Genomic DNA, 115343 nt, shown 5'->3' on the forward strand with positions numbered 1-115343 from the left:
CTAGGTCTGAGAAATCAATATCAAATTTCAAACGTTTTAAACCTTTCTTTTGTCTTAAAAAAACAGTCACTAACTCTGCTTCACCGTTAGGGTTACAAGAAAAATATAAAACTTTTGTTCCCGGTTTATCATTTCCCATACTGTATGCCTTATCTCTTGTTATTGAGGTAACAGCAAAACGCTTCATATGGCTAAAACCAGCTTTACCATCCTTATAAATGAGATTATAGATGGTTCTTTTATCTTTTTTCTTAAAGATTCCTACATATAGAATATTCTTCCCAATAAAGGTCTTGCCCTCTACCTTGGATACCATCATAGTTCCATCTTCAGTAAAACAAATGATATCGTCAATATCACTACAATCGGTAACATATTCATCTTTCTTCATAGAAGTGCCTATAAAGCCTTCAATTCTATTGACATAAAGCTTAGTATTTCGGATTACGACTTTGGAGGCTTCGATATCTTCAAACAATTGAATTCTCGTTTTGCGTTCTTTGCCCTTACCGTATTTCTCTTTAAGCATTTTGAAGTAATTGATAGAATAATCTATCAAGTGGTCAAGATCTTGCTTTACAGCTTCGATATCCGCTTCCAAGGCTTCTATTTTTTGGTCTGCTTTATCTAGGTCGAATTTTGAAATTCTTTTAATTCTGATTTCAGTAAGTCTAGAAATATCATCCCTGGTAATGTCTCGTTTCAAATGCTTTATGTGAGGTTGTAACCCCCTGTCAATAGCATCTATAACACCATCCCAAGTTTCTTCTTCTTCAATATCTCGATAGATGCGTTTCTCTATAAATATCTTCTCTAAGGACGCAAAATGCCATTGCTCTTCAAGTTCTCCAAGTTTTATTTCTAACTCGGTTTTTAAGAGCTCTACCGTATTTTCAGTACTCATTCTCAAAAGCTCTGACATTCCTAAGAAATGAGGCTTATCATCAATGATAACACAGCTTAAGGGAGAAATTGACACCTCACAATTGGTAAAAGCAAATAAAGCATCTATAGTTTTGTCTGGTGAAATGTTATTGGGTAAGTGAACAAGAATTTCAACATCTGAAGACGTATTATCTTCAATTTTTTTAATTTTAATTTTACCCTTGTCATTTGCCTTAAGGATAGAATCTATGAGTGTTGACGTGTTTGTTGAATAAGGGATTTCGTTAATCACCAGTAAATTCTTGTCTTTTACTTCAATAGTGGCTCTCACTCTTATTTTTCCTCCTCTAAGGCCGTCATTATAATTTGAAACATCTGCGATTCCTCCAGTTGCAAAGTCTGGGAATATTGTAAAACGCTTACCTTCTAGATGCTTGATGGACGCATCAATAAGTTCAATGAAATTATGGGGAAGAATCTTTGTACTTAAACCCACAGCAATACCCTCTGCTCCTTGAGCCAATACCATTGGAAATTTAACTGGTAAATTAACAGGCTCTTGCTTACGACCGTCGTACGAAATTTGCCATTCTGTGGTTTTTGGATTAAAAACGACCTCCAGAGCAAATTTGGATAATCTTGCTTCTATATACCGAGATGCTGCCGCACGGTCTCCAGTAAGGATATTCCCCCAGTTACCTTGAGTGTCTATTAGAATATCTTTTTGACCAATTTGAACGATAGCATCTCCGATACTTGCATCTCCGTGAGGGTGGTATTGCATTGTATGGCCTACAATATTGGCAACCTTTGTATATCTTCCATCATCTAGATCTTTCATAGAATGTAAAATCCTACGATGTACAGGCTTAAAACCATCTTCTATGGCGGGTACTGCTCTTTCTAGTATGACATATGATGCGTAATCTAGGAACCATTCTTGGAACATTCCTGTTACTTTTACAGACTCGTCTTTTGCAGTAGGATCGAAAGGCTCCTGAGATTCAGGATTTAAATCTAGATCGTCACTCATAAATTAGTTTGGTTTTTTGCTATGATTTTATCTAAGGATAATTTCAAATATCTAGTTTTTCTGGGGCTTAATAAGCTGATATTGGTGTGAATATCTTTTATTGAATTCTTTATTGAATACACAATATTTAATCGTCTGTAAATGATTAAGTTAGTTATCCTATAAGACTTTATTTTATCTTTTTTTATTTCATGAATCTTAGTCCTGCCTTCAAATTTTGATAATGTAACACCTTTATTTATAAACGAAACTAAGTTTCCTTCACTGTTGTATTTAAAATACTTACCAACGAAGTAAATATAAATTAACCACAATCCTACCCCTATCAAAGCTGGGTAAAAGTAGTTGTCTGAAGGAAAAAATTGCTGATCTAATTGCTGACCTAATTGATAATTTAAAAAGATAATTAATAGAAAAAAAGACATTGAAAAGTTAGACACTCCGAAAATAACTTTTACAAATCTATGATTATTTAACTTCATTAATTTCTTCTTTGACTTCTTCTACGAGGTCGATTTCTACTTTTAAATTTTCTATGATGAAATTTTGTCTATCTGGTGTATTTTTCCCCATATAGAATTCTAAAATTTCTGGTATGCTTTTATATTTATCCAACATTACTGGATCCAAACGGATATCATCGCCTATAAAATTTTTAAACTCGTCTGGAGAGATCTCACCAAGTCCTTTAAAGCGAGTGATTTCTGGATTACCTCTTAATTTTTTTAAGGCTTCTCGTCTTTCTGTTTCAGAATAACAATAAAACGTTTGCTTTTTATCTCTAACTCTAAAGAGCGGTGTTTGCAAAATATAAAGGTGACCTTCTTTAATTAGCTCTGGAAAAAATTGAAGAAAAAACGTTATGATAAGCAACCTAATGTGCATGCCATCTACATCTGCATCGGTTGCTATCACTATATTATTATAACGCAAGTCCTCTAGAGAATCTTCGATATTAAGAGCAGCTTGAAGCAAATTGAATTCTTCGTTTTCATAAACGATTTTTTTACTCAGTCCATAAGAATTTAGAGGTTTACCTTTAAGGCTAAATACGGCTTGTGTGTTTACATCTCTAGATTTTGTGATACTCCCACTAGCCGAATCTCCTTCGGTTATAAAAAGTGTTGTTTCAAGATAACCTTCTTTTTTAGTATCTTCTAAATGTATTCTACAATCCCTTAATTTCTTATTGTGTACACTTGATTTTTTAGCTCTATCTTTTGCTAGTTTTCGGATTCCAGAAAGATCTTTCCGCTCTTTCTCAGCTCTTAGAATTTTCCTGTGTAATTGTTCAGCAGTCTCATTATTTTTGTGGAGATAATTATCAAGCTCTTGCTTCATAAAATCTAATATAAAGGTTCTAACCGATGGTAAGTCTTCTCCCATATCTGTAGAACCTAACTTTGTTTTGGTCTGACTTTCAAAAATAGGCTCCATCACTTTAATACTCACAGCAGAAACAATTGACTTTCGAATATCGCTGGGCTCAAAGTTTTTCTTGTAGAAATCTCTAATGGTTTTCACAATAGCTTCTCGAAAAGCAGTCTGGTGAGTTCCTCCTTGTGTGGTATTTTGACCATTTACAAAAGAGTGGTATTCTTCAGAATATTGTGCTTTACTAAAGGTAATAGCAACTTCAATATCGTTACCCCTCAGGTGAATAATAGGGAATAATCGATCTTCCTCTCGGATTCTGTCGCTTAGTAAATCTTTTAAACCCTCTTCAGAGTAAAATTTCTCACCATTGAACATTATAGTAAGTCCTGGGTTTAAGTAGACGTAATTCTTAAGCATCTTTTCGATATATTCATTTCTGTATGAATATTTCTTAAAAATAACTTCATCGGGAATAAAAGTTACTTTAGTCCCTCTGCGTCTTGATGATTCCTCAAGATCTTCTTTATTAATTAAATTACCTTGGTCAAACTCAGCAGATACCGATTTTCCATCTCGTGATGATTCTACCCTGAAATAACTCGAAAGTGCATTAACGGCTTTAGTCCCTACACCATTAAGACCAACAGATTTCTTGAAGGCATTGGTGTCGTATTTTCCTCCTGTGTTCATTTTGGAAACTACGTCCACTACTTTTCCTAAAGGTATTCCACGTCCATAGTCCCTTACATTAACTTTAGTGCTTTGAATAGACACTTCGATAGTTTTTCCAGAACCCATCACAAATTCATCGATAGAATTGTCCAAAACCTCCTTTAATAAAATATAAATACCATCGTCTGCACTAGAGCCATCCCCAAGTTTACCTATGTACATGCCCGGTCGCATGCGGATATGTTCTTTCCAGTCTAAAGATTTTATGTTATCCTCTGTGTACTTTGTTTCTTGTGCCATATTTTTTCTCAACATCGAAATATACTACGATTTCTGTAAAATAAAAATCATAACACAAATTTATAATCTTAAAGCTTTTGGAGCATCTTTAAGGTAGAAATATTTTCAAAAACTAAAAAAGCCTTCATCAATTTCATAATGAAGGCTTTAGCAAATTAAATAGTATCGAATAAACTTATTTATTATGCATGAAAGATTGCTTACCTAAAAGTGTTTCTTCAGACTCCACATGCTCGTCATCGGGAACGCAACAATCTACTGGACAAACCGCTGCACATTGGGGTTCCTCATGAAATCCCATGCACTCCGTACATTTGTCTGCTGCTATATAATATAATTCATCACTTACAGGTTCCTGAGCTTCTTCAGCATTTGCCTCTTTTCCGTTTGGAAGAACAATATCACCTTTCAAACTTGTTCCATCGGCATGTCTCCAATCATCACCGCCTTCATAGATTGCTGTATTAGGGCATTCCGACTCGCAAGCACCGCAATTGATACATTCGTCTGTTATTTTTATAGCCATTTGAGTAATATTTATGTAAATTTGTTCAGAAATATAAATACTCTAACGGTTAGCCAAATTTATGACTTTAGATGATAGAATAAATACCTTTTCAGAACTTGGATTATACCTGCAAAATTACACAGATTCTAAAGATTTAAGCTCAAATTTTTCACAAAAATTGACTAATATCATTAGGCAAGCTGAGATTCAAAATGCCTGGTTTACACAAGATCAGGTCCATTTATCGATAGCGGCTTGGGCAAAAGCTTTGACAAAAAAACAGCTTCGTAATTGGCTTACGCCCTACAAGATATCGGCGATGCCTAAAAAAGATGTCGCTGTTATTATGGCTGGAAATATACCTTTAGTCGGCTTTCATGATTTTTTATGTGTTCTTATTCTTGGCCATAAAGTGATTGGTAAGTTATCATCCAACGATAATTTGCTGCTTCCTTTTATGGCTGAAGAGCTGATTAAAATTCACCCAGGTTTTGAAGATAAAATTGTATTTACGAATGATAGATTACCGAAATTTGATAGTGTTATAGCTACAGGAAGTAATAATACAGCAAGGTATTTTGAATATTACTTTAAAGATAAACCTCATATTATTCGGAAAAATAGAAATTCATTAGCTATTCTAAATGGAACTGAATCTAAAACTGAACTTGAAGCCTTAGGCGAAGATGTATTTAGATATTTTGGGTTGGGATGTAGAAACGTTTCAAAGCTATTTATCCCTGAAGATTATGATGTTGATGATTTTTTCAAAGCTATGTTTAAATTTAAAGATTATATCCATCATCATAAATACGCTAATAATTACGATTACAATAAGGCCGTTTATTTAATGAGCTCCGTAAAACTTTTAGACAATGGTTTTTTACTCTTAAAAGAAGATAAACAATTCTCATCCCCTATTGGGACTTTGTTTTATGAAAAGTACACCAGTATAAAAGAACTTGAAATCACCCTGAGAGAAAGACATGAAGAGATACAATGTACCGTTGGAAATGAAGATTTTACAGAGGTTAATTTTGGGCAAACACAAAATCCAAAGTTGTCTGATTATGCAGATGGGGTGGACACTTTAGAATTTTTAATCCAACACTAAAACGATAAGACATGGAAAGACCACATAATTTTAGTGCTGGCCCTTGTATACTTCCCTTAGAAGTCTTTGAAAAGGCCTCACAATCGGTTATTGACTTGGATAATTCTGGACTTTCTATTTTGGAAATTTCTCATAGAAGTACAGCATTTGTGGGGATTATAGAGAAAGCAAGAGAACTTGCACTACAGCATCTTAATTTACAGGACAAAGGTTATAAAGCCTTATTTTTACAAGGAGGAGCTAGTATGCAGTTTTTAATGACAGCCTATAATTTATTAGAAAAGAAAGCAGGCTACTTAGACACTGGAACTTGGGCTTCTAATGCTATAAAAGAAGCTAATAATTTTGGAAAAACTGAAGTTTTGGCCAGTTCAAAAAGTAGCAATTATAACTATATCCCAAAAGATTTTCTGGTCCCGGAAGGCTTAGATTATCTTCACTATACGAGTAATAACACCATCTACGGGACTCAAATGAAGACGTTCCCAAAAAAAGAAAATACGCCTTTAGTTTGTGATATGAGTAGCGATATTTTCTCTCGCCAACTCGACTATTCCCAATTTGATTTGATCTACGCTGGGGCACAAAAAAATATGGGGCCTGCTGGAGCAACTCTCATTGTAGTGAAAGAGGATATTTTGGGCAAGGTTTCTAGAGCAATACCTTCTATGATGGATTACCAATTAATGATCAAAAAGGAGAGTATGTTCAATACGCCTCCAGTATTTTCGATCTACGTCTCTATGTTAAATTTGGAATGGCTATCTAGAAATGGTGGTGTTCCTTCTATAGAGAAAAAGAACAAAGCCAAAGCTGATTTAATTTATTCTGAGATTGATAGAAACCCGCTATTTAAAGGATTTACAGCCTTAGAGGACCGTTCCATGATGAATGCAACATTCTCATTAAAAGATGAACAACTTGGTCCTAAATTTGACAAGTTATGGAAAGCTAGCCATATCAATGGCTTAAACGGTCACCGAAGCGTAGGAGGGTATAGAGCTTCTATGTACAATGCATTGACTCTAGATAGCGTTAAAGTACTTGTAGACGTGATGAAAAATTTTGAAAAAACCGCATAAAAAAATGAAAATGAAAATTTTAGCAACAGATGGTCTTTCAGGCATAGGAGTTCAATTACTTGAAAATGCTGGCCATGAAGTTATTATAAAAAAAGTAGCGCAAAACCAGTTATCAGAATACATCACCACCAATGAGTTTGATGGTGTTTTGGTCAAAAGGTCTACTCCGCTTACAAAAGTTATTCTTTCTGAAAGCCCAACCTTAAAATTTATTGGTAATTGTGATATCATCTCCACTCATATTGATATTGATTTCGCAGAACAAAAAGGGTTGAGCGTTTTTCAGGCGATAACCGCTTCCTCCAATAGTATTGCAGAATTGACTATTGGTCATCTCCTCAGCTGTGTAAGACATTTAAAAGATTCTAATAGAGAAATGCCACTCGAAGGTGATAGTAAATTCGACACTTTAAGACACTCTTATTCAGCAGGAACCGAGGTTGAAGGTAAAATACTTGGGATTATTGGTTTTGGAAATGTTGGTCAAGAAGTGGCGAAAAAGGCCATTGGCTTAGGGATGAAGGTTATATATTATGATAAAAATGAAGAGCATGTTGAAATCACTTTAGACTTTTATGATCAACAAGCTGTAAAATTCAATCTTTCATCTTCACCATTGAAAGAGGTGCTTTCCACTTCAGATTTTGTGAGTCTTCATATAACCACGAAACAAAAAAACTACCTTGTTGGCCCTAAAGAGCTTAAAGAGATGAAGCCTACAGCAGGACTAATAAATACTTCATACTTTAAAGCTGTAGACGAAGTAGCCTTGGTTAAATCACTTGAAAACAATGAGTTGAGATTTGCTGCATTAGATGTCTTTGAAGACGAGCCTCAACCTCCTATCCAATTACTGATGAATCCTAAATTGTCCTTGAGCCCAAATATTGGCGGAGCAACACAAGAAACTCAAGATAGAATTGCTATGGAACTAGCTAATCAAATCCTATCCTTCTTAAACTAAATCTCATGAAATTTTACGTATTCTGTTTTCTATTTTGGTTGAGTAGTATTGCTTTCGCTCAAACACAAACAGGTAAAGCTTCTTTTTATGCCGATAAATTTGAAGGTAAACAGACTGCAAGTGGGGAAATTTATAAGCACAACTTACCTACTGCAGCTCATAGAAAATTAGCCTTTGGAAGCAAGGTGAAAGTGACAAATCTTCAAAATTATAAAACTGCTATGGTTACCATTAACGATAGAGGCCCTTTTATAAGAGGTCGCATTATAGACTTGTCAAGATCTGTTGCACAGACTTTAGACATACTAGATAATGGCGTCACAGAGGTGAAAATTGAAGTTTTAAAAAACCAAGATGTTAACGTAACTTCAGCTTCTACTTCTACTTCACCTTCCACGCCTCAAACTCCTATTGCTAAGCCTACAACAAATAAAGATAAAACTAATAATAACTCGCAAATGCAATCTATAGAGACCTTTGAGGAAAAAGAGTTTTATGAGATAAATATCGATGAAATCACACCAGATTTCTTCGGCGTACAAATTGCGAGTTTCCAGGATACTGATAATCTGTTAAGAATGGTCAATAGGCTAAAAGTAAACTATAACAGTAAAGTGCTTGTACAGGTAAAAACAGTTAGCGGATCCAGGGTCTATACACTTATTTTAGGCCAATATAAAAGTAGGAAAGCAGCAGAAAACTTTCAGAGCAGAATGTTGAACAAATATCCTGACTCTTTCATTGTAGATATGACTATAAAAGATTAAATTTAGAGATGCGCTATTTAATCATACTTCTTCTAGTAGGTTCTGTAATGAGTTGTTCCATACAAAAGCAGGGAACTAAACAGGCTTTCGAGGATTCAAAAGTGGACAACGATACCATTAGAATTGCCAACGATTCCCTTGAGTATGAAATCATTATCGTAGAACCTGGTTTTAACGCTTGGCTAGCTTCGCAAAGACCAAGAGGGTATTATGGACTCAATTACTTAGATCAACGCAATGAATTCTACATTATCATTTATAACATGAGAGTGAACGACCCCATGGGATTTGATCCAAATTTATATCCTTTCCGTATAAATTATGAAATGGGTGTCGACTACGGATACGAGGTGAATTATTTACTATACCATTATTTTTTATTTTTTGAAGAAAAATATAATCAGAGATTGAGATAAGGTTTGTATTTTTGCAAAATGAATAAATTAAAAGAACGCTGGGGCATACAATCCAACTTTCAATTGGTCATCATTTTTATTGTTTTCGCCATTACAGGTTCATTGTCAGCCTATTCAGCAAAGCCCGTTTTAAATTTTTTGGAGTTAACAAGAGCTTCTTTCCCAGAGCATTTTTTTGGAGTCTTTAGTTATTACTCATTACGAATATTAATCATTTTTCCAATTTATCAAGTCTTGTTGGTTGCCATTGGTACTCTGTTTGGACAAAATAAATTTTTCTGGAATTTTGAAAAGAAAATGCTTTCCAGACTTGGACTCGCCTTTCTATTTCAATAAAGCTTAAATTTTCTTTTATTTTCTGAAAAAATAGTACATTTGCAAAAATGATTAAACTTTGAATATCAAACAGCTAATAAGTTTATTACTTTTCATGGTACTCACAACATCCGTTGTGAATACACATGCTCTTAGCCATTTGTTTGATGACGATATATCTTCAGTAGAACAATGTGAAACATGTGATCAATTTATTGTTACACATTCTAATGATGTTCAGTTTATTTCTCCTATTTTAGATGTTGATATTCAAAACTCTTTTGAATATTTAACAATCACACCTAGCATAATAGATATTTCTTTGACTATTATTTTAATGCCTTCAGGTGAGTATTACAACAAGCCTCCTCCCTCTCTTCTAGTATAGTCTTTTACCCTTCCCTTTTCATTATATACTAGAATACTAATTACATTACACTGAATTATATGTACCAAAAGTCTATTCTTTTGTGCCTATTTATATTTTTTTCATTTGTTACTCAAGCTCAAGATTGTGAGTTAACTATATCAGGAAAAGTGATAGATATACACGATAAATCCCCTTTATTTGGAGCTGTTGTTCAACTCGTGGGTCTTAATAAAGGCGTTTACACCGATAAAAATGGTTTTTACAAGATTGAAGGTGTCTGTGAGGGTGAAGTTCAACTCAAAGTTTCTCACCCTTTTTGTGAACCAGAAACAAAAAGTATCAATCTGAAAGAAAATCGTCAAATCAATTTTAAACTTGAACATCATCTTGAAGAATTGAATGAAGTTTTACTTAAAGGTAAACTTTATAATAACGAATCTAATTCCTCTATATCCAATCAAATAAAGACACAGGAGCTTGAAAAATTTAGCAATGCCTCTTTAGGAGATGCACTTAAGAGTATAAGCGGTGTGTCCTCTTTAAATACTGGAAATTCTATTGTTAAACCCATTATACAAGGTTTACATAGCTCGAGAGTTCTTGTCATCAACGACAATGTGAGACTTCATGACCAACAATGGGGTGTTGATCACGCTCCCAATGTCGATATTAACTCCGCAGCCAATATAACTGTCATAAAAGGAGCCTCAGCCTTAAAGTATGGTGGTGATGCCATTGGAGGAACCATTGTTATAGAACCCCAAAAAGCACCTATTAAAGACACAATAATGGGTAAAACTATTCTTAATGCTTCCAGCAATGGCCGAGGGGGAAATATCTCTACAAGTTTCATAAAAGCAAAATCTTCAGGATTTAATTATAGATTTCAGGGGAGTTTAAAACGTCTTGGTGATCTTGAAGCCCCTGATTACCAACTTACCAATACAGGGCAAAGAGAAAACAATCTCAGTTTGGGGATTGGCCTTAATAAAATAGATTATGGGATTGATTTTAGTTATCGGTTAACCAATTCTGAAATTGGTATTTTGAGAGCGTCCCATATAGGAAACGCTAGAGATCTCGTAAATTCTATCAACAGACAAGAGCCCTTTTTTATTGAAGATTTTTCTTATACAATCGATAATCCAAAACAAGAAGTGACGCATCAAATATATAAACTGGAAACTTTCAAAAAAATCAAAAACCTTGGAGAATTAAGTTTACAATATTCTTTTCAGCAAAATAATCGATTGGAGTTTGATATTCGACGTGGTGGACGTGGAGACACACCAGCTATGGATATGGAACTTAAAACCCACACCCTACTTACTCAACTGGAATGGACGAGTTTGGAGGGTTTTGACTCTAATTTCGGTTTAGAATTCAATGCTCAGAATAACTTTGTAAATCCAAATACTGGAGTGAGAAGACTTATTCCAGACTATAACATGTACACTGCTGGAATTTTTGCTACCACCGCTTATGATGTGTCAGAGCGTTGGGATCTAGATGCGGGAGTTCGCTATGATTTTAATACTATAGATGCTGATAAGTTCTATATCACCTCGAGATGGGAAAAATTAGGTTACGATCAACTCTTTCCTGAATTTGAAATTGGAGAAGACGGAAATCAGATTTTAACAAATCCGCAGTTCGACTACCACAATATTTCTGCAACTGTAGGGGCAACATATACTTTCAAAAATGATTTTAAATTGATTGGAAATTTAAGTTCAGGGAGTAGAGCACCAAACCCTTCAGAATTGTTTAGTGATGGCTTACACCACAGCATTTCTAGTATAGAACTTGGTGATCTTCAGCTCGATTCAGAACAATCCTTTAAAGCAGGAGTCGGATTTCAAGGTGTTGTAGAAAAGTTTGGCTTCAATATTCAGCCTTACATCAATTATATTGAAGACTTTATAGTATTGGAGCCCAACGGTATAGAAACAACTATAAGAGGAGCTTTCCCTGTGTATGAGTATAGACAAACCAATGCAAGACTTTACGGTATAGACGTGAGTGCCAATTATAGCTTTAACAATTTGGAGTTCTTGTCCAATTTTGCTTATGTCAATGGAAGAGATGTCGAACAAAATGAGGCACTTATTAATATGCCTCCTTTCAATGTTTCAAATACGATAACCTATTCCAAAAAAGAATGGAATAATTTTTATGTCTCCTTAAATAGCCAGTTGGTTACTCAACAAAACGAATTTCCTGATAATAATTTTAGAACAGATATCGTCAATACTACTAGTGGCGAATTTGAAGAAGTTGAAGTGGATGTTAGCTCTACACCAGAAGCTTATCATCTTCTCAATTTTAGTTCAGGATTAGACTTCGACTTTAATAAAACTAAGTTAAGCATCAACGTGATGATTAACAACGTTTTAAATACTAATTATAGAGATTATCTCAATAGATTAAGATTTTATGCCGATGAAGTTGGCACCAATGCTATGTTACAATTAAAACTCAATTATTAACACAAATTAAATTTTAAAAAATGAAAACTATGAAAACAATTAAATTATTAAGCTTAGGCCTTTTAGCAACGCTCGTTTTTAGCGCCTGTTCTGATGACGATGATGCACCACAAGTGATCAACGAAGAAGAAGTGATCACGACTTTGAAGTTAAAACTGACTCCTGAAGGAGGTGGTGAAATTATAACTTTTACTTACAGAGATTTGGATGGAGATGGATCCAATCCAGAAATTACAAGTCCATCACTATCTGCGAATACTACCTATACTGGACGTGTAGAATTTTTGAATGAGCTGGAAGACCCTGCTGAAGACATCACCATTGAGGTTCTTGAAGAAGCTGAAGAGCATCAAGTGTTTTATATTGTAGAGGATTCTTTAAACGCTATTCCTACTTATACTGGAGCTTTAGACAACGATGGAAACCCTGTTGGTGTAGAATTTAGCTTAGCAATAGGTGATGCTAGCCAAGGTAACTTTACTGTGTTTCTTATTCATGAAGGTGATAAAAATGCTCCTGGAGCAAGTGAAGGAGATTTAACTGAAGTTGGAGGAGAAACAGATATCGAAGTGACTTTTAATGTCACTGTAGAATAAAAACATGGCATAAGTTCAACCAACTCTGTCGTAAAAAAAGAGCTGTCCAAAATGTTCTGCTGATATTTAAAGTTCTTCCTGAAATAGTCCTTTAAATACTTTAAAACATACAACGGACAGCTTTTTTATGTAACAAATCTAGCAATAATAAAGTATTTTTATTGAATGTATATAAATTATTCTCAAAGCTAAACATACTTAAAAGTGTAGCATATATAACTCATATCTTTTAAAAAAGAATCCTTACTTTAGACAAAATATATATTATGAAGACAAGAGATGAGGATATTATATCCATACGCGTAGAAATTCCCAATGCTAAAGTAAGCTCTCTCACCTTAAGCTTGGAATCTTTTCAAAATTCGACCTTAAGACCTATCGCTAAATTTCAAAATGACATTTTACTATCTATTTTTGAAAATTATATCATTCGCTATAAAAATGCATTCCATAAACTTGGACATGAGGAAAAGCTTAAATACATTGAGAATACCGTCAAGAAAGACTCAAAATTTAAAAATCTTATAAGGGGAATCTTTATGGGGCATTTTACAATTGAAGAGTATAAATTTTATATTGAAAATGCTTCTGAAATTAATAAAAGAATCATCAATTTAACTAAAGAACGCTTACAAACTGAGATCCACTATTTTGAAAAACAAAGTGCGCAAAACTCTTCCGAGCTTAAAACACCCTAAGCGTTTAAGTTTTAAACGTAAACCTATCCAGAATCAAATTCCAGGTAAAATAACCTATGTAGGTGAGGGAACTTCGGAGGATACAGTCATAAATGTGATCAGTTATAATGAGGAGAAGGTCATTTATAATAACAATTGTTCTATAGAAAAAGTGCTCGATCTAGTCACTCACGAACCTCAATTCAAACACTGGATCAATTTTATAGGAGTCCATGATGTCGAAAAATTATCCAAACTTGGTTCCCTATTAAATATTCATCCTTTAGTGCTTGAAGATATAGCCAATACAAAGCAACGCCCAAAATTGGATGAGTTTGAAGATTATGTATTTTTTGCTTTAAAAATGATCTACCATAACGAAACAGACCTATTGATTAAAAATCATTTTGGACTTGTTTTTAATAAGTCTTATATCATTTCGTTTCAGCAATCTCATGATATTATTTTCAATTCTATTCGAGAGCGTATTCATAATAAAGTAGGAAGAATTCGTATAAGGAATACAGACTATCTCTTTTATGCCCTAATAGATGCAGTTGTGGATAATTACTACAATTTATTAGAAACCATTGAAGAAAAAATTCAAGACCTTGAGGAAAGAATAATTGAAGATGCTAGCAAAGCTTCAACCTCAGAAATACAGTTACTGAAACGAGAGATTTTAAGCATTAGAAAGGCTGTTTTTCCTGCAAAAGAACTTATAAACAAGCTGCAGATCTCAAAACATCCGCTTTATGATAAATCTACAAAAGCATACATTGCCGATCTATACGATCATATTCTTCAGGTCACAGAAAATATTGATATCTACAGAGAAATTGTTTGGGGATTGATGGACATGTATATGGGTAGCTTAAGCATTAAGATGAATGAAGTCATGAAAGTGTTGACTATTATGTCTACTATATTTATTCCACTAACATTTTTAGCAGGTATCTACGGGATGAACTTTGACTATATGCCGGAACTCAATATTAAATCTGGATATTTTATCGTTTGGGGAATCATGATATTAATGACTGCTCTCCTAATTTTCTATTTCAGAAAAAAGAAATGGTTTTAAAGTTTTAAACTCACCTTATTAAGAATTAAACCTGAGGCTTGAGCAATATGCTCAAGCTTTATTTTATGACTTCCGTCGATGGTTTTTTCTAATTCTTCCAAGCTTATCTTATGTCTCCCAAGATCGATTAAGGCACCCATCATCAATCTAATTTGTTGACGTTTGAAACCTTCTCCTACTACCTTCAATACAAAACTTTGGTTTGGGAAAAAGTTGGCAGTATAGATATCGTTTTCTGTGAGTTCGCAGCGTTCAATGTTCCCCTCCGTCTTGGTTTCCGGATTAGGTCTGAACGTAAAGGAATAAAAATCATGCTCTCCTTCGAAAAGCTTAGCCCCTAGTTTCATCAACTCAATATCAAGGTCTTCTTGCAAATTCACCATGAATGGAGCACAAAACGGGTGCATTTTTTCTTTTACGCAGAAAAAATAAAAGTATTCTTTAATTTTTGGATGCTGAATAATATTAAAATCGGCAGTCGTCTCTTCAATAGACAAAGCCCTTATATCTTGAGGAAGATTTTTATTGAATTGCTCTAGAAAGGTTTCCAAATCAAGTTCGTCTTCATAAATAAACAATTCAATATAGGTTTGGTTTGCAGATACCATAGCATCTGTACGCCCAGCAGCAAGAACCTTAAAGCGCTGATTCTCCAATATAAAATTTAGAGTTTTGTGGAGCATATGTTCAACGGTAAGGACATCAGGTTGCTTTTGCCAGCCGTGATACCGAAAGCCTAAATACTGAAGCTGAATGAGATAGTAGAAGCGTTTATACTGCATTTTAAACTAAAATCAAATTAACACTTATTTTTTATTTCGTCGCTCCAAAACCTCCACAACATCCTTAAGTTCAAATCCTTTTTGCTGAAGTAAAATCAGATAATGAAAAAGCAAATCTGCACTTTCATTCAAAAATAAATTATCATCGCTATCTTTAGCTTCAATAACAACTTCAACAGCCTCCTCTCCTACTTTTTGTGCTATTTTATTAATTCCTTCTTCGAATAAACTAGCGATATAACTTTCTTTGGGATTAGCTTCCAGCTTGCGTTGAGCAATGGTTGATTCTAAGTTGGTTAGGAACCCAAAAGTAGTTTTGTTATCCTCTTTCCAGCAGGTATCTGCTCCTGTGTGGCAGGTTGGCCCATTGGGATGAACATTGACGAGCAAAGTGTCATTATCACAATCTACCTTAATATCCACCAAATCCAAAGTATGACCACTCTCTTCGCCTTTAGTCCAAAGTCTTTCTTTACTTCTGCTATAAAAAGTCACCAATTTGGTTTCAATGGTTTTTTTGTATGCTTCTTCGTTCATGTACCCTAGCATTAGAACAGTTTTGGTACTAGCATCTTGGACAATGACTGGCACCAGACCACTTTTATCTTTCTTAAAATCTATAGTCATAGTTAGTTTTTTAAATTCTTATGGAAATTCCTTTAGCCTTGAGTTCTTGCTTTAGGTCTGGAATTTCTATTTCTTTGAAATGAAAAACACTAGCCGCAAGAGCTGCATCTGCTTTTCCTAGTTTAAAGGTATCCTCGAAATGTTGAATTGTTCCTGCGCCTCCTGAAGCGATAATAGGAATGTGAAGCTCATCAGAGAGTCGGGCTAAGGCTTCATTAGCAAAACCCTTCTTAGTTCCATCATTATCCATTGAAGTGAACAAAATCTCTCCAGCACCAAGCTCTTGAACTTCTTTGGCCCACTCGAACAAATCTAATTCTGTAGGTTGTTTTCCTCCAACCAAATGAACTTTCCAATGTCCATTTATTTGTTTGGCATCAATAGCAACCACGACACATTGGGAACCAAATCGCTGAGCTACTTCTGAAATTAATTTTGGGTTTTTCACTGCAGCAGAATTTATCGAAACTTTATCTGCACCAGATTTTAATAACAAAGCCACATCCTCCACCGAAGCAATACCTCCACCTACCGTAAAGGGGATATTGATATGTTTCGCAATGTCTTCAACCAATTGCGCTAAGGTTTTACGGCGTTCTTCTGTTGCTGAAATATCTAAGAAAACCAACTCATCAGCAAAGTTTTCAGCATAAATTTTGGCTAATTCTACTGGGTCACCAGCATCTCTTAATTCAACAAAATTTACGCCTTTTACCGTTCGGCCATTCTTAATATCTAAACAGGGTATAATACGTTTTGTAAGCAATGTTTTTTCGTTTTTTAGTGTTCTAAAACAAACTTTTCCAGTTCTTTCAAACTGATTTTGTTTTCATAAATAGCTTTTCCAATAATCACACCTTCACAGCCTATTTCCAAAACATCTTCAAGATCTTTCAAATTTGAAATTCCCCCTGACGCTATTAGTTTCAAATCTGGATTATTCATTAAAATGGATCTGTACAAGTCTGTAGAAGGACCTTGTAACATACCGTCTTTAGAAATATCTGTAGAAATAACATAGTCGATACCATGAGCTACAAAATCTTTGATAAACTTTTCAATTTCCAAGTTTGAAGCCTTTTTCCATCCACCCGTAGCGATCTTTCCATCTTTAGCATCTGCCCCTAAGATAATTTTTTGAGAACCAAATTGAGTTAGCCACTCTAAAAATAGTGATGTATTGGTAACGGCTACGCTCCCTCCCGTAATTTGTTGTGCTCCAGAATCAAAAGCAATTTTCAGGTCTTTATCGGTCTTTAAACCACCTCCAAAATCAATTTTGAGACGGGTATGTGTTGCTATATCTTCTAGTATTTTATGATTCACAATGTGTTTGGACTTAGCACCATCTAGATCTACTAAATGTAAATACTCAATTCCACTATCTTCGAAAGCCTTGGCAACCTCAAGCGGATTTTCATTATAAACTTTTTTAGTATTATAATCGCCTTTGGAGAGTCTCACACATTGGCCATCTATTATGTCTATTGCAGGAATTATTCTCATCGTATTTCAATAAAATTCTTTAAAATTTGTTCACCTATTTTGCCACTTTTTTCTGGGTGGAATTGTACTCCATAAAAATTATTTTTATGAAGCGCAACACTATAGTCTACTCCATAACTGGAATTAGCAATACTATCTCGATACGCTGGAACATAGAAACTATGCACTAAGTACATATAGGAGTTTTCTTCTACACCTTTAAAAAGGTCTGTTTTTAGGTCAATAATTGTATTCCATCCTACTTGTGGTACTTTGAGTTGATTGTTAAACTTCACAACCTTTGTATCGAATATGTTCAAGCCCCTGGTATCGCCTTCTTCACAATAGCTACACATCAATTGCATTCCTAAACAGATCCCTAAAACAGGTTGTTCTAAAGTTGGAATAAGGAGATCTAGTCCTGTGCTCTTTAGCATTTTCATAGCGCTACTAGCTTCTCCAACTCCTGGAAAAATAACGCGATCTGCTCCTTTTATAGTCTTAGTACTACTTGTTAGTTCTGAGGAGTATCCTAGTCTCTGTAAAGCAAACTCAATACTTTTAACATTGCCAGCTCCATAATCTATTATTGCAATCTTCATCTAAAGTTGTCCTTTTGTGCTTGGTAAAATCATTTTTTCCGCATCTCGCTTTACAGCCATTTTTATAGATTTTGCAAAAGCTTTAAAGATAGCTTCAATTTTATGATGCTCATTGTCTCCTTCGGCTTTTATGTTCAAATTGCATTTTGCGCCATCTGTAAAGGACTTAAAAAAGTGCATAAACATTTCTGTAGGCATCTCTCCTATTTTCTCTCTTTGAAAATCAGCATCCCAAACTAACCAATTACGGCCACCAAAATCTATAGCAACTTGGGCTAAACTATCGTCCATTGGTAAGCAAAATCCATAACGTTCTATGCCTAATTTTGATCCTAAAGCCTTAGCGAAAACTTCACCTAGCACGATGGCCACATCTTCAATAGTATGGTGTTCGTCAACTTCCAAATCCCCTTCAGCTTTCAATTCTATATCTATTTGGCCATGTCGAGCTACTTGGTCTAGCATGTGATCAAAAAAATGAAGTCCCGTAGAAATGTTACTCTTACCAGTGCCATCTAGATTTATGCTAATTTCAATATTGGTTTCTTTAGTTGTTCGCTTTAGACTAACGGTTCTTCGTTCTAACTTTAGATAGTCATAAATGGATTTCCAAGTATTGGTACTAAGTCCAATATAAGATTCCAATTCAGTATTAGAAGATTCTACTTCTCCTAGTCCTAAATCTGTCTTATTATCTATAAAAATACCCTTAGCACCCAAATTTTTTGCCAACTCAACGTCAGTAAGCCGATCTCCGATGACAAAAGAATTTTCCATATCGTACTCAGATTCAAAATACTTCGTCAATAAGCCTGTTTTCGGCTTTCTAGTGGGTGCATTATCTTTTGGAAAGGTTTTATCTATGTAGATATCTTCGAACTCAACACCTTCATTTTTAAAGGCGTGAATGATAAAGTCTTGGACTGGCCAGAAGGTAGCTTCAGGGTAAATATCAGTCCCTAAACCATCTTGATTGGTGATCATGACCAATTCATAATCTAGTTCTGATGCAATTTTATTCATGTAAGTAAATACTTCTGGATAAAATTCTAGTTTCTCAAAACTATCAATTTGTTCGTCTGCTGGCTCTTTAATGAGCGTACCATCTCTGTCTATAAATAGAACTTTTTTCATGAATTAAGGTCTTTTATGGTGTTGAGTAAAGTTTGGTTTTGTTCTGGTGTGCCCACCGTAAACCTTAAGCAATTCTCACATAATGGTTGATTCGTTCTATTTCTAACTACTATTTTTTTCTCTAACAATTGGCCATACCTCAGGTTTGCATTATCTACTCGGCAGAGTAAAAAATTAGATTCTGAAGGAAAAACATGTTGTATCCAACTCACTTTTTTTAACTCGTTTGCTACCAATTCTCTTTCAGATTTGATGATTTGAACTTGAAATATATAAGTATCAAAGTTTTGAATCACCTCTAGAGCTTTAGTCTGGCTGAGTTGATTAATATTATATGGAGGCTTTATTTTATTGAGAACTGCAATAATACGTTCGCTGGCAAAACACATTCCCACTCGAATTCCTGCATGAGCTAGAGCCTTTGAGAAGGTTTGAGTGATAATCAAATTCGGGAAATCATTCAATTCAGAGATAAATGAACTACTCGTTGCAAAATCGATGTAAGCCTCATCAATAACCACTAATCCAGAAAAATGACCTAGGATGTTTTTTACATCGTTGATTTGTAATAAGTTTCCTGAAGGATTGTTTGGAGAACAAATAAAAATCAATTTGGTTTTATCTGTGATGGCCGACAACACTCCTTGAACATCAATTTGAAATCCTTCCTTCAAAGGGACTTGAACTGTTTTTATATCATTAAGATTCGCCAATACGTCATACATACCATAGGTAGGAGGCATAGTGATAATCTCATCCTCTTTTGGTTCGCAAAAAGCTCTGAAAATGAGATCAAGAACTTCGTCGCTTCCATTTCCTAAAACAATATTTTGTTTTGGAATTTGTTTAATCTTAGAAATAGCATCCTTTAAAGCATTTTGATAGGGATCTGGATATCTATTATAATCAGAATCGAATGGATTCTCATTAGCATCCAAAAACAGATAATTTTGTTTATCAGCATTAAATTCGTCTCTTGCGGACGAATATGCAGACATATTTTTTACATTTTTTCTTATGAGGTTATCTAAAATCATTCGCTAATGTATTAATTATTTTCAACCGCTTTTCGTCTTAAAGTCATCGCATTTTTATGAGCTTGAAGGCCTTCGGCCTCTGCCATAAGTTCTACTGCTTCACCAATTCCTTTAATTCCTTCCTCTGTAATTTTTTGATAGGTAATCGCTTTGTTGAAACTATCTAGATTTACACCACTGTACTGCTTAGCGTACCCATTGGTAGGTAAAGTATGGTTGGTTCCAGAAGCATAATCTCCTGCACTTTCTGGAGTGTATTTTCCTATGAAAACGGAACCTGCATTATTGATATTGTCAACATAAAAATCATCGTCTTTGGTAGAGATAATAAAGTGTTCTGGACCATAGAAGTCGATTAATTCTAGAGCTGAATCTTGGTCTTTTACCAGTATGAATTTTGAATTTTCAATAGCTTTAGAGGCCATTTCCTTTCTTGGTAAAACTTCTAATTGCTCTTTGATTGCTCTTTGCACGGCAGTAATCGTGTCTTCATCTGTAGACACTAAAACCACTTGAGAGTCAACGCCATGCTCTGCCTGACTTAACAAGTCTGAAGCTACAAATTCAGGATTTGCCGTTTCATCTGCAACAATTAGTAGTTCTGAAGGGCCTGCTGGCATATCAATAGACACATCGAAAGTGGTGGACACTTGTTTGGCGACAGTTACATATTGGTTCCCTGGCCCGAAGATCTTATAAACTTTTGGAATGCTTTCTGTTCCAAAAGTCATGGCTCCAATAGCTTGGATTCCTCCTACCTTAAAAATTTTATTGATTCCACAAAGTTCAGCAGTATATAAAGTAACAGGATTTATTTTACCTTCCTTGTTTGGTGGCGTGCACAATACAATCTCACTACATCCAGCGATCTTCGCGGGCACGGCCAACATCAAAACAGTAGAAAATAGAGAAGCTGTTCCACCTGGTATATATAAGCCCACTTTTTGTATGGGTTTTTTAGCTTGCCAACAGGTCACCCCAGGTTGTGTTTCTACCCTAACAGGTTCTGTTTTTTGAGCTTCGTGAAACTTAGAAATATTAGATTTAGCTAATTGGATAGCAGATTTTAACGGATCTGAAACTTGGTGTTGAGCATTTTCAATTTCTGTGGTCGTCACCCTGAGATCTTTTAAATCTGCTCCATCGAACATGCTAGTATACTTTAATACAGCTTCGTCCCCAGTCTGTTGAATATTCTTAAAGATGTCATCTACTGTGGTTTCGATATCTTTAAAAGTACGCGTAGGTCGTTTTAAGAGTTCGGACCAGTCTTCTCTCTTTGGAAATTGGATCGTTTTCATTATAAAATCATTTTTTCGATTGGAGTTACAATTATGCTTTCTGCTCCTGCAGATTTTAATTCGTCTATAATTTCCCAAAACTTCTCTTGGGTAATAACAGTGTGTACGGAACTCCAGTTAGATTCTGCAAGAGGCATAATTGTAGGACTCTTCATACCAGGTAGAATCTTAATAATATCTTCAAGTTTATCGTTTGGAGCATTCAACAATACATATTTAGAATTTTCAGCTCTCAAAACAGAATCAATTCTAAACATCAACTTATCCAGTAATTCTTGCTTCTCTTTGGATAAAGTAGGAGAACTTGCTAAAACAGCTTCACTGTTTAAAATAACATCAGATTCCTTTAGATTATTTTTGAACAAAGTACTACCGCTAGATACTATATCGCAAATAGCATCTGCAAGACCGATGTTAGGAGCAATTTCAACAGAACCTGTTATCAAGTGAATATTAGCATTTACCCCTTGTTTATCCAGGTATTTCTGAAGTGTATTTGGGTAAGATGTAGCAATCTGCATGCCTTCTAGATCTTTAACGCCTTTCATAGTAGACTGCTTTGGAATTGCCAAAGACACTTTACATTTAGAAAATCCCAAACGTCTTTGGATAATAAGGTCATCTCCCTTTTCATAAAGAAGGTTTTCCCCCACTATGGCTAAGTCTGCAATGCCATCTCTCAAGTACTGTGGAATATCTCCATTTCTAAGGTAAAAGATCTCTAAAGGAAAATTAGAGGCCTCTACCTTAAGCTGGTCTCTTCCATTATCGATGGAAATCCCACAATTTTTTAGAATTTTAAGGGATTCATCGTGTAACCTTCCTGATTTCTGTATCGCTATTTTAAGTTTTTCCATAGTATTGATTCTCGTTTTTTAAATTAAAAAACCCGTTAGAGCATAGTGCTCAAACGGGTTTTGTATATGATTAACTATCTACATATTACATTCCAACCGCGTTGAGCGTATTAGATAAATAATGATGTAGGTTGTAATTTTTCATCGCAGTGCAAATTTAGAATAAAATATGTAATCCTAAAAGAGTTCGCTTTTTTTATGACAAAATTAGTTATTTCCTAATATGATAGGCATACCATTTTCTCCAGAACCTATTACAATAATTTTAGAATTTTCAGATTTAGAAAGTTCAATTGTAGCTTGGATTCCTTTTTCCTTCAAGATATTTTCAGACAGAGAAGCATTTAAAATCTCATTGGCACGAGCTTTACCTTCAGCTTCAATTTCTTGACGTTGTTTTTCTTTAGTCGCTTTTTCTAAACGAAACTCATATTCCAATGACTCTTGTTCTTGCTTCAATTTTCTCTCAATCGCTTGTTTAATAGTTGGTGGTAATGAGACATCTCTTACCAAAATTCTATTGACTTGAACATATTGATTTTTCAGTAATTGATTGGTTTCATCATATATTTCATTTTGAATTGATTCTCTTTTTTGAGCATACAATTCATCAGGCTTGTACCGACCAACAACTGCTCTTGTCGCAGATCTTACAGCAGGTTGTATCAATCTAGAAATATATTTCTGTCCTCGTTCTTTGTGCAATAAACCAAGTTGATCATAAGTTGGTTCAAACCAAATTGTAGCATCAAGTTTAATGTCTAGACCGTTTGAAGATAAAACTTGCATAGATTCATCTATAGTTTGTTGTCTCACCTCATAAATAAAAACAGTGTTCCAAGGAGCTACAATATGAAAACCCTCTTTTAGAGGTTCGCCATCCGTAACTACTCCACCATCAAAACGTTTAAATAAAACTCCAGCCTCACCAGAATTGACGTTCACTGTTGAATTTGCTATAAAAATGATTGCAATCACCACTGCTATAATGATAGGTACAATCGCCTTAGGTAATCTTTCCATAATAATTTAATTTAAATTAGGCCTTTATATTTTCTATAAAACCATTCTGAACTCAAAGTTAATGCTAATAATAGGATAAGCAATTCGAAATCGACTAAAAGCTGTGTTTTTTGGATGGATTTTTGGATGGATTTAACGTCTCTTGACTTTAAATTTAAAATAAGTTCCTCTCTATTTGAAAATATATATAAATCCTTTTCTTCTACAAGTCGTCTTAAACCTTTATAATTTGAATTTTCAAATTGAAGTTCGCTAGAATAGTTTAAAATCTGAAATTGTCCAATTTTAGAAATATCAACATCCATCCCTTTTATTACATAAGCATAGGTTCCCGGCTCTAAATCTGAAAGATTATAAGTATAGCTATCTCCATCTGAAAGTAGTCTTGATTCTATTGCTTTTTTTGTCTCAAGATTTTCAAAACGAATACTGAAATTAAAGCTAGGATTTACTTCAAAATTAGCATCATAATACTTAGCTCTTAATTCGTTTGATTCTCCAGAATTAATCACTGGACTCACCTCCACCGATAAGCTGTTTTTAGACTTCACTTGTGATAAATACTGAAGGATCTTTTGGAAGGTCTGGTCGAATTTTTCAAAATCCGAATGTTTAACATAATAGCTAGCTCTCCACTTCCAGAAGTTTTCACCAAATAAAAAAGAGCGTTTTATATTAGAATCTGAATCAAACACCCATAATGGAGAATCCAATTCTACTCCATTTACTTTTTTATTTAAAAAAATTGAAAAATTAGTTGTCAAATTGATATCCCCAAACTTATCTAAAACAGGTGGGTAGGATTTAAAATTTGAATCCTCAATTTGAAACAGACCAAAATCAGTATTTAAAGTAGCAGAATACTCTTCAGTAGTAGGTATTAATTCTTTTTCAAATCCTAAATCCAACCGATTTAAAAATCCATAGTCGGTTTGTGAACCCCCGATGAGAAAATAATTCAATTGGTTAGCATTTATTTCATTAAAAACTTTCCGAAATGAAGATTGAGGTTGGTATAAAATCAGCAAGTCATATTCAGAATAGTCAATAAAATCTGAGGTGGCTTTTGTAAAAAGTTCCATCTCTTTATTGGTTTCCAGAATCCTTTTAAAAAATCCCAAGTCCGGATGTATAATATCTGAGATTAGTAAAATTTTAGAGCGAGAATCTATGACCTTTAGAGATACACTTTTTTCATTATTCGTTAAGTTCTTTTCATTTTGAAGAGGCTCTAGCTTGGCCTTAAGCAGCTTCATCCCTACTGGTTTTGCTTTAAGTTGGAACTCAACTTTAGTGGAACCCTTAGCAGGAATTGTAATTGATCTGGAAGCGAGTTTTACATTGTTCTCAACTATACTTAAGGTTTGAGTCGTGTTTATAGATGTATTCTGACTAACAAATATTTCTAAAGGAAATTCGTTGTTGAAATAAGCAAACTCATTGAGGTTTATAAAATCGATTTTAGAGTCTTTATATGAAGTGGTATCGCCTAACACTAAAATTGAAGAGGATAGAGGTTCAGGGAACGATTTGTAATAGTAGTCCTCCCCAAAAGTTTGATTCCCATCTGTCAACATTACAAATGAAGACGACTCTTCTTTACTTATTTCATAAGCATAATCTATAACTTTCGAAATGTTTGTTGAGGATTCTGTAAACCCAAGTGTATCAGTTAATATGTTGAATTGATTCCCAAAGGAAAATAAACTTAAATCATATTTAGAATTTAGTTCATCATCTGTCCTAATTTTTTTTATAAAATCATTGATTTCTCTGCTATCAGAAAGTTTATGGATAGATTCAGAATTATCAATAGCAAATGTGAGCTTAGGCTTTTCAATACTGAGTTCTGTGGAGTTGATTTCAGGATTTATAAGTAATAAGCCTATCAAAAAAAAAGACAAAAATCTAAAAAGTGCGAGCACTCTTTGAGTTTTGTCTTTTAGTAATTTATGATATAATAAAAATGCCAATCCCAATGCACATGCAAAATTTAAAAGAAGCAATAGCAAAAATTGACTTGTCATAATTAATTTTTAAGTATACATTCCTCCATCTACACTTAAGGTCTGCCCAGTGATGTAGGTACTCATATCGCTAGCTAAAAACACACACGCATTGGCTATATCTTCTGGCTTTCCACCTCTTTTAAGAGGTATAGCTTGTCTCCAACCCTCCACTGTTTTTTCATCTAATTTTTCTGTCATTTCAGTTTCTATGAATCCTGGCGCTACCACATTTGATCGTATATTTCTAGAACCTAATTCTAAAGCTACGGATTTAGAAAAACCAATGATTCCTGCTTTTGAAGCTGAATAATTGGCTTGCCCAGGATTTCCCTTGATACCAACAACAGAACTTATATTGATAATGCTTCCGTGTCTCTGCTTTAACATAGGTCTTAAAACGGCTTTTGTCAAATTAAAAACAGAATTCAAATTTACCTTAATAACTTTATCAAAATCGTCTTCACTCATCCTCATCAAGAGATTGTCTTTTGTAATTCCTGCATTGTTGATAAGAACATCGATACCGCCAAAATCTTTGATAACTTCATCTGCTAACTTTTGAGCTTGTTCAAAATCAGAAGCGTCAGATTGATATGCTTTTGCTATCACTCCAAAGGTTTTAAGATGATCTTCCAACTCTTTAGCAGAACTTGAAGATGAATTATAGGTAAAGGCAACATTGGCTCCGTGTTGAGCGAAAATTTCAGCAATACCTTTTCCTATTCCTCGGCTTCCACCAGTAATAATTACATTTTTTTTGTCAAGTAGTTTCATAGATTGTATAGATTTTGACATAAAAAGCCTTTACTTTTATAGTAAAGGCTTTTAGAATTTTAAATAATTTATTTGGAAAGTACTTCAGCTACTTTTTTACCAATTTCAGCTGGAGAATCCACGACGTGGATACCAGAATCCTTCAATATGGCTTTTTTCGCCTGAGCTGTATCTTCACTTCCACCTACAATAGCACCAGCATGTCCCATAGTTCTTCCAGCAGGAGCAGTTTCACCAGCAATAAAGCCTATAACAGGTTTTTTGCTTCCACTTTCTTTATACCATTTTGCAGCTTCTGCCTCCAATTGTCCACCAATTTCACCAATCATGACCACACATTCAGTTTCTGGGTCATTCACCAACATCTCTACAGCCTCTTTTGTGGTAGTTCCAATAATAGGATCTCCTCCAATACCAATAGCTGTGGTAATACCATAACCTTCTTTAACCACTTGGTCTGCTGCTTCGTAAGTTAAGGTTCCAGACTTTGAAACAATACCAACTTTTCCTTTTTTGAAAACAAACCCTGGCATGATACCAACTTTAGCCTCTCCAGGTGTAATCACACCAGGACAGTTAGGACCAATAAGTCTACAGTCTTTATCTTTAATGTAATCTGAAGCCTTAATCATGTCTGAAACAGGAATACCTTCTGTAATAGCTATAATGACTTTAATACCAGCATCTGCTGCTTCCATAATAGCATCAGCGGCGAAAGCTGGTGGAACAAAGATAATAGAGGTATCTGCTCCAGCTTTTTCAACAGCATCAGAAACTGTATTGAAAACTGGTCTTCCCAAATGGGTAGTTCCTCCTTTGCCTGGAGTCACACCACCAACTACGTTGGTTCCATAGTCTATCATTTGTTCGGCGTGAAATGATCCTTCACTTCCAGTAAATCCCTGAACAATAATTTTTGAATTTTTGTTGACTAAAACGCTCATATATGTTTTTAATTTTTGTTGAACAAAAGTAATTTTTTAAGACGAGGCTTAAAAATTATATAGTTATTTAATTGCTTAATTATACTTCATTTATAAAAGAGAGGATACCTTCTAAAGCATCGTCGCAAGGTTGAGACATAATATAACCTCTGTAAAGCTTATTGTCTTTTATTTCCCAAACGCTAAAAAAGTCTGCCAATCCAATCAATTCTTGAGATTCAACCGTTTCTACATTATAAGTAAATCTCACAAACACTTGGTTATCTTCTTGGACTATATGTGAAAATTCAGGAGACATATTTTCAAAAGATTTCCCCATTTCTATAGACATCTTATAAAATTTGTCAAAATCGAACTGAAAAAAACCCCTACTGCTATTCCAGTCTATTTTTAGTTTTGGATGTATAAATTTCTCAATTCAGATTGATCTTTATAGTATTTGGAAGTAAAAAAATTTGTGACCAATTTTTTGTAATCTAAACTCATAAATTTTTAATTTTTTTAATAATTTCTGGTATCCTTCTGATGTAGGCTAATTCTCTGTATTTAGTTTTTACATCCTCTGCTGGAGTTCCAAAATAAGTTGCATTTGGTTTTAGGTTTTTACTAATCCCAGATTGGGCCAAAATAATAGCTTTTGTCCCTATAGTTAGTCCGCTGGCTACACCAACTTGTCCCCATATGGTGACTTCATCTTCTACGACAACACAACCTGCTAACCCTGTTTGTGAGGCAATAAGACACTTCTTCCCTATTGTTGTATCATGTCCAATTTGGACTTGGTTATCTATTTTTGTGCCTTTTCCTATGAGTGTGATTCCAGACACCCCTTTATCGATAGTACACAGTGCTCCAATCTCTACATCGTCTTCAATTTTAACACTACCTCCCGATAGTAATTTATCGTGATGTGAAGGACGGTTTTTATAATAAAAAGCGTCTGCACCTAAAACAGTGCCTGCATGAATCTGAACCTTATTGCCAACCTCTACACCATCGTATATTGAAACATTACTATGAATGATACAATTGTTGCCAATCTTCACATTATTCCCGATAAAAACGTTTGGTTGGATAACTGTATTATGACCAATGGAAGCTGTTTTTGAAATTTGGGCATCTGCCGCTGTAAACGGTGAAAAGTGACGGGTAATTTTATTGAAATCTGAAAACGGATCTTCAGAAATCAATAGCGCCTTCCCTTCAGGGCAATCTACTTTTTTATTGATAAGTATTACGCTTGCTTTAGATTCTAAAGCCTTATCGTAATATTTAGGGTGGTCTACAAATACAATATCTCCTTCTTCTACAACATGAATTTCATTTATACCTTGAATTTCAAAATATTGATCACCAATAAATTCAGAATTAATGAGTTCAGAAATTTCTAAAAGAGACTGTGGTTGTGGAAACTTCATTCAGCTTAGTTTATTATTCTTTAATTCGTTCTTTATAAGTTCCCTTTTCAGTTTCAACCTTCACCTTATCACCTTCATTGATGAACAAAGGAACGTTTACTTCTGCACCAGTTTCTAAAGTTGCAGATTTTGTAGCATTTGTAGCGGTATTTCCTTTTACACCCGGCTCCGTTTGAGTCACTTCTAAAACAACGTGAGGAGGCATATCTACAGATAAAGGAAGATTATCCTCTGTGTTGATAAGTATAGTTACCACCTCCCCTTCTTTAAGTAAATTTGGCATATCTAATGCCGCTTGAAGAAGTCTGATCTGTGTGAAATCTTCAACATGCATAAAGTAATAAAATTCACCTTCCTTATACAGAAACTGGTATTTGTGAGTTTCTACTCTTACTTCTTCAATTTTGTGTCCTGAGGAAAACGTATTATCAATAACTTTTCCTGTCGTAACACTTTTTAATTTAGTCCGCACAAAAGCAGGACCTTTTCCAGGTTTAACGTGTAAGAATTCTGTTACCTTAAATATATCGTGGTTATATCTTATGCATAAACCATTTCTAATGTCGCTTGTTGTTGCCATATGTGTTTAGTTTGAAAAATATCCTTTCATAATTCCTCTCTGGGAATCTTTTATAAATTGTAATATTTCGTCTCGTTCTGGAGTAGCTTCCATTTCTGCTTCAATAATAGAAAGGGCTTGTGTATTGTTGTAATTCTTTTGATAAAGAATCCTATAAATATTTTGAATTTCTCTTATTTTATCGGTATCAAAACCTCTCCGTCTTAGGCCTACAGAATTAATCCCAACGTAGGATAAGGGCTCTCTTCCTGCTTTCACAAACGGAGGAACATCTTTTCTTACTAGCGATCCTCCTGTGATAAAAGCATGACGTCCAATGCTACAAAATTGCTGAACCGCGGTCATCCCTGCTAAGACTGCATAGTCTCCGACGGTAATATGACCCGCTAATGTACTATTATTGGAAAACACACAATTATCACCTACAACGCAATCATGGGCAATATGGCAATAAGCCATAATCCAACAATTTTTTCCAATCTTAGTCTTCATTCTATCATTGGTACCTCTGTTGATGGTTACACATTCTCTAATCGTGGTATTATCACCTATTTCGGTAATAGTGTCTTCATCTTCAAATTTTTTATCTTGTGGAACTGCTGAAATTACGGAGCCTGGAAAAATACTTACGTTTTTTCCGATTCGAGCGCCTTCCATAATGGTAACATTAGAACCAATCCAAGTTCCCTCTCCAATTTCTACGTCGTTGTGAATAGTAGTAAAAGGTTCAATAACTACATTTTTGGCGATTTTTGCACCTGGGTGAACGTATGCTAAAGGTTGATTCATTTTATTTAGTTTTTACGATTTTGGCCATGAGTTCGGCCTCACATGCTAATTTATCATTGGCATAAGCATAACCTTGCATGTGACAAATACCACGTCGAATTGGAGATATTAATTCTAGTTTAAAAATAAGCGTATCTCCAGGTACAACCTGTTGTTTAAATTTAACATTATCTATCTTGATAAAATAGGTCAAGTAATTTTCTGGATCGTCCACCGTACTTAAGGCTAAGATACCGCCAGTTTGAGCCATAGCTTCTATCTGAAGAACACCTGGCATTACTGGTTTACCTGGAAAATGTCCTACAAAGAAAGGTTCATTCATGGTCACATTTTTAGTTCCAATAACCGACCTATCTGTTAATTCAAAAATTTTATCAACCAGTAAAAAAGGCGGCCTGTGAGGTAATCTATTCATGATTTCAGTTACATCATAAAGTGGTGGTTTATTAAGATCAAATTTTGGAACTTTATTACGCTTTTCAGCTTTTATTATTTTCGCTAACTTTTTAGCAAATTGAGTGTTAATGGTATGACCAGGCTTATTGGCTATCACCTTTCCTCTTATATGTGTTCCTACTAATGCCAAATCTCCAATTACATCTAACAGTTTATGCCTTGCTGCCTCATTTGGATAATGAAGAGTAAGATTGTCTAAAATCCCATTGGGCTTTATTGAAATTTCATTTTTTCCAAAAGCTTCTTTTAGGCGTTCCATCGTATCTGGAGATAGTTCTTTATCTACATAGACAATGGCATTGTTAAGATCTCCACCTTTTATTAATCCATTGGTTAACATCGCTTCTAGCTCATGTAAAAAACTAAAAGTTCTTGAATCTGCAATTTCTTTTTTGAAATCACTCATCTTATTTAAATAAGCGTTTTGCGTTCCCAACACCTTTGTTCCAAAATCCACCATGGTAGTCACTTGGTATTCATTGGAAGGCATCACAAGGATTTCTGAACCAGTCTCTTCATCTGAAAAAGAAATCACATCTTCCACGATAAACTCATCTCTTGGAGCATCTTGTTCTACGATACCAGCTTCTTCAAGAGCTTCCACGAAAAACTTTGAAGAACCATCCATTATTGGGGGCTCAGAAGCGTTTAATTCTAAAAGAATATTATCAACTCCCATCCCTACACAAGCTGCAAGTACGTGCTCTGAAGTCTGAATAACAACTCCATTTTTTTCTAGACTTGTTCCTCGATCGGTATTGGTTACTAAACTTGCATCCGCAGGAATAATAGGTTCTCCTTCTAGATCAACTCTTTTAAAAGCAAATCCATGATTGATAGGAGCAGGTTTAAAAGTTAAAGTTACATTTTGACCTGTATGAAGCCCCACTCCATACAAGGAGACCTCTTTTTTTATAGTAGTTTGATTATTAATTTTCATTCTTTGGAAATTGTTTTTCAATATGATCTATGCGGCTTACTATTTTTTGAAAATTTCTAAAATGCACGTAGGATTTATTAAAGTCGCTATATCCAAAGGCTGGAGAGCCTTGTATAGCTTCATCATCTTTTATATTCCTTCCAACACCTGTTTGAGCTTGAATTTTTACACGGTCACCTATTTTTATATGCCCTGCAATACCGACTTGTCCTCCTATCAAACAGTTCTTTCCGATTTTACTTGATCCTGCAATACCCGTTTGGGCTGCAATTGCCGTATGCTCACCAATCTCAACATTATGTGCAATTTGAATTTGATTATCTAGCTTCACACCTTTACGAATAATAGTAGATCCTAATGTAGCTCTGTCTATTGTAGTCGCAGCACCTATATCTACAAAATCTTCTATTATGACATTACCTATTTGTGGTATTTTGGAATATTCTCCATTTTCTGAAGGCATAAATCCAAACCCATCGGCACCTATTATAACTCCGCTATGAAGTGTACAATGATTACCTATTTGGGTTTCAGAATAAATTTTGCTACCAGCAAAAATGGTGACATCGTTTCCTATAGTAACATTATCACCTATATATACATTTGGATAAATTTTCACATTATCTCCTAAAACGACATCTTCTCCTATGTAGGTAAAAGCTCCAATGTAAATGTTTTCACCTAGTTTAGCTGTCTCCGATATAGAGCTTGGTGTTTCAATACCCTTTTTATCTAATTTTATCTGATTGTAGACTTCAAGTAATTTTGAAAATGCTTCATAAGAATCTTCAACTTTAATCAAGGTTGTTGATATATCTTGACTTTTCTCGAAGTTTTTATTGACAATACAAATGCTAGCTTGAGTTTCGTATATATGTGACGTATATTTTGGATTGGATAAAAAGGTTAGTGATCCTTCTTTGCCTTCCTCTATCTTAGAAAGCTTGTTGACTTCAACATCTGGATTTCCCACGATGTCTCCGTCTAATATATCCGCAATTTGTTGGGCTGTAAATTTCATTATGGCAAAAATAGAAAAAAACCGTTAATTATAGGTTTTTGGATAACATATGTAGTGCTTTACTACAGTTTTGGATAATGCTTTTAGATTGAGCTGGTCTGAAGCCGAGGACACGTCCTTTATTTTTCCGTTTTTATACAGAATATTAATATGTTCCTTATCAGGCTGATAAGCTAAATTGGAGGTGGTTCCTTCGAATACAAAATACTCTGCTTCTTCTTCAGAAAGCTTATAATTTTTAATAACTTTAGATAAATGAGACTTTAGTTTTTTTTGATCAAAAGGTTCATTTTTCAGTTTAATCTTCAACAAATCTCTATTCAAAATCATTTTACTCAATTTACTCAAAACAAAGTCATCGTGATTTTGCCAGATCTTTAAGGCTGAAAAGATATCATAGTCATCCAATTTTGAAAAAAGTTGGAGAGTGATATTATCAAAATTTTCAGAGTTAATATGATGTCTCAAAAAGTAATTTAGGACTGAATTTTCCGTCTGATCATCTGTTTTTTCAAAAATATATTTGGCTCTTCTCAATAACCTAATGAGAAGTTGTTCTGCACTTAAACTTGTTTTATGCAAATAGACCTGCCAATACATCAGACGTCTAGCTACCAAGAATTTTTCGATAGAATAAATTCCTTTTTCTTCTACAACCAATTTATCATCAACTACATTCAGCATATAAATAAGGCGCTCACTATTGATGTTGCCTTCTGCCACTCCTGTATAAAAGCTATCTCGCTTTAAATAGTCCAAACGATCTATATCTAACTGACTTGAAATGAGTTGACATAAAAATTTCTTGTCGTGATTTCCTCTGAAAATATCAATAGCTAAAGTGAGCTGTCCCTGGAACTCAATATTTAATTTATTCATAAATTCCAATGATAGATATTCATGGCTAAGATCACTAACTATAGAATGCTCTAAGGCATGAGAAAAGGGCCCATGACCTATATCATGAAGTAAAATGGCAATCAGTACGGCTTCCTCCTCCTCTTCTGAAATGTCAACGCCTTTAGACTTTAAGATATCGACAGCCTTCTTCATGAGATGAAGACATCCTAAGGCATGATGAAATCTTGTATGATTGGCTCCTGGATAAACTAGATGAGATAGCCCCATTTGAGTAATTCTCCTCAGCCTCTGAAAGTATGGATGCTCAATGAGATCAAAAATTAGCGTGCTTGGTATCGTAATAAATCCATAAATTGGATCGTTTATTATTTTAAGTTTGTTCCTTTGGTTCAAATCAGTTTTTTTATAATACAAATATAAAGCTATATATGTCAAAGATAAAAGTACTATGGGCAGATGATGAAATAGATTTGCTAAAGCCACACATTTTGTTTCTTGAAAAAAAATCTTATGAAGTGACAACTTGTAAAAGTGGGTCTGAAGCTGTAGATGAAGTGAAGCAAAATAGATTTGATATTGTTTTTTTAGATGAAAACATGCCAGGGCTTACAGGGCTGGAAACACTTCATGAAATAAAGGCCATCAGAACAGACCTCCCTGTGATTATGATTACCAAAAGTGAGGAAGAATATATCATGGAAGAAGCGATTGGTTCTAAAATAGCCGACTATCTTATTAAACCCGTCAATCCAAACCAAATCCTCCTAAGTCTAAAGAAAAATCTAGACCACACCCGACTAGTTTCAGAAAAGACAACACTCAATTACCAACAGGAGTTTAGAAAAATAGCCATGGAATTGACTGATGTGGATTCCTTTCAAGAATGGGTAGACTTATATTTGAAATTGATTTATTGGGAATTAGAGTTAGAAAATGTTGAAGATACAGGGATGTTTGAAATTCTTACATCTCAAAAAAATGAAGCTAACATCGAATTTTGTAAGTTTATAGAGAAAAATTATTCAACATGGTTCGATAAAGGTGTTGAAGCTCCAACTCTATCTCACACTCTTTTTAAGTCAAAAATACTACCTGAAATATCTAAACAGCAGCCTACTCTATTAGTCGTCATTGATAACTTAAGATACGACCAATGGAAATCTTTTGAGCCTATAATAGCAAATCACTATAAGAAAATTAAAGAAGAACCTTTTTATAGTATTCTCCCCACTGCTACACAATATGCGAGAAATGCTATTTTTTCGGGTCTCATGCCTTCCGATATGGAGAAAATCTATCCGGAATATTGGTTGAATGACACAGAAGAAGGAGGGAAAAATCTATATGAAGAGGAATTTCTCAGAGCTCAACTAAAACGCCTTGGAAAAGAGTATAAAACTCAATACCATAAAATCACTAATGTTACTAAAGGAAGAAAATTAGCAGATAATTTTAGAAGTCAAAAAGATAACGACCTGACCGTTTTGGTGTATAATTTCGTCGATATGTTATCGCATTCGAAAACAGAATTAGAAGTCATAAAAGAATTGGCTTCAAACGATAAATCGTATAGATCTCTAACTCAAAGTTGGTTTAAAAACTCTCCTTTACTGGATATCATACAACAAGCTCAAAGTTTAGGTTTTAAATTGATTTTGACTACAGATCATGGGACTATCAACGTTAAAAACCCTTCAAAAGTAGTTGGTGATAAAAACACCAGTTTAAACTTAAGATATAAAACAGGGAAAAGTTTAACTTATAATGAAAAGGATGTTGTGGTCGCAAAAGATCCTAAAAAAATACATTTGCCCAGTATCAATATGTCTAGTTCTTTTATTTTTGCGAAAGAGAATTACTTTTTAGCCTATCCTAATAATTTCAATTATTATGTGAATTACTACAGAAATTCCTATCAACACGGAGGAATTTCATTAGAAGAAATGATCATTCCTTTCGCCGTGTTAGAACCTAGATAAAAAATATGACTTTCACTTACCGATTAAGCGATATAGAAAGTACTGCTTCTCAAATTCTGAAGTATGTAAAATCTAAAAATATTCTTTTTTCAGGAGAAATGGGCTCAGGAAAAACAACCTTAATAAAAGAACTTGTAAAACAATCGGGAAGTAAAGACCGTGTCTCCAGCCCAACATATTCGTTGGTCAACGAGTATGAAGGAATAACCAATTCTGTTTATCATTTTGATTTTTATAGAATTGAAGATGAACTAGAAGCGTATGACATGGGTTTTGAAGAATATCTTGACTCCTCTCACCAAGTCTTTATAGAATGGCCTGAGAAAATCCCAAATTTATGGCCACAACACTATAGCTTATTAGAATTTACAGCAGAAGATGAACAAACAAGAACTATTGTATTGACTGAGTTTTAAAGATTATAAGAGAGTTTCCGATTAATTTTAATTATTTTAGCCCTAGTAATCATCACCATGAATCAACACTCTTCAAATTCTCCTTTTACAACTTCAGAATTGCTTCCTCAGGAAGAAATGCTAGAAATAAAGCGCTCTAAAGGACAGCTATTTATAGGTTTACCAAAAGAAACGTCTTATCAAGAAAAACGGGTTTGCCTCACTCCAGATGCGGTAAATGCGCTTACAGCAAATGGCCATCGGGTCCTTATTGAAAGTGGAGCTGGAAACCAAGCTAATTTTAGTGACAGAGATTATAGTGAAGCTGGGGGTGAAATTATTAAAAGCACTCAAAAGGTTTTTGCATGCCCGATAGTTTTGAAGGTCGCACCTCCCTCTGAAGATGAGTTGGAGTTGATGAAGCCTAAATCTATTCTTATTTCAACTTTACAACTTAAAACCAGAAAAAAATCATACTGTGAAACTTTAGCAAATAAAAGAATCACAGCATTGGCGTTTGAATTTATAAAGGATCAATTTGGAGGTTATCCTGCGGTAAGAGCTTTAAGTGAAATTGCAGGAACATCTTCCATTTTAATTGCTGCAGAGTATTTATCTAATATGTCTGGCGGCAACGGACTTATGTTTGGAAACATAAGTGGGGTACCCCCTATAGAGGTGGTTATTCTTGGAGCGGGAACGGTAGGAGAGTTTGCAGCCAGAAGCGCTTTGGGACTGGGTGCGGGTATAAAAGTTTTTGACAGTTCCCTTACCAAATTGCGCTGTTTACAAAATAATGTTGGAAGGTCCTTGTTCACCTCCACCCTTCAACCTAAAATCTTACTTAAAGCTCTAAAAAGAGCAGATGTAGTTATTGGAGCCGTAAGAGGACAAAATAGAGCTCCTGTAGTTGTCACTGAAGAAATGGTAAAAAAGATGAAGAAAGGAGCTGTTATTATTGATGTGAGCATCGATATGGGAGGATGTATAGAAACTTCATCGATGACAACTCACGATCAACCTACTATGGAAAAACATGGAGTGATACATTATTGTGTTCCCAATATACCTTCGCGATATTCTAGAACAGCATCGCTTTCTATCAGCAACATTTTCACTCCTTACTTGCTCGATATTGGTGAAGAAGGAGGCTTAGAACACGCTTTAAGAACAGATGCAGGTCTCAGGAACGGTTTGTATTTTTATCATGGAATTCTTACTAATAAATCAGTGGCAGATTGGTTCGATCTGAATCACAGAGATCCTAATTTACTTATTTTCTAAATTTATTTTATGAAATTTATTCATAGACTCGGCTATTACTCATCAGGCTTTGTTGTTGGTATTATCATGCTGATGTTTTTCTTAGGTGGCAAAAAAACATCCTGTGACTGGGGCTTGGATTCCAGAGTTTTAAAAAATATTCGCATTAAAGATCGCGTCGTTACTAATGAAGCTTTAGAGTTTTTTAATCAGAAAAAAATAGATACCTCTTCTATCTCCTATATTTTGAAGTCTGGAGATGTTAACTTTAAAGAAAGTAATATCGAAGCAAAGCCTTGCAAAATTTATCAAATTGAAGGTGAAATCAATGAAGAAAGATTAGGCTTGATTTTTGAAAACTGCGACTCTATAGCCACCTTAAAAAGAGTCTTTAATTTAAAGTAATTTAGCTCTTTTATGTAAACTTTTATTTTATGTTTGCTTGTATAAATCCAATCTAGCATGAAAAGAATCATAATCGATTACAAAAAACTTACGCCAGAAATTTTATCCTTATTAGTTCAAAAGTATCCTGATGGATATGATGACAGAGATGTTTTAGTCTTTAAAAACTCTAAAAATGATACGGTAGAAGCTGTTGAAGTCAAAACGGAAGACACCATATATTTGGTAAAAATAAGTACAAGGTTGGAAGACACCATGATAAAATTTGATGTGGAGAATTATGAAGTTGAAGAAATGGATATGAATTTTGTTGATTTGCCTCAGAAAGGAGAAGATGACGAAAATGAAGATTAAATAATTCATTATCAAAATATTAGACCAATTTAAGTCAGGTTTCTTGGCTTTTATATTGTCATAATATTAAGAAATCGCCCTATAGCGTAGAACTAAATGCCTATATTGAAATTATATTCCAATTAAAATGAAAAAAATATTTCTCCTTTTACTGTTTATAAATATAGGTTGTCAATCTAACTCTGAAGAACATAAAGAAATAGAAGATTCAGAAAAATTTTCCAGAGATCTTCAAGACATTAAGGAAAGTGGAAAATTAAAAGCTTTAACCATTTATTCAGGAACCACTTATTTCTTGTATAAAGGTCGCCCGATGGGTTTTGAATATGAACTTTTAAAAAGAATGGCTAAAGACTTAGATGTTGAACTAGAAATGGTGGTAGCCAAAGATGAAAATGACTTAATAAAACTTCTTCAAGAAGGTGAGGGTGATCTTTTAGCCTACGGGTATACCATCACTGAAGACCGGAAAAGAAAAATAAATTTCACAACTCCATTATATCTTTCTCACCAAGTTTTAATTCAGAAAAAACCTGAAAACTGGCGGAGAATGAAATTACATGAAATAAAAAAACAATTGGTAACTAACGCCGTTGAGTTAATAAATGATACTATATCAGTAAAGCGAAACTCTTCTTATGCTTCAAGAATTAAAAACTTATCTAATGAGCTAGGAGGCCCTATTATAATTGATACTCTTAAGGGAACTTTATCTACGGATAAGATAATTAAAAAAGTTGTAGACGGAGATATTAAGTTCACCATAGCAGATGAAAACATTGCTTTTATAAACTCTTCCTACTATCCTATTTTAGATATCAGCACATCACTAAGTCTGTCTCAGCGTATTGGCTGGGCAGTCCGCAAGACAGATACTAATTTATTAGCGGCTGTTAACCAGTGGCTTGAAAAAGCAAAGAAAACAACAGATTATCATGTTATATATAATAAATATTTCAAAAATAAAAGGCTTTATAAAAGCAGAGTCATAAGTGAATTTTATAGCCTCAATGAAAACAAAATAAGCCCTTATGATGATATCCTAAAAGAAAATGCAGATCGGATAGAATGGGATTGGAGGCTCTTGGCTTCTGTGGCTTATCAAGAGTCTCAATTTAAACCTAATAGAGATTCTTGGGCTGGCGCTAGCGGTTTAATGCAAATTATGCCTGCTACAGCAAAGGAGCTAGGTATTACAGATCCTTATAATCCAAATCAAAGCTTAAAAGCTGGAGCGACTTATTTAAAACAGATGTTAGAAAGTCATAGTAATGTCAAAGACAGCATACAAAAAATTAAGTTTGCACTAGGGTCTTATAATTGTGGCTTATACCATGTAAAAGATGCTCAAAAACTTGCTAAAACCCAAGGTCTGGACCCGTTGATATGGGATGATAATGTAGAGCTTTCTTTGCTCGACCTTAGTTTTCCTGAGCATTACAATAAATCGTTTATAAAGTATGGATACGTTCGAGGTGAAGAACCTTATAACTATGTAAAAGAAATTTTTGAAAGGCTTGAACATTACAAAAAATTTATTGATAATTAATTTCTGATTTGTTGTTTCAAAATTGATTTAAGTTTGTCTTTAATATCTTCGGAGGCATCAGACAGCATTTGTTCGTGTGTTGGATAGTTAACTGGTCTTCTTGTTAAGAGGAGACTCTCATCATTGTTCAAGACTTTTTTGTCACCTTCAAACCTTGCAAATCTATTTTCGAATATAAAAAAACTCTCCAATGGATAATTATTAATTTTTTGATCCGAGATTAAATCAAAGTAATTTACTTCCGCTATAACTTTAACTTCTTTAGATTGAACAGTTTCAAATAAAGTCCCACTTACATTAATAACACTATCTTCTTTAATTTTATCCCCCTCTTCGTCGAGAATAAAATTACCAGCTCTATCTTTTTTATATCTCCAACCGTCAACCACTGCACGTTCTAAAGGAACTTGACGCTCAAGTAATCGTTCTGGAGAAAACTGTATAGAGGTGAAATTGATATCTATCGCAAAGTCATATGAAAAATCCTCTCTAGGATTCACATGATATTCAGTCCATAAATCATCAAGATCATAGGTGTTAAAATTTAATAGTCTATCTTCTAATAAAGCAGGAATAATTTGCTCGGTAGTGTTATAAAGAGATACTAATACAAAATCAATTCCATTGATATACGCATCACGCTTCAAGTTGGATGCATTCTTATAACCTGGGGTTAGTTTTTCCAATTCCACAAAACTATTATAAGCCAAACGACTGTCAATTTTATCTTCTGAATCCAAAAATCGACTCGCTTTCACATACAAATATTCAGCATAATTCTCCTTTCTAGCTATAATTTCATCTGAAAAATCATAAAACTCAAATACCACCCTACTCCCATCTTCATTCTCAAGAGGAAGTAGAGGTTTTATTCTATTTTGAACATCTTGAAGCCTTAGATAGGATTCATAAATAGGTTTCGCATTATTTTGTAGGGTCTCTTTTTCTAAAAAATCTATGCGCTTTAGATTAGATTCCCTAAACTTTTCGAAAGAAGTCTTTAGCAAGTTGGCATACTGATATCCTTTTTTGTTGAATTTATTTTTTTGTAACTGTTTTACAGATCTGTTAATTGCTTCCGTATAATTACCAGAATTTATAGCTCGCTGTGTTTTTTTAACCGAATTACAGGAAAAGATGAGAAAGATTACAAAAATGGATACAAGTGCTTTCATAAGTAAATTTGATTGTCAGTTTAAAATGTAAATTAACAACCTTAAAAATTAAAACTAAATATTGAACTGATTTTCAATGCTATAAAACTTCTATTTGAATTAAGTCTAAATAAGCTTGCACAGACAAAAGATTGCTATTAGTTTTGCGCCCGCATTTAATTTTTAATCTAAATACGTATAAATGAGGACGAGTACCATTAAAAAACTAATACTTTCACTAGTTCTACTTTTCAGTTGTATTGATGTAGAGGCACAAACAAAATCTAATAATCAAAAATCTTCGGATTCCATTCAGGATTTAAGAGAGGTAACAATCGTTGCTAATAAGCTATTAGGAAGTAAGTTTGAGGTAAAGAATAGAACAGGTTCTGCCTATTTTCTATCTAAAAAAGAACTTCAACAACAAAATTATACCGACATCAACCGAGTTTTAGCTCTAGTGCCTGGGGTTTCTATTTATGAAGAAGATGGATTTGGACTTCGCCCTAATATTAGCTTAAGAGGAACATCTCCAGAGCGATCTTCCAAAATAAATATCATGGAAGATGGAGTTTTAATAGCTCCTGCGCCTTACAGTGCTTCCTCTGCTTACTATTTTCCAAATGTTAACAGGATGCAATCTGTAGAGGTTCTCAAAGGAAGTAGCCAAATTCAATATGGTCCAAATACCACAGGTGGAGCGATCAATTTTATATCTACAGAAATCCCAAATGACTTCAGAGCTAACCTAAGAACAAGTTATGGAACATACAATACCTTAAATAGCTATGCTAATGTTGGCGATTCTTTCAAAAACTTCGGTTATACGGTTGAATATAATAAAAGGCGTTCAGATGGTTTTAAAAATCTTGACAATGGTGGAAATACAGGATTTGATACCAATGATTTTGTCGCAAAATTTAGAGTTAATACAAATCCCGAAGCTAAAGTCCAGCAATCTTTAGACTTTAAGTTTCAGTATTCCGATGAACAATCTGATGAAACTTATCTCGGGCTAACGGATGAAGATTACGAGATAACTCCTTACAGAAGATATGCTGGTTCGCAAAAAGATTTGATGGATGCGGAGCACACGCAATTTATATTGACTCATACTGCAAAATTTTCAGATTATTTTAGAATCACAACAACAGCTTATAGAAATGATTTTAAGAGGAATTGGTATAAATTAAATGATGTGTCCGCTAACGGAAGTTCAGCAAGCATTTCAAATTTAATGGAAACCCCAGGAGATTTTCCGTTTTTATTTGGATTGGTGAACGGAACACAGAACTTCCAAGGTTCTGCCCTCAATGTAAAAAATAATAATCGAGAATATTATTCACAAGGAGCTCAAACTAAAGCAGATTATCACTTTGCCACTGGATTGGTTTTTCATGACATTGAAGTAGGTTTAAGATATCACCAGGATGAAGAAGATCGTTTTCAATGGGTCGATGGTTATAACATGATTAATGGAAATATGAATATAGTGGAACAAGGGACTCCTGGCACAGATTCTAACAGAATAACTGATGCTAATGCTCTCGCTGCTCACGTTCTTTATAAATTAAAGTACAAACGCTGGACATTTACTCCGGGGTTGAGATATGAAAATATCACTTTAGAAAGAAATGATTTTGGAACCGAAGATGTCACTAGAACTGGAACTAACTTAAGTACTAGGTCTAATGAAATGAATGAATTTATACCAGGAATTGGTGTTAATTATAAGTTTAACCAAGAATTTTCATTATTCGGTGGAGTTCACAAAGGTTTTTCTCCTGCAGGAACTACTGAGGGAGAAAGCTCCGAACAGAGTGTAAATTATGAATTAGGAACACGCTTTAGTCATAATGGTTTTTCTGGTGAAGTCGTAGGTTTTTATAATGACTATAGCAATCTTCTTGGGAGCGATTTAGCGGCAACTGGCGGTGGTGGAACCTTAGATTTGTTTAATGCAGGGGAAGTGGATGTATCAGGTCTTGAAGTGCTAGGTGGTTATGATTTTCTAACCAATAACGTCAACTTCAGTCTTCCACTAACAATGACTTATACATTTACAGATGCAGAATTCCAAAACACCTTCGACAGTAATGTTGGTATATGGGGAGAAGTGGCTTCGGGAGATGAAGTCCCCTATATTTCTAGACATCAGTTTAATGCAGGCTTAAGCTTTATAGCTGAAAAATTTGAAGCGCATGCTAATGCTAGATATAGAGGGGAATTTAGAACCCTAGCTGGCACTGGAGACATTCCCACCAATGAAAAAGTAGGAAGTAATTTCATTTTTGATATTTCTGCTAAATACCATTTAACAAATAACTTTAGTTTAACGACTAATGTCATCAATATGTTAGATACAGAATACGAAGTCTCTAGAGTACCTGCTGGTCTTAGGCCGGGTCACCCATTTGGAATCTATGGAGGATTTGAATTTAGACTATAAAAATTAAATTTTTTTTATTTCAATAGAAAGCCCCGATCATAATTGATCAGGGCTTTCTTCATTAAAACTTTAAGTCTATACTTATTGTTTAAGTATTTTCTTGGTAATAGAGTTTTCTCCATTGCCTATTTTTACAAAATAAATCCCAGTGGCGTAAGCATTTAAATCAATGGATATATCTCCATTCATTTGAGTTTGGTAAAGTTTTTTACCACTCATATCAAATAGCTCCACATTAAATTCTTCATTTGAATTTATTTCTATTTGAACAAAAGCAGAAGCCGGATTTGGATAAATGCTCAAACTAGAGCTAAAATCGAATCCAATTGAGGATAAGTTATCACTAACTCTGAAATTTGTAGATTCTGATCCACCAAAATCACCTCCTTCGAATATGAGTTCACCCGAACCCGTTTCCAAGCTATAAGATCCATTACCAAGGCCGCAACAAATACCATCCCCATAAGTATCTAAAATAACAAATTCGAAGCAACTATCTGGATCCACTTCAAAAGTTTCAGTATAAGTTGTAAGATTAGTCAGTACCCCTTGGCTTTCAGCTAGTAAGTTTCCATCTTGATCATAAAACTCCCAAGAAGTTTCAGAGGCATACTCATCTGTCACTAATGTTAAAATTACTGTTTCTGTGTCATATGTAGCATCTTGAAAATTATCTATTGTTCTTGTCATAGAATTGTTATCAGGAAATCCATCTTGAACACCATCAATTTCTAAAGAGGCAACCAATACATTTCCATCTGAAAGGCTAAGAGTAGGAGAAACAATTTCTTCACTTTCACCAATTGCTAAAGAGCCTGACCAATCTACACTTACTTCATTTTGGGTACCCATTTGATAAGTTAATGTAGCATTTGTGACCACTTCATTTCCTTCATTAACTATTCTGAACACAGGAAAAGCTTCATTTCCACAGATAACATCACTTATATTATCAACTGCTAATGCCACGTCATTATCAAATATTTCTGAAGATGGAAATTGATCCAAGACAAGAACTCCTGTACCTGTAGGATCTAACCATTCTTGTAACCGTGATGAAGACGTATCTCCATAATCCCATGACACGTCAAATCTTCCATAAAAATCAAAAGCTCCGTTATTGGAAGTACCACTACAAGCAGCAGCTCCACCTGCAAGTTGTCCAACAATCCGACCATTTTGATCAAAAAGAGGTGAACCTGAAGAACCAGGCTCAGTTACTCCCAATTCCCATTCATCCAAAAACCAATTATCCATATTACTAATTCCTCCAAAAGATCTAGAGTTTTTAAATGGAGAATCATCATCTCTCGAAACTTTCATAATATCCCCACTAGGATGGTGAATACCCACTGTAAAATCTGGAATATCTCCACTTCGATCCCAGCCTGGCCAAACTAGATCCCAATCCGTTGATAAAGGAGCATTTATTTCTAATAATGCAAAATCTGATTTAGCACTACTTGCTAATAGAGTTGCACCACTAGCGGTTTGATCAAAATCTCCATCGGTAGAGTTTGTTGTTGTAGAACAAGATGGGTCTGGACTTCTCCAATTAAATCTAAATGCCCAACCGGCAGGAGAACTTCCAAGACAATGATTTGCTGTTAGAAAATATTGTGCACCATCGTTATTGGTATTATTTATTAAAGAGCCAGAACAAAATCCACTACTACCAACAATAGTCATAGCTACAGATTTTTTTAACTCCTCTTTCAAATTATCAAAGTCACTACCTATAGGGCAATCTACATCTTGATTACAGGGGCCAGAACTATTTAATGCTTTACTTAGTTGAGGTATATCCATAACACTCCTATATCCATGAACCACTTTAGAGATATGAAGCTGACCTTTGAACTTAGCGTTTGCAGGTTCAAAATATTCTATCCAAATATTATCACCATCTATAAGCCAACTTCCAAATTGCATATCATCTCTATTCTGAGAGGAGGTATAGGCTCCTAAAAGATCTGTTTTATCTTCATTATAAAAATAAAGTTTAGCCCCATCAGGAAGACGATATTCATCAAATAAAAAATTCAAGGTCTTAGCCCCTTGAGATTTTATATTTAAAAGCCAAACTCGATCTCCATTTTTGAGCTCGTTCCAAGTTCCATCTTTAAAGTTAAGACTCACTTGGTGTTCATGACCAAATCTATAGGGTTGGTTTTTTAGCTCATCGTTAACAGCATCTTCTGCTTGTAAAGATTTTAAGTTAAAATTGGGAAGACTCAAAGCTTTGTTGGATTCAAGTTCTAAGTCCCAACTCTTGGGATTACCTTCATTGGTGACTTGAGCCTGACTAAAACCGAAGCAAAACAACAACAGTAAGCAAACATTGTATTTATTTTTCATGTTAAATTTGTTTTAATTGATACAAATATATTAAAATAAACTGTTAAATAAATTATTATAGTCTATTAAATCAAAACCAATTGCATGACAAAATATAAGTTTTGAGTTTAAAAAAACTGCCATAATGGCAATATTTTTTTAGGTATATATTTTGAAATAGAGTTTTAAACATATTTAACATGGATTTTAAAAACTTCACCATAAAAACACAAGAAGCTTTACAAAAAGCTCAGTTACTTGCTCAAGAACTTGGACATCAGCAAATAGAGAACGAACATATTTTTAAAGCTATAACCCAAGTCGATGAAAATGTAACTCCTTTTCTATTGAAGAAGCTCAATGTCAATACTCAATTGTTTCTTCAAATTTTAGATAAAAATTTAGAGAGTTTTCCAAAAGTAACCGGAGGTGATATTGTATTATCCAGAGAAGCGGGTAAAACCGTTAACGAGGCTAGCATTATTGCTAAAAAAATGAATGACGAATATGTTTCTATTGAACATTTAATTTTAGCTATTTTTAAAAGTAAGAGTAAGATTGCTCAAGTTTTAAAAGATCAAGGGGTTACAGAAAAAGCTCTAGAATCTGCTATACAAGAACTTCGCCAAGGCAATCAAGTAACTTCTCAAAATGCAGAAGATAATTATAATTCTTTAGAAAAATATGCCAATAACTTAAACGAACTTGCTGAAGAAGGAAAGTTAGACCCGGTTATAGGTAGAGATGAAGAAATACGAAGAATTCTCCAAATTCTTTCTCGGAGGACTAAGAATAATCCAATGCTTGTTGGTGAGCCTGGTACTGGTAAGACAGCTATTGCAGAAGGTCTTGCTCACAGAATTATTGCTGGAGATGTTCCTGAAAACCTAAAATCTAAAAAGATTTATAGCCTTGATATGGGAGCGTTAATTGCAGGTGCTAAATATAAAGGAGAGTTTGAAGAACGATTAAAATCGGTTATCAAGGAAGTGCAAGATAGTGATGGAGATATTGTCTTATTTATAGACGAGATCCATACTCTTGTAGGGGCTGGAGGAGGACAAGGTGCAATGGATGCCGCTAATATTTTAAAACCAGCCTTAGCTAGAGGTGAATTAAGAGCAATAGGAGCTACAACATTAGATGAATTTCAAAAATACTTTGAAAAAGATAAAGCCTTAGAAAGACGTTTTCAAAAGGTAATTGTGAATGAACCAGATACCGAAAGTGCTATTTCGATCCTAAGAGGAATTAAAGAGAAGTATGAAGCTCATCATAAAGTCCGGATTAAAGATGAGGCCATCATAGGAGCTGTGGAACTTTCTCAACGCTATATTACCAATAGATTTCTTCCTGATAAAGCCATCGATTTAATGGATGAGGCCGCTTCAAAATTAAGGATGGAAATAAATTCGAAGCCTGAAGAATTGGATGTACTCGATAGGAAAGTCATGCAGTTGGAAATAGAAATTGAGGCCATTAAGCGTGAAAAAGATGAAACTAAATTAAAATCGCTTAGAGTAGACTTGGCAGACCTTAAGGATGAGCGCAATACGCTTCACGCCCGATGGAAAAATGAAAAAGATGTGGTTGATAATATTCAGAGATTAAAAACTGATATTGAAGACTATAAACTAGAAGCAGAACGAGCAGAGCGCGAGGGTGATTATGGCAAAGTAGCTGAATATAGGTACGGCAAAATAAAAGAAACTCAAGAACAACTCAGTAAATTACAAGAACAAGTCGAAAGCCAGAAAACCAAAAACACTCTTATTAAAGAAGAGGTTGATTACGAAGATATTGCAGAAGTAGTTGCCAAATGGACAGGAATTCCAGTGACAAAAATGCTTCAATCTGATAGAGAAAAACTCTTAAAACTTGAAGATCAATTGCACAAAAGGGTTGTTGGACAGGAGGAAGCCATACAAGCGGTCTCTGATGCCGTAAGGCGAAGTCGTGCTGGCCTTCAAGACCAAAATAGACCAATTGGATCTTTTCTCTTCCTAGGTACTACAGGTGTGGGTAAAACGGAATTAGCCAAAGCGCTTGCAGAATATATGTTTGACGATGAAAGCTCGATGACACGTATAGATATGAGTGAATATCAAGAAAGACATTCCGTAAGTCGATTGGTAGGAGCACCTCCAGGCTATGTAGGTTATGAAGAAGGTGGACAATTAACGGAAGCGGTAAGAAGAAAGCCATATTCTGTTATACTTTTAGATGAAATTGAAAAGGCCCACCCAGACACGTTTAATATTTTATTGCAGGTTTTGGATGAAGGTCGACTCACAGATAATAAAGGTCGACTTGCAGATTTCAAAAATAGTATCATAGTCATGACCTCTAACATTGGAAGTCATATTATCCAAGAAAAATATGATACGACTAAAGATGTTGAAAGTGCAATGGAAAGTGCTAAAGTGGACGTTCTAGGCTTATTAAGACAAAGTGTAAGACCAGAATTTCTAAATAGAATTGATGATGTGGTTATGTTCACTCCATTATCGAAAAACAACATTAAGGAAATTGTTGGGTTACAGCTCAAGGGTCTTAAAAAGATGTTGATGAAACAAGGTATTACTATAGATGCTACAGAACAAGCTATCGAGTATATAGCCAAGATTGGCTTTGATCCACAATATGGAGCAAGACCTGTTAAGAGGACGATCCAAAAAGAAGTCCTTAACATCCTATCAAAAGAGATTTTAGCCGAAAAAATCAAAACCGATAGCATTATCCTTTTAGATCAATTTGATGACAAGCTGATTTTTAGAAACCAATAATACCAATTTACACTCAAACAAAAAGCCCGTTTGTAAAAACGGGCTTTTTGTTTATTATAAGAAGTCAAAATCAATCTATCCAAGTTTGATACATCATATAATTGTCTGCTGTTCTTTCTATCATTTCTTTATTTTCTTTAGAAACATCTTTTAGCTTTTTAGCTGGAATACCCGCATAGATTGTATTTTTTTCAACACGAGTTCCTGAGACAACAATTGCGCCTGCGGCTATAATACTCCCCGATTCTACAACAACATGGTCCATCACTATAGCACCCATGCCTATCAATACGCTATCTTCTATGGTACAACCATGAAGAATAGCCTTGTGCCCTATAGAAACTCTATTCCCGATTTTTGTTGCTGCTTTTTGATAAGTACAGTGAATAACAACACCATCTTGTACATTAACTTCGTTTCCAATCTCAATAGAATTGACATCTCCTCGAATAACGGCATTATACCAAACACTACAATCGACTCCCATCCTAACATCTCCTAGCACAGTAGCATTCTGTGCCAAAAAACAAGACTCTGGGATAATTGGTGAAACTCCTTTAACAGATTGAATAAGTGCCATTTCTATTTACTTAAATACATTTTACGTCTTCCATATAACTCATAAAAGGTATCATCTTTTAAGCTATCAATAAACAGGATGCTTTCTCCAGTACTTTTCATCTCTGGTCCTAGTTGCTTATTGACATTATGGAACTTATCAAAAGAGAAAACCGGTTGCTTAATAGCATAGCCTTCAAGCTGAGGATTAAAATTAAAATCCTTTACTTTTTTATGTCCTAACATAATTTTAGTGGCATAATTCACATAAGGCTCCTTATAAGCTTTTGCTATAAATGGAACTGTCCTTGATGCTCTTGGATTAGCTTCAATAATATACACATTATCATCCTTTATTGCAAACTGCACGTTGAGTAAACCCACCGTATTTAAAGATAACGCGATTTTCTTGGTATGATCTTTTATCTGTTCTAGTACTAAATCTCCAAGATTGAAAGGTGGTAATAATGCATTAGAATCTCCAGAGTGGACTCCACAAGGTTCTATATGTTCCATAATTCCTATGATATAGACATCTTCACCGTCGCATATTGCATCTGCTTCTGCTTCTATAGCTCCATCTAGATAATGGTCTAATAATAGTTTGTTATTAGGCATTTTCATTAATAAGTCTACGACATGAGTTTCTAGCTCTTTCTTATTGATCACAATTTTCATTCCTTGGCCTCCTAGGACATAAGAGGGCCTTACTAAAATAGGAAAATCGAGCTCTTCAGCTAAAGCTAAAGCTTCGTCTGCTGTTTCTGCTACCCCAAATTCTGGGTATGGAATATTATTTTGTTGTAGTAATTTAGAAAAACTTCCTCTGTCTTCCGCTAGATCTAAAGATTCAAAACTTGTTCCCAAAATCTTGACACCGTATCTGCTTAACTTTTCAGCCAGTTTTAAAGCTGTTTGTCCTCCTAGTTGAACGATCACCCCTTCAGGGTTTTCATGCTTGATGATGTCGTAAATGTGTTCCCAAAAAACAGGTTCGAAGTATAATTTATCTGCCGTATCAAAATCAGTAGACACCGTTTCAGGATTACAATTAATCATAATCGTTTCATAACCACATTCTGCAGCCGCCATCACTCCATGTACACAGCAATAATCAAATTCGATTCCCTGCCCTATTCTATTAGGTCCAGACCCTAGGACTATAACTTTCTTTTTATCGGTCACCACACTCTCGTTGGCTAAAACTTTCTCCCCGTTTGCGTCAATTACATCTGCTTCAAAAGTGGAATAATAATAAGGGGTTTTGGCCTCAAACTCCGCTGCACAAGTATCGACCAACTTGTAAATTCGATTCACATTAAGCTCCTCCCTTTTGGTGTACACTTCGCTTTCTAAACACTTCAACATGTGAGCAATTTGCCGGTCTGCAAAGCCTTTTTGCTTAGCTTCAAGCATTAATTCCTTAGTGATACTTTTTATATCATACTTTGAAATTTCTTTTTCTAAACTGTACAGCTCTTCGTATTGCTTAAGGAACCACATATCGATTTTGGTGATCTCATGAATACGACTTAGTGGGATTCCCAACTGAATAGCGTCATAAATCACAAACACCCTGTCCCAACTTGCATATTCTAATTTGCTTAAAATCTGATTGTAATCTGTATAGCTTTTTCCATCTGCACCAAGTCCGTTTCTTTTTATTTCTAAAGATTGAGTGGCTTTATGCAAAGCTTCTTGGAAAGAGCGTCCAATCCCCATTACTTCACCTACAGACTTCATTTGCAAGCCTAAGGTTCTATCTGATCCTTCAAATTTATCAAAATTCCAACGTGGTATTTTTACAATAACATAATCCAATGTAGGCTCAAAAAATGCAGAAGTAGTTTGAGTGATTTGATTATGAAGCTCGTTCAAATGGTAGCCTATAGCAAGTTTTGAAGCCACTTTTGCAATAGGATACCCAGTTGCTTTAGAGGCTAAGGCGGAGGATCTAGAAACCCTCGGGTTTATCTCTATGGCAATAATATCTTCTTTTTCATCTGGACTTACCGCAAACTGAACATTGCATCCACCAGCGAAATCTCCAATACTACGCATCATTTTAATGGCCATATCTCTCATTTTTTGATATGTCCTATCACTTAGCGTCATAGCTGGAGCGACAGTTATAGAGTCGCCAGTATGGATACCCATGGGATCCATATTTTCTATACTACAGATAATAGTCACATTATCATTGCGATCTCTGAGGAGTTCTAACTCATATTCTTTCCAACCTATTAAGGCCTTATCAATTATGACCTCATGAATAGGAGAGGCTTCGAGCCCACGAGTAAGAAGCTCTTCAAAACTATCTTCTGAATAGACTATAGACGCCCCGCTTCCACCAAGGGTAAAGGAAGCACGAATTACAAGAGGAAATCCAAAATCTTGAGCTACCTCATTTCCTTGAAGAAAAGACGTCACCGTTTTGGACGGAGCAACTCCTATTCCAATATGCTGCATTAATTTTCTGAATTTTTCTCTGTCTTCTGTGATATTGATCGCGTCAATATCTACTCCAATAATTTTAATGCCAAAATCTTCCCAGATGCCTTTATCATCAGCCTCAATACACAGATTTAAGGCCGTTTGTCCGCCCATTGTTGGAAGAACAGCGTCAATATCTGGGTGTGCATTTAGGATGTCTACAATAGATTTAGTTGTTAGTGGTTTCAAATAGACGTGATCTGCCATAGAAGGATCAGTCATAATTGTAGCAGGATTGCTATTGATTAAGATTGTTTTTATACCTTCTTCACGAAGAGATCTTAAGGATTGAGAACCTGCATAATCAAACTCACAGGCTTGACCTATGACTATAGGACCTGAGCCTATGAGTAAAATAGTCTTGATAGAATTGTTTTTTGGCATAGTAAAATTATAAAAAGTGAGACTATTGGGTATAAAAAAAGGCGTTACTTAAAGCAACACCTTATATTATGAATTTAATGTTTCATTTCTTATCGTTTTCTAAGACTCATTTCAGAGGAAACACTCAATTTCTTTCTTCCTTTAGCTCTTCTTCTTTTTAGGACTTTACGGCCGTTTACGGAGGACATTCTCTCTCTAAAGCCGTGTTTATTCTTTCTTTTTTTATTGGAAGGTTGAAAAGTTCTTTTCATTTTTTATTTCTTTAAATGTATTATCTTTTTTTGAAAACTGGGTGCAAATATACGACTCCTTTTTATTTTTGCAAACCTAATAATAAAGTTTTTTTCAATTGTTTTTGTTAGATTTGCAATCAAAATCAAAATCATGTTTCATAAAAATTTCAAGCTTATCATTGCAGGCCTTTTAATAGCTTTTGGCATATTCCAAATTGTTGAAGGTTTCATTGGTAATGGAATTGCCCTTATTCTTTTTTCAGGGATATTTATCTTTATTTATTTTAAAAACGAAATGATTTTGTTGGCATTTTTAAGATTGAGGAAACAGGATTTTGAGGGAACACGAAAATGGCTAGATAGAATTAAAAATCCTGAAACGGCTTTAACTCAAAAACAACAAGGCTATTTTAACTATATTCATGGCTTACTACTTTCTCAAACCAATATGACGAAAGCTGAGAAGTACTTCAAAAAGGCGATAAAATTAGGTTTATCCATGCAACAAGATTTAGCAATGGCTAAATTAAACCTAGCGGGTATCGCTATGACTAAACGGAGAAAGCGAGAAGCACAACTGCTTTTAAAAGAAGCAAAGTCTCTTGATAAAAATGGAATGCTAAACGAGCAGATACAAATGATGAAGAAACAAATGAAGCGCTTCTAATTACCTACAATATTTTTTTCTAAAACTAGACGGCGAAATTCCTGAGTGTTTTACGAAGGCATTTGTAAAGCTAGAATTGGATGTGTAGCCAATATCGAATGCAATTTCCTTAACCGTTTGGTAAGTGTTTTTTAACTTTGAAGAAGCCAATTTCATTTTCTCATCAAGAACATATTGATAGGGTGTTTTACCTACTTCCTTTCCAAATTCTCTTATAAAGTGAAACTTACTCCAACCTGAAACACGAATAAGTTCATCTGTTTTTATTTCTTGATTAATATTGGTATCGATATATTCTAAAGCTCTTTTAATGGGTTTTGAATATTTGCTCTCTTCTTCAACTTCATAGTTACCAATATCATCAAAAGAGGCTTTTTTGTTATACAAAGCCAATTCAATATTGCCTATGACGTCAATTTCTCTAAAGGGTTTGGATAGATATGCTACAGGCTTAGTCGTTTGGATGCGTTTAAGAGTTTCTGTATCTGTATATCCTGTGATATAAATAAAAGGAATTCTCGACTTAGAATTTAAATACGACCCTATTTGTATGCCCTCATATTTTTTACTTAAATCAATATCCAGCAAAATAAGCTCGGGTTTAAAGGTGTCTAGGTTTTTAATACAACAATTATAGCTCTCGCAAATAGTTGAATCAAAACCATTTTGATTGAGAATAGATTGGATTTCAAAAGATACTATTTTGTCATCTTCTACTATTAGTATTTTTGTTTTCATAGGATTGGGAATGATAGTCTAACAAATTTCTTTTTATAATCGAATTTACCCTTAAGCTGTTTTACCAATAAATCAAATATTTTAAACTGCTTTTCGAATAAATCAGGGAATTTTTCATGATTTTTGATACTATCAAAGGAAAATTTTAAACTTATTTTTTTTGAATTGTGGCTAAAATCTAACACCATTCGATCGTTGAGGCTCATCCTGAAATCGTTAATCTCGACCAAAATATAAGCCAAAATTAAAAGGTCATCTACGTCTACTTTTAAATGCGAAGTGTCCGTTAATTCAAAGTCTATCTCAGAGGTAGAACTTTTTAAATATTGAAGGAATTGGAGCACATAAAATTGAAAAGAAATCAATGTATCAGATGGTAAAGCTTCTTCTTTATTAGTCCTGTAAAACACATCGTAGAGATAGGTTAGGGCAAATATTCTATCTACTATAACCTTCCTATCATCAAAGTATAACCGATTCGTCGCCGATTGTATATTCATCAAACTCAATTGAGTTTGGAGATTATTTTTAAAACGATGAAGAGTTTTGTCCAGGATTTCTTTTAGACCGTCACTATTTTCCTTTAAATTATTTGTCATTAAAAATTGATTGGTTAAAACAAAGATAAGTTATTTAAAATTAATTATTTATAATTATTGCTAAATAAGCAGGAAGATTGTTTAGGTTTAATCGCATTAATTTGTTTAAATTTAACAATTAATAACTATATATTGATAAAAATTATTATTTTTTTATTTTTTTCATCATCAATTTTTTCTCAACCTGCAGAAAAAAATGATAGTATTCTATTTTCCCAAATGTTAGAATTATATCACGATGAGTTTCAGGCAAAATCAGAGGCTGATTTTAATCTAGGAAATCACAATTCTACCAATAATTATTTTGATTCTTTAGTCAGTCATAAGCTTAAGGGAACAATTCTAGATAACTTTAGAGTTTATAGTATCAATAATAAGATTAATCATCTATATGATTTTAAAAAACCTTTATATATCATGAGTTATGCGTCTTGGTGTGTTCCTAGTAATGGGGAGACCGAAGCTTTAAAGCAACTTATAGACACCCATGGAGATTGGATGGATTTTGTACTGATAATGTGGGATACGAAAGAGGATGCTATTTTGTTTTCTAAACAATTTCATACTAAAATCAAAGTATTGTATGTCGACGAATTATATAATACAGAAACCAAAACTATTAAAATGTTGAAGCATAAATTAGGGCTTCCTATCTCTATAACTTTAAGTCAGGATAAAACAATTTTAAACATTAGAAGCAATAAGCAGGTTCATCCTTCTGTAGACGAGGAAATAGCTACTAAGATTTGTCTAAAGTCTATGAAAAAAGATATTTTAGATTTAAAAAAATATGAAAATCTATAGCTTATTTAGCAAAAATCATTCTAAACCCAAGGACTACTAATACGATTCCAAAAATTCGTTTTAAAACTTTTTCATCTAGGCTTATAGCTAATTTCGATCCCAAATATCCCCCAATCACAAACATAAGTGCCATAACTAATGCATATCTCCAATTTAAACTACCATCTTGGTAATAGTTATAGGCTGCTGCTAGCGTCACTGGAACTGCTAAAACGGCTAGGCTTGTACCTTGAGCTTGGTGCTGTGAAAATCCTAAAAGTAAGATCATAAGCGGAACCATTACCACTCCCCCACCAACTCCAAGAATACCACTTAAAAAGCCAGCAATAAGACCAATAACTACCAAAGCTAAAATTACTAATAAACTCATACTAAAGGTTTTTATTTAAGAACTTCAATTTTGTAAACTTTCTTGGAATAATTATCCAAATGTTTATCTCGAAGCCAAGGATTATGAATCTTTAAGGTCTTATAATTCATATTAAACTGTTTAGCAAAATTTACGAAATCACTTACTGCCGTATCGACTTCTACCTTTTTTATAGGCTTCATTTCATAAAGATCTTTATCCTCATAATGAAAGCCAAAATCTTCAGCATTGGATAGAATATGTTTTAAAGCTACGATTCTAAAAACATACCTGGATGTTTCTGGATTGAGAAGTAAATCAAAATAATCGTTTACCTCTTGTCGTTTTAACTCTCTCGATATTCCTGCATTACCGGCATTGTAGGAAGCTGCGGCTAATGTCCAAGTTCCAAAACGCTCCTTGGAGTTTTTGAGGTATTGGGAAGCTACTTCAGTAGCTTTTTCTATATGGTAGCGTTCATCAACATTATCGTTGACTTCAAGACCATAATCTTTTGCAGTTCCTTTCATGATTTGCCAAAATCCTGTAGCACCTGCATGAGAAACTACATGTTCTAAACCGCTCTCCGCAACTGCTAAATATTTAAAGTCATCTGGAATCCCATTCTTTTTTAGAATAGGCTCAATAATAGGAAAATACTTATGAGCCCTTTTTATCAAAAGTAGAGCATTGGATTGCCAATACGTATTGACTAACAACTCTCGGTCTAACCTTTCTTTGATATCTGGAATATCTAAAGGAATCTTTTCTCCTGCAAAATCAATTTGCTCTGGTATGTCTATCGCAAACACGTTATAATCATTTTCAAAACTTTTTTCTGGATTCGAAGTTTTAACGTCTTCATCGTAGCCAGCTATAAAACTGGTTATGGCAAAATAACTTCCAAGAGTTAAAGTGGCCACCCCTAAAGTAAAAATCGATTTTGTAAAAAATGTATCTAATTTCATGTTCTAGTTTATTTCTTAATGTTGTAAAATTCCTTCTGAAATTAATCCAGGTAAATTGGCATTAAACCATCTATATTTATTTAAGATCATAATATGTGATCCTTTTGCAATTCCTATACAATCACTGATATTCTTTATGGGAAAAACTAAATCTTCATCACCATGGATATGAATTATATCCTCAATGGGTTGAACTTGCTCCCAGCATAACATCTCCTTTATAGCCCAATTTATATAGTATTTATCTTTCATTGAAAAATATTGCTGATAAAGTTTTAAACGTTTTCTTATGGCGCTGCCTACTGGTAATTTTTCAATTTGAGTGATATAATTCAACAAGCCTGTAGGTAAAATTTTATAAAACCCACTGTATCTTGCTAGTTTCATACGTGCTGGCAATTCCTGTTTTGACTTTACGCTAGAAATAATAATCAAGCGTTTTATTATCAAAAACCTGCTCATTTCCTGAACTAAAACTCCACCAAAAGAAACACCTATCAAAACAACAGGCTTATCTTTTTCAATTGGTTCAACCATTCGCTTAGCATAAGCCTTTAAACTTTCCTCTTTCTTGGGAATTTCCCATGACAGCCAAACCATTTTAAACTCCTTATCCGGCAAATCAATTCTCTCAAAAACTGTTGGATTAGCAGCCATTCCTGGCATCATATACACATTGACCACACCTGTTTAATTTGAGTAAGAGTTAAATACGAAAATAAGTTATAAATTATTGATTACCTTTGCTAATCGATAATTTGTTACGTAAATTTTTATAAGATTTATGTAATTTAGTTTTATGGATTTAACGATCCTACACAAATCATTCAAAAAATGAAAACAGTAGAATTTGAAGTTATAAAAAATGATTTCCAAAGGCAGTATGAAGCTAAAATTGAAGGTGAAATATTAACGGCTGAATTTTCTGAGCAAGAACGCAAAATTTTTCTTACTAAATTGACTGTTCCGGACGCTTATAAAGATTCTGAAATTCAAAATATTTTCATTTCAAAAATCCTCGATAGCTTTAAAGATACTCGCTTTAAGGTGATGCCTACCTCTCCTGAGATCGCGAAATTTTTCAGAAAAAACAGACTAAAATACAAAGATTTACTACCTGCTGGCATCTCTATTTAGACTATTCTGTCTTGTGTCGAATATGTGTATTCAATTAAGGTTTCAACAATACATAAGCTAATGGTATTAAACCCAAAAACCTCATTTTGTTTACTTAAATTCGCGCGTTGAAATCGCTATGGAAAAAAAAGAAGAGTTTATTGAAGTCCTTGGGGCTAGAGTTCATAATTTAAAAAACATCGATGTCAAAATACCTAGAAATAAGCTTGTGGTCATCACAGGCTTATCTGGTTCTGGGAAATCTTCATTGGCCTTCGATACTATCTACGCAGAAGGTCAACGCCGGTATATAGAGACTTTTTCTGCTTATGCTAGGCAATTTTTGGGTGGATTGGAACGTCCAGATGTTGATAAAATTGATGGCTTATCACCTGTTATTGCTATCGAACAAAAAACCACGTCAAAAAGTCCAAGAAGTACTGTAGGAACCATCACAGAAATTTACGATTTCCTCAGACTTTTGTATGCACGAGTGGGTACAGCTTACAGTTACAAGACTGGTGAAAAAATGGTAAGCTTCACCGATGAACAAATTCAGAATAACATAGTAGAAGGCTTTAAGGATAAGCGAGTAAATATTCTCTCTCCAGTTATACGCTCTCGTAAAGGCCATTATAGAGAATTATTTGAGCAAATTGCTAAGCAAGGTTTTCTAAAAGTAAGAATCGATGGAGAAATAAAAGACATCGAAAAAGGCATGAAGGTGGATAGGTATAAAATCCACGATATAGAGGTTGTCGTAGATCGAATAAAAATCGATGATGATATCAACTCTAGCAAACGTTTGAGCGAAAGTATTGCTACAGCGATGAAGCAAGGCAATAATGTGATGATGATTCTAGAACATGGCAAGGAAAAGCCTAAATTCTTTAGCCGTAATTTAATGTGCCCCACGTCTGGTATTTCTTACCCCAATCCAGAGCCTAATAATTTCTCATTCAATTCTCCAAAAGGCGCTTGTCCTAAATGCAATGGATTAGGTGAGGTTTTTGAAATTAATCTAGATCGTATCATTCCAAATCCTAATCTCTCAATTAGAGAAGGTGGCCTCGAGCCTCATGGTAAGGAGAAAAAAAACAACTGGGTTTTCAAACAGCTAAAAGCCATTGCAGAACACTTTGATTTTGATTTAAAAGATCCAATTGAAACCCTACCTGAAGAAGCTTTGGATATTATCCTACACGGAGGAAAAGCAAGATTTGAAAAATATAGCGATACCTCTAAAGTTAATAAAACATTCAGTTATAATTTTGAAGGTGTTGCCAAGTTTATTGAAGATACTTTTAATCAAAAAGAATCTTCAGCATCGCTAAAACGTTGGGCCAAAAAATACATGGATAAAAAGCCCTGTGAAACCTGTCAAGGAAGTAGACTACAAAAAGAATCTTTATACTACAAAATCGACGATAAAAATATCGCAGATATTGTGAATATGGATGTAGACGAATTGGTTGCTTTTTTTAAGGATTTACTATCTAGACTCGAGAAAAGCGAAAAAAAAATAGCGGAAGAAATCATCAAAGAAATAAAAACTAGACTTTCGTTTTTGGAAGATGTTGGGCTAAACTATCTAAACTTAAACAGAGGCTCCAAAACCCTTTCTGGAGGAGAAGCCCAAAGGATAAGACTTGCCACGCAAATAGGATCTCAACTTGTAGGGGTTCTTTATATTTTGGACGAACCTAGTATTGGTTTACACCAACGTGACAACGAAAAACTTATCAATTCTTTAGTCTCGCTTCGAGATTTAGGAAATTCTATAATTGTCGTAGAGCATGATAAAGATATGATAGAGCGCGCAGATCATGTAATAGATATTGGTCCTCATGCTGGTAAAAATGGAGGACAGATTATTAGCGAAGGCACTCCAAAAACAATTCTCACTCACTATACACTTACAGCAGATTACCTTTCTGGAAAAAAGAAAATTGAAATTCCGGAAAAGAGAAGAAAAGGCAATGGAAAGCACCTCCACCTTATGAATGCGACTGGTAATAATCTTAAAGATGTCTCTATCAAAATTCCTTTAGGAAAGCTTATTGTAGTGACAGGAGTATCTGGAAGTGGAAAATCCACACTTATTAATGATACTTTATATCCAGTGTTAAATAACTATTTTTTTAATGGTAAGATGGAGGCTTTACCTCATAAAACAGTGAGAGGCTTAAAACATCTAGACAAAGTCATTGATATTAACCAGTCCGCTATTGGAAGAACACCACGCTCCAATCCTGCAACTTACACAGGCGTTTTTGGAGAAATACGAAACTTATTTGCTAAAACTCCAGAGGCCTTAATTCGAGGCTACAAGCCTGGAAGGTTTAGTTTCAATGTAAAAGGTGGTCGGTGTGAAACGTGTAGAGGAGGAGGCTTAAAAGTCATAGAAATGAACTTTTTGCCAGATGTATACGTGGAATGTGAAACATGCATGGGCAAACGGTTTAACAGAGAAACTTTGGAAATACGATTTAAAGGAAAATCTATAAGTGATATCCTGCAAATGACTATTGATGAATCGACTGATTTCTTTGAGCCTATCCCAAAAATCTATCGTAAACTGAAAACAATAAAAGACGTAGGTTTAGGTTATATCACATTAGGTCAACAAAGTACCACCTTATCTGGAGGAGAGGCACAACGTATAAAACTAGCATCAGAACTTTCCAAAATCAGCACTGGAAATACGTTTTATATATTGGACGAACCTACCACAGGACTTCACTTCGAAGATATTAAAGTTCTTATGGAAGTTTTACAAAAACTCGTAGATAAAGGAAATTCGGTATTGATTATTGAACATAATATGGATGTGATAAAGCTAGCAGATTATATCTTTGATATCGGTTATGAGGGAGGAAAAAAAGGAGGACAACTCGTTGCGAAAGGAACTCCAGAACAAGTTGCTAAAGACAAAAAAAGCTATACAGCAGAATTTTTAAGAAAAGAACTCAACTAATACTTTATTATGGTAGATAAACAATACAAAAATTTGAACGCAATTAAGACTAACGACAGTTGGGCTTTATTTAAAATCATGAGTGAATTTGTTTATGGATATGAACGAATGAGTCAAATAGGTCCATGTGTTTCTATATTTGGGTCTGCAAGGACAAAACCTGAGGATAAATATTATGAACTAACCGTGAAAGTAGCAAGTAAAATTGTAGAGCAGGGTTATGGGATTATTACAGGTGGCGGACCTGGTATAATGGAAGCAGGAAACAAAGGCGCTAACCAAGGAGGAGGAACTTCGGTAGGACTTAATATTGATTTGCCTTTTGAACAACATGAAAATCCCTATGTAGATGCGAATAAAAATTTAGATTTTGATTATTTCTTTGTTAGAAAGGTCATGTTTGTAAAATATTCTCAAGGCTTTGTAGTGATGCCAGGTGGCTTTGGAACTCTTGATGAGCTCTTTGAAGCGATTACATTGATACAAACAGGAAAAATTGATAAATTCCCTATTATATTAGTTGGTAAAGACTATTGGAGTGGACTTATGGACTGGATAAAATCAACCTTAGCTGAAAAATTTAAAACAGTTAGTACTAAGGATTTAGACTTGATCGATCTTGTAGATACTGAAGATGAAGTCGTTGATATTTTGGATAAATTTTACAATGAATACGATTTGAGTCCAAATTTCTAAATAGCGATATCAAATTCCTTTTGTTAGAAATTTTTTAATTTAATTTGGCGGCGTCAACCTAAAATTTAAGAGTTACGGCAAGAAGTCATTTATTTAAGCGTTTTCGTACATATCAAATTGGATATTCCTACCCTTTTGATTGGTTCATATTATTTAAAAATTAAACAAATGCCACATCCAGAAAAATTTACAGTATCAAATTGAAAACTACTTACACCTTTTTCCTTTTAAGCCTTACTTCTATTTTGAGCTTTTCTCAAAATAAAATTGTTTCTGATATTCAATCGTCTGAAGATTTAAAAACCTTCACGATCGAACAGACGATCACGTATGAAAACACAAGTGGTAAAGCCTTGGAGACCATTTATTTTTACAATTGGTTAAATGCATTTTCCGACAAGGAAAGCCCTCTTGCTAAGCGTTACGCTCAAGATTATGTTCGTAGATTTCACTTTGCTTCTAGTCTTGAGAGGGGTGGTACACAAATTCACTCGTTATCTACAAATCTTGGAGAATCCCAATGGAGGTATGTTGAAGGGCAAGTCGATTTAATTGAGTTAGATTTAGACCAAGCTTTAGCACCAAAAGCTTCTATAGAGGTTAACCTTAATTATACCTTGACCATTCCAGATCAAAAATTTAATGGCTTTGGCTGGAAAGAAAGAGAATTATTACTTAAAGATTGGCTAATTATTCCTGCCGTTTATGGAAAAGACTGGGTCCTATATAGTCATAAAGACCTCAATGATTATCCTTCTCAAAAACTGGACTACGACATTACTATTCAAGTTCCAAATCAATACACTATTCGCTCCAATTTTGACCAAACCCAATCTACTGGAGATCTACCAGGTTTTCAAAAAATAAAGCTCAAAGCGAAACAAATGGTTGGTTTACCTCTTTTTGTAAAACGCATTGATAATTTTGAGGTGATACAAACAGATCATGTAAAGATTTACACCAATTTGAAAGATAGTGACTTACGTCCAGAAATTGAGGCACTCATAACCGATAGGATTGTTTACTTTCTTGAAGAAAAATTAGGTGAATTTGGATTCGAAACTATGCTTATTACAGAAGAAGAATATAACCTTTCTCCTGTATATGGTCTAAATCAACTTCCTAGTTTTATCCGGCCTTTCCCAGATGGGTTTCAGTATGATATCAAACTCTTAAAAGCCATAACAAATCAATACTTAAGAAGGTCTTTCTTAATTGATGCAAGAAAAAACCAATGGTTTTTAGACGCGATTTTAGTAAAAACCATGATGGATTATGTAGAAACCTATTATCCAGATGTAAAATTATTAGGGACTTTTTCAGATGTCTTTGGAGTGAAGTGGTTTTACGCTTCCGATCTGATGTTCAATGATCGGTATCAATTTATTCATGAAACTACTATAAGACAGAATTTAGGTCAAGCCGTCGATTTTTCACAAGACAGTCTACTCAAGTTCAATCAAAATCTTTCGAATCCTTATAAAGGCGGTTTAGGTTTCAAATACTTGGAAGATTATTTAGGCACAGAAACAGTAAATGAAAGTTTAAAACTTTACTTTGAAAAAAATAAATTAAAATATTCAGATCCTGATGATTACTTTGATATCCTTTCCTCTTTAACCGATAAGGATATCTCTTGGTTCTCTACCAATTATTTAGGAAGCAATAAGGATATAGATTTTAAAATAGATAAGATTACTAAGGTATCAGATTCTATTAAAGTAAGACTTTTAAATAAGACTAAAAATCCTATGCCTGTAGCCGTATATCAACTTAAGGATAAGAAGGTGCTTTCAAAAGATTGGGTAAATGCTTTTTATAACGATACTATAATTTATTTAAAAGATCTTGGAAGTGACCAATTAGCTGTAAATTATGAAGAAATAATTCCTGAATTTGATCAAAGAAATAACTTTAAAAGCAGGGGTAAAATATTAAATAAGCCATTCCAGTTCAGGATATTTGAAGATATTGAAGATCCAAAATACAACCAGTTATTCATGGTACCAGAATTCACCTATAACTTATACGATGGTTTGGCTATTGGCCCAAAATTATACAATACGTCGCTGCTACCTAAACAATTGAGCTATAAAGTCACTCCAAAATATGGCCTAACCAGCAATGCTTTGGTAGGAGGAGCTTCTGTAAGTTACACCCAATTTTTTAAGGAAGAGGATTTATTTGCGGTTAGATATGGACTCAATGGCTCTAGGTTTTCTTACGATCGGGACTTATTTTATAACCGGTATTCGGGGTTTATAAGCATGACCTATAGACCTCAGGATTTAAGAGATAACAGTAGGCATAATTTATCTGTAAGAACTGTAAATGTAGATCAAGATGAAAGTGAGTTTGTAGAAACCGAGGAGCCTAGCTACAACATATTTAATATTCGGTATAACTTTTCAAATAAAAATTTAGATCGGTTTTTAACCTCTTCTATAGATTACCAAATTTCTAAAAAATTCAGCAAAATCTCGACGACGTTTAGTTTTAGAAAACTTTACAATAATAACCGTCAAATTAATTTTAGATTTTATGGAGGTTTATTTTTATATAACGATACGCAAAATTCTAACTACTTTAGTTTTGCTTTAGACAGACCCTCAGATTATTTGTTTGACTATAATTATTATGGAAGAAGCGAAGAAAGTGGGCTATTCAGTCAACAATTTATTATGGCAGAAGGTGGTTTCAAGTCTCAATTTGATCAGCGTTTCGCAGATGATTGGATAGTCTCTACCAATGTAAGTACCACCATTTGGAATTGGATATTTGTTTATGGAGATGCTGGTTTTTTTAAGAATAGTTTTAGCAATCCGCGCTTTGTTTACGATTCTGGAATTCGACTTAATTTTGTTGAAGATTATTTTGAGCTTTATTTACCCATATATTCTAACAATGGTTGGGAATTTAGAGATGTGAATTATGATGAACGCATTCGGTTTCTTGTGACCTTAGATTTATCGACACTTTTTAAACTCTTTACCAGAAAATGGTACTAATCACAAAAACTGTCTCGATTAAGAAACAGCTTTGTATGCGATTTTTAAATCTATAAATAATTATCCTATAAGTTTCAAAAACTCACTTCGTGTTTCTTGATTTTTAAATTCCCCTCTGAATCCTGATGTAGTTGTTGCTGAATTCTGTTTTTGCACTCCTCGCATCATCATACACATGTGCTGAGCCTCAATAACCACACCTACTCCTTTGGGTTGTAAGGTGTCGTTTATGCACTCTAAAATATCATGAGTTAAACGTTCCTGAACTTGTAACCGTCTGGCGAACACATCTACAATTCTAGGAATTTTACTTAAGCCTACAATTTTTCCATTAGGAATATATCCTACATGAACTTTACCAAAAAAAGGCAACATATGGTGTTCACACAAGGAATACAATTCGATATCTTTTATTAAAACCATATCCTCATAAGGTTCTTCAAACATAGCCCCAAGAAGAATTTCTTCTGGATTCATGTTATACCCCTGTGTCAAAAATCGCATAGCTTTAGCAGCTCTTTCTGGTGTTTTTACAATACCATTTCTAGTTGTATCCTCGCCGATATTTTTTAAAATAGACTCATAACTGGATTTGATTTCATCAACGTAAGGTTGAGAATGTTCTTCATCAGTTTTATAGGGCATAAATTAAGGTTTAAGTTGATGACTAAATTTGTTTCTCAAAGTGGCCAATTTTGGCTCGATGATAAGCTGGCAATATCGGTTTTCTGTGTAGTTATTATAGAAGTTCTGGTGTTCTTCTTCAGCCGAATAAAATTCTGATGCTTTGGAAATTTTGGTTACGATTTTATCCTTAAAAATTTCTTCTGAGTCTAATTCAGATATAATCAACTCAGCGTCTTTTCTTTGAGCTTCCGAATGGAAAAATATATCGCTTCTATACTGTTCACCCACATCGTAACCTTGTCTGTTTAAGGTAGTTGGATCATGAGTGGAGAAAAAGACATATAGCAATGTTTTATAATCGACAACTTCTGGATCGTAAATAATTTGAATGGCTTCTGCATGACCTGTTCTTCCCATAACGACTTCGCGGTAGGGTGGATTTTTTATAACACCACCTGTGAATCCAGACTTTACATCTTTCACTCCTTCTAGCCTTTGGAAAACGGCTTCTGTACACCAGAAACACCCATTTGCAAAAGTGGCTTTTTGTAAATTTTGAACTGACATAAATTTAATTTTGTTGAACAAATCTACATTAATATTAAACGATATATTTTCATTTAAGGAAAAATTAGTAGCTGAGGAAATCTTTTTTAATTCAGATTTTATTCTGACTTTTGAATTTTAAATAAATTCTATGATAAAGGCTAAACATATCAACAAACATTACGGTGAACTGAAAGTCTTAAACGATATCAATTTACACATTCAGAAAAAAGAAATCATATCTATAACTGGACCCTCAGGTGTAGGTAAAACTACTTTGTTACAAATTCTGGGTACTTTAGAAAATCCAAATAAATCACCGAATTCTTCTATTGAAATTAACGGTAAAAACATAAATAATCTCAATAAAAAAAGTTTAGCGCGATTCCGAAACGACAACATCGGTTTCATCTTTCAATTTCATCAGCTGTTACCAGAATTTACAGCTCTTGAGAACATTTGCATTCCTGCATTTATCCATAAAACACCTAAAGCAGAAGCAGAAAAACGAGCTAAAGAACTCCTTGGCTTCTTGGGACTAGAGCATAGAGCTTCACACAAGCCTAATGAGTTGAGCGGAGGTGAGCAGCAAAGAGTCGCTGTAGCTAGAGCCCTCATTAACAACCCTTCAATTATTTTTGCAGATGAACCCTCTGGAAATTTGGACACTGCCTCTGCAGAAAAATTACATCATTTGTTTTTCAGATTAAGAGAAGAGTTCGATCAAACTTTTGTAATTGTAACACACAATAAAGAATTGGCCAATATGGCCGATCGTAAGTTAGAAATGAGAGATGGCCAATTTGTCTAAATCAAAATTACTTCAGCTTAAGCCTTTTTTAGACGAGAAAGTGCACCTGTACAATCAGTTTAAGTTTATTGCAACAGATCCTATTTCTATTCCTCATAAGTTTCAAAAAAAGGAAGATATCGAAATTGTAGGATTTCTTATGGCTACCATAGCTTGGGGAAATCGCAAAAGCATTTTAAAAAATGGTGAGCAATTGTGTCAAATACTTCAGTTTGCACCCTATGACTTTATAATGAATCATTCTCAAAAGGACCTTAACGCTTGTCTGGGTTTTGTTCACAGAACCTTTAACGCTGACGACCTTAAATACTTTATGACAGCTTTAAAACACATCTACACAAATTATGGAGGTTTGGAGGCCGTTTTTTCTAAACAAGAAGAAGGAACTTTACAGACTTCTATTCATAAATTTAAACGTATTTTCTTTGAATTGGAGCACCAGCCAAGAACTGAAAAGCATGTGAGTGATCCTTATAAAAATTCCGCAGCAAAACGCATCAATATGTATTTGCGATGGATGGTAAGACATGATAATAATGGGGTAGACTTCGGTATTTGGAAAAGTCTATCCACTTCTTCTCTATCTTGCCCACTAGATGTTCATTCTGGAAGAATAGCAAGAGAACTGGGGCTTTTAAAAAGAACTCAAAACGATGCCAAAGCAGTTCATGAACTTGACCTAAACTTAAGAATATTAGATCCTAAAGATCCCGTGAAATATGATTTTGCACTCTTTGGACTTGGCGCTTTTGAAAGCTTTTAAATCTAGTTAACAAAATCTATTTTTTGTATATTGCAGAATATTTTGAATATCTGCATATAACATTCTCAATGAAGATGAAAACCAATCCTAAAACAGAATCACAACGGCTAAAAGCTTTAAAGTCTCTAAATATCTTAGACACTTTGCCAGAGCAAGACTACGACCAAATCACCAAGTTGGTTTCCTTTATATGCGATACCCCTATTGCAATGATTTCTTTGATAGATAAAGACAGGCAGTGGTTTAAATCTAAAGTAGGAGCAGATTATTGTGAAACCGATAGAGAGTATTCTTTTTGTAACATAGCCATACAATCTGATGAAGAAATCATGGAAGTTTTTGACGCTAGAGATGATTTTAGATTCAATGGAAATCCGCTGGTTTACGGAGATAAAAAAGTTATTTTTTATGCAGGTGTGCCGTTAAAAGATAAGAATGGGTTTGCTTTGGGGACCTTATGTGTGGTAGATCACCAACCAAGAACCTTATCTGAAAAACAAAAAGAAAGTCTGATGTTTTTGGCCAACCAAGTCACCAGGTTGTTCGAACTTCAATCTATCAATGATGGCTTAAAAGAAACTCAAAAGCAGCTTAAAGAAAAAAATATCCAACTCAAAAACTTTGCAGGAGTCGTCTCTCACGATATGAAAATGCCACTTGCCAGCATGATTGTGACTGTAGATGTACTCAAGGCTAAATACAAAGATATTTTGGACAATGCAGGTCTAGAGTATCTTAACAACCTCAAGAAGTCTTCCTTTCAGCTGAGTGATTATATCTCGAATATCTTAACCCATTATGAAAGTGACTCCATCACCAATAATGAAGAATCATTAAAAGAATTTGATGTTCACTCCCTCATAGAAGATATTGTGGAAATGCTAGATATTGGAAATGATTGTGATCTTAGTTTTCCAGAAGAAAGCATCGCTATTTATACCAACAGGGTTGCCTTAGAGCAAATTCTGCTAAATTTGATTGGCAACAGTTTGAAATACAATGACAAACCTAAAATTGAAATTGATATCGATTTTAAAAAGGAACCAGACGCCTATAGATTTATTGTAAAAGACAATGGTATCGGTATTGCTAAAGATAAACAAAAAGAAATTTTCAATTTGTTTTCAACAGTCGCTGGTTACGATAGAAAAGGAAATAAAGGAAACGGTATTGGTCTATCAACAGTTAAAAAAATGATACACAATCTAGGTGGAAAGATTTCTGTTGAGTCTACTGAAGGTGAAGGAACTACTTTTGAATTTACCATTGAACAAATACATAATTAAAATACCTAATGATTTTTGAAAAGCCAGATGTCCTCTACTTTCTCTTTTTACTTATCATACCAATTTTAATTCATTTATTTCAATTAAGAAAATACAGAACGACCAAGTTTAGCAATGTTGCGCTCTTAGAAAAAATTAAGTTACAATCCAGGAAGAGCTCAACAATCAAGAAATGGTTAGTTTTAATGACCAGACTTCTGGGTCTGGCTTTTTTAATTTTAGCCTTTTCCAAACCCTATATTCCGAATACAGAATCTGCTTTAAAAGATACTGAGGTCGCTATTTATATGGATAACTCATTTTCCATGGAGTTGCCTGGAAATCAAGTCAGTTTATTGGAAGAGACCAAACAAAATTTATGGGATCAACTCGGCGAACAACAGAAATTCTCTTTATTTACAAACAACAACAGTTGGAAGCATACCAACAAAAACGATATAAAAAATGATTTTTTCAATATAGATTTTACTCCTGTTAGCCTTGGGTTTCAAACCATTCTCCTTAAGGCAGAGTCTATGTATAAAGACCAAGAGACAAGTAAAAGTTTATTTATCATCACCGATGCGCTTAATTTTGAAGACACTCCAGATCTCAAAACCATGGAAGGTATTGACCTCAACTTTATAATTAAAGAGCCTAAGAGTCTCGAAAATTTTCATATCTCCTCTGCTAAGTTGGAAGAGAAAAATTCTAACTCTGTACTTCGTATTGAAGTCAAATCCAGTCTAAGTATCGATAAAGACATTACGGTATCGCTGTATGACGGATCAAGCTTAATTGCCAAAGCAAGGGCTACCTTTAAGAACCAACTCACTTCCAACGTAAGTTTTGAATTGGGCGATACCGATTTTAAGAAAGGGCGGCTAGAACTTGAGACCGATGGGATGTCTTATGACAATACCTTGTATTTTAGTTTAAATCAAAATGACCCTATTCGTATTCTCTCACTTCATTCCAAAGAAAAAGACAAAAGTTCTTTTCTCTCCTCCATTTATAAGTCAGATCGATTTAATTTGAATGTCAACTCTATAACTAATCTTGACTATTCAAAAATCTCAAATACAGATCTTATTATCTTAAATGAGATTGAAAATTTCAGCTCTATTCTTAAAACTAACCTAGAGAAATTTTATAGAAACGGGGGGACTTTGGTTATGATTCCTAGTGAAAATACTTCAGAAACTACCTATTCTAATTTTGGAATGAGTCAGGCGATCTATCTCAATTCAAATTCAAATAAGCGAGATATTACAACCATCAGCTACAGCCATCCTTTATTTACGAGTGTATTTTCAGAAAATATTCAAAATTTCGATTATCCTTCAACGTCCAAAAGCTTAGAAATTAACCCTTCTTTGTCTCCTATTTTAAAATATAGCAATGGGTCCTCCTTTCTAGCAGAACAAGATCGTCTCTATGTTTTTTCCTCATCTCTCGACACAAGATTTTCAAATTTCATAAACTCCCCGTTAGTTGTTCCTGTGTTTTACAATATTGCCTTGCAAAGTAAATCTAAGCCTCTCCTCTACTCTACCGTTGGTAGCGATGAGTCTTTTACAGTAAAAACGATTCTTGGCCAAGATGAGATTTTACAGTTAGTCAGTTCAGAACAACAGGTAATTCCAAAACAAACTAAGCTTGGAAATACCATACAAATCAACACCCAATACCAGCCTGAAATCGCTGGTCATTATGAATTAAAACAAAAAGACTCCACGCTTCTTGACTTAAGCTTCAATTATAATAGAGAAGAAAGTGATTTACAAGCCCTTGATTTAGGAAATCAAAACCTTGTAAAATTCAGTACAATCCAAGAGGCCTTTAATTCTTACACAGAAGCAAGGAAAATCCTTGAGCTTTGGAAATGGATGCTTATTTTTGCCCTTGGATTTTTTCTATTAGAACTATTAATCTTAAGATTTTTAAATTGATACCTATGTCTTCCCTTCTCCTTAAATCTGCAAAAATCGTTGATTCTGAAAGTCCATTTCATCTTCAAACAAAGGATATCCTTATTGAAGAGGGGACTATCACTCAAATTGAAGATAATATAGATTATGAAGGTAAGTGTGTTGATCTCCCCAACTTGCATGTCTCCAACGGTTTTTTTGATAGCTCTGTTAGCTTTGGAGAACCTGGTTTTGAAGAAAGAGAAACCTTGGCAAATGGAGTTAAAACAGCTAGACATTCTGGATTTACAAGTTTTTTACTCAATCCAAAATTGAATCCTATCACAGATAGTCATTCTGCAGTAAAATTTTTACAACAACAAATCAACACTCAACTTATAGACATAAAGCCCTTAGGAGCCTTAACTAAAGGTTTTGATGGACAGCATTTAGCAGAGTTATACGACATGCAAATGGGAGGTGCTGTAGGCTTTTATGATTTTAAATCCCCGGTAGTAGATTCCAATTTATTCAAAATTGCCCTTCAATACGTAAAGAGTTTTGATGGTTTAATTTTTTCATATCCGCAAGACAAACCTATAGCTGCTAATGCCCAAGTGAATGAAGATGAATTCACCACTTACATCGGTTTAAAGGGGATGCCCAACCTAGCAGAAGAATTGCAGATTGCTAGGGATCTTTATATTTTGGAATATACAGGAGGCCGACTTCACATCCCTAACATTTCAACACAAGGGGCTGTAAAACTTATTGAGACTGCCAAAGCAAAAGGATTGAACGTCTCCTGTAGCGTAGCTATTGCTCACCTTTACTTTAACAGTGAAAAACTTGAGGATTTTGATAGTAAATATAAAATTTTACCACCCTTAAGAACCCTAAAAGATCAGGACGCCTTATTACTCGCTGTAAAAGAAGGCATTATTGATATGGTGACTTGCGACCACGAACCCATGGATGTTGAACATAAAGACCTAGAATTCGAAAATGCTAGTTACGGAAGTATTGGTTTGGAGTCCTCATTTTCAGTCTTAAATCAATTATTTGGGGTAGAAAAAGCAGCTGAATTGTTAACTAAAACTAAAAGAACGTTTAGACTATCAACTTCAAAAATTGATACTGAAGAACGTGCAGATTTAAGCTTATTTGAACCTCATTCAGAATATATCTTTAACACACAACATATCCACTCTAAATCTAAAAATAGCATGTTCTTAGGGGAAACCCTTAAGGGCATGGTTTACGGAAGCATCTATAACAACTCAATTTATGAAAATTAAAGCGGAAAGAAGCGGAAAAACCGCAGCCATAGTGGCCTACTTTACCATTTTTGGAAGTATACTGGCTTTATTCCTCAACTCCGACGAGAATAAGCAAGAATTTGCCAGTTTCCATATACGACAAGCTTTGGGTATCAATTTTTTGATCATCTTATTTGGTGTGATCGTCAATGGACTCTATGATAGTTTTACTGAATTATTGAACATGATGCTTGGTTCTGCCTTTTATCTTTCATATTTTATTTTGTGGATTTATGGCTTTATAGGAGCCGTTTCTGGTAAGGAAAATAAGGTCCCACTTATTGGAAATTTATGTCAACGCCTTTTTAAAAAACTAACTTAAATGACTACAAAAGATTTATCTCTTACGCATTTGGTAAGACCCTCTAGCTTACCCGACAATGCCCCACTTATACTAATGCTGCACGGTTATGGCAGTAACGAGAATGATTTGTTTTCCTTTGCAAACGAATTACCAGAGGAATACATCGTTATATCTTTAAAGGCTCCTCATGCCATGCAACCTTCAGGAAACGCCTGGTATGCTATCAATTTTGATGCTCAAAAAGGAAAGTTTAGCGATATCGAACAGGCTGTCCTTTCTAGAAAGTTAGTCAAAACATTTCTGGAAGAAGCTATTGAAGCTTATCCTATCGATAAAAGCAAGGTTAGCCTTTTAGGGTTTAGTCAAGGCACTATTTTGAGTTTTGCTCTAGCGCTTTCCTATCCGGAAGTTTTTAAAAATGTCATAGGCTTATCTGGCTATGTAGACATCAATATGATTGAAGCTGGCTATGAATCAAAAGATTTTAGTCATTTGAAAGTTTATAATTCACATGGAAGTGAAGACCAAGTGATTCCTGTTGACTGGGCTAGACAAAACAAGCCATTATTAGACAAGCTGAATATCGATACGATTTATGAGGAATATCCTGAAGGGCACGGAATTAATCCTCAAAACTTTCAGAGCTTAAAAAACTGGCTGAAAGCACAACACTAACTAAAAAAATTTAAAATTTCATTATGCTTATAATTGGCATTGCAGGAGGGACGGGAAGTGGAAAAACCACCGTAGTTAATCAAATTATCAATGAGTTACAACACGATGAAGTTGATGTTATTTATCAAGACTCCTATTATAAAGATTTGTCACATCTTTCTATGGAAGAAAGAAAGAGAAATAACTTTGATCATCCAAAATCAATAGATTTTGACCTTTTGGTAGACCACCTTAAGATTTTAAAAACTGGGGATTCCATTCACCAGCCAGTTTATTCTTTTACAGAACACAACAGAACGGATGAGACGCTCATTACTAAACCAAGGAAGGTGACGATCGTAGAAGGAATTCTCATCTTTACCCATCCTGATGTTAGGGAGATGTTCGACATTAAAATTTTTGTACATGCCGATAGTGACGAACGCCTAATGCGCCGTCTTAAAAGGGATATTAAAGATCGAGGCAGGGATTTAGATGAAGTTTTGAATCGCTACAAAACGACCCTAAAGCCAATGCATCAACAGTTTATCGAACCCACTAAAGAGTATGCCGATATTATTATTCCAAATAATCGCTTTAATACGGTAGCAATTGATATTGTTCAAACAATTATCAAAGAAAGACTCCTGTAATTTTAGTAAATTTAACCTATGAATTATAAAGACCTTAAACGGAAACCTTGGTTTAAATTTATGAGCAACAAATATGTGTTGGTGCTCACCGTTTTTATGGTATGGATGGTATTTCTGGATAGCAACTCATGGTTAATTCATAGTGAACTCAATAAAGAAATTGAGGAGATTGAAAATAATAGAGACTATTATATTCAAGAAATCAATCAGGACAAAAAGATTTTAAAAAAGTTGGATGACAGTATTGAAATTGAACGTTTTGCTAGGGAAACTTATTTTATGAAACGCCCTAACGAAGAAATTTATATCATAGAATATCAGGATAGCCTTAAAACCAAAAGCAATGAGTAAAAAATTATTTGATGACTTTGATCCTGTTTCGGCTAAAGCCTGGAAGCAAACTATACAAGTAGACCTAAAAGGAGCGGACTATAACGAAACACTCATCGAAAAAACGGGAGAAGGTATAGATGTTAAACCATTTTACCACGCAGACGATCACGAAGATGCCTATGTTATAAATCCAGCTCAAGATTGGTTGGTCACCGAAAAACTCTACTTAGAAAATATAGAGATTACTATTGAAAATGCAAAGGATGTTATAGACCGAGGTGCAGAGAGCCTTTGGGTTATTATTCCTGAAGCAGATGAAAAAAAGCTGAAGTTTTTTAAAGCCTTAAAAGACTACGAAATACCCCTTTATGTAGAATTTCTATTTTCTGATTTTGATTTTTTTAAATCTTTAGATGCTATACTTCAAGATCAAGACCAAACCGTTTTGGTCGGTTATGACCCTATAGGTCGATTGGCCTCTTCCGGAAATTGGTTTAAAAATCAAAAACAAGATTTTGAAGTCCTCATAAAAACATCTGAATTAAAGAGTTTCTCTAATGCCATTAATGTAGATGCGAGACTGTATCAAAATGCTGGAGGCCTTATTATCCAACAGCTAGCTTATACTTTAGCTCACCTCAATGAATATTTGAATTTATTTCAGAATTCAATTGAAAAAACAGAGCCATTAGCCGTTAATGTTATGATCTCTCAAGGCTCCAATTATTTTTTTGAAATTGCCAAACTGAAAGCTTTACGCTTATTGGTGGAAAGTCTTGCTCAGGAATTAGATATAAGCATAAAGCTTACTCTTATCGCTGAACCAACAAAACGCAATCAAACACTTTACGACTACAATATGAATATGCTTCGTTCAACCACAGAATGCATGAGTGCCATTTTGGGAGGTGCAGATTGGATAAATAATTTGGCATACGACGAGATATTCCATAAACGCAATGAGTTTGGAGAGCGTATTTCTAGAAATCAACTATTGATTTTGAAAAAGGAAAGTTATTTTGATAAGGTGTCTAACCCTGTAGATGGAACTTATTATATTGAGAGTCTAACCAAAGAATTAGCTGAAAAATCTTTAACCATTTTCAAAACCATTGAAGCAGGGAAAGGTTTCGTTCAACAACTTTTTGAAGGTAAAATTCAGAAGAAAATTAAAGAAAGTGCACATAAGGAAGAGGAGAAGCTCGTCTCTGGTGATTTTACCTTAGTAGGGTTAAATAAATATCAGAACCCAGAAGATAAGATGTCTCAGAATTTAGAATTGTTTCCATTTCTAAAATACCACCAGCGTAAAACACTTATTGAGCCGATTTTAGAAAAACGCATAGCAGAGTCCATAGAGAAAGACAGACTAGATGGTGAGAAGAACGTTCAACCTCCAAAAGAAAATAAGTAGTATGGAACGTAAAGATATACAGCAAATGAGTTTAGTCTCTGCAAAAGATCCCATATCCAAAAAGGAATCTAAATTTAAAACTGCAGAGCAAATTAACTTAAAGTCTACGTATACAGAAAAAGACCTTGACAAAGTAGAACATATAAATTTTGTTGCAGGGATTCCTCCTTATTTGCGAGGACCTTACTCCACAATGTATGTTCGCAGACCTTGGACCATCCGCCAATATGCTGGATTTTCAACAGCTGAAGAAAGCAATGCTTTTTATAGAAGAAATTTAGCAGCAGGACAAAAAGGACTGTCTGTAGCCTTCGATTTACCCACACACAGAGGCTATGATAGTGATCACGAGCGAGTCGTCGGTGATGTTGGCAAAGCTGGTGTAGCCATTGATACCATTGAAGATATGAAAGTCTTATTCGACCAAATACCTTTAGATAAAATGTCAGTGTCAATGACGATGAACGGAGCAGTATTACCTGTTATGGCTTTTTATATCGCTGCAGCTGAAGAAACAGGTGTCAAACAAGAACAACTCTCTGGTACTATACAAAATGACATTCTAAAGGAGTTTATGGTAAGAAACACCTACATCTACCCTCCCACTCCTTCCATGAAAATTATTTCTGATATATTTCAGTTTACCTCCCAGAATATGCCTAAATTCAATAGCATTAGTATTTCTGGGTATCATATGCAAGAAGCTGGAGCAACTGCAGATATAGAGCTAGCTTACACCTTAGCAGATGGCGTAGAATATATCAAGAAAGGTATAGATGCAGGGATGGATATCGACACTTTTGCACCTCGCCTCTCGTTTTTCTGGGGAGTTGGGATGAACCATTTTATGGAAATTGCCAAAATGCGAGCTGCGAGGATGCTTTGGGCTAAATTGGTAAAGCGTTTTAACCCAAAAAATCCTAAATCTTTGGCGCTGAGAACCCACTCACAAACCAGCGGATGGACGCTAACAGAGCAGGATCCTTTTAATAATATTGCTAGAACATGTATAGAAGCCACTGCTGCAGCTTTTGGTGGAACTCAAAGTTTGCACACCAATGCATTGGATGAAGCTATTGCCTTACCTACAGAATTTTCTGCTAGAATTGCTAGAAATACACAAATTTACCTTCAACAGGAAACAGGGATTACCAACACGGTAGATCCATGGGCAGGGAGCTATTACGTCGAGAAACTAACACATGATGTTGCTCAACGTGCTTGGAAGCTTATCGAAGAAGTAGAAGAGCTTGGCGGAATGACCAAGGCTATAGAAGAAGGTATACCCAAGTTGCGAATAGAACAAGCTGCTGCAAAAAAACAAGCTAGAATTGATAGTGGTACCGATAAAATTGTTGGAATAAATGCCTATCGCCTTAAGCAAGAAGATCCTATTGTAACTCTTGAGGTAGATAATCAGACAGTGAGAAAACAGCAGTTAGAAAAATTAGCAAAAATTAAAGCTTCCCGGGATAATGATAAAGTCAAAAAATGCCTAGAAGAGTTGACTCGTATTGCTAAAGAGGAAAATGGAAACCTTTTAGAAGCTGCTGTTAAGGCTGCAAAAGAAAGAGCTACCTTAGGAGAAATAAGCGATGCTTTAGAGGTCGTTTATGGGAGACATAAAGCCAAAATACAATCTTTTAGTGGTGTATATAGTAAGGAAATGAAAACAGATGAATCCTTCCATAAGGCCAAAGCTTTGGCTGATGAATTTGCAGAAAAAGAAGGTCGCCGACCTAGAATCATGATTGCGAAAATGGGACAAGATGGTCACGATAGAGGAGCAAAAGTTGTCGCTACTGGTTATGCCGATGTGGGCTTCGATGTTGATATTGGTCCCTTATTCCAAACCCCCCAAGAATCAGCAAGACAAGCTGTAGAAAATGACGTTCATATTCTAGGCGTATCTTCTTTAGCAGCAGGTCATAAAACATTGGTTCCAGAAGTTATCGACGAACTAAAGAAATTGGGGCGTGAGGATATTATGGTCATCGTTGGTGGAGTGATACCTTCTGCAGATTATAAGTTTTTATTTGATGCTGGAGCTGTAGCCGTTTTTGGACCTGGAAGTAGAATTAGTGATGCAGCTATTCAAATCCTAGATATATTGAACGATAGCTTTTAAAACTAGACTTACATTTTTTAATATGAGCTTGAAAATAAAAGTCTAGTAAAGTTTTTAAATTAGTTATATACACCATACATTATTCATGGCCATTTTAGGGAATATCATTAAAGGAGTGATCAATTTGAGAAATTCTATTTCTTCGGAAGCTAATCACGTTCAAAATCAAAAAGAAACCCTTGAGTTTTTATTAGAAAAGGCAAAGTCTACTGAGTTTGGGAAACACTATAAATTTGATGAGCTACTCGCCTCTGAGGATCCTTATGAAAATTTTAAATCGACCATCCCCTATTTTGATTACGATAAAATCCATACTGAATGGTGGTATAAGCTTCATAAGGGAGAAAAGGATATTACTTGGCCTGGACATCCTGATTATTTCGCCTTGAGTTCTGGCACTACGGGAAAAACGAGCAAGCGTATTCCCGTTACTGAAGATATGATTGAAGCCATAAGAAGTGCTGGGATAAAACAAATACTGGCTATTAAAAACTTTGACTTACCCGCTGATTTTTTTGAAAAAGAAATCATGATGCTTGGAAGCTCCACTAACTTAGATCTGCATAATGACCATATTGAAGGAGAAATAAGCGGAATAAGCGCTAGCAGAATTCCTTTTTGGTTTCGTGGATTTTATAAACCTGGTGAAGATATTTCCAAAATAGATGACTGGGATGATCGGATTCAGAAAATTGCAGAGACTGCTAAATCTTGGGATATTGGTGCATTAAGCGGCATTCCTTCTTGGATGGAGTTGATGATGGAGAAAGTTATAGACTATCATAAAGTCGAGACTATTCACGATGTATGGCCAAACTTAAAGGTATATACCTCTGGAGGGGTTGCTTTTGGACCTTATCAAAAGAGTTTTAAACGCTTGACCGGCAAACCTGTTCATGTTATTGATACGTATCTTGCTTCAGAAGGCTTTATAGCTTTACAAACTCGACCTGAGACTAATTCTATGCAGCTACTCACAGATAATGGAATCTTTTTTGAGTTTGTTCCTTTTCAACCTGAGTACATAAGACCAGATGGATCCTTAAAACCAGATTCTCCATGTATAAGTCTTGAGGATGTAGAGCTCGAACAAGATTATGTTCTTATCATTAGTACAGTGAGTGGAGCTTGGAGATATACCATTGGAGATACTATTCAATTTACGGATGTTAAGAAAGGAGAAATACAGATTACAGGGCGAACTAAATTCTTTTTAAACACTGTAGGATCTCAATTATCGGTTAACAAAATGGACACAGCCATGAGAGAATTGGAAGACCAATTCGACATTGATATTTCAGAGTATACTATTTGTGCCAAGCGTGCAGAGGATGGAGAATTTTATCATTTTTGGTATTTAGGGACGAGCCATAAAAATCTCGACCTTTCAACTATAGCCAAAGCACTAGATGATAGTTTAAAAGCTGCCAATAAGAATTACCAAGTCGCTAGAGATAAAGCCCTTAACGGCGTTAAAGTTACTCTTATTGATCCTGCTATTTTTCAGGACTGGAGTACGAGAAACAAAAAAAAAGGGGGACAAGTAAAAATGGAACGCGTCATGAATGAAGAAAAATTCTCTGAATGGGAGAATTTTGTAAAAATCCACTAATACCAAATTATATTTATAATGCCGTATGAATAAATTGAATTATACTACGACGTTGCTCAGCACAAGTTTTTTGATTGATTGAAATCAAAAATAATTAGCATAGCCTTAGCTGTGTTTTGACCCCTATAAAACAAGAGTATTCTTTTAAATTTCGTTAGTTAACTTATGCGGTTAATTTATTCATTAAAATTAAGTGTTTGTCAGCGTTCCATTTTTCCATTGGTGTTATTCTTCCTAATAGTCCGTGAAGCCTTTCGTTGTTGTAAAATAGAACATATTCTTTAAGGATTTTTTCTATTTCTCCAAAGGTTCTATAGTCAAACCTTTGAAAAACCTCTTTCTTCAAAATTCCATGATAGGCCTCTATGTGAGCATTTTCTTCTGGTGTTGCTATATGTGTAAATTCTTGGGCCACGCCTATAAGTCCTAGATATTCCCTTACATTCTTGGCAATAAATTGACTTCCATTATCACTTCTAATCACTACATTATTAGGGTATTGATAGATCGTAAATAATTCAGATAATAAGGCTATCACTTGAGCTTGTTTAATCGAAAAGGCAAAAAGGTCTATCAGTATTCTTCGCGTATGAACGTCTATTACAGATAGAAGATAAGCGTTTTTACCCGCACTAGGAATCCAAACCATCTTTATGTCCATTTCTAAACAATCAAAGGGTTTTACGGTCTTTACTTTCCTGAATTTAACAAACTTTCGTCCAGAACCACTCCTGTTAATGCGTTCTTCTAACTTCAATAGGTTCGCCTCCTTCATTATTCTATATAGTTTCTTATGATTTATAGTATAGCCATCACGAGTTAAATAAGCAGTCATCAATCTGTAACCACAATCTATAAAAGGATGACTTAGTATGGTCTTTACAGACTCAATAACAGCATCTTGGTTAACTAATCCATTTTTGCTATGATGGGTAAACTGACTTGGTTTATTTCCTTTTCTCCCAAAGCTCGGTTTGTGATAATAAGTGCTATGAACCATTCCTACCATTTTGATTATCCTAGTTTTACTGATCTTATATTTATTAAAAATAGTATCCACTAGATCTTTCTTGGATCTGAGGTCCCAAACTTTTTTTTTAAGAGTTCACGCTGGACTTCCAATTCAATATCCTTGTTACTTAAAAGCTTACGAAGTATTCTATTCTCCTCTTCTGATTGCTTTAACTCTTTACTACGAATGTCATATGTCACTTTTAAGCCTGCTTCGCCTTGGGTATCATATTTCTTCTTCCAACTATAAAAAGTTCCTGTACTAACCTTGTATTTACGACAAGCTTCAACGATTCCTAATTCTTCAGATGAGGATAGAATCTCTAACTTTTCTTCTAAACTCCATTTCTTGTATTTCATATCTCAAAGGTATTATTTGAAATTTAAAATAACACTCCGAACTTATTGGGGGCTAAACTAGTGCGGTAATTATTTTTGATGAAAAACAGGCGAAAAGAAGTGATTTATTGCGACATTATAAGTCTAATTTGGTAAGATTCCAATTAGCGATTTTGAACTAGTTGCATAATTTCTTCTGGTGATAAATAGTATTTCTTTATTCTCTTTTTATAATCTTGATCGATGTCAGCATGATTTAAAATAAAATCTTTAGTTTTCAAAATATAGTCTTCCATCCCTTGATTGACCGCAAAAGTATCTGCAGATCGCTCAGCATCTATGATATGATTCTCCAGATACAAATATTTTATTCCATACCAAATCAGATTGAACGTTCCTCTTTCTTCATAGTCCAAAATATGACCCAATTCATGGCCAATCCATCCTGTAATGATATCTGAGGGTATATGAACTGTTTTAAATTCTTGACCTGATATTTTAAACTTTTCACTGATAAAAATATAGTATTTGCGCTTGGCCCTTGGGGTAAACAAACTTTTAAAATCAGGCTGAGCTTGCATCGTGGATTTTTTAATATCCAACTTAAATTTAAAAGTAATATTTACATATTCCAATTGAGGAAAATAGTTTAGAGCAAGCTCTACTTCTTTTTTAATAGAGTCTGGATAGGTATGATACTGCTTAGCCTTCATAGAAAAAATAGAGTTGAAAATTAAAAGGATGACTAGAAGTAGCTTTTTATTTTTTATCAAATTCACTTTAAAATTAAGCATTTATATGAGCTAATTAGTTTACTGATAAGTCAATACGTAAGTTTCATTCTTAATTATCTTTTTTCTTTTTAAAGATATCTCCTAAGATATCTTTCACTACATCCTTTACATCCTCTTGTTGGGTTTTTGTGGAGTCCTTTTCTTTTTTATCGCCGCCTAACAAATTATTAATTTCATCACCAATTTTATCTTTAATAGCATTAGTTGCTTTTTCTTTTTGAGCATCTACAATTTTTGATGTGAGGTCTTTAATAGCATTTTGCATAGTTAACTGGATCTTTGGATTGGAAAAGGTTCCTGTTAATCCAACTGGAACATCAACATTCAATTGGCTAAGATCGGTATTGCTCAACTGAGCAAGCTGACCTCCTACTTCATTTCCAAAATATTTTGCTGGAACATTAAAACTAAGATTATAATTCATCGTGTTATCAAACGAGTGACTTCCTGACACATCAACCTTTACATCGTCTAAGTTAAAATCGAAATCATCTGCATTGATCGCTCCATTTTTGAAATTCAGTTTTGCGACAAGATCTTTTACTTTCAGCTTATCGAAGTTTAAGACCTTAAACTGACTATTCAAGTTAGAGATTAAAGGCATCTTACCCTGTTCCACCTCTGCACTTAAAATATTTGCGAGGGCACTTCCTGCTAATGAAGTATAAATGGGCATTAAGTCTTTTGTGAGATTTCCATTGAGATCAATAGTTGTACTCGCCAGCCCATTTAGTGCTTGTGCAATGGGCGCTAAACCTTTAACCAATTCCATTTGCTGAAAAGCCTCTACAATCTTAATGGTCGTTAACCCCAATTTCATATCGAAATTAGGAACATCTGAAGTCGTCACCTTCCCATCAAGACTTATGCTGCCTCCAAAAATATCAGCATTTACATTCTTAAGGATAGCACTTTCGTTTTTTAAGGCTAGACTCCCTTTAGCATTTTTTAAAGTTAAGTTGTCATAAATGACTGTTTTAGCATTAAAGTTCAAAACAATATCTAAAAAATCAGGGATTTTTATAGCGTCTGCATTGCCTTCAGGTCCAGTACTGGCCGTTTCAGTAGTTGGGTTTCCAGATTCGTTTACTTTATTTCCAACTTCACTGTCTACTGTAAAATCAGCAATATTGAAGTTGGTAGAAGTCGCATTAAAAATTCCTTGAAGGGGTTTATCTGAAAATGCAAATCCCATAAGATTACTCAAATCCCCTTTCATCTGAAGGTCTGTAGAGCCTGCTGTCATTTCAAAACTATTCAATTGGACAGCGTTTGTTGTGAAATTGACAGTAGCGGTTTCAATATGAATCAGTTCAGCTAAATCTGGAGACTCATAATCAAACTTGGATAACTTCATAGAACCCTGTGCCTTTACATTTTCATAAGCATCTTGTTCTATGGAGTTCATATCAAAATTGGTCGTTATATCCGCATCCAAAATCCCACTTAGATCTTGCTCAATATCTACAGGATAGGCTTTTTTAAGATTTGCTAGATTCAATCTCCCTTTCATTTTAAGATTAACTAACATATTTGTAGTGAGGTTTTTAACTGATCCACTTCCTGCAAATCGATCTTGATCTATTCTGAAGTCAACATTTTTAAACTTGATATAAGTGTCTTCAACAAGTCCTGTTTCGTTTTGAATTCTAATGTCCAAAGAAATATCCTCAACTTTTTTAGGCAAATCTGGGTATTGGAAAGAGGCATTATCACTGGAAGCAGAGATATCCAAAGTAGGAATATATGTATCATCTACTTTGCCTTTAATAATCCCATTCAATTGAAAATCTCCAGTAGTTGTGACTCCATCAAGATTTGAAGCATAGGCTTCAGGGATGAGTGCTAGAAAGTTTTTGAAGTCTGAGGATGGGGTAGAAAATTTTATGTCGATATCGTTATAATCGTCAAAGGTTTGGACGTAACCTTCAAATTTAAGTGGTAATTGATTCACTATAGCTTCATTTTCTAAAAATGAAAACTTCATGTTTTCCAAATCAATATTCAAGTCGGCATCCAAGACCAAAGAATTAGCATTTAAATAGTTGGTTCCGTCAAAGTCAAAAGAAACTTTAGACTCTGTCTGTGTTTTCAATGTAAAGACTGAGGCTTCAAAATTACCATCACCGCTATGGCTAAACTCTGTAAGCCTTAAAAATATATTTCCACTTTCGTCCAGATAATTTATTCGAGAGGAATTGATTTCATAATGACTTAGATTCAAATTGAAGGGTTTACTCTCTTTTCCTTTAGTTGTAGCTTCTTGTTTAACATCGGTTGATTTGGCGATATCGTAATTGGCATTCCCCAATGAATCTACTTTTACATTCATATAAGCTTCATTCAGATAGATTTCGTCTATGCTTAAGCCTTCGTCTTTGAAAAGTTGCATAATGCCCATCGATATGTTGAAATTTTTGGCATACACTAGAGTATCCCCTTCAAAAGGAGCTTTATTAACAAGACTCAAATCTTCGAGGCTTACACTGGCATTGGGGAAATTTCTAAATAAACTCAAATTGAGAGATGACCATTCCACTTGAGCATTGACATTATCATTGGCTGCGTTCTTTAGCATTTTTTCAATACTTCCTTTGAATAAAATGGGAGTCAGAAATAAACCAATAATCAAGATTAGAATTACAATGCCTATAATTTTGAATGCTTTTTTCATAATATGGATTTAAAGCTAAAATTAAACATTGCAATGACGTATCTCCTAAAAAAAGAATTAAAATTTAGACTTGTTTAATCTTTTAAAAACTTTCAGAATCAGGTAATTCTTCTCCTTGTTTTAGATTAAATTTCTTTCTAAAAAGATAGACGGAAAGATATAATAGAGGAGTATCTAGCAAAGCAATAAGCGCTTTAAACAAGAAACCACTGAGGAGCAATCCACCGAATAGGGACCAATCCAATTCACCAAAAACACATAAAAGAAAAACCACTGCGAGGGTATCTACAAACTGAGAACAGAACGTGGAAAAATTATTTCTCAACCACAGGTGCTTTCCTTTAGTCACCTTTTTCCAAAAGTGGTAGACATAAATATCTACATATTGAGCAAGCAAGTAAGCCATCATAGAGGCGCCTACAGCTATAGCAGTAGCGCCAAAAACATCACTAAAAACTTCATCTCCAACAGGTGACCAAGGCACGGAAGGAACAGCATTAGCTAGTAGAATAATCAACAAAGAAAACACCGATGCAAAAATGCCTAAAGTCACCACTTGATTGGCTTTCTTTTTTCCATAGATCTCACTGATGGTATCCGTAATAAGGAAGGTAATAGGATAAGGAAGTACTCCTACCGATATTTCAAATCTATAGAGTCCAAAAAAATCCCAGTAAAAAAACTTCTGAAAGATAAGATTGGAAACCACCAAAGAAGTAATGAAAAGGGCTGTAAGAATAAGATAAATGCGTCCTGCTGAAAGTTTTTGTAATGCTGTCAAATATATTGGATTTGATATTTACCTTTGCAACAAATTTAAGCTGCAAATAGATGCTAAAGCAAAAACAAGCAGTAGATTATTCATCAATTAGTATTAAAATTTTCTTAAAAATTGAATCTTAAACCCACAACATATATTGCTTTAGGAAGCAACCGAGGCGAAAAATTGCAGTTGCTCCGTAAAGCTGTAGACCATATATATAATCGCATCGGCGACGTTACAAAAGTTTCTAAACTATACAAAACACCAGCCCTAGGTTTTGAGGGAGATGATTTTTTAAATGCTGTCATAGAAGTAAAAACCAGGTATTCCGCAGAAGATACTTTAGAAAAATTACTTAACATAGAATTAGAACTTGGCAGAATACGCATAAAAAATAAAGGGTACCAAGCCAGAACTATAGACTTAGACATCATTTTTTATGATGACATGACTATCGAAACAGAAACTTTAATAGTTCCACATCCCAGACTCGCTGAACGAAAATTTGTGCTATATCCTTTGGCGGATATTGCACCAGAGTTAAAACATCCCAAATTAGGACAAAGCATCACAGATTTGGTGACATCTACATCAGATACTTCTTATATAGAGCCGGTATCAGATCAATTGAATACCAAAATAGCCACATTCAGGCAAGTGAGTTATCTTACCATCGAGGGTAACATTGGTTCAGGTAAGACGAGCTTAGCAGAAATGATTGCTGAAGACTTCAATGGAAAACTGATTTTGGAGCGTTTTAAGGATAATCCCTTTTTACCCAAGTTCTATGAAGATCAGGCTCGATTTGCTTTTCCTTTAGAAATGTCATTTTTAGCAGACCGCCATAAACAATTGATGGATGATATTTCCCAGCTGGATTTATTTTCAGATTTCGCCATTTCAGATTATAATCCCAATAAGTCACTTATTTTTTCGAAAGTCACCTTACAAGAGGACGAATACGCCCTCTACAAGAAAATCTTTAACATTATGTACAGTGATGTCCCTAAACCCGATGTATACGTATATCTCTATCAAAATACCGAGCGATTGCTCAAAAATATTCAAAAAAGAGGGAGAGATTATGAACAAAATATATCTCCAGATTATTTAAGACGTATCCATGAAGGCTATTTGAATTTCTTTAACTCTCAAAATAAAATTGATGTAAAAATCATTGATATTTCGGACTTAGATTTCGTCGCTTGTCGAGAAGATTATTTATTTCTTTTAGAAAAAATATCGGAAATCAATTCAAAACTTTCAATCCGATAAGTCGAGAAGAAAGTCGGCGACTTCTCTTCCTCGGTGCACAGCTCCATCCATATATCCTGGGGTTTGTTGTGCGGTTTCTGAAGCTGAAAAAAACAACCGATTATCAAATAAAGAGTCTCTGAGTTTAGGATTCCCATTGTTTTGATGCGGCGCTAAGCTTTTCGCATTTTTAGGTGTGGTATAAAGTTCATTGCGCCAGTTTAAATCTGCATAAGCTTTTAGAGGCCTCTTCTCATCTGGATAATAGCTTTCTAATAGACCCATTACCTTTTCTTTTCTTTCTTCCCAAGTTAAAAGGGAATAGTTAGAATTTAAAAAGCCCACCAAAGCATTTTGATCCCGTTCGTTATCGCTGTGATCGTACATTTCTTGGATAATTTGATGGGGACTCATTAGAGTACCTATAAACTGTTGACTTTTCCAAAAAGCATCTTCATAAGCGATGCTGAATTTAATGGAGTCTGACATCCAAGTATGAGTGTCTTGCAAAAGCTGATTGAAAGTCTCTGAAAGTTTAGGCCTAAACTCTATGCCTTCTGAAATCAACTGAGGGGGAATACTCAACACGAGGTAATCTGCTTCAAAAACAGCGGTACTCGTGGAAACTTTTATATGCTCATCTATGGAAATTGAAGCAACGACTTCATCAAAATGAATTTTAGCTTTGGACGCTTCTGCTAAAGTCTCTATAAGATGTGAAGTACCATGATTAAACTTATAGGTGGCTGCACCTTGGGAGGGGATTTGAAAACGTTCTATATTTCCCTTCGGTCTGAAATCATAAAGGGCTTCAGCGCCATTATCTTGAGTTTTAAAAGGAATCTTCAATTCTTTTATCAATTGAATCAAGCTTGTATGCTGAGGACCAAACCATGTGGCTCCCATTTCTAATTGACTATTTTCTTTTTCAATAGTAAAAATACGACCACCAAGTCTTGATCTAGCCTCAAGAATTTTGACGTCAAAGTTGGAATTTCTCAATCCATAAGCAGTCGATAAGCCACTTAAGCCTGCTCCTATGATTAAAACTTTAGGCATTTATTTTTTTGGCAAAGTTCTGGATTTAAATCAGTTTTGTAGACCAAGGATATATAAAGTAAAATTAAATTTGAAGAATTCATACCAAATTAAGCTTAAGGCCTCACTTTTAATTTCACATTTTTAAAACATAAAGGCATACATAAAAGTCTAATTTTGCAGAAATACATTATCGCTATGCTACCCGTATTAAAACAGGATATTATTGAAGAGATAAAAGCTGAGAAAGCTAAGGTTTGTAATATCTACGAGATAAAAAGTAAAACTGAAGAATTCACAAAACAATTATTCCTAACTTTATTTGATAAAAATACTGATGTCGCTTCTGGAATGGACGAACTGGAAGAGCAGTTTAAGAACTTGGCCGATTTAGTTTGCTTTAAGGAAGTAGACCCCTGCCGGGAAATCTGGACCGACTTTATGAGTAAGCTTCCTGCTATTTTAAAAAAGTTAAATAAAGATGCCTGTTTTATTAAGGAAAATGATCCAGCAGCCAATTCACTTGAAGAGGTCTACTTGGCTTACCCCGGATTTTACGCTATAGCGATTTATAGGTTAAGCAATACATTAATGGAATTTGGGCTACCCCTGGTACCTAGGTTAATGTCTGAATGTGCCCATACTCAAACGGGGAGCGACATCAATCCTGGAGCCAAAATAGGAAGTCCCTTTTTTATAGATCATGCCACAGGAGTGGTGATTGGTGAAACCTGTGTGATTGAAGATCGCGTAAAAGTTTATCAAGGAGTTACCCTAGGGGCTTTATTGGTAAGTAAAGAGATGAAAAATAAAAAGAGACACCCCACTATAAAAAGCGATGTCACCATATATGCCAATGCTACCATTTTAGGAGGAGATACCATCGTAGGTGATGGGTCTACGATAGGTGGTAATGTATGGTTAACCAAATCGGTTGCCAAAAACTCTAGAGTAACTCATAAATCTATGGATAAAATCAACGAAAATAAAATAACATGAGTCGAAGTATATTAGATTTAATTGGGAATACCCCACTAGTAGAAGCCAAAACCTTGGTCAAAAACCCAAACGTTAAACTATACCTTAAACTCGAAGGACAAAATCCTGGAGGAAGCGTAAAGGATAGAGCGGCCTACAACATGATAAAGTCTGCTTTAGAACGTGGAGATATCGACAAGACTACAAAACTTATAGAACCCACTAGTGGAAATACCGGTATAGCATTGGCGATGGTTGCTAGTATTTTTGGGTTAGATATAGAATTGGTCATGCCCGAAAATGCAACCATAGAGCGTGTACAAACCATGAAAGCTTATGGGGCGAAGGTTACCCTTACAGATGGTGAGAAAGGCATTATATATTCTCGAGATTATGCCGAAGAAAAGATGAAAACTGGTAATTACTATATGTTTAACCAGTTTGGAAACGAAGATAACTGGAAAGCTCATTATAAAACAACAGGACCAGAAGTTTGGGAAGACACCAACCATAAAGTAACCCATTTTGTGTCTTCCATGGGAACTACAGGAACCATCATGGGGACTTCAAGATTTCTAAAGGAAAAAAATAAAGACATACAGCTCATTGGTGTTCATCCTGCTGAGGGCGCAAAGATTTCTGGAATTCGCAAATGGCCAGATGAATATCTGCCAAAAATCTATGATCCTAATCGTGTAGATCATATTTATGAAGTCAGTGAAGAGGAGGCCAAAAAAATGGCGAGGTATCTTGCAGAAAAAGAAGGTATTTTCTCAGGAGTGAGTTCAGGAGGAGCTACTGCTGCTGCTGTTAAACTCTGCGAAAGTTTAGATACTGGGGTTGTGGTTAGCATTATTTGTGATAGAGGAGATCGCTACCTGTCTACAGACCTATTCGAATCTTAAGATTTACGGATTAATAAATGTTAAAATCTTACGACTTATTTTATTTTTATTATAAAGAGTGATTAAAAAACCTAATTTCATCGCCTAAGAATAAAATCAATTATATGCCAAACGTATTTATAAGCGGAACTGGAGCTTATGTTCCAGAAAAAATAGTTCCCAATTCTTTTTTTGAAAAGGTCGGATCTTCAGATGAGTGGATTTATTCAAAATTAGGAATCAAAGAAAGACGAATTGTAGATGGTGAGGCCACGAGCGACTTAGCTTATAAAGCTGGGCTGGAAGCTGTTAAAAACGCGAACCTTGAGGTGGAGGATATCGATTTAATTATCGTTGCCACGACCACCCCAGATAGACAAGCTCCTTCCTGTGCTTGTTTTGTTCAAGAAAAAATGAAGGCATATAAGGCCGTTGCTTTTGATGTTGCCGCAGTATGTTCTGGAGCTTTATTCACCATTTCTGTAGGCTATCAATTTGTAAAAAATAGTGTGTACAACAATGTCCTAGTTATAGGCGCAGATACCTTCTCAAATATCATCGATTGGAATCGTCGGGATTCCGTGTTTTTTGGAGATGGAGCTGGCGCTTTAGTATTAAGCAAAACCGATGAGGATAAAGGCTTTATCGATTTCGACTTACATTCAGATGGTCGTGGAAAAGAACACTTTACAATTCTTGGTGGTGGTTCCGAAACTCCTGCCTCTAAGGAAACAATTGAAAAAGGTATGCATTATTTCCATATGAACGGCAAAGAGGTTTTCGATACGGCGACTAAAGTAGTTCCAGAATCTATCCAAGAGCTTCTTCAAAAAACCAACACCTCTATTGACGACGTTAGTTTTATGATCCCCCATCAACCTAGTATTGGTATTTTAAAAACGATCGCTAAAAAAATAAAAATGCCTTTTGAGAAGGTTATGACCAACATGGATAGGTATGCTAATACATCTGGAGCAACTATTCCACTGGTTTTGGATGAAGTGCACAGGGCCAACCGTTTCAAAAAAGATGATTTACTTCTCTTTGCAGCCGTAGGAGCTGGTTGGACTTGGGGAACTGCATTATACAAATGGTAATTTAAAAAATAAAAAAATGCTTACAGGTAAAACTTATCTCATCACAGGAATCGCAGATGAACATTCCTTAGCCATGTATGTGGCTAAAAAAATAAAAGAAAACGGTGGTCAAGTCATTTGCACAGGACTAGGCGTAAGTCAATTTCACGATAGCTTATCCGACAAGGCTAAATCTTTTCTTGATCAGACTTTTAAAGATTTTCAAGATAGTGTCCACCAAGAATTAGGAACAGACACCATGACAGAAATTTTGGACGTTTCCTTAGAAGCGAGCATCCAAGAGTTTTGCAATAAAATAAAGTCAAAAAACATTAAAATCGACGGGTTCCTCCACGCTATTGCTATGGATAAAACCATCAGAAATAAAGTCGTCAAACCCTTGCTAGATGTCACTTTTAAAGAGTTTTGTGACGCTATGGAAGTCTCGGCCTACTCGCTAATAAGTCTAACCAGTCATTTGTTTAAAAATAACTTGCTAAACGCCGATGCTTCAATCTGTTCATTAAGTTATATAGCAGCTTCCAAAGTAACTTTCCACCCCTATAGAAATATCAGTATTGCTAAAGCTGCTTTAGAGCGCATCACTGTGGAACTAGCTGACGAAATGGGAAGAAAAAATGGCACACGTGTTAATTGTATTCGGTTTTCACCCTATATGGGAAGCAAAGCTGGAAATGCTACCCTTAATGAAAAAGATGTAGAATTTGCGCATCGCAAAAGTCCACTGGGAAATGCTTTGCCTGAAGATCTTGCTTTTGAAGTTTTGAATTTATTAAGACCTAAAGGGAGAACCACTGGCGAAATAAGACATGTAGATGGTGGTTATAACATCATGGGTTAAATAAGCCTATAATCTTTAGTTAAGTCTTAATTAAGACTTATGTAGAATCAAGCAAAGGGTGGTATATTTCTGAAAAAGAATTTTATGTTTGGATTATTTAAAAAGAAAACCGATTTTGAAAAACTTCAAGATCAATATAAAAAGCTTCAAAAAGAGGCTTTTGATCTATCTAAAACCAATAGACAACAATCGGATGCTAAATTAAAAGAAGCAGATGATGTGGGTAAGAAAATAGATGAGTTAAAAGCAAAATCTTAGCGCATCAATTTAACGAGTAATTCCTTTAACAGGTCCCCAGGTGGGATCTGATTGGAATTAACACCTTTACTTTTCATATCGACTTCCCGTATTAAGGCTATCGCCTGACTCGCTTTTTTCATAGAATAATTCTGAGCAGCAAAACTATAATCTTTTACAAAAAAAGGATTGACACCTAGGGCTGCACTCGCAACATATTGTGATTTATCTTTAAGGGCATGGTATCTCAATAGCTTATTGAAAAAAGAATTAAGTTGAGTCATAGTCAATATGATGGGATGATTTTTGGAATTTTGAGCAAAGTAAGCGACTATACGTTGCGCTTTCATTTCATCTTTTATCCCTATGGCTTTGGTCAATTCAAAATTATTGAAATCTTTACTGATTCCTATATTTTCTTCGACAAGCTCGGGTGTTATTTTTGACCCTTTGGAAAGTATATTCTGAAGCTTTTCAAGTTCCTTATGAATATGAGACAAATTATTTCCTAAAAACTCAACTAGCATTTCAGAAGCTTTTGGAGCAATCGTATATCCAGAAGTGGAAAGTGTTTCGGAAATCCATTGAGGGACTTGATTGTCATACATGGGTTTCGTCTCAAAATAAACTGCAGATTTTTTAAGCAATTTGGTAACTTTTTGCCTTCCATCCATTTTTTTATATTTGACACAAAAGACCAAAATTGTGTTTTGCTGTGGATGTTCTACATAAGAGGACAAAGTGTCGATATTTTTCAACAGAGATTGAGCTTCTCTAACAATGATGACTCGATAATCGGACATCATAGGATATTGTTTGGCTTGGCCTATGACATCATCAATAGTGACTTCTTTTCCATAAAGAATACTTTGATTAAAGGCTTTTTCATCCTCAGTAAGGACAGTAGCTTCAATTTTCTCAGCGATAAGATCCACAAAAAAGGTTTCCTTTTCTCCCACTAAGAAGTAAATTGGTGCAAACTTACGTTGATCAATATCAGATATAATAGATTTAAAATCCTTCATGCTTGGTTGACTTCAATTTAATTCAATTTTGTTTCTTTGATCTATGCAAAGATTGAATTTTCCAGACTATTCATTCAAAATCAAAAGTAAAGAAAATAAACCTTCTATATTTTCTATATTGAGGAAAAAATATTTGATTTTGACTCCAGAGGAATGGGTAAGACAACACTGCGTTCAGTTTTTGATTTCAGAAAAAAATTACTCTCCCTCTCTTCTCAATGAAGAGCGGAAAATCGATCTCAATGGAATCTCCAAACGCTATGATATCCTAGCTTTTAAGACCGATGGAAACATAAAGCTTATTGTAGAATGCAAAGCTCCACATATTAAAATTAATCAAGACACTTTTGATCAAATTGCAAGGTATAATTTGGCCCTTAAAGCCGACTTATTGATGATTACCAACGGTGTGAGTCATTATTTTTGCAAGATGGACTACGAGCGTCAAACTTATATTTTCTTGAAGGATCTTCCTTCGTTATAACTCTCATATATGAATATTGCTGTTGTTGTTTTGAATTGGAATGGAAAGGCCCTTCTCGAAAAGTATTTGCCTTCGGTGCTCACCCATTCTGCACTAGCTAAAGTCTATGTGGCCGATAATGCGTCTACAGATGGATCACTAGAGTTTTTAAGTCAGCAATACCCTGAAGTTGTAGTTTTAAAAAACATGACCAATTTAGGCTTTGCAGGAGGATACAACGAGGCTTTAAATAATGTAGAAGAAGATATCTATGTCTTATTGAACAACGACGTGGAAGTGACTAAAGGTTGGCTGAGTCCGTTTTTAAGATTGTTTGCTTCCAATACGTCTATTGCTGCCATACAACCTAAAATAAAATCCATACAACAGCCAAAGAATTTTGATTATGCAGGCGCTGCTGGTGGGTTTATTGATGCGCTGGGCTATCCTTTTTGCAGAGGAAGAATTTTTGATTCCATTGAAGAAGACACAGGACAATATGATACTGAGATTGAAGTGTTCTGGGCTAGTGGAGCTTGTTTAGCCGTAAGAAAAGAATGTTTTAGACTTGCCGATGGATTTGATGAAAGCTATTTTGCTCATCAAGAAGAGATCGATTTGTGCTGGAGACTGAAAAATTTGGGGTTTACTATTATGTATACCTATAAAAGTGAAGTTTTTCACCAAGGTGGTGGCACACTTTCGAACTCTAGTCCACACAAAACCTTTTTAAATTTCAGAAACTCTTTAAGTTCCATCTTAAAAAATTCAGAAAGAAACCCCTACCCTATTTTATTTGTAAGACTGCTCTTAGATGGGATTGCCGCTCTTCGTTTTTTAACACAAGGAAAATTTTCACATTTTTTTGCTATATTTAAATCACATATAAGTTTCTACACAAAATTTATAGATTTAATACATAAACGGCACCAACTCCAAAAAAAGAAACAAATTTTTGTTGTTAAGAGTATAGTTTGGCATAGTTTTGTATTAGGCAACAAGAAGTATAGCAGGTTAAAAATGATTAATAAATAATTGTTAAGCCTACTATTTACTACTTAACAGATATTAAATTTGACTAACTTAATTAAAATAAAACTATGAAAAAATTATTTGCTATCGCATTTGCAGGAGTATTAATGACATCTTGTGTTTCTAATAAGAAATTTGCAGAAATGGAAGGTATGTATGATACCACGCAAGATGAATTGAAAACTGCTGAAATGAAACTTTCTGCTTGTGAAGACGAGAAAAACAATATGATGAGTTCATATGAAAGTCAAATTAAAACACTTGAAAGTACAAATTCTGCTTTGCTAAGCACCACTGGAGATTTTGCTACTATTTCTAAAAAAGGAGCTGAAAATCTTGAGCGTTCTTTAGAAAGCATGAAGGAAAAAGACCTTCAAATCAAAACAATGAGAGATGCTATCAATAAAAAGGATAGCGTAACACTAGCTTTAGTGACAAGTCTTAAAGGAGCTTTGGGTAACATCAATGATGAGGATATCCAAATCAATGTAGAGAAAGGTGTTGTTTTTGTTTCAATTTCCGACAAGCTATTGTTTGGAGCTGGACAGTTTAAAGTAACTGCCGAAGCTAAGAGAGTTTTGGGTAAAGTAGCTACTGTTGTTAACGACAAGAAAGACTTTGAGTTTATGGTAGAAGGTCATACTGATAATGATCCTATTTCACGAACTAATATTGAGGACAACTGGGACTTAAGTACAAAACGCGCTACTGCAGTTGTAAGAATCTTACAAGACGAATACGACGTAGATCCTAAGAGAATGACAGCAGCTGGACGTGGAGAGTATATCCCAGTCGCTAATAATGATACTGAAGCTGGACAATCTAAAAACAGAAGAACACGTATTGTTATTCTTCCTAAGCTAGATCAATTCTTCGGAATGATTGAAGATGGAATGAAAACTGCAAAATAAGTTTTTTTGAAATTATTTTAAAGCCTCACAGACCATGGGGCTTTTTTATTTTAAAAAAACGAAAGTATAGTTGCGTAAAAGAAGATAATTTATATATTTGCACTCGCAAAAATAAGGTCGCGTAGCTCAGTTGGATAGAGCATCTGCCTTCTAAGCAGACGGTCACAGGTTCGAATCCTGTCGCGATCACATTTAACAATCCTAAGCCCTTGTAAACACAGGGGCTTTTTAGTTTTTACATTTATAATTCCCGACATTTTCCCAACAAATTATCTTCTTCTTGATCTCTTCATTGCAACCACATTAAATAAAGCAATTACATCTTCAATATTTACTGTGTAATCTTCATATAAATTATTTAAGCTATGCAGGGCTAATTTCCCGTACTCTACATTTTGATCTGTAATTCTTTTAACTACTATTCCGCGATCTTTGTGAGCGATAACAAAATCCCATGAGTTTATATGAAGCTTGTTTTTCCAATGATGCTTTTGAATTTCTCTGCATAATAAAATATCTTTATCTAAAATAGCTTCTGAGGGATTCGAATTATTCATACTATCTCCTTCAACTTCAAAGCAAAAATAATTTCCTTTAAATTCCTTTTCTACCTCCCATGGTATTTTTGGCAATTCCCCAATATATTCATCATCTCCCCATCCAGATAGAAATCCTGCTTGCACTCGGCTAGCAACTAAAGGAACCAGCTTAATCAGCTCATAATCCTTTAAACTTGCTTTTGAAGTATCATTTTCAAAAGCTTCTTTATGCATGTTTTCAAGTATTTTACTTTTTGATTTAGGAATTACACCTCCTTTTTCGTAGCTAATAATAGTTATTTTAGAAACCCCTACTTTCTCAGCAAACTCAGTCTGAGTCATCTTTAAAGCTTTCCGAACCTCCTTTACTTCTTTATTTTCCATAATTTAGATAGATTTTAATAAAGTAGCAACTTAAACTATTCTACTTTCCTTTATTCTAAAAATCTCCAACCTGCAACAAGTGCTTTTCCCATGTATTTAGGTAAAGAATTTTTAACTAAATCATCTGAAAATTCTCGCCCAGTCTCTTTTTTGTAAGTCGAGTTAATTAGTCTTGTGCAAGAGCCTGTAGGATAGGTTTTATAATCCATAGATTGCTTTTCACATTCACTAAGCACTACAAATTCCATTCTGACTCTCATTTTTTTTGAGTCATTTCCCCCTTCGCATAAAACAACTCTATCAATAGTCTGATTTTGAAGATGCGTAGAGAAATTAGTTTGAAATTCGATGATATCTTTTATTGTGTTGTCTGCTTTTGGAATTGATAAGAGTTTTCCAAGGTTTGTCACAGAATAGGTACTTTGATCTCCATCTATAATCAACATCCCTGCTGAATTACTCATTATTTCTATTGATAGTACTTTCATGTTTTATGGTGTCAGGTTGTGTTTTCGTCCTTTTTTTCGTTCTATTATTCTGGCGTTGGTAGCACATACTCTTTTGCTCCCGAAGTTTCGGAATTGGCGTAGTATTGGCTGTAGCGAATTGCAAATGTGTATGGCTTTGAGCGTTGGCTTTCATTCTAAATTGCTCTTGCTTGATACAAGTGTTGTTGAAACCCTATAAACGTATCTCTAATAGACTTTGTATCGCCAAGCTCTTTTTTCGCATCTGCAATGGCTTTGTATTTTAATTCTAATAAGTCAGGAAGTTTAGAATCGTCTAGTTCATCAACTCCTTCTCTAACATATTGGTCTAGCACAAAGTTTAGAAATTCTTGCTGCTTTACATTGTAGCTATTCATCTGAATTTTTGCTCTACTTGCTCTTTCTAATCTCGGAACAAGCTCTTTGTGGTATGCTACGTAACTTAGCACATCAAAAAGGTCGCTATCTTCTCCGTGAATAAGATGCCTTAAATCTTCTAACTGGCTATTTGTATAGCCTTTTTCACTTAATTCTGTTAACAGCTTCTTACGTGTGCTTGGCACACTCCAAAGTGTCCGCAATTGCTCTTCATTATTAAAAAAGGAAGGTAAGTCCCCAAATAACTGTGTTATAAATTCTTGTGATGAAATTGGTTTTCCTGATGGACTCCAAAAAGATGTTTTAACCATAGAATCTATTTCTCTCACTTGGTTATCAGAAAGGCGAACGCTAATCATTGCTCTTGGTGGAGTTTCACAAACACATGGAATGTTCTCGCATTTTGGACAAGCTTCTTCTGGAGGTTTTTGACAAACACAAGGTGTTTCACTACATATATTACAATCTCCTGGAGCTCCTCCTTCTGTTGGTCGTTTTGGTTCTAAAGGGTCACCATCCCACTCTGGATCTTGAAAGTGGTGATGTGCATCCACAAAATCAAAAACTGTGAAATAATCTTTACCATCAAAAAGGCGTGTCCCTCTTCCTACAATCTGTTTAAACTCCACCATAGAATTTACAGGTCTCATTAAAACAATATTTCTAATTTCTGGTGCATCAACTCCTGTGCTTAGTTTTTGTGATGTTGTTAGTATGGTTGGTATGCTCTTTTCATTGTCTTGAAAATCTCGTAAGTGTTGTTCGCCAATTTGGCCATCATCTGCAGTTACTCTGTGGCAATAGTTGATGCTTTTACTTGTTGCATATTGATTAATTAAATCTCTAACTGTCGCGGCGTGAATTTGTGTAGCACAGAAAACCAATGTTTTTTGGTTCTGATTTATCGAATCCATAAAGAGCTTTACTCTGTATTCTTCTCTTGCTTTTATGGCTATAATTCTATTAAAATCTGACTCTGAATAGGTTTTTCCTTCCTCAATTTCACCATCTACCTCATCACCTGATGTGTGCACATATTCATCAATAGTCGTGCTTATTTCTTTAACTTTAAATGGTGTCAAGAAACCATCATTAATACCATCTTTTAGTTTGTAAGTGTATACGGGTTCACCAAAATAATCATAGGTATCTCCATTTATATCTCTCTTTGGTGTAGCCGTTAAACCTAATTGAACAGCTGGTGAAAAATGCTCCATAATCGCGCGCCAAGAACTTTCGTCTCTAGAACCTCCTCTGTGACATTCATCAATAATGATTAAATCGAAGAAGTCTTTTGGATACTGACCAAAATTAAAGTCGTCTGTATTATATTTTGCCGCGGGCTCTGCTGCTATTGAATAGTTTTCTTCCTCATTTTCTTCATCCTTTTCATCCTCTTCCTGATTTGCATTGGTCATAAAGGTTTGAAAAATGGTAAAGAATACGCTTCCATTTTTAGGAACTTTTCCTTTCTTCTTGATCTCCTTGGGACTAATACGCACCAAAGCATCTTCATCAAACGCATTAAAGGAATTAAAAGCTTGGTCTGCTAATATGTTTCTATCTGCTAAGAATAAGATTCTTGGGCTTCTGGACCCATCACGTCTTAGATTCCATTTGGCATGAAATAATTTCCAAGCAATTTGAAAAGCAATTGCTGTTTTTCCTGTTCCTGTCGCTAAGGTTAATAGCAATCTGTCTTTTTTCTCTGAAATTGCTTCTAAAACTTTGGCAATTGCATTTTGTTGGTAATATCTAGGTTGCCAAGTGCCACCTCTATCTTCAAAAGGAATGGCAAACAAACGCTCTTTCCAATCTGCAATTTCAACTTTATAGTCTTCTTTAGGTGTTGGGTAGGTCATTTCCCAAAGTTCATCTGGTGTAGGATATTTAGAAACATCCCCTTCTGTGCCTTCATCTAGGTCTATTCCATAGATTTGCAAACCATTGGTCGCATAGGTAAACCTGATATCTAAACGCTCTGCATAGTCTTTGGCTTGACCAACACCATCTGTATAATACGAGTGTTTTTTTTTAGCTTCTACAACACCAATTCTTCTATTCTTATACTCTAGAATATAATCTGCAAAAAGTGGTGTAGCTCTTCTGTTTAGACCTATTAAACGCCCTTTGGTAATCGGAAACTCTAAACGCAAACGACTGCCTTCAACACTACCCCAGCCAGCTGCTCGCAAAGCGGGTTCTATTAAATCGTGTTTGGTTTGTGCTTCGTTCATTTATTATAGGTTGTAGCTCCATGGGAGCAAAATAGTAATAGACTATTATTTTGAGTATAGGTGATTAGCTCCATTGGGAGCGATATTAATCATCTGTAAAAAGATATTCCGTTTTATATTCAATATTATAGGATTTTAAAAAACCAATATATTCTTCTTTAAATGTTTTTACTTGATGGTGTTCTTCTTGATTTTTAATATAATCTAAAACATTATTTACAGCAGATTGACTTACCGTAAACGCTCCAAATCCTGTTTGCCATTCAAATTTACCATTTACAAATTGTTTTTCATTAATCCATTTAGATGAATTGGCTTTAATATCCCTTACCAAATCGGATAAATTGCAATTGGGTTTTGTGCCAATTAATAAGTGAACATGATTAGGCATTCCATTAATAATCATGAGCTTTTGGTTTTTATTAGAGATGATACCTGTAATGTATTTATACAACTCATCTTTCCACCTAACCGCAATGAGATTATTTCTGCCTTTTACTGCAAAAACAATATGAAAATACAATTGTGTGTATGTGTTTGCCATGATATTATAACGCTCCTATGGAGCTTAAATTAAATGTCTTATGTTTTTTGGCTATTCATATGTTGCCACGCCGTGGCATTTCCAATTTTATCTTATTCATATATCACGATGGTGTTATTAATCTATTATCATCTATCAATATGTTGCCACAATGTCGCTTCCTTCATTTTATATAGTATTCGTTTGTCTTCTCTTTTAGCTCCAGAGGAGCAAAATATTAATAAATAAAGCCTTGCGAAATGTTAATAGCTCTAGAAGAGCGATATTGTTTAAACATAAATATATGTTATTGTTTTAAGATAAACCGTTTCTAGTATACTCATACCACAACTTCTTTTTGAGTTAATTCTCCTGAAAAAGCTTTTTGAAGAATAGATTTTTTGAGGTCTTCTAAATCCTCTAACTTTTTAATATAGTTTGATTCAATTTGGATTGTTTTCTTCTGAAGAATCCCAAGAGATTTCAATAATTCATCTTAAGCTTCTATTATTGATGGAAAAGCAATTTTAAAATTTTCAATTTGTACTTTAGTAATTGCCTGTCTTGTAGCTCCTTGTTCTCCTATTCCTAATAAAAGGCTTTTAGTTTCTTTAGATGTTAAGGCAAAATGAAGAAATTTATTACTCATAATTCCTTCCTTAAGTCTAATTATTGAAACGTGTTGATTTACTCTCGCTGGTAAAAAATGTTTGTCAACAATACAACATCTTGCTACAGAAGCACCTGTGATATTTAATAAAACATCATTTTCTTCTATTGTAACATTACTTAGTTTATTTGCTTGTTCATCATCAATAAAAGCTAGTTTCTTATCACGAAATCCGTCATCATGAACATTCATGCTTCTTATTAAAGATATTCCAGATTCTTTATACGATGATTGTCCTCCTCTAGGTGTAGCACCACTTCCAATTTTTGTAGTTATATCTTTTATTTGCCTCTCTTCCCAACCATCTCCTTTTTGACTAAAAATAGCATTCAATTTAGATTGAAAAAGCTCTTTTGCGTTTACTATGTTTTTTTCAATATTGGCTTTGGCTTGCTCTATTGCAGTAAAAGCTTTGTCTAATATTGCTACTATTTGTTTTTGTTCTGAAAGTGGTGGTTTCCATAAAGGACAATTTAGAATATCTCCTTTTCGTAAGTTAGACTGATTTTCACCATTATTAAAAGCTAGAAAATATGAGTGCCTATTTAGTTGATAATAAAGGAAACCAATATTGAATTCTGTTGTCCGAATAGCGCAAATTCTTTGGTTTAGAGAATACTTATTATTTTCTTCAATTATGTAACATTTCGCAAGTGCTTTACCATTAGGTACGTCACTCATTACCATTACAATATCTTCCTCAAATAAAGGAAACATTTGTTTTCTTGTATTTTTTCGGACTTTGCCATCTCTTGAAATAAACTTTGAATTTACAACTACGAATGCACCTTCAACATCAATATCTTTTTCATGAGCTTTTCCGTTAAAAAACTTGCATGATTCGCCAAGTGTCGTCATTTCTTTACTCATGAAATAAGTTCTTTAATGTTAGATAAAATTGAACTTGTTTCTTCGTCAAGTGTATGCATCTCTTCTAAGATTACTTCTGGACTGCGTAACGCTTCTTCCTCAAGTTTATTTGGGTTTTTTGGTGCTAAATCAAAATTAGTTCCATCCATATCATTTACATTAAAAATCCAAGATTTTTCTGTATTTGATTTTTCTTTATAAATAGTAATAAACTCAGCCATATCCTCATCATTTAAAGGATTGGTTTTACCCATATTTCTACCTGCATCTAATTGATAATACCAAATCTTTTTAGTAGGTTCCCCTTTTTGGAAAAATAAGACTACTGTTTTTACACCAGCTCCTGTAAATGTACCTGAAGGCATGTCTAAAATAGTATGTAGATTACAACTCTCCAATAAGTGTTTTCTCAACGAAATAGAAGCGTTATCCGCATTACTTAAAAAAGTGTTTTTAATAACGATTGCAGCTTTACCTCCTATCTTTAAACTTTTAATAAAATGTTGTAAAAACAATGAAGCAGTTTCTCCTGTTTTTATATCAAAATTTTGCTGTACCTCTGCTCGTTCTTTTCCTCCAAATGGTGGGTTTGCCAAAATTACATGGTATCTGTTTTTCTCTTGTATATCTCGTATGTTTTCACCTAATGTATTAGTATGTACAATATTTGGTGCTTCAATACCGTGCAGAATCATATTCATAATTCCAATTACATACGCCAAATTCTTTTTCTCTTTGCCGTATAAAGTATCTTCTTGTAATGTTTTAAGATTATCGGTTGTTTTATCCATGCGCTGATACATGTAATCATAAGCTTCCACCAAGAAACCACAAGAACCTGCTGCTGCATCATAGACTTTTTCTCCTATTTGTGGGTCAACCACTTTAATCATGGCACGAATTAGCGGCCTTGGTGTGTAGTATTGTCCACCATTTCTACCTGCATTCCCCATGTTCTTAATCTTGGTCTCGTACAAGTGACTTAACTCATGTTTGTCCGTTGAACCACGAAAAGGGAGTTCGTCTGCGTATTCTAAAATCTCTCGTAGATTGTAACCAGATTGTATTTTGTTTTTAAGCTCAGAGAATATTTCACCAATCTTATATTCAATGGTATTAGCGTTATCTGCTTCTTGCTTAAACTTTGCCAAATATGGGAATAGTTTTCCGTCTACAAACTGTACTAAGTCTACACCAGTCATTGCAACATGGTGGTCTATTTTTCCTTCTGCATCTTTCGGCATTGCCCAATTTGGCCAGCGGTATTCTTCTGCTAAAATAAAACTGTACTCTTCACCTTTTAGTTCAGCTTCATCAGCTTTGTCTCGCTCTAACTCGTCTAAATAACGTAAGAATAGTACCCAAGAGGTTTGCCCTATGTAATCTAGTTCACTATCAGACCCTGAATCTTTGTATAATAGGTCATCTATATTTTTAAATGTTTGTTCGAACATGTGTTTTATATCTTTTTTTTATTGCTCTTATTAAGCGTTGTCTTTTGCTTTGGGTAAAAACAAATGTGCTATTTATGCACTTGGTTTTTTAAGTTCAATTTTTGCTTGTTCTTCTTGTAAAAAAATTTAAAGAGCACTATTTGATATGTCTGATTTAAATTTTGCCATAATTATTCAAATAAATCTTCCGCTTTTAAAACTCTGATACTGGGATTTATTTTATCAATTAGGTCACGAATTAATCCATTATTTTGAGTACTGACTCTGCTCCCCATTATAACCTCTTCAATTTGTACGTTAATGAACACTTGATTTATCTGAAAAACACGTTCTTCTTGTTCATAACCCCAAACTTCCAATTTATGACTTAAAATTTCTTTAGCAGTTTGACTGTTATAATTCGACTCATTAATGGTTGCAATACCGTCATATTGAATTAGCTGCACATCATATTTTATCTCGTCTATTCGAACACCAACTGCAATTCCTTTATGACCGTCTGCATAATGCGACCACATTAGCTGATTATTATTTACTCTTGACAAAGACAAAATTCTCAAGGTGCCTTTTTCTGCAAGAATTTTATCTCTAATAGACCTGTTCAATTCTCCGCTTTGATAATAGTACTGCCCTTCCATTGGGTCATTCAAATCTTTGTACGGTGCAGCATACAATCTGTTTTTCAAAATAATGTCTACAAAGTTTTTGAAGTTATCTAAACTTCTGTATTTATAAAGTATTTCGGTCATTCTTGGTATGATTATATACAATAAGTAAACAGCACAACAATTTGTATTATCTATGTTATCAAAGAACTAATATAAGAACTTTTTATCGTCTTAAAAATCTTAACACTAAGAACATGCTTTAATAAACAGTAAAACTTCGGAGGTAATTAAACCACCTTTTAAATAATTATATTAGAGTACACTCTTTGATAAACGATTAAAGAATAAATTCAAAACACATATTAAAATACTGTTTCACAGTGATAAACAGGCAAATAAATAGCTAAAAATAACCAGTTCATAAATATAAAAGTTTTTTTAAAAAATAGATAGTTGAAAAGAATAAATTAAAAAAGCTTAAAGAATCAGTTTTATAATTTTATAAGTCTAGAATACTTGTGTCTTAAAATCAATAGAGAAAAGAGTTTTTTTTTACCTCAGTTCTTTGTTGGCAACAGTTATTTGGTAAATATTTGTCGCCATAATTTGCAAATGTTGTCAAAGTCAATACCAGTGTTTGCGGGACTTGTGCTTGGTAAATAAACATATTTTAAACCACTTTTTCTGTCAAAATACTTATCGAAAAGTGTTTCGGATTTTGTCCCGTTGAAGCCGATTACTTTTAAATTCTTATGTCTTGCGATAAAGTCGTCCAAGTCATTTGGTTCTTCGTCTTCGATTGCACTGTCAAGGCTACCTTTTCTGTTCGCCTTGTGAGCTATGTCCCAAATTCCAATTTTAAATTTTAGTAGAAGTTCTTTTTTGTCGGAATATGTAAGCGGTAATTCGTTGTTGGTAATTGTCGAGATAATTTTCCAAAATCTGTTTCTTGGATGTCCGTAATATTCACCAAGTTCAAGTGATTTGTCGCCTGGCATAGTTCCTAAAATCAAAATAGCTGTGTCAGAATTTGAAATGGGGTCGAAGGAAGCTTTGGAATATGTTGAATTTACTTTTACTAAATGTTTTATGGCAGTTGGCTTCTTCGCCGTCGGTGCTTTTGTTTTAGTAGTTGGTTGTCCAATCAAAAAAACTGTTGAGCCGTCACGGTCGAAAATATCTGCATAATTTCTTATCCTGCCGTAAATTTGAAATGCTTGGATTGTTGAACCGTCCTTTTTCTGATACCATTTATTTTTATTCAACTCGTCAGCAATTTGCTGGGTCGTCATTGGTCGTCCAGTTTGTCGTAAAAGTTTTTCTATTGCTTGGTGTAATGTCATATTTTCTGTCAATTGACGGTCGTCCTACCATTGGCTATAATATATGTAAAACTCAAAAAGTTGTGTTTTCTGCATTTCATTTACATTATAAATATAGTAATTCTTTTATTGTCTTTAAAGTTTTAACATTAAAAACATATTTCTCTAAACTGAACTTAAACTTATATTTTATGACTCAGTAATTTTTTTAAATATCATTCATTGACTATTTTTAGTAATGGCAACAACTGTTTCCAACTTACTACTTAACAAGATTATTTATAACAGCCTCTTCAACACGTCCCTTAATTGGGGATTATCAATCACCTCATATTTATTTCTCCTCATTTCCAAAAGCTTAATCTCAATTGCTTTAAATTCTGTTTTTTTATTCTTTGAGATATAACTTATAATTTCATTTTGAAAAGAACTGCTGTTTTGAGTTGATTCTATAACCTGTTTCTTGATAGTTTTATAAAAGCCAATGTGTTTTCCAGTTTTAATGCAGGTAAGACTTGTAAATAATCTAATATGATCCATCAGGACGTAAATTAAACGAGGCTCAGCTAACTTTAATGTGTAAGATGCAAACATTATATATTGTAATTGTCTAGAGTCCTTACGGTCTTTAAATTGCTTTATAAATTTAAAATCCTCCTCTTTTACTTGGTAACCGTTTATGAAAAGATGTGAAATTTCGTTTTGATAATTTAAATAGTTTCTACTAAGCTCTTTTAAGGATAGGTTTAAAAAATGAGTAGTGAAACAAACAAACAAAGTTTGATTAAGCTTTACTTCATTTACATCTACTCTTATTTTACTAAAATTTAAAAGATGAGAAACCAATCCCATATAACCTTTATCCATAAGATGAATTAAAGGGGTGTCCATATCTAGAAATTGATTAAGATTAAAAATGGAATTTAAGTAAGATTGTTCTTCTTCGTTAAAATTGAAATTTTTTACAAACCCGTGATCATAGGGCTTGTCTTGTAATTTCATTTTCAAATTATGGACATAACTATCCACTATATATTTTCTCCATTTTATCAAAATTCGATCATGGGCTTTTTTATTATTTAATACTCAATTTGGCAAGCACAAGTTAAATATTTATAGGTTTTATATATTGCCCAATGCCATAATTTACTAAAGGTTCTACTGACATATATAATCTTTTTTTAGCTTTTCAAAAAATAGTCAAAAGCCTATTGAAGTTTGTTAGAAACTAAAGCTGTTTTTGAGTTGCTTATAGCTTTATTCCATAATTCGTCAAGCTTGTTACATTATGCTAAAGGTCTAATTAACTTATAATCTACGGCTATTGCAACATCAGTGGCCAATAGATGGGTTTACAATTGCCTTGGATTGGGGAACCAACGGGTTTGCAAAAACCCGTTGGTTCCCAGTTGGTTTTTCGTTGGCTCCCTGTTGGTTTTCCTGTTGGTTTTTCGTTAAACCCCCGTTGGTTCCCGTTGGTTCCCGTTGGTTCCCGTTGGTTCCCGTTGGTTTTGAGGTTAAAGGTTTCCGTTTTACCTACATAGGTAGAATAAAAACACAACAAAAAAGCTCAAAGAATCAGTTTTATGAATCCGTGAGCCTAGACTACTAGTGTTTCAAATTAAAGTAGAAAAGAGTTGTTTTTTACCTCAGTTCTTTGTTGCAAGGAGTTATTCTATTTTTTACTTTCTATTATTGACAAATTCACTCTCCTATTTTCAATCCTACTTTCCTCTATAATTGGTCTTCTCTCAAAAAACTTTTCCCCATAACTTTTTGTTTTTATTTTACTTGAAGGTATTCCTTTTGCAATAAGATATTTTTCAACTGAATAATTTCTTCTTTCAGATAATTCTAAATTATGTGATTTAGTTCCTAAGTCACAGGTGTAACCCTCAATTAACAGGTAACCTTTATTCAAGGCTTGATATTGTTCTATATAAAAATCAAGTAAAACAAAATCTGATTTATTTATCATTTTTGAATCAATTGTAAACATTAGCCCAATTGGAGTGAGCTGTTTTTTTTCTTGTAAAATTCTTTTAAATGATTCTATATTTGTGATGGATTCACCTATTTTGTCAATCTTGCTAGCTATTTCAGGGTTTGACGTATCTTCTATTTTAACCACTTCTTGTTTAAGTTGTAATGTATCTTTATCTATAATACCTTCAAAAGTAGATTTTGGCACTTGTTTATATCCATTTGAAAAATAAATTCCAACCACACCTAAAAGTACAATCAGTAATGCAGACCATAATAAAAATCTCTTTCTTTTTGACTTCTTTAAACATTCTTTACAAATTTTAATCTCATCATTTTCAAAATTACCAGTAGATAATAGTTGATTACATTTCTCGCATTTAATAGTGTTATTTTCCATTTTTTTAGTTATTAATTAAAACCATCTTTTAGATTTGACTTTACAGTCTATAAAATTAATTCCTGTTAATTTTTCTTTTTCTATAATATTTTTAAAAACATTAGTTACAAATATGTGAGTTGTTAATTGAGATATTTTAAAAATTGGTTCCACACCTATATCGTTAAAAACATATTCATTTATGTGCATTATACTATTGTCCTCAAAATATTCTAGTTTAGATTTCTTTATGTTTAAAATATCACTTTTAATATTTAAAAGATTTAATGCAAAATATTTTTCATTGTTTATTGCTATCGGTAGTAACTCAATACACTCTTCTGTTATAAGCTTATCAAGTTTTTCTAAAGCGTTTTTATTAATAACAGGTATTAAACCTGCTAAAAATGAAAAATTTCCTATAATATCTGATTCTTCTAAATTCCATTGCATTTTTGGAATATTCCAATCATCTTTCATTGGCTTACCTATAAATCCTTCATTAATTATATCAAGGCTCTCATCATTTGGAATCAATTCTGCAAAACCATATTCTTTTTGTAGTCTGTATATTTTCATTATTTAGTTCTTACAGTATTAAATGTTGTGTTTTTTAAATTAATTCTGTTTAGTGAAATTTTTCCAGAATATATCTCCTTTTTTACTTTACTCAGTAGTTCAATAAATTGTTGCTGATTTTTTGCGTTTTTCATTATTTCATATACTGCATCATAATATTTACAGTTATGACTCCCTTTATGAATTTGTCCTTTTGCTGTAGTTGTTTTGTACGCTTTTACTCCATTATCTTTATGTCCCCCAGGTAATCTCATACCATTTATAGCATTATTTATATCTATTTTATTTGTTTTTAATAATTGTTTTAAAAGTACAGATGAAGCACATCTAGAATCATTACCAATTATATGATGAGCTTGTGTACCTTTTATATATTTCTTACCAACAGCATTCATATTTTGTGATAAAACACTTCCACTTTTAGGCTCTGCTAGTAATTGTTTTAATATATTGTTTTTATCTTTTAATATTCTAATACTCTCTTTTGCATTTAGAGTTTGTTTACTGATACTCATTCTAAAACGCTTTGCTGTTCTAACAATTTTTTGGACTTTACCATTCTGTAATATTTTAACAATAAAGCGCTTACCGTATGTTTTGTTATAAATAAGTAATGGTTTAAACGTTTTTTTTATCACAGGTGTGATAAACCTACTTGTTTTACTCATTGTCTTTCCGGCAACTCCCGGTGCTCCAAGAGAAATTACTGCTAAAGTTGTATATCCTGCTGATTTCATTGCTGCTTTTTTAGCCATAGCAGTATCTCCTTCTTCATAATACTCTTTAGCATCAATACCTGACGATAAAGCATTCAGACTTTGGATACTTGCATAACCAGCTTTAGCTCCAAAGGCAACTCCTCCTGATATCGCGGCCACAACTAGACTTTTACCTCCTGTAATTGGTGCAGCTAAGATTGCTATTTCAGTAACTACAATAGCTCCAATCTCAATATACCCTAGTATATCACCAAATATATTAATTGATTCTTGATGTTTTTTATAGAATTCATTAGCTCTATGTGATAAACTCTCTTCAGATTGATTAAATACAGTATTTTGTTCTCTTTCTTTTTGTGTACTCCAAATCCCTTTATCTGTTGGAAATCCATTTTTCAAAGTACCTTCATATAAATCACCATTAGGAAATAAAATGCTTGCTTCCTCTGGAAATTTACCTTCATCATTCCATATAGCCGTAATTACAAGACTAGAATCTCCCTCTTTAAGATAAAGAGAGCCTTCTCCATATATTTTGCCGTTATAGAACTCTCCCTGATAACGACTACCGTCTTCATATGTAAAAATTCCAATGCCATTAAATAAGTCATTCTGAAACTCTCCTTCATACTTGTTCCCATTTTTATAAAAATAAGTACCTAAACTAGATTTAATATTTTGAGAAAAATTACCCTTGTAAATATCTCCTTCTTTTTTGTAGTCAATCTCTCCATAACCTGATACCACTCCAGAAGAAATATCTCCAGTATATTTATACAATCTTGTTTCTATTGTTCCTGTCCCATTTTGTATGCCATCTTGCCAATCTCCAATATAAAAATCTCCATTGTTATAACTATAAAATCCTATTCCATCAAACCTGTCTTCTTTCCATTCTCCTTGGTATAAATCCTTATTATTAAATAAGAAATCCCCATAGCCTTCTTTTTTATTATTCGAAAAATGGCCGCTATAAACTGAAGAATCAGAATAAACATAATACCCATTCCCATTTAATTTCCCTTGTTCAAATGCACCACTGAAATATGAATTTTTTGAAATTATCTCTGCATAACCATTTAGCAAACCATTATCCCATTCCCCAAATATGGTATCCTTTTTTTTATCTATAAATGTACCTTGCCCAGAAAAATATCCATTTTTCCAATTCCCATCATATTTACTACCATTCAAGAAAGAAATAACACCCTGTTCATTAGGCTTTCCATTTAACAGATAACCATAATATTCACCATTATTATAATGTATTTTTGTTTTCCCTGAAATCACACCATTTATCCAGATTCCATCGTTAGTTTGACCATTTTGATGATATTGAATACCTGTACCATTATAAACCCCAAATTTCCAGTGCCCAGAATATCTTAACTTTCCATTCCTGTAATAGTTTAGTAAACCATTAGGTTTTCCATTATTAAACTCACCTATGTATATCTCTTCATTTTCTTTTATTAATACTCCATTACCACTAAACAAACCATCCTTTAATTTTCCAATATACCTATCTTTATTTATTTCAAAAACATCATCATTGTCTATTGCTCCGAATAAAATATTTTTTAATGACAGTGTTTTAATTAAGGAATCACCTATAAAAACATTTAAATCACCAGAACCTATAATATACCTTTCAAAATGTTCACCATTCCATTCGTATGAATATTCATTTTCAATAGCAAAAATATAGTAGTCATTTTTAGTTTTAATCCAAGTACTTTCTTTAGGTGGTTGATAAGTACACCCCTGAATAATACTTATCAGAATAATATATATATATAATCTATATTTCATATATGCGTTCTTGGATTCAGGGTTCTGTTTTTTAATTGCCCCTAACGTGACGTGTCTAGTTTGTTGCGTGGTTAAGGAACTAAATTAGTAAACAAATATGGACTAGAGAAAACTCTTCCACAATTTTCTAAATAAGCACTTGCTGAAGCAATTAATTATACACTGTGTTTTGTGAAGTGCTTATTCTACTAATTTGGTTTTGATTATTTTCCATTTACCATATTTATATTCCAAAATCAGAATTTGTTTCCATCTTCTGGAAGTATGTAGAGGGTCGCTGGCGTAATAATCTGCAAATACAACAGCTTGATCGTTATAAGCATTTTCAAGTCTAACTTCATAAATTGTCACGTAATCAATTCCACCATATGCATCTGTTGAAGAAAACCAACTATATCCACCGTTTTTATTCCAACTTGGGTTATTTGTTAACGAGAATGCATTATAGAACTCTTCTTCATCTAAATATTTAAGAAAACTCTTTACAACTGAAGTTGGACCGTCAGACTGTTCTTTAGTTTCTATTTTGTAATCAGAGATTAAACTGTTATTTAAAAATCCAATGTAAAATCCGTCATCAGCTTCTACAATTATTTTCGTCCAAGAGTTATAAGTTAACTTATCAATAATCCTGATTTTATCATTTCGGTTAATTGTGGTCAAAACATTAGTAACTGTAGTCGGACCCAATCGCAAATTTGCTTCTGTCGCGGAAACATATTTACTAGGTAGCGCATATATTTTTGATACTTCTATATCAAATATTTCATTTACTGTCGCTTTAGATTCTGCTGTATTTAAATATTCTTTTTCGCCTTTTTTAAGGCTTTTCATTGTTGAGTTTTCGTTTATAGTAATATTATTTATGTACCCTATTGTTCCATTTGATATTACTTTATAAAAACCGTCTTCATATTCTAGGACTTTTACTCGACTTCCTTTCTCAATGGGACGAATTGCATCAAATTGATGTGGTTTTCTCCATAGCTGACCCTTAGAGCTTGTAGTTGTATAAATACTTCTAGAGTTATATGAGTTGTTGGATATACTTGTAGAAGTTTTATTGTAATTGGTTTTAGGATAAGTGTACTTGAATTCGAATATGAGTTTGTCGTGTATGTGAAGATGTATTACTGTCAGGTGTATATATCCAGCTTCTCCCGTATATGGATTTGTATTTCCACGAGTAGAGAAGTTATCTCTATTCGTGCTATTTGGTGCAGTCCGATAATACGGTTGAACATAAGTTCCGTTGCTTTTGTAGTACCCACTTACATAAACATGATTGGAATTTGTTTGCGCGAATGAAAACAAGAAAACAAAGAAAAGTAAAATTGTAATTATTTGTTTCATAGTTAGATTGGTTTTTTATGCATTACACACAGTGGTTGGTATATGACAAGCAGGGCAGTAGAAAGCGATGAACTTTTGGGTTTACTCTGAACCAAATTTTTATATTTTGTTTTTAATTTATTCATCTTAAATACCAAATTGAATATTTGACGTTGTTCGTTAATAGCACTAAACTTTCTTAAACCACCGAACACTCTATTTGCCATATAAAGTGTTGTACACAGTTTTTTTAATCATGATTTTCATATTCAAGGTCATTAAGTTTCTTTCATATTTTTTTCCCCATAGACGGCAAATCAACCGGATTCGACAACTAAGTATTCAGCTATGGCCTATCGGCGAACCGAGCACTTAGTTATTGGCAGTAGTTATTTGGCAAGTATCATACTTAATCGTTTTGCTTTATGAGTTTCCGAAAGTTCCCAAAGAACTATAATTAGGAATATACAAAATTGAATAAAAAAAATCCAATAAAATTCCTTGGATCTTTGCCGAAATGTTAATTGTTTTTCAGAGGCTTTATAACTCATATTAAATTCGTCTAAAGTAACAGTAAACACATCTTTATTGGTTGACATTGAATTCAATTCTACCAATGAATCTTGAAGCTTTATTTGATATAATTCGTTAACGTTAGTATTATTAATAAAATATACAGTTTCCAGTTTTGTTCCAAATAAATTAAATATAAAGGTTGATGCGACTACTAATAAAGATAATAGAAAGAGTATAGAACATAATAAGGCATATTCTTTCTTCTTTTTTAATTCTTTTTTGGTTAATAGATTTTTTTTCTCGATTTTACTTGTATTTTCTATTCGGTGGCTAAAAACAATTTCGCTTTCAATGTTGTCAGCACTTATTTCTTCTTCTTTGACTTCAATTAATCCTTCGAATTGAACAAATTCACTTTTTCTAAATAAGTCAAATTTAAATATTGCTTTATTATCCCTACTAATAATAATATCAACAGATAAACCTTCGCTAAATTCAGTAGCTTTAACGTCTAACCATTTACAATTATCAGGTAATTGAGCAGAAATATCTTTTTCTATTAATTGGCCGTTAATATCAATATCTCCATTATTAAGAAGAGCTCCTTTTATGTAAATAATATTCTTTTTGATCGGTGAATTATTATGTAATAATTTAATTTCTTTAAAATTATTAGCAACATTATTTAATAAGTCAATCAAGCTTAACTTTACATACGTTATTTTTCCTGGATATTTCTTTCTTTTAAATAAGTCAAATGAGAGAAATCCAAATACAAGAGTTATTACAATTCCAATTATTCCAATAATAATACTGTAATCCATTTTTATTTTTTTTTACTTTCAACGTCTTTGTAAAAGGTTTAGGTGAAAAAACCGCATCATAATTAACTACAATAAAATCCTCATAATCGGTAATCTAGGAATGCAATTTTACTTTTAATTTTGTTAGATTACCATATTGTAATGTGTGGTAATTATTTTCGAAAATGTGTTCATTTCGTTATTTGATTAATTCTTCTTTTTTTTTCTTTCATTCTTTATTTTCTAACTACAGCCAATGTCACAACAAGTTATGTTACTCATTTTATTTATAGTATAAATTTAGTGATTTTTTTATCGTCTTAAAAGTCTTAACATTAAAAACATGCTTTAATAAACGCTGAAATCTCGGAGGTAATTAATCTACCTCGCAATTCAAAATATTAGACTACACTCTATTATAAATGCTGTTTTATAGCCACTAATATGCAATCAATAGCTAATTAATGGCCTCCAATGGCTCTACAATTATCTTGGATTGGAAGACCAACAGCTTTTTGTAAACCAGCTTGTCTCCCCGTTGGTTATGAAGTTGAAAGTTTCTGTTTTATCTATCTAGGTAAAACAGAAAAACAACAAAAAAGCTCAAAAATTTACATTTGTGATTTAGACTACTAGTGTCTCAAAATTAAATTAGATAAGAGTTGTTTTCACCTCAGTTATTTGTTGTGAGCTTTTACTTCAATAATTTAACTGTACTACTTGATATTTTTTTTAGTCCTTCTATTGAAGTGTCGATTAATTCCAAACACTTCATAGTCCTATTAGGAGAAATGGTGAGCTCCATTTCATTTGTGTCAATTGTTATTGACAACCCACTATACGTCTGATATTCTATCTCACCGTTTATCTCATCATCATGCAATGTGCCACCATCTTCTTCTTCTAAATTTTCGAATCTTTCCACTAAATCATCAAAATCAATTTCGCCTTCTATTGGTAAAACTATTTCATCAATTTGATTTGGAAATATGTCGTCAAAATTCTCGGGAAGAGCATCCCTCCCGACTCTTATTTGTAGGCACCTAGTGATTTTCGCTTCACTTGGTTCGTTCGAGTTTTGTTCCACTTCTATGAAATACCGAAAAAAATCATTTTCAACTTTTCCATAACCATCTTCAGCTGCATATTCGATTTGTTTTTTTCTAAGAGAGAGTATCTGCTTTGTATTTTGGTAAACATCTTGAATCTCTTGTTTTAAGTCACGTTCAAATGCTTGCTGAATAAACCCGTTTCCTGATGATCCAAATCTATCAGGTGCAAAATGTGATTTCTTGAAACCGCTAGCTCTTTTTACACTTATTGTAACTACTCTTTTTAAAGTGGCTGAATCAAACTTTAAACGCAGCTTTGGCAATTCTTGACTGAATTCTTCTTCTTGCTTTATCACTTTTCTGATTAAAAAATCATTTGAAGCACTAATTTTAGCATATGGTTTTTGAGTACTTCTATGCGTTGTACTTTTAGTGATATATTTTGGTACAACACTGCTTAGATAGTTTTTTAAGGTTGTGTCGGTAATAAATTCTTCATTGAGAATAGCATCATCTACATTGCCCTTAAGTGCTTCAATTAGGTGCCAAGTCCAAATGCCATGCTTTAGAAGTTCGCTGGGATAAGACTTATCTCCAGGAGAACATGACATGAAAATTGCGTGATAACTATCTGTTTTTAAGAAAGAATCAAGTTCCTTGTTATTAAAATTCGATATTAAATCTCTTGAAACAATTCCCTCGGTTAAGTAGGAAGAACATGTATCTAGAAAAAGGAGGCTGTGTTCACAGTCAGATTCTTCTAAAGGGTCTAAAAGAGTATTTTTTAATGAAACAGTTGTCCCATCTAAATTTGTTGGGTGTGTGTCCCAACATGTTATTTTGTTATGGCCGTTTTGATAAAAACCATGTCCTGCGTAATAAAAATAAAATCTTGTATCAGAAGTTAGTTGCCTAATATAATATTGTAATTCATCTTCCAAGGCAGACTTAGTGGCGTCCTTATCAATCCACATGATAATATCTTCTTCTAAAAGCCCAAAGTCTTCTTTAAGAAGCTTCTTAAATTTAGATGCATCATTTCTGGCGAATTTCACAGAAGAAATACCTTGTTCACCTGAAAACCGATAGTCTTCGATGGCTATAATTATCGCAAATGATTTTGGTTTTTCAGTTTCTGTCATTTTTCGTTTAATTGCTCACAGAATATGGATAAAACAAATTGTTGTTTTCAATATGCTAGAAAAAAAAACAATATAAGAACTTTTTATCGTCTTAAAAGTCTTAACACTAAGAACATGCTTTTATAAACGGTGAAATCTCGGAGGTAATTATTTCACAATATTTGATTACACTCTATTATAAATGCTTGAAGAATAAATTCGTAACACATATTAAAATACTGTTTTCTAGCTTCTAATAGGCAAATCAATAGCTGATTAATGGCCTCCAACGGTTTTACAATCACCTTGAATTGAGGAACCAACGGGTTTGAAAAACCCTGTTGGTTCTCCGTTGGTTATAAAGTTGAAAGTTTCCGTTTTGCCTAGATAAGTAGAAGAAAAACAAAAAAAATCAAATAATCACAAATATGGACCTCTAAGTCTAGAATAATAGTGTCTCAAAATTAATAGGAGAAAAGAGTTGTTTTTTACGTCAGTTCTTTGTTCCCACATATTATTTATCCCTTGTTTCTTCTTAAATATCTTTTGTATTCCTTTTCTACGAAACTTTTCCCAGGTTCCCAAAGTGATATTATTTTACCAACTTCATCAAAAACTTTTGCGTTATTCCTTTCGCTAATTGTTTTCATTCCTTGGTAACCGCTACTAAAATTTTTAATTCTCTCGCAAGATTTTTGAAGTTCAAAGAACGTAACTGGTGTTTTCTGTTCTCTTAATTTCATATAGTTTATTAAAATCTGACTGTTTTTTTGATTTGGTTTGTTGAACCAAACAGGCACTTTTCTATAGATTTTTTCTAATTCAAGTTCTTGTAATGTTCCGTTGTGATTTTCTGTATCGTTTTGTGGACTTTGCGCATAGATTGTTCTTTGTATTTCAGTTTGTGTTGAATCATAAACTTTTATCTTAAAATCCTCCAAAACTTTTTCAACGACACTTTCGCTGTGTTCAATCAAAAGTTTGTTTTTCAGTTCTGTTTTTAAATATTCGGAATATTCGGTTTTTATAATTTCGTTTTTGAGATTTTTAATAATTTGATTTTCTTTTATTGTCTCAATTTTCTTTTGAATATAATTCTCAATATTTTCGTTACTGAAAGTGTCTTTTTGGAAAAGATTGATAAAGTTCAAACCTTGTGGATTATCTTTTTTGAAAGAAATTCTCTCTAAAAGTTCGGATTGATTTGAGCCAACTAAAGAACCGTCAACAAAGATTTTGATTTCGTTTCCGATTAAGATTCCAAAATTCAGACGCAACATTCGCATATAAGACGAAAGTTGATTTTGATAACTTGGATTCTTTAAATCGGCAGAAGGATTTTTGACTTCAATTACGAATAGATTTGTTTCGCCCGATTTTATAATAATGTCAGGCATAATTCTATTCGATGCTCCTAACTGTATATTTTCTCGAACTGATATTTCTCTTTTAAAATGACTCCAACCTAATTTTTCAAATGCTTGAATTACTTTTAATTCAAATACTTGTTCTGATGCATTTGACGGAATACTCTCTGATAGTATAAAACATAATTCATTCCATTTTTCCAAATTTTCCATATTTTTCTTATTGTTTTGGTGTTCGTAATGTTTTTCTCAAATAGTGTGGCAACGTTGTTGTAAATGAATAGTAGCCGACTGCGGAAGTAGATTTTTTCAATTTACTACTAAATTTTATGCGGGCTACAATGTTCATTTTTACTACTATTTAGGCTATTGTTTTTATATGTTGTGCTATGCCGTTTTTCTTTATTAATTCAAATTATCAATGTTCATTTTAATAAATTTCATACTCGGATTTGATGTTACTTCAAAAACTCTAGCAATTAAATATTTGTCAACAGATTCCATTAGTCTAAATTCATTTGGTGAAATATAAAATGCCACTTTTTCAATCTTTTGATTGTAAGGAGTTGCTTTACTATCAATGAAAATATCATTGCCATTTTCACTAACTTTGAAGTCGTGGTCAAATGTTGTTTTTGTTTGCTTATTTCTCCAAATTACTTTTACACCTGAATCTATTTTAAAGCCTTCATCTGTTTCAGTTACCTCTTTATTAAATTTATTTGAGTAAATATTTTTTAATTCTTCGAATACAAACAGTTCGCCTTTATGTCCTAAATCTTCATCAGATTGATTATATATCCGGTTACCAGTATTAGGAATTGTTATTTCGGATTCTTCAGGGTTCAATAATTCATCAGGAATGAGATTAATTGCTTCATCTCCAAATTTTTCTTTTATATACTCAATCCCTTCTATAAAGCTATCAGAAAGTAATACTGATAAAAGCCTTTCTGCGTATCTGATATTTAAGAAAA

The 115343-nt window shown here is 34.0% G+C and carries 108 protein-coding genes and 1 tRNA gene (2 of these 109 cut by a window edge); 48 read left to right on the forward strand and 61 right to left on the reverse strand.

What is annotated here, in order from left to right:
• The 4 genes from P700755_RS17540 to P700755_RS17555 form a co-directional block, all read right to left on the reverse strand.
• Positions 1-1918, reverse strand: the 5' portion of a protein-coding gene (locus tag P700755_RS17540; RefSeq protein ID WP_015025951.1) for a DNA gyrase/topoisomerase IV subunit A. The gene continues 674 nt to the left of window position 1, outside the view; only the first 1918 of its 2592 coding nucleotides appear in the window; the start codon lies at positions 1916-1918; its stop codon lies off the left edge, out of view.
• On the reverse strand, positions 1915-2400 hold the full coding sequence (locus tag P700755_RS17545) for a hypothetical protein (protein ID WP_015025952.1): 486 nt from the start codon (positions 2398-2400) through the stop codon (positions 1915-1917). Before P700755_RS17545 ends, P700755_RS17540 begins: the two co-directional genes overlap by 4 nt.
• Complete coding sequence (locus P700755_RS17550) at positions 2387-4267, reverse strand: DNA topoisomerase IV subunit B (RefSeq protein ID WP_041758947.1); 1881 nt, start codon at positions 4265-4267, stop codon at positions 2387-2389. Before P700755_RS17550 ends, P700755_RS17545 begins: the two co-directional genes overlap by 14 nt.
• Before the next feature lie 175 nt (positions 4268-4442).
• Positions 4443-4793: a 4Fe-4S dicluster domain-containing protein gene (locus P700755_RS17555; protein ID WP_015025954.1), complete on the reverse strand. Its 351-nt coding sequence runs from the start codon at positions 4791-4793 to the stop codon at positions 4443-4445.
• Positions 4794-4854: 61 nt separating this feature from the next.
• On the opposite strand from P700755_RS17555, the gene P700755_RS17560 reads away from it, so the two are divergent.
• The 11 genes from P700755_RS17560 to corA all read left to right on the forward strand — a co-directional run bounded on the left by P700755_RS17560 (position 4855) and on the right by corA (position 14649).
• The gene (locus P700755_RS17560; protein WP_015025955.1) at positions 4855-5889 is read left to right on the forward strand and encodes an acyl-CoA reductase; all 1035 of its coding nucleotides are present in this window, start codon (positions 4855-4857) and stop codon (positions 5887-5889) included.
• Positions 5890-5900: 11 nt separating this feature from the next.
• The gene (gene serC, locus P700755_RS17565; protein WP_015025956.1) at positions 5901-6971 is read left to right on the forward strand and encodes a 3-phosphoserine/phosphohydroxythreonine transaminase; all 1071 of its coding nucleotides are present in this window, start codon (positions 5901-5903) and stop codon (positions 6969-6971) included.
• Between the two features lie 10 nt (positions 6972-6981).
• Positions 6982-7935: a D-2-hydroxyacid dehydrogenase gene (locus tag P700755_RS17570; protein ID WP_041758949.1), complete on the forward strand. Its 954-nt coding sequence runs from the start codon at positions 6982-6984 to the stop codon at positions 7933-7935.
• Positions 7936-7940: 5 nt separating this feature from the next.
• Entirely contained in the window at positions 7941-8702 is a 762-nt protein-coding gene (locus P700755_RS17575; protein WP_015025958.1) for a septal ring lytic transglycosylase RlpA family protein, read from the forward strand.
• Between the two features lie 8 nt (positions 8703-8710).
• Positions 8711-9118, forward strand: coding sequence for a DUF6146 family protein (locus P700755_RS17580; protein WP_015025959.1), 408 nt, complete (start codon positions 8711-8713; stop codon positions 9116-9118).
• A gap of 18 nt (positions 9119-9136) precedes the next feature.
• Positions 9137-9454, forward strand: a complete 318-nt coding sequence (locus P700755_RS17585) for a DUF6787 family protein (RefSeq protein WP_015025960.1) — start codon at positions 9137-9139, stop codon at positions 9452-9454.
• Positions 9455-9512: 58 nt separating this feature from the next.
• Positions 9513-9821, forward strand: coding sequence for a hypothetical protein (locus P700755_RS17590; protein ID WP_245535966.1), 309 nt, complete (start codon positions 9513-9515; stop codon positions 9819-9821).
• Positions 9822-9880: 59 nt separating this feature from the next.
• The gene (locus P700755_RS17595) at positions 9881-12292 is read left to right on the forward strand and encodes a TonB-dependent receptor (RefSeq protein WP_015025962.1); all 2412 of its coding nucleotides are present in this window, start codon (positions 9881-9883) and stop codon (positions 12290-12292) included.
• Between the two features lie 20 nt (positions 12293-12312).
• Positions 12313-12888, forward strand: a complete 576-nt coding sequence (locus P700755_RS17600) for a hypothetical protein (protein WP_015025963.1) — start codon at positions 12313-12315, stop codon at positions 12886-12888.
• A gap of 266 nt (positions 12889-13154) precedes the next feature.
• Positions 13155-13586 carry a glyoxalase gene (locus P700755_RS17605; RefSeq protein WP_015025964.1) on the forward strand — a complete coding sequence of 144 codons (432 nt, stop codon included), beginning with the start codon at positions 13155-13157 and terminating at the stop codon, positions 13584-13586.
• A complete protein-coding gene (gene corA / locus P700755_RS17610; protein WP_015025965.1) occupies positions 13552-14649 on the forward strand; it encodes a magnesium/cobalt transporter CorA in 1098 nt (365 codons plus the stop codon). The genes P700755_RS17605 and corA overlap by 35 nt, the downstream gene beginning before the upstream one ends.
• On the opposite strand, the gene P700755_RS17615 is transcribed toward corA, so the two are convergent.
• From P700755_RS17615 to P700755_RS17710, 20 genes are all read right to left on the reverse strand, one after another.
• Positions 14646-15431, reverse strand: coding sequence for a tRNA pseudouridine synthase A (locus P700755_RS17615; protein ID WP_015025966.1), 786 nt, complete (start codon positions 15429-15431; stop codon positions 14646-14648). The two genes, corA and P700755_RS17615, sit on opposite strands and share 4 nt — an antisense overlap.
• Positions 15432-15455: 24 nt before the next feature.
• Complete coding sequence (hisIE, locus tag P700755_RS17620) at positions 15456-16058, reverse strand: bifunctional phosphoribosyl-AMP cyclohydrolase/phosphoribosyl-ATP diphosphatase HisIE (RefSeq protein ID WP_015025967.1); 603 nt, start codon at positions 16056-16058, stop codon at positions 15456-15458.
• Between the two features lie 10 nt (positions 16059-16068).
• Positions 16069-16824 carry an imidazole glycerol phosphate synthase subunit HisF gene (gene hisF / locus P700755_RS17625; protein ID WP_015025968.1) on the reverse strand — a complete coding sequence of 252 codons (756 nt, stop codon included), beginning with the start codon at positions 16822-16824 and terminating at the stop codon, positions 16069-16071.
• A 14-nt stretch (positions 16825-16838) separates the two neighbouring features.
• Positions 16839-17564, reverse strand: a complete 726-nt coding sequence (hisA, locus tag P700755_RS17630; RefSeq protein ID WP_015025969.1) for a 1-(5-phosphoribosyl)-5-[(5-phosphoribosylamino)methylideneamino]imidazole-4-carboxamide isomerase — start codon at positions 17562-17564, stop codon at positions 16839-16841.
• Positions 17561-18145, reverse strand: coding sequence for an imidazole glycerol phosphate synthase subunit HisH (gene hisH, locus P700755_RS17635; protein WP_015025970.1), 585 nt, complete (start codon positions 18143-18145; stop codon positions 17561-17563). Before hisH ends, hisA begins: the two co-directional genes overlap by 4 nt.
• Positions 18146-19279: a bifunctional histidinol-phosphatase/imidazoleglycerol-phosphate dehydratase HisB gene (gene hisB, locus P700755_RS17640; protein ID WP_015025971.1), complete on the reverse strand. Its 1134-nt coding sequence runs from the start codon at positions 19277-19279 to the stop codon at positions 18146-18148.
• Positions 19276-20316 (reverse strand): histidinol-phosphate transaminase, encoded by a 1041-nt coding sequence (hisC, locus tag P700755_RS17645; RefSeq protein ID WP_015025972.1) that lies wholly within the window; start codon positions 20314-20316, stop codon positions 19276-19278. The genes hisB and hisC overlap by 4 nt, the downstream gene beginning before the upstream one ends.
• A gap of 11 nt (positions 20317-20327) precedes the next feature.
• Positions 20328-21617, reverse strand: coding sequence for a histidinol dehydrogenase (gene hisD, locus P700755_RS17650; RefSeq protein WP_015025973.1), 1290 nt, complete (start codon positions 21615-21617; stop codon positions 20328-20330).
• Complete coding sequence (gene hisG / locus P700755_RS17655) at positions 21617-22474, reverse strand: ATP phosphoribosyltransferase (protein WP_015025974.1); 858 nt, start codon at positions 22472-22474, stop codon at positions 21617-21619. Before hisG ends, hisD begins: the two co-directional genes overlap by 1 nt.
• Before the next feature lie 207 nt (positions 22475-22681).
• On the reverse strand, positions 22682-23497 hold the full coding sequence (locus P700755_RS17660) for a prohibitin family protein (RefSeq protein ID WP_015025975.1): 816 nt from the start codon (positions 23495-23497) through the stop codon (positions 22682-22684).
• Positions 23498-23508: 11 nt separating this feature from the next.
• Positions 23509-25524, reverse strand: coding sequence for a vWA domain-containing protein (locus tag P700755_RS17665; RefSeq protein ID WP_015025976.1), 2016 nt, complete (start codon positions 25522-25524; stop codon positions 23509-23511).
• 9 nt (positions 25525-25533) lie between these two features.
• Positions 25534-26280, reverse strand: a complete 747-nt coding sequence (fabG, locus tag P700755_RS17670) for a 3-oxoacyl-[acyl-carrier-protein] reductase (protein WP_041758510.1) — start codon at positions 26278-26280, stop codon at positions 25534-25536.
• Between the two features lie 68 nt (positions 26281-26348).
• Positions 26349-27224, reverse strand: a complete 876-nt coding sequence (gene sucD / locus P700755_RS17675) for a succinate--CoA ligase subunit alpha (RefSeq protein WP_015025978.1) — start codon at positions 27222-27224, stop codon at positions 26349-26351.
• A gap of 79 nt (positions 27225-27303) precedes the next feature.
• Positions 27304-27555 carry a hypothetical protein gene (locus P700755_RS20925; protein ID WP_245535968.1) on the reverse strand — a complete coding sequence of 84 codons (252 nt, stop codon included), beginning with the start codon at positions 27553-27555 and terminating at the stop codon, positions 27304-27306.
• A gap of 151 nt (positions 27556-27706) precedes the next feature.
• Positions 27707-28642, reverse strand: coding sequence for a UDP-3-O-(3-hydroxymyristoyl)glucosamine N-acyltransferase (gene lpxD / locus P700755_RS17685; RefSeq protein ID WP_015025980.1), 936 nt, complete (start codon positions 28640-28642; stop codon positions 27707-27709).
• 13 nt (positions 28643-28655) lie between these two features.
• On the reverse strand, positions 28656-29222 hold the full coding sequence (gene efp / locus P700755_RS17690) for an elongation factor P (RefSeq protein ID WP_015025981.1): 567 nt from the start codon (positions 29220-29222) through the stop codon (positions 28656-28658).
• Between the two features lie 6 nt (positions 29223-29228).
• Positions 29229-30011, reverse strand: coding sequence for an acyl-ACP--UDP-N-acetylglucosamine O-acyltransferase (gene lpxA / locus P700755_RS17695; RefSeq protein ID WP_015025982.1), 783 nt, complete (start codon positions 30009-30011; stop codon positions 29229-29231).
• A gap of 1 nt (position 30012) precedes the next feature.
• Positions 30013-31407 (reverse strand): bifunctional UDP-3-O-[3-hydroxymyristoyl] N-acetylglucosamine deacetylase/3-hydroxyacyl-ACP dehydratase, encoded by a 1395-nt coding sequence (locus P700755_RS17700; RefSeq protein ID WP_015025983.1) that lies wholly within the window; start codon positions 31405-31407, stop codon positions 30013-30015.
• A complete protein-coding gene (gene lpxD, locus P700755_RS17705) occupies positions 31397-32428 on the reverse strand; it encodes a UDP-3-O-(3-hydroxymyristoyl)glucosamine N-acyltransferase (protein ID WP_015025984.1) in 1032 nt (343 codons plus the stop codon). Before lpxD (P700755_RS17705) ends, P700755_RS17700 begins: the two co-directional genes overlap by 11 nt.
• Before the next feature lie 24 nt (positions 32429-32452).
• Positions 32453-33682 carry an HD domain-containing protein gene (locus tag P700755_RS17710; RefSeq protein WP_015025985.1) on the reverse strand — a complete coding sequence of 410 codons (1230 nt, stop codon included), beginning with the start codon at positions 33680-33682 and terminating at the stop codon, positions 32453-32455.
• 35 nt (positions 33683-33717) lie between these two features.
• Here P700755_RS17710 and porX point away from each other — a divergent pair, with 35 nt between their 5' ends.
• From porX to P700755_RS17740, 6 genes are all read left to right on the forward strand, one after another.
• The gene (gene porX, locus P700755_RS17715; protein WP_015025986.1) at positions 33718-35268 is read left to right on the forward strand and encodes a T9SS response regulator signal transducer PorX; all 1551 of its coding nucleotides are present in this window, start codon (positions 33718-33720) and stop codon (positions 35266-35268) included.
• A 5-nt stretch (positions 35269-35273) separates the two neighbouring features.
• Positions 35274-35684 (forward strand): tRNA (adenosine(37)-N6)-threonylcarbamoyltransferase complex ATPase subunit type 1 TsaE, encoded by a 411-nt coding sequence (tsaE, locus tag P700755_RS17720; protein WP_015025987.1) that lies wholly within the window; start codon positions 35274-35276, stop codon positions 35682-35684.
• Positions 35685-35741: 57 nt separating this feature from the next.
• Complete coding sequence (locus tag P700755_RS17725; protein ID WP_015025988.1) at positions 35742-36947, forward strand: alanine dehydrogenase; 1206 nt, start codon at positions 35742-35744, stop codon at positions 36945-36947.
• A gap of 9 nt (positions 36948-36956) precedes the next feature.
• Positions 36957-37331 (forward strand): DUF4258 domain-containing protein, encoded by a 375-nt coding sequence (locus tag P700755_RS17730; protein ID WP_015025989.1) that lies wholly within the window; start codon positions 36957-36959, stop codon positions 37329-37331.
• Positions 37332-37388: 57 nt separating this feature from the next.
• Complete coding sequence (locus P700755_RS17735; RefSeq protein WP_015025990.1) at positions 37389-37685, forward strand: hypothetical protein; 297 nt, start codon at positions 37389-37391, stop codon at positions 37683-37685.
• 127 nt (positions 37686-37812) lie between these two features.
• The gene (locus P700755_RS17740; protein ID WP_015025991.1) at positions 37813-39234 is read left to right on the forward strand and encodes an MltF family protein; all 1422 of its coding nucleotides are present in this window, start codon (positions 37813-37815) and stop codon (positions 39232-39234) included.
• Here P700755_RS17740 and P700755_RS17745 read toward each other — a convergent pair.
• Positions 39231-40409 (reverse strand): hypothetical protein, encoded by a 1179-nt coding sequence (locus P700755_RS17745; protein WP_015025992.1) that lies wholly within the window; start codon positions 40407-40409, stop codon positions 39231-39233. The two genes, P700755_RS17740 and P700755_RS17745, sit on opposite strands and share 4 nt — an antisense overlap.
• Positions 40410-40590: 181 nt before the next feature.
• Here P700755_RS17745 and P700755_RS17750 point away from each other — a divergent pair, with 181 nt between their 5' ends.
• A complete protein-coding gene (locus tag P700755_RS17750; protein ID WP_015025993.1) occupies positions 40591-42837 on the forward strand; it encodes a TonB-dependent receptor family protein in 2247 nt (748 codons plus the stop codon).
• 81 nt (positions 42838-42918) lie between these two features.
• On the opposite strand, the gene P700755_RS17755 is transcribed toward P700755_RS17750, so the two are convergent.
• Complete coding sequence (locus P700755_RS17755) at positions 42919-45195, reverse strand: T9SS type A sorting domain-containing protein (RefSeq protein WP_015025994.1); 2277 nt, start codon at positions 45193-45195, stop codon at positions 42919-42921.
• A 179-nt stretch (positions 45196-45374) separates the two neighbouring features.
• Here P700755_RS17755 and clpB point away from each other — a divergent pair, with 179 nt between their 5' ends.
• On the forward strand, positions 45375-47960 hold the full coding sequence (clpB, locus tag P700755_RS17760; protein WP_015025995.1) for an ATP-dependent chaperone ClpB: 2586 nt from the start codon (positions 45375-45377) through the stop codon (positions 47958-47960).
• Positions 47961-48030: 70 nt separating this feature from the next.
• On the opposite strand, the gene P700755_RS17765 is transcribed toward clpB, so the two are convergent.
• The 3 genes from P700755_RS17765 to rpmH form a co-directional block, all read right to left on the reverse strand.
• Positions 48031-48540: a gamma carbonic anhydrase family protein gene (locus tag P700755_RS17765; protein ID WP_015025996.1), complete on the reverse strand. Its 510-nt coding sequence runs from the start codon at positions 48538-48540 to the stop codon at positions 48031-48033.
• A gap of 2 nt (positions 48541-48542) precedes the next feature.
• Positions 48543-51395 (reverse strand): carbamoyl-phosphate synthase large subunit, encoded by a 2853-nt coding sequence (gene carB / locus P700755_RS17770; RefSeq protein WP_015025997.1) that lies wholly within the window; start codon positions 51393-51395, stop codon positions 48543-48545.
• A gap of 89 nt (positions 51396-51484) precedes the next feature.
• Positions 51485-51646, reverse strand: a complete 162-nt coding sequence (gene rpmH, locus P700755_RS17775) for a 50S ribosomal protein L34 (protein ID WP_003438882.1) — start codon at positions 51644-51646, stop codon at positions 51485-51487.
• 133 nt (positions 51647-51779) lie between these two features.
• Here rpmH and P700755_RS17780 point away from each other — a divergent pair, with 133 nt between their 5' ends.
• On the forward strand, positions 51780-52295 hold the full coding sequence (locus P700755_RS17780) for a hypothetical protein (RefSeq protein ID WP_015025999.1): 516 nt from the start codon (positions 51780-51782) through the stop codon (positions 52293-52295).
• On the opposite strand, the gene P700755_RS17785 is transcribed toward P700755_RS17780, so the two are convergent.
• Together P700755_RS17785 and P700755_RS17790 are read right to left on the reverse strand one after the other, a co-directional pair.
• Positions 52296-53033 (reverse strand): response regulator transcription factor, encoded by a 738-nt coding sequence (locus P700755_RS17785; protein ID WP_015026000.1) that lies wholly within the window; start codon positions 53031-53033, stop codon positions 52296-52298.
• Positions 53030-53632, reverse strand: a complete 603-nt coding sequence (locus P700755_RS17790; RefSeq protein WP_015026001.1) for a sensor histidine kinase family protein — start codon at positions 53630-53632, stop codon at positions 53030-53032. The genes P700755_RS17785 and P700755_RS17790 overlap by 4 nt, the downstream gene beginning before the upstream one ends.
• 219 nt (positions 53633-53851) lie before the next feature.
• On the opposite strand from P700755_RS17790, the gene P700755_RS17795 reads away from it, so the two are divergent.
• The gene (locus tag P700755_RS17795; RefSeq protein ID WP_245535969.1) at positions 53852-54436 is read left to right on the forward strand and encodes a TlpA family protein disulfide reductase; all 585 of its coding nucleotides are present in this window, start codon (positions 53852-53854) and stop codon (positions 54434-54436) included.
• 1 nt (position 54437) lies between these two features.
• Here the strand turns inward: P700755_RS17795 and P700755_RS17800 are convergent, their stop codons facing one another.
• From P700755_RS17800 to P700755_RS17810, 3 genes are read right to left on the reverse strand one after another with little or no spacing between them, the layout of a single operon-like run.
• Positions 54438-54806, reverse strand: coding sequence for a sulfite exporter TauE/SafE family protein (locus P700755_RS17800; RefSeq protein ID WP_015026003.1), 369 nt, complete (start codon positions 54804-54806; stop codon positions 54438-54440).
• Between the two features lie 11 nt (positions 54807-54817).
• Positions 54818-55753: a lytic transglycosylase domain-containing protein gene (locus P700755_RS17805; protein WP_015026004.1), complete on the reverse strand. Its 936-nt coding sequence runs from the start codon at positions 55751-55753 to the stop codon at positions 54818-54820.
• Between the two features lie 15 nt (positions 55754-55768).
• On the reverse strand, positions 55769-56419 hold the full coding sequence (locus P700755_RS17810; RefSeq protein WP_051007989.1) for an alpha/beta hydrolase: 651 nt from the start codon (positions 56417-56419) through the stop codon (positions 55769-55771).
• Positions 56420-56587: 168 nt separating this feature from the next.
• Here P700755_RS17810 and P700755_RS17815 point away from each other — a divergent pair, with 168 nt between their 5' ends.
• From P700755_RS17815 to P700755_RS17830, 4 genes are all read left to right on the forward strand, one after another.
• Positions 56588-56890: an N-acetyltransferase gene (locus P700755_RS17815; RefSeq protein WP_015026006.1), complete on the forward strand. Its 303-nt coding sequence runs from the start codon at positions 56588-56590 to the stop codon at positions 56888-56890.
• Between the two features lie 118 nt (positions 56891-57008).
• Positions 57009-59846 (forward strand): excinuclease ABC subunit UvrA, encoded by a 2838-nt coding sequence (gene uvrA, locus P700755_RS17820; RefSeq protein WP_015026007.1) that lies wholly within the window; start codon positions 57009-57011, stop codon positions 59844-59846.
• 9 nt (positions 59847-59855) lie between these two features.
• The gene (locus tag P700755_RS17825; protein ID WP_015026008.1) at positions 59856-60542 is read left to right on the forward strand and encodes an LOG family protein; all 687 of its coding nucleotides are present in this window, start codon (positions 59856-59858) and stop codon (positions 60540-60542) included.
• Positions 60543-60742: 200 nt separating this feature from the next.
• Positions 60743-63550 (forward strand): gluzincin family metallopeptidase, encoded by a 2808-nt coding sequence (locus P700755_RS17830; RefSeq protein WP_015026009.1) that lies wholly within the window; start codon positions 60743-60745, stop codon positions 63548-63550.
• Positions 63551-63610: 60 nt separating this feature from the next.
• Here the strand turns inward: P700755_RS17830 and folE are convergent, their stop codons facing one another.
• Positions 63611-64195, reverse strand: a complete 585-nt coding sequence (gene folE, locus P700755_RS17835) for a GTP cyclohydrolase I FolE (RefSeq protein ID WP_015026010.1) — start codon at positions 64193-64195, stop codon at positions 63611-63613.
• Positions 64196-64198: 3 nt separating this feature from the next.
• On the reverse strand, positions 64199-64744 hold the full coding sequence (gene msrA / locus P700755_RS17840; protein WP_015026011.1) for a peptide-methionine (S)-S-oxide reductase MsrA: 546 nt from the start codon (positions 64742-64744) through the stop codon (positions 64199-64201).
• A gap of 130 nt (positions 64745-64874) precedes the next feature.
• Between msrA and P700755_RS17845 the strand changes: the two genes are divergently transcribed.
• From P700755_RS17845 to P700755_RS17900, 12 genes are all read left to right on the forward strand, one after another.
• Positions 64875-65534, forward strand: a complete 660-nt coding sequence (locus P700755_RS17845; RefSeq protein WP_015026012.1) for an ABC transporter ATP-binding protein — start codon at positions 64875-64877, stop codon at positions 65532-65534.
• Positions 65518-66297: a TIGR02757 family protein gene (locus tag P700755_RS17850; protein ID WP_015026013.1), complete on the forward strand. Its 780-nt coding sequence runs from the start codon at positions 65518-65520 to the stop codon at positions 66295-66297. The genes P700755_RS17845 and P700755_RS17850 overlap by 17 nt, the downstream gene beginning before the upstream one ends.
• 74 nt (positions 66298-66371) lie before the next feature.
• Positions 66372-67583 carry a sensor histidine kinase gene (locus tag P700755_RS17855; RefSeq protein WP_083858551.1) on the forward strand — a complete coding sequence of 404 codons (1212 nt, stop codon included), beginning with the start codon at positions 66372-66374 and terminating at the stop codon, positions 67581-67583.
• Positions 67584-67591: 8 nt separating this feature from the next.
• Complete coding sequence (locus P700755_RS17860) at positions 67592-69514, forward strand: BatA domain-containing protein (RefSeq protein WP_015026015.1); 1923 nt, start codon at positions 67592-67594, stop codon at positions 69512-69514.
• A gap of 5 nt (positions 69515-69519) precedes the next feature.
• Positions 69520-70770, forward strand: a complete 1251-nt coding sequence (locus P700755_RS17865; protein ID WP_015026016.1) for a dihydroorotase — start codon at positions 69520-69522, stop codon at positions 70768-70770.
• Positions 70760-71113, forward strand: a complete 354-nt coding sequence (locus P700755_RS17870) for a DUF4870 domain-containing protein (protein ID WP_015026017.1) — start codon at positions 70760-70762, stop codon at positions 71111-71113. The genes P700755_RS17865 and P700755_RS17870 overlap by 11 nt, the downstream gene beginning before the upstream one ends.
• A complete protein-coding gene (locus P700755_RS17875) occupies positions 71114-71770 on the forward strand; it encodes an alpha/beta hydrolase (RefSeq protein ID WP_015026018.1) in 657 nt (218 codons plus the stop codon).
• Between the two features lie 23 nt (positions 71771-71793).
• Positions 71794-72402, forward strand: a complete 609-nt coding sequence (gene udk / locus P700755_RS17880) for a uridine kinase (protein ID WP_015026019.1) — start codon at positions 71794-71796, stop codon at positions 72400-72402.
• Between the two features lie 18 nt (positions 72403-72420).
• A complete protein-coding gene (locus P700755_RS17885; protein WP_015026020.1) occupies positions 72421-72753 on the forward strand; it encodes an FtsB family cell division protein in 333 nt (110 codons plus the stop codon).
• The gene (locus tag P700755_RS17890; RefSeq protein WP_015026021.1) at positions 72746-74149 is read left to right on the forward strand and encodes a methylmalonyl-CoA mutase subunit beta; all 1404 of its coding nucleotides are present in this window, start codon (positions 72746-72748) and stop codon (positions 74147-74149) included. Before P700755_RS17885 ends, P700755_RS17890 begins: the two co-directional genes overlap by 8 nt.
• A 1-nt stretch (position 74150) precedes the next feature.
• A complete protein-coding gene (scpA, locus tag P700755_RS17895) occupies positions 74151-76277 on the forward strand; it encodes a methylmalonyl-CoA mutase (protein ID WP_015026022.1) in 2127 nt (708 codons plus the stop codon).
• A gap of 85 nt (positions 76278-76362) precedes the next feature.
• Positions 76363-77889, forward strand: coding sequence for a GH3 family acyl-acid amido synthetase (locus P700755_RS17900; RefSeq protein WP_015026023.1), 1527 nt, complete (start codon positions 76363-76365; stop codon positions 77887-77889).
• A gap of 163 nt (positions 77890-78052) precedes the next feature.
• On the opposite strand, the gene P700755_RS17905 is transcribed toward P700755_RS17900, so the two are convergent.
• The 5 genes from P700755_RS17905 to P700755_RS17925 all read right to left on the reverse strand — a co-directional run bounded on the left by P700755_RS17905 (position 78053) and on the right by P700755_RS17925 (position 83488).
• Positions 78053-78949 carry an IS3 family transposase gene (locus P700755_RS17905; protein WP_157609337.1) on the reverse strand — a complete coding sequence of 299 codons (897 nt, stop codon included), beginning with the start codon at positions 78947-78949 and terminating at the stop codon, positions 78053-78055.
• Positions 78949-79260, reverse strand: a complete 312-nt coding sequence (locus P700755_RS17910; RefSeq protein ID WP_015026025.1) for a transposase — start codon at positions 79258-79260, stop codon at positions 78949-78951. The genes P700755_RS17905 and P700755_RS17910 overlap by 1 nt, the downstream gene beginning before the upstream one ends.
• Positions 79261-79403: 143 nt before the next feature.
• Positions 79404-80033, reverse strand: coding sequence for a hypothetical protein (locus tag P700755_RS17915; protein ID WP_015026026.1), 630 nt, complete (start codon positions 80031-80033; stop codon positions 79404-79406).
• 49 nt (positions 80034-80082) lie between these two features.
• Positions 80083-82707: an AsmA family protein gene (locus P700755_RS17920; RefSeq protein WP_015026027.1), complete on the reverse strand. Its 2625-nt coding sequence runs from the start codon at positions 82705-82707 to the stop codon at positions 80083-80085.
• Positions 82708-82789: 82 nt separating this feature from the next.
• Entirely contained in the window at positions 82790-83488 is a 699-nt protein-coding gene (locus tag P700755_RS17925) for a queuosine precursor transporter (RefSeq protein WP_015026028.1), read from the reverse strand.
• Between the two features lie 111 nt (positions 83489-83599).
• On the opposite strand from P700755_RS17925, the gene folK reads away from it, so the two are divergent.
• A complete protein-coding gene (gene folK, locus P700755_RS17930; RefSeq protein ID WP_015026029.1) occupies positions 83600-84745 on the forward strand; it encodes a 2-amino-4-hydroxy-6-hydroxymethyldihydropteridine diphosphokinase in 1146 nt (381 codons plus the stop codon).
• Here folK and P700755_RS17935 read toward each other — a convergent pair.
• Positions 84734-85783 (reverse strand): flavin monoamine oxidase family protein, encoded by a 1050-nt coding sequence (locus tag P700755_RS17935; protein ID WP_015026030.1) that lies wholly within the window; start codon positions 85781-85783, stop codon positions 84734-84736. The two genes, folK and P700755_RS17935, sit on opposite strands and share 12 nt — an antisense overlap.
• Positions 85784-85960: 177 nt before the next feature.
• Here P700755_RS17935 and P700755_RS17940 point away from each other — a divergent pair, with 177 nt between their 5' ends.
• The 5 genes from P700755_RS17940 to P700755_RS20185 all read left to right on the forward strand — a co-directional run bounded on the left by P700755_RS17940 (position 85961) and on the right by P700755_RS20185 (position 89820).
• Positions 85961-86761, forward strand: a complete 801-nt coding sequence (locus P700755_RS17940; RefSeq protein WP_041758514.1) for a serine O-acetyltransferase — start codon at positions 85961-85963, stop codon at positions 86759-86761.
• A complete protein-coding gene (gene cysM, locus P700755_RS17945; RefSeq protein ID WP_015026032.1) occupies positions 86758-87645 on the forward strand; it encodes a cysteine synthase CysM in 888 nt (295 codons plus the stop codon). The genes P700755_RS17940 and cysM overlap by 4 nt, the downstream gene beginning before the upstream one ends.
• A gap of 104 nt (positions 87646-87749) precedes the next feature.
• On the forward strand, positions 87750-88721 hold the full coding sequence (locus P700755_RS17950) for a 3-oxoacyl-ACP synthase III family protein (protein ID WP_015026033.1): 972 nt from the start codon (positions 87750-87752) through the stop codon (positions 88719-88721).
• A 16-nt stretch (positions 88722-88737) separates the two neighbouring features.
• Complete coding sequence (locus P700755_RS17955; protein WP_015026034.1) at positions 88738-89562, forward strand: enoyl-ACP reductase; 825 nt, start codon at positions 88738-88740, stop codon at positions 89560-89562.
• Between the two features lie 84 nt (positions 89563-89646).
• Complete coding sequence (locus P700755_RS20185) at positions 89647-89820, forward strand: Lacal_2735 family protein (protein WP_015026035.1); 174 nt, start codon at positions 89647-89649, stop codon at positions 89818-89820.
• Here the strand turns inward: P700755_RS20185 and holA are convergent.
• On the reverse strand, positions 89817-90824 hold the full coding sequence (gene holA, locus P700755_RS17965) for a DNA polymerase III subunit delta (RefSeq protein WP_015026036.1): 1008 nt from the start codon (positions 90822-90824) through the stop codon (positions 89817-89819). The two genes, P700755_RS20185 and holA, sit on opposite strands and share 4 nt — an antisense overlap.
• Before the next feature lie 43 nt (positions 90825-90867).
• On the opposite strand from holA, the gene P700755_RS17970 reads away from it, so the two are divergent.
• From P700755_RS17970 to P700755_RS17985, 4 genes are all read left to right on the forward strand, one after another.
• Positions 90868-91308 carry a type I restriction enzyme HsdR N-terminal domain-containing protein gene (locus P700755_RS17970; RefSeq protein ID WP_015026037.1) on the forward strand — a complete coding sequence of 147 codons (441 nt, stop codon included), beginning with the start codon at positions 90868-90870 and terminating at the stop codon, positions 91306-91308.
• Positions 91309-91317: 9 nt separating this feature from the next.
• Positions 91318-92322: a glycosyltransferase family 2 protein gene (locus P700755_RS17975; protein WP_015026038.1), complete on the forward strand. Its 1005-nt coding sequence runs from the start codon at positions 91318-91320 to the stop codon at positions 92320-92322.
• A 65-nt stretch (positions 92323-92387) separates the two neighbouring features.
• Positions 92388-93230, forward strand: a complete 843-nt coding sequence (locus P700755_RS17980; protein ID WP_015026039.1) for an OmpA/MotB family protein — start codon at positions 92388-92390, stop codon at positions 93228-93230.
• Positions 93231-93345: 115 nt separating this feature from the next.
• Positions 93346-93419 (forward strand) — tRNA-Arg (locus P700755_RS17985).
• A gap of 80 nt (positions 93420-93499) precedes the next feature.
• Here P700755_RS17985 and P700755_RS17990 read toward each other — a convergent pair.
• The 10 genes from P700755_RS17990 to P700755_RS18040 form a co-directional block, all read right to left on the reverse strand.
• Positions 93500-94153: a LexA family transcriptional regulator gene (locus tag P700755_RS17990; protein ID WP_015026040.1), complete on the reverse strand. Its 654-nt coding sequence runs from the start codon at positions 94151-94153 to the stop codon at positions 93500-93502.
• A 50-nt stretch (positions 94154-94203) separates the two neighbouring features.
• Positions 94204-94641, reverse strand: coding sequence for a DUF3010 family protein (locus tag P700755_RS17995; protein WP_157609338.1), 438 nt, complete (start codon positions 94639-94641; stop codon positions 94204-94206).
• A gap of 155 nt (positions 94642-94796) precedes the next feature.
• A complete protein-coding gene (gene hsdR / locus P700755_RS18005) occupies positions 94797-97256 on the reverse strand; it encodes an EcoAI/FtnUII family type I restriction enzme subunit R (RefSeq protein WP_015026043.1) in 2460 nt (819 codons plus the stop codon).
• Between the two features lie 85 nt (positions 97257-97341).
• Positions 97342-97800, reverse strand: coding sequence for an IS200/IS605 family transposase (tnpA, locus tag P700755_RS18010; RefSeq protein WP_015026044.1), 459 nt, complete (start codon positions 97798-97800; stop codon positions 97342-97344).
• Positions 97801-98119: 319 nt separating this feature from the next.
• Positions 98120-98266 carry a hypothetical protein gene (locus P700755_RS20190; protein WP_157609339.1) on the reverse strand — a complete coding sequence of 49 codons (147 nt, stop codon included), beginning with the start codon at positions 98264-98266 and terminating at the stop codon, positions 98120-98122.
• 9 nt (positions 98267-98275) lie between these two features.
• The gene (locus P700755_RS20330; protein ID WP_015026045.1) at positions 98276-99319 is read right to left on the reverse strand and encodes a restriction endonuclease subunit S; all 1044 of its coding nucleotides are present in this window, start codon (positions 99317-99319) and stop codon (positions 98276-98278) included.
• Complete coding sequence (locus P700755_RS18025) at positions 99316-100773, reverse strand: class I SAM-dependent DNA methyltransferase (RefSeq protein ID WP_015026046.1); 1458 nt, start codon at positions 100771-100773, stop codon at positions 99316-99318. The genes P700755_RS20330 and P700755_RS18025 overlap by 4 nt, the downstream gene beginning before the upstream one ends.
• A 170-nt stretch (positions 100774-100943) precedes the next feature.
• On the reverse strand, positions 100944-101522 hold the full coding sequence (locus P700755_RS18030; RefSeq protein ID WP_015026047.1) for a DUF2971 domain-containing protein: 579 nt from the start codon (positions 101520-101522) through the stop codon (positions 100944-100946).
• 437 nt (positions 101523-101959) lie between these two features.
• Complete coding sequence (locus tag P700755_RS18035; protein WP_015026048.1) at positions 101960-102724, reverse strand: DNA-deoxyinosine glycosylase; 765 nt, start codon at positions 102722-102724, stop codon at positions 101960-101962.
• A 258-nt stretch (positions 102725-102982) separates the two neighbouring features.
• A complete protein-coding gene (locus tag P700755_RS18040) occupies positions 102983-103705 on the reverse strand; it encodes a DUF7829 domain-containing protein (protein ID WP_245535970.1) in 723 nt (240 codons plus the stop codon).
• A 322-nt stretch (positions 103706-104027) separates the two neighbouring features.
• Between P700755_RS18040 and P700755_RS20195 the strand changes: the two genes are divergently transcribed.
• A complete protein-coding gene (locus P700755_RS20195; protein ID WP_015026050.1) occupies positions 104028-104315 on the forward strand; it encodes a hypothetical protein in 288 nt (95 codons plus the stop codon).
• Between the two features lie 63 nt (positions 104316-104378).
• On the opposite strand, the gene P700755_RS18880 is transcribed toward P700755_RS20195, so the two are convergent.
• The 8 genes from P700755_RS18880 to P700755_RS18090 form a co-directional block, all read right to left on the reverse strand.
• A complete protein-coding gene (locus tag P700755_RS18880) occupies positions 104379-105086 on the reverse strand; it encodes an OmpA family protein (protein ID WP_015026051.1) in 708 nt (235 codons plus the stop codon).
• Between the two features lie 15 nt (positions 105087-105101).
• Positions 105102-105644 (reverse strand): imm11 family protein, encoded by a 543-nt coding sequence (locus P700755_RS18055; RefSeq protein WP_015026052.1) that lies wholly within the window; start codon positions 105642-105644, stop codon positions 105102-105104.
• Entirely contained in the window at positions 105644-108175 is a 2532-nt protein-coding gene (locus P700755_RS18060; protein ID WP_015026053.1) for an AHH domain-containing protein, read from the reverse strand. The genes P700755_RS18055 and P700755_RS18060 overlap by 1 nt, the downstream gene beginning before the upstream one ends.
• 180 nt (positions 108176-108355) lie before the next feature.
• Entirely contained in the window at positions 108356-109528 is a 1173-nt protein-coding gene (locus P700755_RS18885) for an SH3 domain-containing protein (RefSeq protein WP_015026054.1), read from the reverse strand.
• Between the two features lie 368 nt (positions 109529-109896).
• Complete coding sequence (locus P700755_RS18075) at positions 109897-110847, reverse strand: hypothetical protein (protein WP_015026056.1); 951 nt, start codon at positions 110845-110847, stop codon at positions 109897-109899.
• A gap of 673 nt (positions 110848-111520) precedes the next feature.
• A complete protein-coding gene (locus P700755_RS18890) occupies positions 111521-113020 on the reverse strand; it encodes a caspase family protein (protein WP_015026058.1) in 1500 nt (499 codons plus the stop codon).
• 497 nt (positions 113021-113517) lie between these two features.
• A complete protein-coding gene (locus tag P700755_RS18085) occupies positions 113518-114579 on the reverse strand; it encodes a type I restriction enzyme HsdR N-terminal domain-containing protein (protein WP_015026059.1) in 1062 nt (353 codons plus the stop codon).
• Between the two features lie 192 nt (positions 114580-114771).
• Positions 114772-115343: the final stretch of a sacsin N-terminal ATP-binding-like domain-containing protein gene (locus tag P700755_RS18090; protein ID WP_015026060.1), read on the reverse strand. Its footprint extends 3193 nt past the window's final position; the window shows 572 of its 3765 coding nt (coding positions 3194-3765); its start codon lies beyond the right edge, outside the window — the gene reads right to left on this strand; the stop codon is at positions 114772-114774.

The sequence above is a fragment of the Psychroflexus torquis ATCC 700755 genome (genome assembly GCF_000153485.2).
GTDB lineage: Bacteria > Bacteroidota > Bacteroidia > Flavobacteriales > Flavobacteriaceae > Psychroflexus > Psychroflexus torquis.

Excerpts from the sequence above, each read along its gene's own strand:
- hisA (WP_015025969.1), bottom strand. The coding sequence starts at position 17,564 with ATGAGAATAATTCCTGCAATAGACATAATAGATGGCCAATGTGTGAGA.
- P700755_RS18040 (WP_245535970.1), bottom strand. The coding sequence starts at position 103,705 with ATGAAATTACAAGACAAGCCCTATGATCACGGGTTTGTAAAAAATTTC.
- P700755_RS17875 (WP_015026018.1), top strand. The coding sequence starts at position 71,114 with ATGACTACAAAAGATTTATCTCTTACGCATTTGGTAAGACCCTCTAGC.
- hisD (WP_015025973.1), bottom strand. The coding sequence starts at position 21,617 with ATGAAAACGATCCAATTTCCAAAGAGAGAAGACTGGTCCGAACTCTTA.
- P700755_RS17780 (WP_015025999.1), top strand. The coding sequence starts at position 51,780 with ATGTTTCATAAAAATTTCAAGCTTATCATTGCAGGCCTTTTAATAGCT.
- P700755_RS18880 (WP_015026051.1), bottom strand. The coding sequence starts at position 105,086 with ATGGAAAATAACACTATTAAATGCGAGAAATGTAATCAACTATTATCT.
- carB (WP_015025997.1), bottom strand. The coding sequence starts at position 51,395 with ATGCCAAAAAACAATTCTATCAAGACTATTTTACTCATAGGCTCAGGT.
- clpB (WP_015025995.1), top strand. The coding sequence starts at position 45,375 with ATGGATTTTAAAAACTTCACCATAAAAACACAAGAAGCTTTACAAAAA.
- P700755_RS17970 (WP_015026037.1), top strand. The coding sequence starts at position 90,868 with ATGCAAAGATTGAATTTTCCAGACTATTCATTCAAAATCAAAAGTAAA.
- P700755_RS17795 (WP_245535969.1), top strand. The coding sequence starts at position 53,852 with ATGTTAGAATTATATCACGATGAGTTTCAGGCAAAATCAGAGGCTGAT.
- P700755_RS17940 (WP_041758514.1), top strand. The coding sequence starts at position 85,961 with ATGCTACCCGTATTAAAACAGGATATTATTGAAGAGATAAAAGCTGAG.
- lpxD (WP_015025984.1), bottom strand. The coding sequence starts at position 32,428 with ATGAAATTTACAGCCCAACAAATTGCGGATATATTAGACGGAGACATC.
- P700755_RS17980 (WP_015026039.1), top strand. The coding sequence starts at position 92,388 with ATGAAAAAATTATTTGCTATCGCATTTGCAGGAGTATTAATGACATCT.
- P700755_RS17810 (WP_051007989.1), bottom strand. The coding sequence starts at position 56,419 with ATGCCAGGAATGGCTGCTAATCCAACAGTTTTTGAGAGAATTGATTTG.
- P700755_RS17755 (WP_015025994.1), bottom strand. The coding sequence starts at position 45,195 with ATGAAAAATAAATACAATGTTTGCTTACTGTTGTTGTTTTGCTTCGGT.
- cysM (WP_015026032.1), top strand. The coding sequence starts at position 86,758 with ATGAGTCGAAGTATATTAGATTTAATTGGGAATACCCCACTAGTAGAA.
- P700755_RS17785 (WP_015026000.1), bottom strand. The coding sequence starts at position 53,033 with ATGAAAACAAAAATACTAATAGTAGAAGATGACAAAATAGTATCTTTT.
- P700755_RS17865 (WP_015026016.1), top strand. The coding sequence starts at position 69,520 with ATGTCTTCCCTTCTCCTTAAATCTGCAAAAATCGTTGATTCTGAAAGT.
- hisC (WP_015025972.1), bottom strand. The coding sequence starts at position 20,316 with ATGATTTTAGATAACCTCATAAGAAAAAATGTAAAAAATATGTCTGCA.
- hisB (WP_015025971.1), bottom strand. The coding sequence starts at position 19,279 with ATGAAAAAAGTTCTATTTATAGACAGAGATGGTACGCTCATTAAAGAG.
- P700755_RS17975 (WP_015026038.1), top strand. The coding sequence starts at position 91,318 with ATGAATATTGCTGTTGTTGTTTTGAATTGGAATGGAAAGGCCCTTCTC.
- porX (WP_015025986.1), top strand. The coding sequence starts at position 33,718 with ATGTCAAAGATAAAAGTACTATGGGCAGATGATGAAATAGATTTGCTA.
- P700755_RS17885 (WP_015026020.1), top strand. The coding sequence starts at position 72,421 with ATGAATTATAAAGACCTTAAACGGAAACCTTGGTTTAAATTTATGAGC.
- P700755_RS18890 (WP_015026058.1), bottom strand. The coding sequence starts at position 113,020 with ATGACAGAAACTGAAAAACCAAAATCATTTGCGATAATTATAGCCATC.
- folE (WP_015026010.1), bottom strand. The coding sequence starts at position 64,195 with ATGCCCTATAAAACTGATGAAGAACATTCTCAACCTTACGTTGATGAA.
- P700755_RS17890 (WP_015026021.1), top strand. The coding sequence starts at position 72,746 with ATGAGTAAAAAATTATTTGATGACTTTGATCCTGTTTCGGCTAAAGCC.
- P700755_RS18035 (WP_015026048.1), bottom strand. The coding sequence starts at position 102,724 with ATGACATTACACCAAGCAATAGAAAAACTTTTACGACAAACTGGACGA.
- lpxD (WP_015025980.1), bottom strand. The coding sequence starts at position 28,642 with ATGAAGTTTCCACAACCACAGTCTCTTTTAGAAATTTCTGAACTCATT.
- P700755_RS17585 (WP_015025960.1), top strand. The coding sequence starts at position 9,137 with ATGAATAAATTAAAAGAACGCTGGGGCATACAATCCAACTTTCAATTG.
- hisH (WP_015025970.1), bottom strand. The coding sequence starts at position 18,145 with ATGAAGATTGCAATAATAGATTATGGAGCTGGCAATGTTAAAAGTATT.
- P700755_RS17560 (WP_015025955.1), top strand. The coding sequence starts at position 4,855 with ATGACTTTAGATGATAGAATAAATACCTTTTCAGAACTTGGATTATAC.
- P700755_RS17915 (WP_015026026.1), bottom strand. The coding sequence starts at position 80,033 with ATGCTTAATTTTAAAGTGAATTTGATAAAAAATAAAAAGCTACTTCTA.
- P700755_RS17990 (WP_015026040.1), bottom strand. The coding sequence starts at position 94,153 with ATGGAAAATAAAGAAGTAAAGGAGGTTCGGAAAGCTTTAAAGATGACT.
- P700755_RS17815 (WP_015026006.1), top strand. The coding sequence starts at position 56,588 with ATGAAAACAGTAGAATTTGAAGTTATAAAAAATGATTTCCAAAGGCAG.
- P700755_RS17870 (WP_015026017.1), top strand. The coding sequence starts at position 70,760 with ATGAAAATTAAAGCGGAAAGAAGCGGAAAAACCGCAGCCATAGTGGCC.
- P700755_RS17600 (WP_015025963.1), top strand. The coding sequence starts at position 12,313 with ATGAAAACTATGAAAACAATTAAATTATTAAGCTTAGGCCTTTTAGCA.
- fabG (WP_041758510.1), bottom strand. The coding sequence starts at position 26,280 with ATGAAACTACTTGACAAAAAAAATGTAATTATTACTGGTGGAAGCCGA.
- P700755_RS17595 (WP_015025962.1), top strand. The coding sequence starts at position 9,881 with ATGTACCAAAAGTCTATTCTTTTGTGCCTATTTATATTTTTTTCATTT.
- lpxA (WP_015025982.1), bottom strand. The coding sequence starts at position 30,011 with ATGAATCAACCTTTAGCATACGTTCACCCAGGTGCAAAAATCGCCAAA.
- P700755_RS18055 (WP_015026052.1), bottom strand. The coding sequence starts at position 105,644 with ATGAAAATATACAGACTACAAAAAGAATATGGTTTTGCAGAATTGATT.
- P700755_RS17800 (WP_015026003.1), bottom strand. The coding sequence starts at position 54,806 with ATGAGTTTATTAGTAATTTTAGCTTTGGTAGTTATTGGTCTTATTGCT.
- P700755_RS17935 (WP_015026030.1), bottom strand. The coding sequence starts at position 85,783 with ATGCCTAAAGTTTTAATCATAGGAGCAGGCTTAAGTGGCTTATCGACT.
- P700755_RS17910 (WP_015026025.1), bottom strand. The coding sequence starts at position 79,260 with ATGAAATACAAGAAATGGAGTTTAGAAGAAAAGTTAGAGATTCTATCC.
- P700755_RS17550 (WP_041758947.1), bottom strand. The coding sequence starts at position 4,267 with ATGGCACAAGAAACAAAGTACACAGAGGATAACATAAAATCTTTAGAC.
- P700755_RS17825 (WP_015026008.1), top strand. The coding sequence starts at position 59,856 with ATGGTAGATAAACAATACAAAAATTTGAACGCAATTAAGACTAACGAC.
- P700755_RS20925 (WP_245535968.1), bottom strand. The coding sequence starts at position 27,555 with ATGTCTATAGAAATGGGGAAATCTTTTGAAAATATGTCTCCTGAATTT.
- tnpA (WP_015026044.1), bottom strand. The coding sequence starts at position 97,800 with ATGGCAAACACATACACACAATTGTATTTTCATATTGTTTTTGCAGTA.
- P700755_RS17750 (WP_015025993.1), top strand. The coding sequence starts at position 40,591 with ATGAGGACGAGTACCATTAAAAAACTAATACTTTCACTAGTTCTACTT.
- P700755_RS17575 (WP_015025958.1), top strand. The coding sequence starts at position 7,941 with ATGAAATTTTACGTATTCTGTTTTCTATTTTGGTTGAGTAGTATTGCT.
- P700755_RS17995 (WP_157609338.1), bottom strand. The coding sequence starts at position 94,641 with ATGAAAGTACTATCAATAGAAATAATGAGTAATTCAGCAGGGATGTTG.
- P700755_RS18025 (WP_015026046.1), bottom strand. The coding sequence starts at position 100,773 with ATGTTCGAACAAACATTTAAAAATATAGATGACCTATTATACAAAGAT.
- hsdR (WP_015026043.1), bottom strand. The coding sequence starts at position 97,256 with ATGAACGAAGCACAAACCAAACACGATTTAATAGAACCCGCTTTGCGA.
- P700755_RS17900 (WP_015026023.1), top strand. The coding sequence starts at position 76,363 with ATGGCCATTTTAGGGAATATCATTAAAGGAGTGATCAATTTGAGAAAT.
- P700755_RS17570 (WP_041758949.1), top strand. The coding sequence starts at position 6,982 with ATGAAAATTTTAGCAACAGATGGTCTTTCAGGCATAGGAGTTCAATTA.
- P700755_RS17790 (WP_015026001.1), bottom strand. The coding sequence starts at position 53,632 with ATGACAAATAATTTAAAGGAAAATAGTGACGGTCTAAAAGAAATCCTG.
- P700755_RS17580 (WP_015025959.1), top strand. The coding sequence starts at position 8,711 with ATGCGCTATTTAATCATACTTCTTCTAGTAGGTTCTGTAATGAGTTGT.
- P700755_RS17725 (WP_015025988.1), top strand. The coding sequence starts at position 35,742 with ATGAATCAACACTCTTCAAATTCTCCTTTTACAACTTCAGAATTGCTT.
- uvrA (WP_015026007.1), top strand. The coding sequence starts at position 57,009 with ATGGAAAAAAAAGAAGAGTTTATTGAAGTCCTTGGGGCTAGAGTTCAT.
- P700755_RS20330 (WP_015026045.1), bottom strand. The coding sequence starts at position 99,319 with ATGAGTAAAGAAATGACGACACTTGGCGAATCATGCAAGTTTTTTAAC.
- P700755_RS18030 (WP_015026047.1), bottom strand. The coding sequence starts at position 101,522 with ATGACCGAAATACTTTATAAATACAGAAGTTTAGATAACTTCAAAAAC.
- msrA (WP_015026011.1), bottom strand. The coding sequence starts at position 64,744 with ATGTCAGTTCAAAATTTACAAAAAGCCACTTTTGCAAATGGGTGTTTC.
- P700755_RS18060 (WP_015026053.1), bottom strand. The coding sequence starts at position 108,175 with ATGAAATATAGATTATATATATATATTATTCTGATAAGTATTATTCAG.
- P700755_RS17740 (WP_015025991.1), top strand. The coding sequence starts at position 37,813 with ATGAAAAAAATATTTCTCCTTTTACTGTTTATAAATATAGGTTGTCAA.
- P700755_RS17855 (WP_083858551.1), top strand. The coding sequence starts at position 66,372 with ATGAAAACCAATCCTAAAACAGAATCACAACGGCTAAAAGCTTTAAAG.
- P700755_RS17665 (WP_015025976.1), bottom strand. The coding sequence starts at position 25,524 with ATGACAAGTCAATTTTTGCTATTGCTTCTTTTAAATTTTGCATGTGCA.
- P700755_RS17605 (WP_015025964.1), top strand. The coding sequence starts at position 13,155 with ATGAAGACAAGAGATGAGGATATTATATCCATACGCGTAGAAATTCCC.
- sucD (WP_015025978.1), bottom strand. The coding sequence starts at position 27,224 with ATGAGCGTTTTAGTCAACAAAAATTCAAAAATTATTGTTCAGGGATTT.
- P700755_RS17850 (WP_015026013.1), top strand. The coding sequence starts at position 65,518 with ATGGCCAATTTGTCTAAATCAAAATTACTTCAGCTTAAGCCTTTTTTA.
- P700755_RS17860 (WP_015026015.1), top strand. The coding sequence starts at position 67,592 with ATGATTTTTGAAAAGCCAGATGTCCTCTACTTTCTCTTTTTACTTATC.
- P700755_RS18085 (WP_015026059.1), bottom strand. The coding sequence starts at position 114,579 with ATGGAAAATTTGGAAAAATGGAATGAATTATGTTTTATACTATCAGAG.
- P700755_RS17845 (WP_015026012.1), top strand. The coding sequence starts at position 64,875 with ATGATAAAGGCTAAACATATCAACAAACATTACGGTGAACTGAAAGTC.
- P700755_RS17700 (WP_015025983.1), bottom strand. The coding sequence starts at position 31,407 with ATGAAAATTAATAATCAAACTACTATAAAAAAAGAGGTCTCCTTGTAT.
- rpmH (WP_003438882.1), bottom strand. The coding sequence starts at position 51,646 with ATGAAAAGAACTTTTCAACCTTCCAATAAAAAAAGAAAGAATAAACAC.
- P700755_RS17735 (WP_015025990.1), top strand. The coding sequence starts at position 37,389 with ATGAAAAGAATCATAATCGATTACAAAAAACTTACGCCAGAAATTTTA.
- P700755_RS17765 (WP_015025996.1), bottom strand. The coding sequence starts at position 48,540 with ATGGCACTTATTCAATCTGTTAAAGGAGTTTCACCAATTATCCCAGAG.
- P700755_RS17555 (WP_015025954.1), bottom strand. The coding sequence starts at position 4,793 with ATGGCTATAAAAATAACAGACGAATGTATCAATTGCGGTGCTTGCGAG.
- P700755_RS17950 (WP_015026033.1), top strand. The coding sequence starts at position 87,750 with ATGCCAAACGTATTTATAAGCGGAACTGGAGCTTATGTTCCAGAAAAA.
- holA (WP_015026036.1), bottom strand. The coding sequence starts at position 90,824 with ATGAAGGATTTTAAATCTATTATATCTGATATTGATCAACGTAAGTTT.
- tsaE (WP_015025987.1), top strand. The coding sequence starts at position 35,274 with ATGACTTTCACTTACCGATTAAGCGATATAGAAAGTACTGCTTCTCAA.
- P700755_RS18885 (WP_015026054.1), bottom strand. The coding sequence starts at position 109,528 with ATGAAACAAATAATTACAATTTTACTTTTCTTTGTTTTCTTGTTTTCA.
- P700755_RS17615 (WP_015025966.1), bottom strand. The coding sequence starts at position 15,431 with ATGCAGTATAAACGCTTCTACTATCTCATTCAGCTTCAGTATTTAGGC.
- P700755_RS17955 (WP_015026034.1), top strand. The coding sequence starts at position 88,738 with ATGCTTACAGGTAAAACTTATCTCATCACAGGAATCGCAGATGAACAT.
- hisG (WP_015025974.1), bottom strand. The coding sequence starts at position 22,474 with ATGGAAAAACTTAAAATAGCGATACAGAAATCAGGAAGGTTACACGAT.
- P700755_RS17805 (WP_015026004.1), bottom strand. The coding sequence starts at position 55,753 with ATGAAATTAGATACATTTTTTACAAAATCGATTTTTACTTTAGGGGTG.
- hisIE (WP_015025967.1), bottom strand. The coding sequence starts at position 16,058 with ATGACTATAGATTTTAAGAAAGATAAAAGTGGTCTGGTGCCAGTCATT.
- P700755_RS17745 (WP_015025992.1), bottom strand. The coding sequence starts at position 40,409 with ATGAAAGCACTTGTATCCATTTTTGTAATCTTTCTCATCTTTTCCTGT.
- P700755_RS17660 (WP_015025975.1), bottom strand. The coding sequence starts at position 23,497 with ATGGAAAGATTACCTAAGGCGATTGTACCTATCATTATAGCAGTGGTG.
- serC (WP_015025956.1), top strand. The coding sequence starts at position 5,901 with ATGGAAAGACCACATAATTTTAGTGCTGGCCCTTGTATACTTCCCTTA.
- udk (WP_015026019.1), top strand. The coding sequence starts at position 71,794 with ATGCTTATAATTGGCATTGCAGGAGGGACGGGAAGTGGAAAAACCACC.
- P700755_RS17730 (WP_015025989.1), top strand. The coding sequence starts at position 36,957 with ATGAAATTTATTCATAGACTCGGCTATTACTCATCAGGCTTTGTTGTT.
- P700755_RS17920 (WP_015026027.1), bottom strand. The coding sequence starts at position 82,707 with ATGAAAAAAGCATTCAAAATTATAGGCATTGTAATTCTAATCTTGATT.
- scpA (WP_015026022.1), top strand. The coding sequence starts at position 74,151 with ATGGAACGTAAAGATATACAGCAAATGAGTTTAGTCTCTGCAAAAGAT.
- efp (WP_015025981.1), bottom strand. The coding sequence starts at position 29,222 with ATGGCAACAACAAGCGACATTAGAAATGGTTTATGCATAAGATATAAC.
- P700755_RS17545 (WP_015025952.1), bottom strand. The coding sequence starts at position 2,400 with ATGAAGTTAAATAATCATAGATTTGTAAAAGTTATTTTCGGAGTGTCT.
- P700755_RS18075 (WP_015026056.1), bottom strand. The coding sequence starts at position 110,847 with ATGGATTACAGTATTATTATTGGAATAATTGGAATTGTAATAACTCTT.
- P700755_RS20185 (WP_015026035.1), top strand. The coding sequence starts at position 89,647 with ATGTTTGGATTATTTAAAAAGAAAACCGATTTTGAAAAACTTCAAGAT.